At 56.0% G+C, this 114109-nt stretch carries 109 protein-coding genes (2 of these 109 only partly in view); 74 read left to right on the top strand and 35 right to left on the bottom strand.

Annotated features, from left to right (window positions below; translation table 11 throughout):
• Window positions 1-93 carry the 5' end (the start) of a hypothetical protein gene (locus tag ERD84_RS11170; protein ID WP_371743170.1) on the bottom strand. 645 nt of this gene lie to the left of the window's left edge, so 93 of the gene's 738 nt are visible here — the first part of the coding sequence; the start codon lies at window positions 91-93; its stop codon lies beyond the left edge, outside the window.
• 7 nt (window positions 94-100) lie between these two features.
• Window positions 101-562 (bottom strand): Lrp/AsnC family transcriptional regulator, encoded by a 462-nt coding sequence (locus ERD84_RS11165; protein ID WP_130039683.1) that lies wholly within the window; start codon window positions 560-562, stop codon window positions 101-103.
• Window positions 563-695: 133 nt separating this feature from the next.
• On the opposite strand from ERD84_RS11165, the gene ERD84_RS11160 reads away from it, so the two are divergent.
• From ERD84_RS11160 to ERD84_RS11140, 5 genes are all read left to right on the top strand, one after another.
• A complete protein-coding gene (locus tag ERD84_RS11160; protein WP_130039682.1) occupies window positions 696-1598 on the top strand; it encodes a DMT family transporter in 903 nt (300 codons plus the stop codon).
• Between the two features lie 53 nt (window positions 1599-1651).
• Complete coding sequence (locus tag ERD84_RS11155) at window positions 1652-2005, top strand: CidA/LrgA family protein (RefSeq protein WP_130040038.1); 354 nt, start codon at window positions 1652-1654, stop codon at window positions 2003-2005.
• On the top strand, window positions 2002-2727 hold the full coding sequence (locus ERD84_RS11150; protein ID WP_130039681.1) for an LrgB family protein: 726 nt from the start codon (window positions 2002-2004) through the stop codon (window positions 2725-2727). The genes ERD84_RS11155 and ERD84_RS11150 overlap by 4 nt, the downstream gene beginning before the upstream one ends.
• 94 nt (window positions 2728-2821) lie before the next feature.
• Entirely contained in the window at window positions 2822-4483 is a 1662-nt protein-coding gene (locus ERD84_RS11145; RefSeq protein WP_130039680.1) for an acyl-CoA synthetase, read from the top strand.
• Window positions 4484-4522: 39 nt separating this feature from the next.
• Window positions 4523-5005: a YajQ family cyclic di-GMP-binding protein gene (locus tag ERD84_RS11140; RefSeq protein ID WP_130039679.1), complete on the top strand. Its 483-nt coding sequence runs from the start codon at window positions 4523-4525 to the stop codon at window positions 5003-5005.
• A gap of 99 nt (window positions 5006-5104) precedes the next feature.
• Here ERD84_RS11140 and ERD84_RS11135 read toward each other — a convergent pair whose 3' ends face one another.
• The 3 genes from ERD84_RS11135 to ERD84_RS11125 are packed head-to-tail and all read right to left on the bottom strand — an operon-like array spanning window position 5105 to window position 7717.
• A complete protein-coding gene (locus ERD84_RS11135; RefSeq protein ID WP_130039678.1) occupies window positions 5105-6001 on the bottom strand; it encodes a dihydrodipicolinate synthase family protein in 897 nt (298 codons plus the stop codon).
• Between the two features lie 31 nt (window positions 6002-6032).
• Window positions 6033-6794: an ABC transporter permease gene (locus tag ERD84_RS11130; protein ID WP_130039677.1), complete on the bottom strand. Its 762-nt coding sequence runs from the start codon at window positions 6792-6794 to the stop codon at window positions 6033-6035.
• The gene (locus tag ERD84_RS11125; protein WP_130039676.1) at window positions 6791-7717 is read right to left on the bottom strand and encodes an ABC transporter ATP-binding protein; all 927 of its coding nucleotides are present in this window, start codon (window positions 7715-7717) and stop codon (window positions 6791-6793) included. The genes ERD84_RS11130 and ERD84_RS11125 overlap by 4 nt, the downstream gene beginning before the upstream one ends.
• Before the next feature lie 85 nt (window positions 7718-7802).
• Here ERD84_RS11125 and ERD84_RS11120 point away from each other — a divergent pair, with 85 nt between their 5' ends.
• The 6 genes from ERD84_RS11120 (at window position 7803) to ERD84_RS11095 (ending at window position 13951) form a co-directional block, all read left to right on the top strand.
• The gene (locus ERD84_RS11120; protein WP_130039675.1) at window positions 7803-9287 is read left to right on the top strand and encodes an NAD(P)H-hydrate dehydratase; all 1485 of its coding nucleotides are present in this window, start codon (window positions 7803-7805) and stop codon (window positions 9285-9287) included.
• A gap of 30 nt (window positions 9288-9317) precedes the next feature.
• Entirely contained in the window at window positions 9318-10166 is an 849-nt protein-coding gene (locus ERD84_RS11115; RefSeq protein WP_130039674.1) for an HAD family hydrolase, read from the top strand.
• 10 nt (window positions 10167-10176) lie between these two features.
• A complete protein-coding gene (tadA, locus tag ERD84_RS11110) occupies window positions 10177-10635 on the top strand; it encodes a tRNA adenosine(34) deaminase TadA (RefSeq protein WP_130040037.1) in 459 nt (152 codons plus the stop codon).
• Window positions 10636-10725: 90 nt separating this feature from the next.
• Window positions 10726-11673, top strand: coding sequence for an LD-carboxypeptidase (locus ERD84_RS11105; protein ID WP_130039673.1), 948 nt, complete (start codon window positions 10726-10728; stop codon window positions 11671-11673).
• A gap of 54 nt (window positions 11674-11727) precedes the next feature.
• Window positions 11728-13329: an ABC-F family ATPase gene (locus ERD84_RS11100; RefSeq protein WP_130039672.1), complete on the top strand. Its 1602-nt coding sequence runs from the start codon at window positions 11728-11730 to the stop codon at window positions 13327-13329.
• 19 nt (window positions 13330-13348) lie between these two features.
• A complete protein-coding gene (locus tag ERD84_RS11095; RefSeq protein WP_130039671.1) occupies window positions 13349-13951 on the top strand; it encodes an IMPACT family protein in 603 nt (200 codons plus the stop codon).
• Between the two features lie 41 nt (window positions 13952-13992).
• On the opposite strand, the gene trxA is transcribed toward ERD84_RS11095, so the two are convergent.
• Both trxA and ERD84_RS11085 read right to left on the bottom strand, forming a co-directional pair.
• Window positions 13993-14373: a thioredoxin gene (trxA, locus tag ERD84_RS11090; RefSeq protein ID WP_130039670.1), complete on the bottom strand. Its 381-nt coding sequence runs from the start codon at window positions 14371-14373 to the stop codon at window positions 13993-13995.
• A 132-nt stretch (window positions 14374-14505) separates the two neighbouring features.
• Complete coding sequence (locus tag ERD84_RS11085) at window positions 14506-15798, bottom strand: NCS2 family permease (RefSeq protein ID WP_130039669.1); 1293 nt, start codon at window positions 15796-15798, stop codon at window positions 14506-14508.
• 144 nt (window positions 15799-15942) lie between these two features.
• Here ERD84_RS11085 and tsaD point away from each other — a divergent pair, with 144 nt between their 5' ends.
• Complete coding sequence (gene tsaD, locus ERD84_RS11080) at window positions 15943-17007, top strand: tRNA (adenosine(37)-N6)-threonylcarbamoyltransferase complex transferase subunit TsaD (RefSeq protein WP_130039668.1); 1065 nt, start codon at window positions 15943-15945, stop codon at window positions 17005-17007.
• Between the two features lie 28 nt (window positions 17008-17035).
• Here the strand turns inward: tsaD and plsY are convergent, their stop codons facing one another.
• A complete protein-coding gene (gene plsY / locus ERD84_RS11075; protein ID WP_130039667.1) occupies window positions 17036-17674 on the bottom strand; it encodes a glycerol-3-phosphate 1-O-acyltransferase PlsY in 639 nt (212 codons plus the stop codon).
• Between the two features lie 110 nt (window positions 17675-17784).
• On the opposite strand from plsY, the gene surE reads away from it, so the two are divergent.
• From surE to rlmD, 6 genes are all read left to right on the top strand, one after another.
• Window positions 17785-18543, top strand: coding sequence for a 5'/3'-nucleotidase SurE (gene surE, locus ERD84_RS11070; RefSeq protein ID WP_130039666.1), 759 nt, complete (start codon window positions 17785-17787; stop codon window positions 18541-18543).
• On the top strand, window positions 18528-19346 hold the full coding sequence (locus ERD84_RS11065; protein ID WP_130039665.1) for a protein-L-isoaspartate(D-aspartate) O-methyltransferase: 819 nt from the start codon (window positions 18528-18530) through the stop codon (window positions 19344-19346). Before surE ends, ERD84_RS11065 begins: the two co-directional genes overlap by 16 nt.
• Before the next feature lie 10 nt (window positions 19347-19356).
• The gene (locus ERD84_RS11060) at window positions 19357-20151 is read left to right on the top strand and encodes a peptidoglycan DD-metalloendopeptidase family protein (RefSeq protein ID WP_130039664.1); all 795 of its coding nucleotides are present in this window, start codon (window positions 19357-19359) and stop codon (window positions 20149-20151) included.
• Window positions 20148-20930, top strand: coding sequence for a 3'-5' exonuclease (locus ERD84_RS11055; protein ID WP_130039663.1), 783 nt, complete (start codon window positions 20148-20150; stop codon window positions 20928-20930). Before ERD84_RS11060 ends, ERD84_RS11055 begins: the two co-directional genes overlap by 4 nt.
• Window positions 20931-21039: 109 nt before the next feature.
• Window positions 21040-21672 (top strand): hypothetical protein, encoded by a 633-nt coding sequence (locus ERD84_RS11050; protein ID WP_130039662.1) that lies wholly within the window; start codon window positions 21040-21042, stop codon window positions 21670-21672.
• A gap of 194 nt (window positions 21673-21866) precedes the next feature.
• Complete coding sequence (gene rlmD, locus ERD84_RS11045; RefSeq protein WP_130039661.1) at window positions 21867-23216, top strand: 23S rRNA (uracil(1939)-C(5))-methyltransferase RlmD; 1350 nt, start codon at window positions 21867-21869, stop codon at window positions 23214-23216.
• Here the strand turns inward: rlmD and ERD84_RS11040 are convergent.
• A complete protein-coding gene (locus tag ERD84_RS11040; protein ID WP_245150671.1) occupies window positions 23158-26781 on the bottom strand; it encodes an ATP-binding protein in 3624 nt (1207 codons plus the stop codon). The genes rlmD and ERD84_RS11040 overlap by 59 nt on opposite strands.
• Window positions 26782-26951: 170 nt before the next feature.
• On the opposite strand from ERD84_RS11040, the gene ERD84_RS11035 reads away from it, so the two are divergent.
• On the top strand, window positions 26952-27161 hold the full coding sequence (locus ERD84_RS11035; RefSeq protein ID WP_130039660.1) for a hypothetical protein: 210 nt from the start codon (window positions 26952-26954) through the stop codon (window positions 27159-27161).
• A gap of 36 nt (window positions 27162-27197) precedes the next feature.
• Here ERD84_RS11035 and argH read toward each other — a convergent pair whose 3' ends face one another.
• A complete protein-coding gene (gene argH / locus ERD84_RS11030) occupies window positions 27198-28616 on the bottom strand; it encodes an argininosuccinate lyase (protein WP_130039659.1) in 1419 nt (472 codons plus the stop codon).
• 123 nt (window positions 28617-28739) lie between these two features.
• On the opposite strand from argH, the gene ERD84_RS11025 reads away from it, so the two are divergent.
• The 3 genes from ERD84_RS11025 to ERD84_RS11015 are packed head-to-tail and all read left to right on the top strand — an operon-like array spanning window position 28740 to window position 30912.
• Complete coding sequence (locus tag ERD84_RS11025) at window positions 28740-29984, top strand: mechanosensitive ion channel family protein (RefSeq protein WP_245150696.1); 1245 nt, start codon at window positions 28740-28742, stop codon at window positions 29982-29984.
• Window positions 29985-30035: 51 nt separating this feature from the next.
• Window positions 30036-30374 (top strand): P-II family nitrogen regulator, encoded by a 339-nt coding sequence (locus tag ERD84_RS11020; protein ID WP_130039657.1) that lies wholly within the window; start codon window positions 30036-30038, stop codon window positions 30372-30374.
• A 1-nt stretch (window position 30375) separates the two neighbouring features.
• The gene (locus tag ERD84_RS11015; RefSeq protein WP_130039656.1) at window positions 30376-30912 is read left to right on the top strand and encodes a YaeQ family protein; all 537 of its coding nucleotides are present in this window, start codon (window positions 30376-30378) and stop codon (window positions 30910-30912) included.
• A 1-nt stretch (window position 30913) separates the two neighbouring features.
• Here ERD84_RS11015 and ERD84_RS11010 read toward each other — a convergent pair whose 3' ends face one another.
• On the bottom strand, window positions 30914-31510 hold the full coding sequence (locus ERD84_RS11010) for a chorismate--pyruvate lyase family protein (protein ID WP_130039655.1): 597 nt from the start codon (window positions 31508-31510) through the stop codon (window positions 30914-30916).
• A 36-nt stretch (window positions 31511-31546) separates the two neighbouring features.
• Between ERD84_RS11010 and ERD84_RS11005 the strand changes: the two genes are divergently transcribed.
• Window positions 31547-32281 (top strand): pseudouridine synthase, encoded by a 735-nt coding sequence (locus ERD84_RS11005; protein ID WP_130039654.1) that lies wholly within the window; start codon window positions 31547-31549, stop codon window positions 32279-32281.
• Window positions 32282-32394: 113 nt separating this feature from the next.
• Here the strand turns inward: ERD84_RS11005 and ERD84_RS11000 are convergent, their stop codons facing one another.
• Window positions 32395-33249 carry a 23S rRNA (adenine(2030)-N(6))-methyltransferase RlmJ gene (locus ERD84_RS11000; protein ID WP_130039653.1) on the bottom strand — a complete coding sequence of 285 codons (855 nt, stop codon included), beginning with the start codon at window positions 33247-33249 and terminating at the stop codon, window positions 32395-32397.
• A gap of 28 nt (window positions 33250-33277) precedes the next feature.
• Window positions 33278-34036: a glycerophosphodiester phosphodiesterase gene (gene ugpQ / locus ERD84_RS10995; RefSeq protein ID WP_130039652.1), complete on the bottom strand. Its 759-nt coding sequence runs from the start codon at window positions 34034-34036 to the stop codon at window positions 33278-33280.
• Between the two features lie 223 nt (window positions 34037-34259).
• Here ugpQ and ERD84_RS10990 point away from each other — a divergent pair, with 223 nt between their 5' ends.
• On the top strand, window positions 34260-36227 hold the full coding sequence (locus ERD84_RS10990) for a SurA N-terminal domain-containing protein (protein ID WP_130039651.1): 1968 nt from the start codon (window positions 34260-34262) through the stop codon (window positions 36225-36227).
• 82 nt (window positions 36228-36309) lie between these two features.
• Here ERD84_RS10990 and ERD84_RS10985 read toward each other — a convergent pair whose 3' ends face one another.
• Window positions 36310-36963, bottom strand: coding sequence for an arylesterase (locus ERD84_RS10985; protein ID WP_130040035.1), 654 nt, complete (start codon window positions 36961-36963; stop codon window positions 36310-36312).
• Window positions 36964-36967: 4 nt separating this feature from the next.
• Between ERD84_RS10985 and ERD84_RS10980 the strand changes: the two genes are divergently transcribed.
• Entirely contained in the window at window positions 36968-37636 is a 669-nt protein-coding gene (locus ERD84_RS10980; RefSeq protein WP_130039650.1) for an ABC transporter ATP-binding protein, read from the top strand.
• A gap of 19 nt (window positions 37637-37655) precedes the next feature.
• On the opposite strand, the gene ERD84_RS10975 is transcribed toward ERD84_RS10980, so the two are convergent.
• From ERD84_RS10975 to ERD84_RS10965, 3 genes are read right to left on the bottom strand one after another with little or no spacing between them, the layout of a single operon-like run.
• The gene (locus ERD84_RS10975; RefSeq protein ID WP_130039649.1) at window positions 37656-38957 is read right to left on the bottom strand and encodes a TRAP transporter large permease; all 1302 of its coding nucleotides are present in this window, start codon (window positions 38955-38957) and stop codon (window positions 37656-37658) included.
• The gene (locus ERD84_RS10970) at window positions 38950-39456 is read right to left on the bottom strand and encodes a TRAP transporter small permease (protein ID WP_130039648.1); all 507 of its coding nucleotides are present in this window, start codon (window positions 39454-39456) and stop codon (window positions 38950-38952) included. Before ERD84_RS10970 ends, ERD84_RS10975 begins: the two co-directional genes overlap by 8 nt.
• 56 nt (window positions 39457-39512) lie before the next feature.
• Window positions 39513-40487, bottom strand: a complete 975-nt coding sequence (locus ERD84_RS10965; RefSeq protein ID WP_130039647.1) for a TRAP transporter substrate-binding protein — start codon at window positions 40485-40487, stop codon at window positions 39513-39515.
• Between the two features lie 187 nt (window positions 40488-40674).
• Here ERD84_RS10965 and ERD84_RS10960 point away from each other — a divergent pair, with 187 nt between their 5' ends.
• Window positions 40675-41532, top strand: a complete 858-nt coding sequence (locus ERD84_RS10960; protein ID WP_130039646.1) for a peptidoglycan DD-metalloendopeptidase family protein — start codon at window positions 40675-40677, stop codon at window positions 41530-41532.
• 21 nt (window positions 41533-41553) lie between these two features.
• Here the strand turns inward: ERD84_RS10960 and ERD84_RS10955 are convergent, their stop codons facing one another.
• The 6 genes from ERD84_RS10955 to xth all read right to left on the bottom strand — a co-directional run bounded on the left by ERD84_RS10955 (window position 41554) and on the right by xth (window position 46618).
• Window positions 41554-43824 (bottom strand): RelA/SpoT family protein, encoded by a 2271-nt coding sequence (locus tag ERD84_RS10955; protein WP_130039645.1) that lies wholly within the window; start codon window positions 43822-43824, stop codon window positions 41554-41556.
• A 15-nt stretch (window positions 43825-43839) separates the two neighbouring features.
• The gene (gene rpoZ, locus ERD84_RS10950) at window positions 43840-44043 is read right to left on the bottom strand and encodes a DNA-directed RNA polymerase subunit omega (protein ID WP_130039644.1); all 204 of its coding nucleotides are present in this window, start codon (window positions 44041-44043) and stop codon (window positions 43840-43842) included.
• A gap of 31 nt (window positions 44044-44074) precedes the next feature.
• Entirely contained in the window at window positions 44075-44710 is a 636-nt protein-coding gene (gene gmk, locus ERD84_RS10945; RefSeq protein ID WP_130039643.1) for a guanylate kinase, read from the bottom strand.
• 79 nt (window positions 44711-44789) lie between these two features.
• Window positions 44790-45125, bottom strand: coding sequence for a hypothetical protein (locus ERD84_RS10940; RefSeq protein WP_245150670.1), 336 nt, complete (start codon window positions 45123-45125; stop codon window positions 44790-44792).
• Complete coding sequence (locus ERD84_RS10935) at window positions 45094-45756, bottom strand: class I SAM-dependent methyltransferase (protein ID WP_130039642.1); 663 nt, start codon at window positions 45754-45756, stop codon at window positions 45094-45096. The genes ERD84_RS10940 and ERD84_RS10935 overlap by 32 nt, the downstream gene beginning before the upstream one ends.
• A gap of 73 nt (window positions 45757-45829) precedes the next feature.
• On the bottom strand, window positions 45830-46618 hold the full coding sequence (gene xth / locus ERD84_RS10930) for an exodeoxyribonuclease III (protein WP_130039641.1): 789 nt from the start codon (window positions 46616-46618) through the stop codon (window positions 45830-45832).
• Between the two features lie 123 nt (window positions 46619-46741).
• Between xth and ERD84_RS15965 the strand changes: the two genes are divergently transcribed.
• From ERD84_RS15965 to ERD84_RS10905, 6 genes are all read left to right on the top strand, one after another.
• Complete coding sequence (locus ERD84_RS15965) at window positions 46742-46885, top strand: hypothetical protein (RefSeq protein WP_167667396.1); 144 nt, start codon at window positions 46742-46744, stop codon at window positions 46883-46885.
• Window positions 46886-47026: 141 nt separating this feature from the next.
• The gene (locus ERD84_RS10925; protein WP_130039640.1) at window positions 47027-48208 is read left to right on the top strand and encodes an acetyl-CoA C-acyltransferase family protein; all 1182 of its coding nucleotides are present in this window, start codon (window positions 47027-47029) and stop codon (window positions 48206-48208) included.
• Window positions 48201-48971 carry a class I SAM-dependent methyltransferase gene (locus ERD84_RS10920; RefSeq protein ID WP_167667394.1) on the top strand — a complete coding sequence of 257 codons (771 nt, stop codon included), beginning with the start codon at window positions 48201-48203 and terminating at the stop codon, window positions 48969-48971. The genes ERD84_RS10925 and ERD84_RS10920 overlap by 8 nt, the downstream gene beginning before the upstream one ends.
• A 220-nt stretch (window positions 48972-49191) precedes the next feature.
• Window positions 49192-50085 (top strand): ABC transporter substrate-binding protein, encoded by an 894-nt coding sequence (locus ERD84_RS10915; protein WP_245150694.1) that lies wholly within the window; start codon window positions 49192-49194, stop codon window positions 50083-50085.
• A 103-nt stretch (window positions 50086-50188) separates the two neighbouring features.
• Window positions 50189-51082: an ABC transporter permease gene (locus tag ERD84_RS10910; RefSeq protein WP_130039638.1), complete on the top strand. Its 894-nt coding sequence runs from the start codon at window positions 50189-50191 to the stop codon at window positions 51080-51082.
• Between the two features lies 1 nt (window position 51083).
• Entirely contained in the window at window positions 51084-51878 is a 795-nt protein-coding gene (locus ERD84_RS10905; RefSeq protein WP_130039637.1) for an ABC transporter ATP-binding protein, read from the top strand.
• Between the two features lie 21 nt (window positions 51879-51899).
• Here ERD84_RS10905 and ERD84_RS10900 read toward each other — a convergent pair whose 3' ends face one another.
• Complete coding sequence (locus tag ERD84_RS10900; protein WP_130039636.1) at window positions 51900-52217, bottom strand: BON domain-containing protein; 318 nt, start codon at window positions 52215-52217, stop codon at window positions 51900-51902.
• Window positions 52218-52480: 263 nt separating this feature from the next.
• On the opposite strand from ERD84_RS10900, the gene ERD84_RS10895 reads away from it, so the two are divergent.
• The 6 genes from ERD84_RS10895 (at window position 52481) to ERD84_RS10870 (ending at window position 61544) form a co-directional block, all read left to right on the top strand.
• Window positions 52481-53776 carry an efflux RND transporter periplasmic adaptor subunit gene (locus ERD84_RS10895; protein WP_130039635.1) on the top strand — a complete coding sequence of 432 codons (1296 nt, stop codon included), beginning with the start codon at window positions 52481-52483 and terminating at the stop codon, window positions 53774-53776.
• 83 nt (window positions 53777-53859) lie between these two features.
• On the top strand, window positions 53860-57054 hold the full coding sequence (locus ERD84_RS10890; RefSeq protein WP_130039634.1) for an efflux RND transporter permease subunit: 3195 nt from the start codon (window positions 53860-53862) through the stop codon (window positions 57052-57054).
• Window positions 57051-58583 carry an efflux transporter outer membrane subunit gene (locus tag ERD84_RS10885; RefSeq protein WP_130039633.1) on the top strand — a complete coding sequence of 511 codons (1533 nt, stop codon included), beginning with the start codon at window positions 57051-57053 and terminating at the stop codon, window positions 58581-58583. Before ERD84_RS10890 ends, ERD84_RS10885 begins: the two co-directional genes overlap by 4 nt.
• A gap of 56 nt (window positions 58584-58639) precedes the next feature.
• Window positions 58640-59365, top strand: coding sequence for a pyridoxine 5'-phosphate synthase (locus tag ERD84_RS10880; protein ID WP_130039632.1), 726 nt, complete (start codon window positions 58640-58642; stop codon window positions 59363-59365).
• A gap of 79 nt (window positions 59366-59444) precedes the next feature.
• Entirely contained in the window at window positions 59445-60020 is a 576-nt protein-coding gene (locus ERD84_RS10875; RefSeq protein WP_130039631.1) for a nitroreductase family protein, read from the top strand.
• An 84-nt stretch (window positions 60021-60104) separates the two neighbouring features.
• Complete coding sequence (locus ERD84_RS10870; RefSeq protein WP_130039630.1) at window positions 60105-61544, top strand: dihydrolipoyl dehydrogenase; 1440 nt, start codon at window positions 60105-60107, stop codon at window positions 61542-61544.
• A 48-nt stretch (window positions 61545-61592) separates the two neighbouring features.
• Here the strand turns inward: ERD84_RS10870 and ERD84_RS10865 are convergent, their stop codons facing one another.
• The 5 genes from ERD84_RS10865 to ERD84_RS10845 form a co-directional block, all read right to left on the bottom strand.
• Window positions 61593-62183 carry an SCO family protein gene (locus ERD84_RS10865; RefSeq protein ID WP_130040032.1) on the bottom strand — a complete coding sequence of 197 codons (591 nt, stop codon included), beginning with the start codon at window positions 62181-62183 and terminating at the stop codon, window positions 61593-61595.
• A gap of 115 nt (window positions 62184-62298) precedes the next feature.
• Window positions 62299-64371, bottom strand: a complete 2073-nt coding sequence (locus tag ERD84_RS10860; protein WP_130039629.1) for a M3 family metallopeptidase — start codon at window positions 64369-64371, stop codon at window positions 62299-62301.
• 69 nt (window positions 64372-64440) lie between these two features.
• Window positions 64441-65292: a bifunctional methylenetetrahydrofolate dehydrogenase/methenyltetrahydrofolate cyclohydrolase FolD gene (gene folD, locus ERD84_RS10855; RefSeq protein ID WP_130039628.1), complete on the bottom strand. Its 852-nt coding sequence runs from the start codon at window positions 65290-65292 to the stop codon at window positions 64441-64443.
• Window positions 65289-65915, bottom strand: coding sequence for a response regulator transcription factor (locus tag ERD84_RS10850; RefSeq protein ID WP_130039627.1), 627 nt, complete (start codon window positions 65913-65915; stop codon window positions 65289-65291). Before ERD84_RS10850 ends, folD begins: the two co-directional genes overlap by 4 nt.
• On the bottom strand, window positions 65912-67669 hold the full coding sequence (locus tag ERD84_RS10845) for a PAS domain-containing sensor histidine kinase (protein ID WP_130039626.1): 1758 nt from the start codon (window positions 67667-67669) through the stop codon (window positions 65912-65914). The genes ERD84_RS10850 and ERD84_RS10845 overlap by 4 nt, the downstream gene beginning before the upstream one ends.
• A 276-nt stretch (window positions 67670-67945) precedes the next feature.
• Here ERD84_RS10845 and aceE point away from each other — a divergent pair, with 276 nt between their 5' ends.
• The 7 genes from aceE (at window position 67946) to purF (ending at window position 78636) form a co-directional block, all read left to right on the top strand.
• Window positions 67946-70657: a pyruvate dehydrogenase (acetyl-transferring), homodimeric type gene (aceE, locus tag ERD84_RS10840; RefSeq protein ID WP_130039625.1), complete on the top strand. Its 2712-nt coding sequence runs from the start codon at window positions 67946-67948 to the stop codon at window positions 70655-70657.
• 15 nt (window positions 70658-70672) lie between these two features.
• Complete coding sequence (gene aceF, locus ERD84_RS10835; protein WP_130039624.1) at window positions 70673-72379, top strand: dihydrolipoyllysine-residue acetyltransferase; 1707 nt, start codon at window positions 70673-70675, stop codon at window positions 72377-72379.
• 8 nt (window positions 72380-72387) lie between these two features.
• Window positions 72388-74199 (top strand): dihydrolipoyl dehydrogenase, encoded by a 1812-nt coding sequence (gene lpdA / locus ERD84_RS10830; RefSeq protein ID WP_130039623.1) that lies wholly within the window; start codon window positions 72388-72390, stop codon window positions 74197-74199.
• 112 nt (window positions 74200-74311) lie between these two features.
• Window positions 74312-75721: a bifunctional tetrahydrofolate synthase/dihydrofolate synthase gene (gene folC, locus ERD84_RS10825; RefSeq protein ID WP_130039622.1), complete on the top strand. Its 1410-nt coding sequence runs from the start codon at window positions 74312-74314 to the stop codon at window positions 75719-75721.
• Window positions 75722-75805: 84 nt separating this feature from the next.
• Entirely contained in the window at window positions 75806-76630 is an 825-nt protein-coding gene (locus tag ERD84_RS10820) for an SPOR domain-containing protein (protein WP_130039621.1), read from the top strand.
• Window positions 76627-77115 carry a CvpA family protein gene (locus ERD84_RS10815; protein WP_130039620.1) on the top strand — a complete coding sequence of 163 codons (489 nt, stop codon included), beginning with the start codon at window positions 76627-76629 and terminating at the stop codon, window positions 77113-77115. The genes ERD84_RS10820 and ERD84_RS10815 overlap by 4 nt, the downstream gene beginning before the upstream one ends.
• Before the next feature lie 21 nt (window positions 77116-77136).
• Window positions 77137-78636 (top strand): amidophosphoribosyltransferase, encoded by a 1500-nt coding sequence (gene purF / locus ERD84_RS10810; RefSeq protein ID WP_130039619.1) that lies wholly within the window; start codon window positions 77137-77139, stop codon window positions 78634-78636.
• A gap of 6 nt (window positions 78637-78642) precedes the next feature.
• On the opposite strand, the gene ERD84_RS10805 is transcribed toward purF, so the two are convergent.
• Genes ERD84_RS10805 through map form a run of 3 tightly spaced genes read right to left on the bottom strand, consistent with a single transcriptional unit; the run spans window position 78643 to window position 82583 of the window.
• The gene (locus ERD84_RS10805; protein WP_130039618.1) at window positions 78643-79137 is read right to left on the bottom strand and encodes a disulfide bond formation protein B; all 495 of its coding nucleotides are present in this window, start codon (window positions 79135-79137) and stop codon (window positions 78643-78645) included.
• Window positions 79138-79173: 36 nt separating this feature from the next.
• The gene (locus ERD84_RS10800; protein ID WP_245150693.1) at window positions 79174-81732 is read right to left on the bottom strand and encodes a [protein-PII] uridylyltransferase; all 2559 of its coding nucleotides are present in this window, start codon (window positions 81730-81732) and stop codon (window positions 79174-79176) included.
• A gap of 44 nt (window positions 81733-81776) precedes the next feature.
• Complete coding sequence (gene map / locus ERD84_RS10795) at window positions 81777-82583, bottom strand: type I methionyl aminopeptidase (protein WP_130039617.1); 807 nt, start codon at window positions 82581-82583, stop codon at window positions 81777-81779.
• Between the two features lie 185 nt (window positions 82584-82768).
• Between map and rpsB the strand changes: the two genes are divergently transcribed.
• The 16 genes from rpsB (at window position 82769) to ERD84_RS10715 (ending at window position 98322) form a co-directional block, all read left to right on the top strand.
• The gene (gene rpsB / locus ERD84_RS10790; RefSeq protein WP_130039616.1) at window positions 82769-83518 is read left to right on the top strand and encodes a 30S ribosomal protein S2; all 750 of its coding nucleotides are present in this window, start codon (window positions 82769-82771) and stop codon (window positions 83516-83518) included.
• 118 nt (window positions 83519-83636) lie between these two features.
• Window positions 83637-84515, top strand: a complete 879-nt coding sequence (gene tsf / locus ERD84_RS10785; RefSeq protein ID WP_130039615.1) for a translation elongation factor Ts — start codon at window positions 83637-83639, stop codon at window positions 84513-84515.
• 93 nt (window positions 84516-84608) lie between these two features.
• Window positions 84609-85325 (top strand): UMP kinase, encoded by a 717-nt coding sequence (gene pyrH / locus ERD84_RS10780; protein WP_130039614.1) that lies wholly within the window; start codon window positions 84609-84611, stop codon window positions 85323-85325.
• 13 nt (window positions 85326-85338) lie between these two features.
• The gene (frr, locus tag ERD84_RS10775) at window positions 85339-85899 is read left to right on the top strand and encodes a ribosome recycling factor (protein WP_130039613.1); all 561 of its coding nucleotides are present in this window, start codon (window positions 85339-85341) and stop codon (window positions 85897-85899) included.
• A gap of 32 nt (window positions 85900-85931) precedes the next feature.
• Window positions 85932-86684 (top strand): polyprenyl diphosphate synthase, encoded by a 753-nt coding sequence (uppS, locus tag ERD84_RS10770; protein ID WP_130039612.1) that lies wholly within the window; start codon window positions 85932-85934, stop codon window positions 86682-86684.
• Window positions 86685-86708: 24 nt separating this feature from the next.
• A complete protein-coding gene (locus ERD84_RS10765) occupies window positions 86709-87572 on the top strand; it encodes a phosphatidate cytidylyltransferase (RefSeq protein ID WP_130039611.1) in 864 nt (287 codons plus the stop codon).
• Window positions 87569-88771 carry a 1-deoxy-D-xylulose-5-phosphate reductoisomerase gene (gene ispC, locus ERD84_RS10760; protein ID WP_130039610.1) on the top strand — a complete coding sequence of 401 codons (1203 nt, stop codon included), beginning with the start codon at window positions 87569-87571 and terminating at the stop codon, window positions 88769-88771. Before ERD84_RS10765 ends, ispC begins: the two co-directional genes overlap by 4 nt.
• A 45-nt stretch (window positions 88772-88816) precedes the next feature.
• A complete protein-coding gene (gene rseP / locus ERD84_RS10755; protein WP_130039609.1) occupies window positions 88817-90151 on the top strand; it encodes an RIP metalloprotease RseP in 1335 nt (444 codons plus the stop codon).
• Between the two features lie 53 nt (window positions 90152-90204).
• Entirely contained in the window at window positions 90205-92541 is a 2337-nt protein-coding gene (gene bamA, locus ERD84_RS10750) for an outer membrane protein assembly factor BamA (RefSeq protein WP_130039608.1), read from the top strand.
• A gap of 62 nt (window positions 92542-92603) precedes the next feature.
• Window positions 92604-93167 carry an OmpH/Skp family outer membrane protein gene (locus ERD84_RS10745; RefSeq protein WP_130039607.1) on the top strand — a complete coding sequence of 188 codons (564 nt, stop codon included), beginning with the start codon at window positions 92604-92606 and terminating at the stop codon, window positions 93165-93167.
• Window positions 93168-93173: 6 nt separating this feature from the next.
• Window positions 93174-94268 (top strand): UDP-3-O-(3-hydroxymyristoyl)glucosamine N-acyltransferase, encoded by a 1095-nt coding sequence (gene lpxD / locus ERD84_RS10740; RefSeq protein ID WP_130039606.1) that lies wholly within the window; start codon window positions 93174-93176, stop codon window positions 94266-94268.
• A gap of 43 nt (window positions 94269-94311) precedes the next feature.
• Window positions 94312-94764 (top strand): 3-hydroxyacyl-ACP dehydratase FabZ, encoded by a 453-nt coding sequence (fabZ, locus tag ERD84_RS10735; RefSeq protein ID WP_130039605.1) that lies wholly within the window; start codon window positions 94312-94314, stop codon window positions 94762-94764.
• A 2-nt stretch (window positions 94765-94766) separates the two neighbouring features.
• Window positions 94767-95561: an acyl-ACP--UDP-N-acetylglucosamine O-acyltransferase gene (gene lpxA / locus ERD84_RS10730; protein WP_130039604.1), complete on the top strand. Its 795-nt coding sequence runs from the start codon at window positions 94767-94769 to the stop codon at window positions 95559-95561.
• On the top strand, window positions 95558-96814 hold the full coding sequence (gene lpxB, locus ERD84_RS10725; RefSeq protein ID WP_130039603.1) for a lipid-A-disaccharide synthase: 1257 nt from the start codon (window positions 95558-95560) through the stop codon (window positions 96812-96814). The genes lpxA and lpxB overlap by 4 nt, the downstream gene beginning before the upstream one ends.
• Window positions 96815-96841: 27 nt before the next feature.
• Window positions 96842-97504: a ribonuclease HII gene (rnhB, locus tag ERD84_RS10720; RefSeq protein ID WP_130039602.1), complete on the top strand. Its 663-nt coding sequence runs from the start codon at window positions 96842-96844 to the stop codon at window positions 97502-97504.
• A gap of 17 nt (window positions 97505-97521) precedes the next feature.
• The gene (locus tag ERD84_RS10715; RefSeq protein ID WP_130039601.1) at window positions 97522-98322 is read left to right on the top strand and encodes a TrmH family RNA methyltransferase; all 801 of its coding nucleotides are present in this window, start codon (window positions 97522-97524) and stop codon (window positions 98320-98322) included.
• Window positions 98323-98354: 32 nt separating this feature from the next.
• Here ERD84_RS10715 and ppsR read toward each other — a convergent pair whose 3' ends face one another.
• Window positions 98355-99188: a posphoenolpyruvate synthetase regulatory kinase/phosphorylase PpsR gene (gene ppsR / locus ERD84_RS10710; RefSeq protein WP_130039600.1), complete on the bottom strand. Its 834-nt coding sequence runs from the start codon at window positions 99186-99188 to the stop codon at window positions 98355-98357.
• 175 nt (window positions 99189-99363) lie between these two features.
• On the opposite strand from ppsR, the gene ppsA reads away from it, so the two are divergent.
• From ppsA to ERD84_RS16045, 3 genes are all read left to right on the top strand, one after another.
• The gene (gene ppsA, locus ERD84_RS10705; protein WP_130039599.1) at window positions 99364-101733 is read left to right on the top strand and encodes a phosphoenolpyruvate synthase; all 2370 of its coding nucleotides are present in this window, start codon (window positions 99364-99366) and stop codon (window positions 101731-101733) included.
• A 144-nt stretch (window positions 101734-101877) separates the two neighbouring features.
• Window positions 101878-103185, top strand: coding sequence for an NAD(P)/FAD-dependent oxidoreductase (locus ERD84_RS10700; RefSeq protein WP_130039598.1), 1308 nt, complete (start codon window positions 101878-101880; stop codon window positions 103183-103185).
• 57 nt (window positions 103186-103242) lie between these two features.
• A complete protein-coding gene (locus ERD84_RS16045) occupies window positions 103243-103974 on the top strand; it encodes a methylated-DNA--[protein]-cysteine S-methyltransferase (RefSeq protein WP_245150669.1) in 732 nt (243 codons plus the stop codon).
• 64 nt (window positions 103975-104038) lie between these two features.
• Here the strand turns inward: ERD84_RS16045 and smpB are convergent, their stop codons facing one another.
• Complete coding sequence (gene smpB / locus ERD84_RS10690) at window positions 104039-104503, bottom strand: SsrA-binding protein SmpB (protein ID WP_130039597.1); 465 nt, start codon at window positions 104501-104503, stop codon at window positions 104039-104041.
• Window positions 104504-104560: 57 nt separating this feature from the next.
• Between smpB and ERD84_RS10685 the strand changes: the two genes are divergently transcribed.
• From ERD84_RS10685 to mmsB, 5 genes are all read left to right on the top strand, one after another.
• Window positions 104561-104995 carry a type II toxin-antitoxin system RatA family toxin gene (locus ERD84_RS10685; RefSeq protein WP_130039596.1) on the top strand — a complete coding sequence of 145 codons (435 nt, stop codon included), beginning with the start codon at window positions 104561-104563 and terminating at the stop codon, window positions 104993-104995.
• Window positions 104985-105299 carry an RnfH family protein gene (locus tag ERD84_RS10680; protein WP_130039595.1) on the top strand — a complete coding sequence of 105 codons (315 nt, stop codon included), beginning with the start codon at window positions 104985-104987 and terminating at the stop codon, window positions 105297-105299. Before ERD84_RS10685 ends, ERD84_RS10680 begins: the two co-directional genes overlap by 11 nt.
• Before the next feature lie 94 nt (window positions 105300-105393).
• Window positions 105394-106548, top strand: a complete 1155-nt coding sequence (locus ERD84_RS10675; RefSeq protein WP_130039594.1) for an acyl-CoA dehydrogenase family protein — start codon at window positions 105394-105396, stop codon at window positions 106546-106548.
• Window positions 106545-107690: an enoyl-CoA hydratase/isomerase family protein gene (locus ERD84_RS10670; RefSeq protein ID WP_130039593.1), complete on the top strand. Its 1146-nt coding sequence runs from the start codon at window positions 106545-106547 to the stop codon at window positions 107688-107690. Before ERD84_RS10675 ends, ERD84_RS10670 begins: the two co-directional genes overlap by 4 nt.
• A gap of 37 nt (window positions 107691-107727) precedes the next feature.
• The gene (mmsB, locus tag ERD84_RS10665; RefSeq protein ID WP_130039592.1) at window positions 107728-108615 is read left to right on the top strand and encodes a 3-hydroxyisobutyrate dehydrogenase; all 888 of its coding nucleotides are present in this window, start codon (window positions 107728-107730) and stop codon (window positions 108613-108615) included.
• A gap of 50 nt (window positions 108616-108665) precedes the next feature.
• On the opposite strand, the gene ygfZ is transcribed toward mmsB, so the two are convergent.
• A complete protein-coding gene (gene ygfZ, locus ERD84_RS10660) occupies window positions 108666-109682 on the bottom strand; it encodes a CAF17-like 4Fe-4S cluster assembly/insertion protein YgfZ (protein WP_130039591.1) in 1017 nt (338 codons plus the stop codon).
• Window positions 109683-109824: 142 nt separating this feature from the next.
• On the opposite strand from ygfZ, the gene mltG reads away from it, so the two are divergent.
• The 5 genes from mltG to ERD84_RS10635 form a co-directional block, all read left to right on the top strand.
• Complete coding sequence (gene mltG, locus ERD84_RS10655) at window positions 109825-110835, top strand: endolytic transglycosylase MltG (protein ID WP_130039590.1); 1011 nt, start codon at window positions 109825-109827, stop codon at window positions 110833-110835.
• A gap of 66 nt (window positions 110836-110901) precedes the next feature.
• Window positions 110902-111552 (top strand): dTMP kinase, encoded by a 651-nt coding sequence (gene tmk / locus ERD84_RS10650; RefSeq protein ID WP_130039589.1) that lies wholly within the window; start codon window positions 110902-110904, stop codon window positions 111550-111552.
• Entirely contained in the window at window positions 111545-112597 is a 1053-nt protein-coding gene (gene holB, locus ERD84_RS10645; protein ID WP_130039588.1) for a DNA polymerase III subunit delta', read from the top strand. Before tmk ends, holB begins: the two co-directional genes overlap by 8 nt.
• 25 nt (window positions 112598-112622) lie before the next feature.
• Window positions 112623-113408, top strand: a complete 786-nt coding sequence (locus ERD84_RS10640) for a TatD family hydrolase (RefSeq protein WP_130039587.1) — start codon at window positions 112623-112625, stop codon at window positions 113406-113408.
• A 136-nt stretch (window positions 113409-113544) separates the two neighbouring features.
• Window positions 113545-114109 carry the 5' portion of an ankyrin repeat domain-containing protein gene (locus ERD84_RS10635; RefSeq protein ID WP_245150668.1) on the top strand. 317 nt of this gene lie beyond the right edge of the window, so 565 of the gene's 882 nt are visible here — the first part of the coding sequence; the start codon lies at window positions 113545-113547; its stop codon lies beyond the right edge, outside the window.

The following is a 114109-nucleotide window of genomic DNA, read 5'->3' as shown; positions in this document are numbered from 1 at the left end:
TGTATCAGAAGTCGGTATCGCACAGCCGGACAGCAATGCGCAGCCGGCCGTCAGAACGATAAGCGCGAGCGACTTGGTAATCCTGCGCATCATGCATGTTTCATTTTTCTGGCGTCGTCGCATAGTGCTTGAGGGGTGGCAGTCGCCTTTTGACTGGTGTGGTCTTGACAATGGAAGTGTTGGTTTCGGCCTGATCCGATAATTTGTCCAGAATGGCGTCCAGTTGCTCCATGGAGCGCACATTGAGGCGTGCGACGAAACAGTCCTCTCCCGTGACCTTGTCGCATTCAGTGAATTCTGGAATGGCCTGTATCAGGCGTTCGATGGCGTGCATACGGCCGGGCATGGGGCGAATCCGCACGATTGCCTGAAGCTGGTAGCCGAAGGATTTAGGATCTACCGTGACGGTGTACGCAGTCAGTACCCCGCGCTCTTCTAGTCGGCGCAGGCGTTCGGCCACGCTCGGTGACGACAGGCCGCTGATTTGGGCTAATGCCTTCAATGAACGGCGCGAGTCCTCCATGAGTGCAGCGATCAGAATTTGGTCTGTTTCGTCTGGCATGACATTTTTTAAGGTAAAAGATAAATATACCTTGCCATAAATAAGGAAAGAATACTATTTCTCTTTATATTTTCCATGGAACAACAGGCCTGAAAACGTCACACTTACACTATGCAAACATGGAGTGTAGGTAATGAAGAACGAGCAAATAAAACGTGGTTCCTTCGAGATGGCAAGCGCCATGCTCATTTCAGGAACGATAGGGTGGTTTGTGTTGATGTCCGGCCAGGCGGTGCTGGATGTCGTGTTCTGGCGCTGCGCCATCGGGGCCCTTACTTTATTATTGATTTGCGGGCTGATGGGATTTCTGAAGCCCCAGTTGCTCAGCTGGAACAAGTTCTTTTGGGCTGTGATCAGTGGCGTTGCCATCGTGGGCAACTGGCTGCTGCTGTTCGCTGCCTATTCACGCGCCTCCATAGGCATAGCAACCGCGGTATACAACACCCAGCCTTTCATGCTGGTCGGCCTGGGTGCGTTATTCCTGGGTGAGCGCATTACGCTCGACAAAGTGGCGTGGCTGAGCCTGGCTTTCCTGGGCATGCTGGCCATTACGCAGCAGCATGGAGCGGCGCCAGCTTATGGTGCCGGCGCCTATCTGGTGGGTGTCGCACTGGCGCTGGGCGCAGCATTTTTATATGCTGTGGCTGCCATTGTGGTCAAGAAGCTGACGGGTATGCCACCCCATTTGATTGCGCTGATTCAGGTCTGTGCCGGAATTTTATTGCTCGCCCCCTTTGCTCAGGTTTCAGCCTTGCCGAGCCAGCCACCGGTGGCCTGGCTTACACTGCTGGCACTGGGTGTCGTCCACACCGGTCTGATGTATGTCTTGCTCTATGGTGCGATCCAGAAATTGCCTACCTCGATAACCGGTGCCTTGTCGTTCATTTACCCGGTTGTGGCTATTTTGGTCGACTGGATTGCCTTCGGGCACCGACTGCAATGGATGCAATGGCTGGGTGTGGTGGTCATATTGTTCGCGGCTGCCGCCATGCGGCAGGGCTGGGGCTTGAGACGCCGCCCGGCGCTAGTGCCTTAAATAGAATAAAAAACACCTTATTGGAAAGCTCCTCATACTGGATCACTATGCCTATTTTGCTTGCCGTAACCGTTCTCTTCATGATGCAGGCAGCAGGCGAGGTCCTTGCGCGGCTTACGGGCTTGCCATTGCCTGGCCCACTTATCGGTATGTTGCTGATGCTGGTTGCGCTCATGGCATATGGCCGTGTCCCCACGGGTTTGCGTGATACCTGCCACCATATGCTGAAGCACTTGATGTTGTTGTTCGTGCCGTTGGTGGCTGGCATCATGCTTTATTTTGGGCCGCTGGAGAGTGAGTGGATTCCGTTTCTGCTGGCTTGCATAGTCGGTGTGGCCCTGACCATTATCGTTACGGCAGTTACCTTGCGCTGGATGATCCGGATCACGGGGCGTAGTGATTCATGATGGAAAACCTGCTTGCCGCCTGGGTCTATCTGGCCGATACGCCCCTGTTCTGGCTGGGCTTCACTCTGGCTGCCTATCTGCTTGCCGCGGTGCTTTATCAGCGCAGCGGCGGCAATCCGTTACTGCTGCCCGTTCTGGTTGCTGTCATTATCGTCATTGCCTTTTTGTACGCAACCGATACGCCGTATCCTGTATACGCCCGGCACACGTGGCTGCTGCAGTTTCTGATCGGTCCGGCAACGGTGGCGCTGGCCATCCCCCTATACAGTCAGCTGGATCGCCTGAAGCGCCTGTTTTTACCAGTTATGGTGGCGCTGCTGGCCGGTTCTTCCTGTGCCATCTTGTCGGCCTGGGGGATTGCCCGGTTCATGGGCGCCAGCCTGCCTACCCAGCTTTCCCTAGGCCCCAAATCGGCAACCATGCCCATTGCCATGGAAGTGGCTGCGATTAGCGGTGGCCTGCCATCATTGACCACGGTCGCCGTCGCCATTACAGGTATTTCGGGCGCCATGATGTCAGGCCAACTGCTCCGAATGCTTAAGGTACGCGATCCGGTTAGCCAAGGTTTTTCCCTGGGGCTCAGTGCACATGCCATAGGCGTGGCCCGGGCTTTTCAGGTCAACGAAACGGCCGGCGCCTTTGCTGCACTAGGCATGGGGTTAAACGGCATCGCCACCGCAGTGTTAGTACCTGTTCTGCTGTCTTTGCTGGCGCTTTTTTGATGCGGGCGCTATGATTTTGTCATCATCAGCGCCCATGCACGTACACTACCTTAAGTCGTCATGGCCGCAGGCATAACATCAGGAAGGAGACCTCATGACCAGTATTTTCGACCAGGACTTACCGCAAACGCCCGCCAACTACGCGGCGATGTCGCCACTGTCTTTTATCGAACGTTCCGCGGCCACCTATCCGCAGCAATTGGCGGTGGTTCACGGAACAGGTCCACAGGCCTTGCGCCGTAACTGGTCCGAGCTGTATCGCCGTTGCAGGCAGCTTGCCAGCGCCTTGAGCAAATCAGGCATAGGCAAGGGCGACACGGTTGCCGTCATGCTGCCCAATACTCCGCCCATGGTCGAGGCTCACTTCGGCGTGCCCATGGCCGGTGCGGTTCTCAACACCATCAATACGCGGCTCGACCCAAAAATGGTGGCATTCATGCTTGATCATGGCGAAGCCAAAGTGGTGATTGTCGATCCCGAGTTTGCGCCAACCATGAGCAAGGCCTTGGCCCTGCGTACATCGTCAGCGCCCATCAAGGTTATTGATGCGACTGACAGCTTGTATACCGGATCCAATCAGCCCATAGGCGATTCAGAGTACGAAAATTTCATCGCAGGCGGCGATCCTGATTTCGCCTGGTCGCTGCCTGGCAACGAATGGGATGCCATCGCCCTGAACTACACCAGCGGCACCACTGGCAATCCCAAAGGCGTGGTCTATCATCACCGTGGTGCGGCTACGGCGGCCATTTCCAATATTCTTGAATGGGATATGCCCAAGCACGCCGTGTATTTGTGGACCTTACCCATGTTCCACTGCAACGGCTGGTGCTTTCCCTGGGCGGTGGCAGCGCGCGCCGGGGTCAATGTATGTTTGCGTCGCATCGAGGCACAGGCTATTTTTGATGCCATACGCGAGCATGGTGTTGATCATTATTGCGGTGCGCCTATCGTGCACAGCATGTTGGTCAATGCGCCCGACAGCATCAAGCAGGGTGTTCCGCAAGGCGTCAAGGCCATGGTGGCGGGTGCAGCGCCACCTGCTTCCATGATAGAAGGCATGGAACGCATGGGCTTTAATTTGCTGCACGTCTACGGATTGACCGAAACCTATGGTCCAGCCACTGTGTGCGCCCAGCATCAAAACTGGGGCGATCTCGACATAGGTGAGCGTGCCCGCCTGAATGCGCGCCAGGGGGTTACCTATCATCTTGAGCGCGGCATTGCCGTCATGGATCCTGATACCATGCAGCCGGTGCCGGCCGATGGCGAAACCATGGGTGAAATCATGTTCCGTGGCAATATCACCATGAAAGGCTACCTGAAGAATCCCAAGGCTACACAAGAGGCGCTTGCGGGCGGCTGGTTCCACAGTGGTGATCTGGCTGTCATGGACCCGGATGGCTATGTCAAGATCAAGGATCGCAGTAAAGACATCATTATTTCAGGCGGCGAAAATATTTCGTCCATCGAAGTTGAAGACATCCTTTACCGGCATCCCGATGTATTGGCAGCGGCGGTGGTTGCGCGTTCTGATAAGCGCTGGGGCGAAACCCCTTGCGCTTTTATCGAGCTGAAAGATGGTGCTCAGGCGACACCTGAATCCATCATCGAACATTGCAAAAAACATATGGCAAGCTTCAAGGTGCCGCGCCAAGTGGTGTTTTGCGAGCTACCCAAAACGTCTACCGGAAAGATACAGAAGTTCGAGTTGCGCAAGCAGGCCGAAGCCCTGGAGGCGGCTGCCGTCCAATAGGACGAGTTCTTATTGTTTTTTTGTTTACAGGATTTATGTATGCCTTCATTTGATGTGGTTTCCGAGGTCGACAAGCACGAACTGAGCAATGCGATCGATCAGGCAAACCGTGAATTGTCCACGCGCTTCGATTTCAAGGGTGTGGATGCCAAGTTTGAACTTGATGGTTTTGTCGTGACGCAAACCGCACCCAGTGTGTTTCAGTTGAACCAGATGCTTGATATTTTGCGTGGCCGCCTGACTGCACGCAGCATTGATATACGGTGCATGGAAGTGGGTGACCCGCTTGAAAACCTGGGTGGGGCACGCCGCAAGGTGACTATCAGGCAAGGCATCGAGCAAGCTATTTCAAAAAAGCTGATTGCCGAACTCAAGGCCGCAAAGCTGAAGGTCGAGGCGCAGATCAATGGCGAAAAACTGCGTGTATCGGGCAAAAAGCGTGATGACCTGCAGAACGCCATGGCGTTGATGCGCAAGTCAGACGTCGATCTGCCTCTCCAATTCAATAATTTCCGCGATTAATTCCATTTTTACAGCAAGCGCGCACTTTGCCTGCGTCGCTTGCCTATTAGTGCGTACGCTTCGCCTTCGCGTTCACGCTTGGCCTGGAAACGGAAAGATTCAAAGTGCGCCTATGCTGCGCAAGACCGCTGCGACTTCCGCCAGACCTGCTTCGGTCAGCGGTGCTTGTGGTGCTATGGGCGCGCCGACGTCGTAGCCTTGCAGGAGCAAGCCTCCCTTGATGCAGGCCGCCAGATTGTATTTGGCGAATATCTGGTTCAAACGCCATAAGCTTCGTTGCAGCTCCAAGGCTTCATTCCACTTTTGGGCCCGGCAAAGCTCGTAGAGTCTGACGCTTTGCCGAGGCGCCACACAGGCGGGACCAGCCATCCAGCCTTTACCACCTATGAGCATGACGGCAGCGGGTATGTGGGCGCTCGCGGCAAATACCTCTATGCGGCCTTCGACCTGGTTCATGATGGACATCAGGCGCCCGGTATTCGAGGATGCGTCTTTGATATAGCGAATATTGGGTATGTGGCTGAGCCTTTCGAGCGTGGGTACGCTCAGGTCGCTGCGCTGGAAGTTCGGGTTGGTATAGATGACCACGGGCAGCGAGGTAGCCTCGGCAATAGCCTTGAAATACCGATAGACGCCATCATCGTCCACAGGAAAATATGCTTCCATAATGGCCAGAATGCCATCAGCGCCCATGGCTTCGTAGCGGCGGGTCTGTTCTTGCGCATCGCGCAAGGTTGTGGAGGCTACCCCCGGCACCACGGGTACTTTGCCCGCCGCTGCAGCGATGACAGTCTGGACGACCTCTGAGCGTTGATCGGCATTCAAATAAGCAAACTCGCCGGTCGACCCCAGAGGCGCGAGTCCATGCACGCCCGCGGCGATCAGATCGTGACACAGGCGGGTCAGAACGGCCTGCTTGACCAGGCCTTGGTCATTGACGGGAGAAACCAGATAAGGAAAAACACCGTGAAATTCTTTTGCTTGGGCTTTGGGCATTGATCTATGACTCGATGAGTGGCTGTGGGGCTCAGGGTTTAAGGCGGTAGCCTGTGCGGAAGATCCAGGCAATCAGCACCAGGCACAATGCCAGAAAGAACAGGGTCATGCCCAGGCTGACGTATATGTTTACATCAGCGATGCTGTAGAAACTCCAGCGGAAGCCGCTGATCAAATACACCACTGGGTTGAACAACGTTACAGTTTGCCAGAAGGGCGGCAACATATCTATGGAGTAAAAACTGCCACCGAGAAAGGTCAGGGGAGTGACGATCAGCAAAGGAACGATTTGCAGCTTTTCAAAGCCATCGGCCCAAATGCCGATAATGAAGCCGAACAAGCTGAAAGTAAGGGAGGTCATTACCAGGAAAAAGAGCATCCAGACCGGATGATCAATGCGCAAGGGCACAAAAAACGTGGCGGTGAGCAAGATGATGGCTGCCAGAATAATTGACTTTGTGGCAGCAGCGCCGACATAGCTGATTGTGATTTCCATATACGATATTGGAGCAGAAAGCAGTTCGTATATGGTGCCGCTGAATTTTGGAAAATAAATACCAAATGACGCGTTGGAGATGCTTTGCGTCAACAACGACAGCATGATCAGGCCCGGTACGATGAAAGCTCCGTAGCTGACACCGCTGACTTCGGTGATGCGATGGCCGATGGCTGCGCCAAACACCACAAAATACAACGATGTAGAGATAACCGGCGCAATAATGCTTTGCATCATAGTGCGCCACGTTCTAGCCATTTCGAAAAAATAAATGGCGCGCATGGCGTGAATATTCAAGTTGAGCTCCGTACCAGTTTCACAAAGATTTCTTCAAGTGAGCTCTGTTTGGTTTGCAGGTCCTTGAAGGCTATGCCTGCCAGACTCAGGTCTTTAAAGAGCGCGGCCATGTCGTTATGCTCGTGCTGAGTGTCGTAGGTGTAGACGATTTCGCATGCATCCTCGGACAGATCCAGTTGATAGCCAGACAGGCTCTGTGGAATCGATCGTAGGGGCTCGTGCAGTTGCAGCGTCAGTTGCTTCTTGCCCAGTTTGCGCATGAGTTCCTGCTTTTTTTCGACCAGCAGGATTTCACCGTTGTTGATCACACCGACACGGTCGGCCATTTCTTCGGCTTCTTCAATGTAGTGGGTGGTAAGAATGACGGTGACGCCCGTATCGCGCAGCGACCGCACGACCTCCCACATTTCTTTGCGCAGCGAAACATCCACTCCTGCCGTAGGTTCGTCCAGAAACAGGATTTGCGGCTCGTGCGACAGCGCCTTGGCAATCAGCACGCGACGTTTCATGCCGCCCGAGAGTGTTCTTAGCTGGTTGTCTTTTTTGCTCCACAAAGACAGCTGGCGCAGAATTTTTTCTATATGCGCCGGATTCGCGGGCTTGCCAAACAAGCCGCGGCTGAAACTGACGGTGGCCCAAACGGTTTCGAAGGCATCAGTCGTGAGTTCCTGGGGTACCAGTCCGATTTTTGAACGGGCGGCCCGATAGTTCTTGACGATGTCGTGCCCATCGGCGGTGACCGTGCCGCCACTGGGGGTGGCCAGGCCGCAAATAATGCTGATTAATGTGGTCTTGCCTGCGCCATTGGGGCCCAGCAGGGCAAAAATCTCGCCCCGATGGATGTCCAGATTGACGTTTTTAAGCGCCTGAAAACCTGAAGCATAGGTTTTATCAAGATTCGATACGGTAATAATGGACGGCATGGATGGATTCCGGCTGTTCTGCGTCAGGAGCTATAGTACACAGCTGCTTGTTGCGCTATCGTATATCAAACGGATATTTTTCATCATGAATGCTCCCGACCATCATCTGGCGCTGCTCACGACGGCGCAAATGGCGCAAGCCGATCAAGCAGCCGTTCAAGCCGGGATAAGCGGCATTGCCCTGATGGAAGCGGCAGGCGCGGCAGTGGCAAGCGCTGTAAGCGCTCGTTGGCGGCGCCAGACTGTCAGCATACTGTGCGGGCCTGGTAATAATGGCGGCGACGGCTTTGTAGCAGCCCGTCACCTTCGGGATGCCGGCTGGCCGGTACGCCTGGGCTTGTTGGGTGACAAGGCTTTGCTCACCGGCGATGCGGCTCACCATGCCCAGTTATGGAACGATGATATCCACCCCCTGACGCCTGCCTTGCTTGATGGGGCGGGTTTGGTCATTGATGCCCTGTTCGGCGCCGGCTTGTCGCGTCCCTTAAGTGGCGCTGCGGCGTCCGTCATTGCCGCGTTGGCTGACCGTGGGCTTCCGGTGTGCGCGGTCGACGTGCCTAGCGGTCTTGACGGCAACACAGGACAGGTGTTGGGCCTGGTTGCACCGGCTAGTATTACAGTCACTTTTTTTCGCAAGAAACCCGGTCACATGCTTCTACCGGGTAGACAACTGTGCGGTGAGATTCAGGTGGTCGACATTGGTGTTCCGGATACGGTGCTGGCTGCGCTACCCATCTCTGTCTTCCAGAACGGCCCTGAGCTATGGCTGCAACGCTATCCGTGGCCGACGCCCGACGGGCATAAATACCAACGCGGGCATGCACTGGTGATCGGCGGGCGTCTTATGACCGGAGCGGCCAGGCTAGCTGCCACAGCTTGTGCAAGAGTCGGAGCAGGACTGGTCAGCATCGCCGCCCCCGCTACAGCATGGTCTGTTTATGCTGGCAGCGTGACTAGTGTCATGGTGTATCCGTTGCGCGAATCCGGGTCTCTGGACGAGGTTCTCTCCGATGGGCGCATCAATGTGCTTGTGGTGGGACCCGGAGCAGGTGTGTCGGATCTGACGCGCATGCATGCATTGCAGGCTTTGGCCAGCCGTCGTGCCGTCGTGCTGGATGCCGATGCCATCAGTGTATTCAGCTCCGACCCACAAGCCTTGTTCTCCGCGATAGCGGGCCCTTGTGTGCTGACCCCGCATGAAGGCGAGTTCAATCGGCTGTTTTCGGTTGATGGTCCTAAACTCGACAGAGCACGCCAGGCGGCACGCAGCAGCGGGGCCATTGTGGTCTTGAAGGGTGCCGATACGGTCATTGCGGCGCCCGACGGAAGGACCGTCATCAATGGCAACGCACCTGCCTATCTGGCCACTGGTGGTACCGGCGATGTGCTGGCGGGTCTGATCGCCGGTCTCATGGCTCAGGGCATGGAGGCTTTCGATGCCGCAACAGCGGGTGTCTGGCTGCATGGTGAGGCCGCCAGACTGTTCGGCCCCGGGCTACTCTCCGAAGACCTGCCTGGCATGGTGCCCCGTGTGTTGCGGCGCCTGTTGCGGCATGGCCTATCGCGTTAAACTGCCGGAATCACATTACAAGAGCTTTCCATGTCTGATGTCATTGCCTTGATTTTCGATTTCGACGACACGCTTGCGCCCGACAGCACGTCAGGGTTTCTGGCTGATATGGGAGTCGATGTCGAGCAGTTCTGGACGGATCGCGTGGGGCCTTTACTATTCGAGCAAGACTGGGATCCGGTTCCGGCCTATTTGTATCAAATGATCGCGCTGTCGGATGCCGGCAGTCATGGTCCCATCACCCGCGAACGGCTGGAAGAGTGGGGCCGGCGTCTGCCATTGCATGCAGGCGTCGAGACCTTGTTCCGCCGCTTGCGTGAAATGGTCAAGGTCCAGCATCCGCAGGTACAGCTTGAGTTCTATCTGATTTCCAGCGGTATAGGCGATGTCGTACGCCAGACGCCTATTGCCCACGAGTTCACCGATATCTGGGCCTCGGAATTCATTTACGATCAGGCTGGCGCAATTCGTTTCCCCAAACGGGTAGTCAGCTTTACCGACAAGACGCGCTATCTGTTCCATATACAGAAAGGCATTGTGGGCCTCGCCTCGCGCAACAAGCCCTTTGAAGTCAACCGCAAAATTGCAGCCGACAAGCTGCGCATTCCTTTCGAACAGATGATTTTCGTGGGCGACGGCTATACCGATATTCCCTGTTTTTCGCTTATCAGGCGCTCAGGTGGCGTGGCGTTTGGTGTGTGGGATCCCCGTCACCGCGATAAACGCAGCAGGGCCTGGGGGTTTATTCAAGAGGGCCGCGTCTCCAACCTGAACCAGGCACGCTATGACGACGAAGCCGAGCTGTACCAATGGCTGGAAGAGGCGGTGGAAAGCCTTGCTGGCCGTATTTCCCTGAACAACCGGATCTATCGTGGTTGATGACGCTGCCATGCGGCTGGCGCTCGATCAGGCGAAACTGGCCTATGCTGCGGGTGAGGTCCCTGTGGGTGCGGTGGTGCTGGATGAACAAGGGCAGGTGATAGGCACGGGTTTCAATCGCACTATCCAAGACCACGATCCCACCGGACATGCCGAAATTGTTGCTTTGCGTGCCGCTGCCAAGCATGCGCGCAATTATCGTCTGCCCGGCGCCAGTCTTTACGTTACGCTTGAACCTTGCACCATGTGCATGGGTGCGATGTTGCATGCAAGACTTGACCGCGTCGTGTTTGGCGCTACCGATCCGAAAACCGGTGCTTGCGGCAGTGTGCTTAGCGTACATGGCATCGTCCAGCTCAATCACCAGACCAAGGTCGAAGGTGGGGTGCTGGCCGAAGAGTGCGCAGAGCTGCTTCGGCGTTTTTTCCGCGAACGGCGGACTCTGGCGAAGGCCGCAGCGACAGATTGAACGCCACGCCAGATACCCCGCATGGCAGGGCAGCCAGTCCGCATGCATTACTATTTGCGGCAAGTCTTTAATTCCAATACAGGTTCAACCATGACTCAGCACCATGAGCACGATCATCATCATGAACACCACGCACACCAGCATAGAAAGCCTGGCGGAATTTACCTGATTTCGCCATCGGGTGCGGTGGCTGATGCCGCCACGCTCGATCTGGCACGTCAGCGGCTTGCTGACCTGGGCTTCAAGACAGCTGTTGATCGCACGGCTCTGGCCGTGCACGAGCGTTTTGCCGGCACCGACAAGCAGCGTCTGGCTGCCATTGCCCGCTCACTCAAGCAAAAGCATCCCATCGTCATGGCCACGCGCGGTGGATATGGGCTTAACCGGCTGCTGCCATTCATAGACTGGGAGCAGGTGGCTGCCAGCGAAAAAATCTTTGTGGGCCTGAGCGACTTTACCGCTTTCAATTTGGCGCTGTTGGCCAAGACCGGAGCCGTCAGCTATAGCGGCCCAACCGCAATCTTCGATTTTGGTGCTAAAAAACTCGATGAGCTGACCGCTTCGCTATTTGTGGAAAGCATGCATCAAGAGCTTGAAATCCTCAGTTTTGAAACCCAGGATGCCGACCCGGTAGATGCGCGTGGCGTGTTGTGGGGCGGTAATCTGGCCATGGTGGCCTCCCTGGTCGGTACGCCTTACATGCCCAAGATTCGCGGCGGTATTCTGTTCCTCGAAGACATAGGCGAACATCCCTATCGCATTGAACGTATGCTGACCCAACTATTGCATGCGGGCATACTAGGACGACAAAAAGCCATTGTATTGGGCAGGTTCACAGAATATCGACTAGGCGCCGCCGATGGTGGCTATGACTTTCCGTCCACTGTCGCGTGGCTGCGCTCGGCCATCAAGGTGCCGGTCATTACTGGCTTGCCCTATGGCCATGTCAAGGTCAAAGCCACTTTGCCCATAGGAAAGAAGGTAGGTATCGCCACGGAGCCGGGCATGGCGCATTTGGTACTCGAAGAGCATTTTTAACGGCGGCTTGTTAAACTAGCAGGTTGTTTTCCTTTCTTATGTGAACGGCACCCTGTGATCTCCACCGCAAATCTTACTATTCAGTTTGGTCCCAAACCTTTGTTCGAAAATGTCAGCGTCAAGTTTGGCGAAGGCAATCGCTACGGCCTGATTGGGGCCAATGGTTCGGGCAAGTCCACCTTCATGAAAATCATCGGGGGTGACCTGGAGCCGTCTGGGGGTAATGTGTCACTGGAACCTGGGGTCAGGCTGGGCAAGCTGCGCCAGGATCAGTTTGCCTATGAAGACTCCCGGGTATTGGACGTAGTCATGATGGGTCACGAGGAAATGTGGCAGGTAATGGCCGAGCGTGACGCCATCTATGCCAACCCCGATTCGACTGAAGACGACTACATGCACGCGGCCAATCTCGAAGCCAAGTTCGCCGAGTACGACGGCTACACTGCCGAGGCGCGTGCCGGAGAATTGCTGCTGGGCCTGGAAATTCCTGTAGAGCAGCATGAGCAACCCATGCGCGAAATCGCTCCTGGCTGGAAGCTGCGCGTGTTGCTTGCCCAGGCTCTGTTCTCGAATCCCGATGTGTTGCTGCTCGACGAGCCCACCAACAACCTGGACATCAATACGATCCGCTGGCTGGAAGATGTGATCAACAGCTATCAAAGCACGATGATCATCATCAGTCACGATCGTCACTTCCTGAATCAGGTATGTACGCACATGGCCGACCTGGACTACCGCGAGTTGCGCGTCTATCCAGGCAATTACGACGACTACATGCTGGCCTCCACCCAGGCGCGCGAGCGTCAAAGCGCAGCTAATGCCAAGGCCAAGGAACGCGTTGCCGAGTTGCAGGATTTTGTGCGGCGCTTTGCGGCCAATAAATCCAAGGCCAGGCAGGCTACGTCCCGACTCAAGCAGATTGACCGCATCAAGGCCAGCGCTGTCGAAGTCAAGCCTTCGTCCCGGCAGAATCCCTATATTCGCTTTGAACAGAACAAAGTCCTGCACCGGCTCGCTGTCACTGTAGATGGCATCAGCAAGTCCTACGACCATCAGGTCATCAAGCCTTTTTCCGCCATGGTCGAAGCCGGCCAAAAGGTAGCGATCGTCGGTGCCAACGGGGTCGGTAAAACCACCTTGCTGCGCATGCTGGCGGGTAACCTCGCCCCTGATACCGGCAGCGTGAAGTGGTCCGATAGTGCCGACCTGGGTTATATGGCACAGGATGTGTCCGATCAGTTCGAGTCGGATAAAAACCTGTTTGACTGGTTGGGCGACTATCGTCAGGCCGGTGATGACGACCAGTCCATGCGCTCTGTGTTGGGCCGCCTGTTGTTCTCTGGCGACGAAATCAGCAAGGAAGTCAACGTGCTGTCTGGTGGTGAAAAGAATCGCATGAGTTTTGGTCGCCTGATGCTAGGCCGTCATAATGTCATGTTGCTTGATGAGCCCACCAACCACCTCGATATGGAGTCGATCGAGTCGTTGCAATTTGCCCTTGAGCTTTATGCAGGCACGCTGTTCTTTGTATCGCACGACCGGGAATTTGTCTCCGGTCTGGCAACCCGCATACTCGAAATCATGCCTGGCGGCGAAGTCGTCGACTACCACGGCACTTACGACGAATACCTGTCTTCGCGCGGTATCGAAGCCTGATTAAGCCTGTTCTGATGCCATGCCAAGCACTCTGAGCGGCCTGGCCACCTACCAGGAAGACATCAAGAAAAGCCGGTTCATCGCTTTGGCCGACAAAGTGGATAATCCCGCCCAGGCTTTGGCGTTTTTTGCTGAGCACGGTGTTACAGACGCTACGCACAATTGCTGGGCCTACCGAATAGGTTCGGAGTATCGTTTCAACGATGATGGCGAACCGGGCGGTACGGCAGGCCGTCCCATACTTCAGGCCATAGACGGCCAGCAGTGTGATCGCGTTGCTGTGCTGGTCGTGCGATGGTTCGGTGGTATCAAGCTCGGTCCGGGTGGCCTGATACGTGCCTACGGTGGCGTGGCCGCTCAATGCCTGCGCCTGGCACAGAAAATCGAGTTGGTGGATGAGCTGCGGGTAGAGTGCCATTGTCGCTTTGGCGATATGGCCATCGTGCAGTCTCGCCTGGCTACGCACGGGGCGCGTGTGGCCCAGGAATCGTTTGACACCGAGGGCGTGCGTTGGCTGTTGGTCTTGCCGCGACAGAATGAAGCCGCCATGGCAGAACAGTTCGTTAACCTGACGCGAGGCCAGGGTTTGTGGCGGCCGGCCGACGAAGAATCAGGTGACTGATTGCAGCCAGGCCGCGTCAATTCAAAGCGTCGCTGAAAGCGCTAGTTGCTTTGTCCGGCGCCGTTTTGCTGGGCGGCAATTTCAGCATGCACTTTTTCCATATCTACTGCTTTGACCTGTTCGATCAGGTCCTGAAGCTGGGCCGGTGACAAGGCGCCCGCTTGTGAAAACAGCAGGACTTGTTCGCGGAACACCATCAGGGTGGGGATCGAGCGTATCTTCAGGCCGGTAGCCAACTCTTGCTCTTCTTCGGTATTGACCTTGGCGAATACAAGGTCTTCGTGCTGCTCGGAAGCTTCTTCGAAGACAGGAGCGAAATTGCGGCAAGGCCCGCACCACGGCGCCCAGAAATCCACAATCAGAGGCTTGCTGTCTTGGATAGCCGCCTGAAAGGTGTCTTTGTTCAATTCGATGGTGCTCATAGGAATCCCTAAATAAAAAGCGGCCTGGCAGCCGCTTGTTTTTCAATGATAGGTGAAGGTCAAGTGTAACGCCTTTGTCGATATGGCGCGACACCGACCCCTTGTTTCCAGGCGTGTAGCCGGAACTGAGCTTTATTCTGAGAAAAAACCGTATTTGATAATGAACAGTACCGCAACCAGCAGGGTGGCTGCATGGATGTCGCGAAATCTACCTGTAACAGCTTTGAGCACGACGTAGCTGATGAAGCCGAAAGCCAGGCCATTGGCTATGGAATAGGTAAATGGCATGACGATGGCGGTCAGGGCCGCAGGTGTGGCTTCAGTGATGTCGTCCCAGTCGATCTGCGTGATTTCACGCAGCATCAGACCAGCCACATAAAGCAGGGCCGGGGCCGTGGCGTAAGCGGGCACAGAACCGGCCAGTGGCGCCAGGAATAGTGACAACAGAAACAGAATGGCGACGGTCAGGGCTGTAAGCCCGGTGCGTCCGCCCGCTTGCACCCCAGATGCGCTTTCGACATAAGCGGTGGTACTGCTGGTGCCAAGAAATGAGCCTGCCACGATGGCAGAGCTGTCGGCCAGCAGGGCACGGCCCAGGCGATTGGGCTTGCCTGGTTCGATCAGGCCGGCACGGCTTGCAACGCCTATCATGGTGCCTGTGGCGTCAAAGACTTCGACCAGCACCAGCACCAGAATCACATGTACAAAACCCGTATGCAGGGCGCCCATGATGTCCAGTTGAAAAAAGGTGGGTGCCAGGCTGGGTGGGGCAGAGAAAATACCGTTGAAACCCGTTTGCCCAATAAGCATGGATAATACGGTTACCGCTAGGATACCGATCAGAATGGCCCCGCGAACCTTCAGTGCATCGAGCGCGGCAATAATGAAGAAACCAAGCAGGGCAAGCAGGGCGGGCGGCGTGGTCAGGTCGCCCAGCGCTACCTTGGTGGCGGGGTGTGCTACGACTATGCCAGCGTTGCCCAGTGCGATGATGGCGAGGAACAGGCCAATACCGGCCGCAATAGCCGAGCGCAATGATGGAGGAATGCCTCTGATCAGCCATGAGCGTACGCCGGTCACGGTAATCAGCACAAATATGACGCCTGAAATGAATACCGCACCCAGCGCCTGCTGCCAGCTATAGCCAAGACTACCAACGACGGTGAAGGCAAAAAAAGCATTCAGACCCATGCCAGGCGCCATACCTATGGGCCAATTGGCAACCAGCGACATGATCAGTGTGCCGAGAGCGGCGGCCAGGCAGGTCGCGACAAAGACGGCATTTTTATCCATGCCCGTACTGGACAATATTTCCGGATTAACGAAAATAATGTATGACATCGTCAGAAAGGTGGTGATGCCCGCCAGAATCTCGGTGCGTACCGTTGTGCCATGTTCGCGCAGCTGAAAAAATCGTTCGAGCATGAAGCGTTCCAAAGTGTGGGTATTAAGTTGTGGTCAGATCATGGCCGGCAGATGCGGTTGCGACATCAACCCCCATGCTTCCACCGGATTCTAATTCCATTTGCTGTTCAAGCGTAAGTGCGCCAGAGTTGTAAACTATCGTCCATGATAATAATTGGCTTCGAAAGTTCTTGCGACGAAACCGGTGTCGCGCTGGCCTGTACTGAAAAAGGCTTGCTGGCGCATGCCTTGCACAGCCAGATCGCCATGCATAGAGAGTACGGGGGGGTAGTGCCCGAATTGGCTTCGCGCGACCATATCAGGCGCATCCTGCCCCTGACCCGGCAGGTGCTGGAGCAGGCCGGCCTGGGCATGGCAGATATCAATGCGGTGGCCTACACGGCAGGCCCGGGCCTGGCGGGGGCCTTGCTGGTGGGTGCCAGCGTGGCACAGTCATTTGCCTGGGCGCGAGGCTTGCCAGCCATTCCCATCCATCACCTCGAAGGACATTTGCTGTCTCCCTTGCTGGCCGATCCGGCACCCGAGTTTCCCTTTGTTGCGCTATTGGTGTCGGGTGGTCATACACAATTGATGCGCGTCGACGGTGTAGGCACATACGAGTTGCTGGGCGAAACTCTGGACGATGCCGCGGGCGAGGCCTTCGACAAAACGGCCAAGCTCATGGGATTGGGCTATCCGGGTGGCCCAGCACTGTCCAGGCTAGCCGAGCAGGGCGACGCAACGGCCTTTGATTTGCCCAGGCCCATGATGCATAGCGGCGACCTGGATTTCAGCTTTAGTGGACTGAAGACGGCGGTACTGACGCGCCTGAAGGCGCTTGAGAAAGAAACCGGCACTTTGTCGGATCGGCAAAGGGCTGATCTGGCGGCCGCCACCGAGGCGGCGATTGTTGATGTGTTGTCCAGCAAGGCCATCAAGGCCATGAAACAAACCGGCTTGAAACGGCTGGTGGTGGCTGGCGGAGTGGGTGCCAACAGGCATCTACGGGCCCATTTGCTAAAGGCCATGGCTCGTTTGAACGGCCAGGTATTTTTTCCACCGCTGGATTTATGCACCGATAATGGTGCGATGATTGCCTATGCAGGCGCCTTGCGCATCAAGGCGGGCTTGGCCGTGCTGGATGGCGGCAATCATGCGTTTACGGTCAAACCCCGCTGGGACCTGCAGGATGTGTGCGTATCGGCTGCCAGCACACCTGCGGCTGGTTAGGCCAGCCCACCGACTTTGGTCATGCTGATTACTTCTTGCCGCCTATGCGGCTTTCCTTGCCAGTCATCAGGCGACTGATGTTGGCGCTGTGCCTGAACAGCAGCACGACACTGATTGTGACGATGGCCAGAGCGATGACTGTGTCCAGACGCCAGGCTACATTGCCACCCAGCAGATAGTAAAGTGGTGCAAAAATGGCCGACAGTATCGATGACAGCGAGGAATAGCGCGTGACATAAGCAAGAATCAGCCAGGTGCCTGCGGTAGCCAGCGCTAGCCATGGGTTGATGGCCAGCAGCACACCCAGCGCGGTCGCGACGCCTTTACCGCCCTTGAACTTCAAGAAAATCGGAAACACATGGCCCAAAAAGGCGGCCACGGCGCAGCCCGCGACCAGCACTGAACTGATACCAAAATGCCGGGCCACGTACGCGGCGATGAATACCGCAAGCCAGCCCTTGGCCGCATCGCCCAGCAGAGTCAGTGCTGCTGCCATTTTGTTTCCGGTGCGCAACACGTTGGTTGCGCCAGGGTTCCTGGATCCGAAGCTGCGCGGATCGGCCAGCCCCATGGCACGGCTGACGACTACGGCAAACGAAACCGACCCCAGAAAATATGAGCCTATCATCATGCCGATTGTGATAAGAAGGGAAGTGGCTGCTGTCATATAAGGTCGTGGACTCCGAAAGGTTCTGCCGCGATTCTACCCAGTGTCGCCCAAAATACCAAAACGAGCAGGTACAATTCGCTACGTTCAGTTGATATTTATGGAAGGCAATGCACATACTGGTATCCAACGACGATGGCTATACCGCTCCCGGACTCGAAGCGTTGGTGCAGTCCCTGAAAGGGCTGGGCGATCTTACTGTGGTTGCACCCGAAACAAACTGCAGCGGGGCGTCCAACTCATTGACGCTGAACCGGCCTTTGTCGGTGCGTCAGGCCGTCAATGGTTTTTATTATGTAAACGGCACACCCTCTGATTGTGTGCATATCGCCCTGACCGGCCTGCTTGATTTTCGCCCCGACCTCGTTGTGTCGGGCATAAATAATGGCGCCAATATGGGAGAAGACACCTTGTATTCGGGTACCGTTGCGGCAGCCACTGAAGGCTATCTGTTTGGTATACCTGCCATTGCTTTTTCATTGGTCCAGAAGGGCTGGGAACACCTGGACGGCGCAGCCAGGGTGGCGCGCAAGATTGCCGAGCAGCATATGCGCAACCCTCTGCCCAACCATACATTGCTGAATGTCAACATACCCGCCGTACCGTTTGAAGCCATACAGGAAATGCGTGTTACCCGTCTGGGCAAGCGGCATCCGTCCGAGCCAGTGGTTAAAAGCCACACGCCTTACGGTGATCCCGTCTACTGGATAGGCCCCGTAGGTGGGGTATCCGATTCTGCCGACGATACCGACTTTGGCGCCATCGAGCAGCAGGCGGTGTCGATGACACCACTGCGTTTTGATCTGACGCACTATGAGCAGTTGACGCAAGTTCGCGACTGGGCGGGGCCATTATGCGCAAACCCGTAGTGCCTTCGCCCTTTGCTACGGGCAGTACCAACCGATTCGGGCGCTCGAGTTTCGGCGGTGGTGTTTCGGCCACTAATAGCAACACCCGCGTCATTCTGCATGGCAAAGTTCCGGCCAACGTACCGGCAGTACGATCCAATACGTCAACAACTGTCAACTTGGGTTTGAACTCCGAGCGGTCGCGTGGCATGATGATAGCCCGCCTACGTAAGCAGGGCATCCAGGACGAGCGCGTACTGGATGCCATGATGGCTGTACCAAGACACTTGTTTGTAGACGAGGGACTCGCCAGTCGGGCCTACGAAGACGCAGCCCTACCTATAGGCTACAGCCAAACCATCTCTCAACCCTGGGTCGTGGCACGCATGGTTTCAGCCATGTGCGAAAATCGCGTTCCGGTTAAAGTACTGGAAGTGGGTGCTGGTTGCGGCTATCAGTCTGCAGTGTTGGCACAGTTCATTAAAGAAGTACATGCGGTCGAACGGATTCGCGGGCTTTACGATATGGCCCGTGATCGGCTCCGCAGTCTGAAACTTATTGCCCGTGTCCGCCTGACGTTTGGCGATGGCATGGCAGGTTTACCCGGCGTAGCGCCTTTCGATGGAATCATCGTTGCTGCTGCCGGTATTAAAATACCCCAGGCGTTGCTGGAACAGCTAGCGATTGGGGGCCGTTTAATTGCCCCGGAAGGGTCGACTGCGCAACGCCTGATACTCATCGAGCGCACGGGCGCCACTACTTGGCGCCGCGAAGAGCTCGAATCGGTGCGCTTCGTTCCACTAAAGCCGGGAACACAGCTTTAAGGAGAGCTTTATGCATGCAGGGACGTTCCAGTCTATCGCTACGCCGACACAAGAAAAGCCTACACGCACGTCTCGTTATCTGATGCTGGTGGCCATTGTGGCAACGGTTGCGTTAGCCGGATGTGCATCACGCACCACCCAGGCTCCTGTTACCGATATGTCGGGCGGCGCCGCCGCACCTGCGACCGGGGCTACGTATGTGGTCAAGGCGGGCGACACGCTATACAAAATTGCTCAGTCTCAAAATCTGAGTGTCGCCGAGATCTCCCGGCTTAATAATATTACCGACCCCAGCCAGTTGCGCATAGGGCAGGTCTTGCGCTTGAACAGCAGCGTACCAGCACCGGCCGGATCCACCGGTGCGGCAACGGCTACACCATTGCCGGTCACACCAGTAGAGCCTGTACAGCCTACGGCAACAGCGCGGGCCAGCGATGCGGCAATGGTCAGCTGGGGCTGGCCAGCTCCCGGAAAAATCATCCAGACTTTCAATAGCAACACCAAAGGCATAGACATCGAAGGTGCGGTGGGCGATCCGGTAAATGCCGCCGCTGATGGCAAGGTCATGTATGCCGGCAATGGTGTGCGAGGTCTGGGTAACCTGATACTGCTGGGCCATGGCAATGGATTTATTACCGCCTACGCGCATAACCAGACGCTGCTGGTCAAGACCGGCCAGGAAATCAAAAAAGGTACAAAAATAGCCACCATAGGGCAAACTGATACCACCTCGCCACGTTTGCACTTTGAAATTCGTCGCAAGGGCACACCGGTCAATCCCATGTCCTATCTGCCGGCCCGATGACACCCACCCTGGTCTTCGATCTCGAAACGATACCCGATGCACGAGGTTTGCGACGGCTGAATCCGCAGTGGGATGCGAGCATGTCCGATACGCAAGTCATCGAGACCGCGCTCGAGGCCAGGCGGGAATCACATGGCAACGACTTTCTGCCTCTGCATCTGCATCAGGTTGCCGTCATCGGTTGTGTCTTTCGCGACGACAACGGTTTTCGCGTTAAAACACTAGGTTCTGCCGATGACCCCGAGGCTTCTCTGCTGACAGGCTTCTTCAAAACCATAGAGCACTACACGCCCAGACTGATCAGCTGGAATGGATCTGGCTTCGATTTGCCGGTGCTGCATTACCGCAGCCTGATTCATGGCGTGCAGGCCCCGCGCTATTGGGATATGGGTGAAGATGACCGTGACTTCAAATACAACAACTACATCAGCCGTTATCACAACCGACATATCGACCTGATGGACTTGCTGGCAAAATATAATGGCCGTGCCAACGCTCCGCTGGACGACCTGGCCAAGCTTTGCGGATTTCCGGGCAAACTGGGCATGGATGGCAGCCAGGTCTGGAAAGCCTGGTCGAATGGTCAGGCCGACGAGGTCCGTGCATATTGCGAAACCGATGTCGTCAACACTTGGCTGGTTTATTGCCGCTTCCGATTCATGAAGGGCGAACTGGACCGAGTGGCCTACGACGCCGAAGTACAGCTCGTACGCGATACGCTGCAAGCCAGCGACGCGCCGCACTGGAAGGAATACATGGCTACCTGGGATGCCGATTAACTGCCTTCAGGGACATGAAATCATCTGAAAGACTCACGTTTTTTCTGAAACAGGGTCGAAACTGGTTCAACTGCACAATGAAGCTTCCTACTGACCAAAAGGAATCTTCATGAAAAAAATATTCGCTTACTCTACCCAGATTGCTGCCTTGACTGCCGCCATGGCTTTGGGCAGCACGGCCTTTGCAGCGACCGGCACGCCAACGACAGCATCGCCGGATTCCACCAAGATATCTGCTTCGACCAGCGGCAGTGGTGAGCAAGCCGGAAAACAGGTGTACAAACGGGGCTCACATCATCACGGGCACGGTCAGCGCCACATGCGTGATGCAGCCATCTGGGTTCCTGGTTACGGTCCTTTGAATAAAGAATTCGTTGATACGCTGGCGCTCACTGAAGACCAGCTCAAGCTGGTCAATGAGGCCAAGGCTGAGCAGAAAGCAGGGCGTGGCGAGCGGCGCGAGGCTATGAAAACCGCACATCAGGCCCGGTTTGAGCAGCTGAAAAGTGGGAAAATCGATCCTGAAGCCGCACTCAAGCAGAAAGACGAGCGTCGAGAGAAAGCCATGGATGAACGCCGCAAAGTCGATGACAAGTGGTTGGCCGTTTGGGATAAGCTGGACGATAGCCAGCAGCAGAAGGTGGTGGCTCACTTCAATGAGCGTGCCGAGAAATTCGCCAAGCGTGTCGAAGAGCGCAAACAGCACAAGGCCCAGTCCCAAGCTGAAAAAGCCTCTTCTTGAATCCCTCCTGTGTCCGGGTAAGACCGAACACTTGCAGACTCTTTTTCGAGCCGGCTGATGCCGGCTCGATTCATATGGGCTTCGCTTGAACGCCAGAGCAGGTAAAATTCGGGCCGGAGATCGCCAGGGGAGGCAGCAGACGGGTAGATCGTCGCCACTGTGCCCGTCTCCTTAACGTTTTAGGTATCCGGATAATGACGCTAGAAGTACTAGAAATTGAATCGCTCGACCTTGAAGCACGCGGCGTTGCCCGTCGTGAAGGCAAGGTGGTTTTTGTTGAAGGAGCCTTGCCCGGCGAGCGTGTGCTCGCCCGTATCGCGCGGCGTAAGCCTTCTTTCGATACCGCAAGAACTGAACAGATATTGAAGTCTTCCGCGCAGCGTGTAACGCCGCCCTGTGAGTATTTTGGCGTCTGTGGTGGATGTGCCATGCAACACCTGGAGCCGGCGACGCAGGTGGCTGTCAAACAGCGGGTATTGGAAGACGCCCTGGAGCACCTTGGCAAGGTAAAGCCAGCCAGAGTACTGCCACCCCTGCATGGTCCTGCTTTTGGCTATCGTTACCGTGCGCGCCTCTCGGTACGCCTGGTCAGGAAAAAGGGTGGCGTACTGGTCGGCTTTCGTGAGCGTCGCGGCAGTTATGTCGCCGACATGACAAGCTGTCTTGTATTGCCCCCACAGGTATCCGAACTTTTGCCTAAGCTGCGAGTGCTGGTTGAATCCTTGGCGCAGCCTGACAGAATTCCCCAGATAGAAGTGGCTGTGGGTGACAAAGTGACCGCGTTGCTGCTGCGTCATATGGAAGCGCTGACAGCAGCCGATATCACCTTGCTGCGTGATTTTGCCGAACGGCATAATGTCAGTTGGTGGTTGCAACCCAAAGGGCCAGAGACCGTGCATTTACTGGATGCCGCAGATGAAGGCAAGCTGGCCTATACCTTGCCCGAATTCGGCTTGCGCATGCCTTATCAGCCTACTGACTTTACCCAGGTGAACCATGCCATCAATCGCACGCTGATATCGAAAGCCCTGAAGCTACTGGATGTTCAAGAGGGTGAGCGCGTGGCGGATCTGTTTTGCGGGCTGGGCAACTTTACCTTGCCACTGGCTACGCAGGCCTCGTCAGTGGTTGGCATAGAGGGCAGCACAGCCCTGACCGAACGCGCTTTGGCCGCGGCACGTCAGCACGGGCTGGAGGCCAAGACTGCGTTCTCTACGCTGAATCTATTCGAGGTAGATGTGCAATGGTTGCGCGATTTGGGATATTTTGATCGCATGTTGATCGATCCGCCCCGAGAAGGCGCAGAGGCCGTTGCCAGGGCGCTGTCGGCCTTGTTGCCTGATGAGCGTCCTAAACGCATAGTCTACGTTTCCTGCAGTCCGGCCACGCTGGCTCGCGATGCCGGCATACTGGTGCATGAAGGCGGTTACCGCTTGCAAAGCGCGGGGGTCATCAATATGTTTCCCCATACAGGGCATGTGGAATCTATTGCTGTATTTGATACGCCGGACATTGATGGCGTAATTGCTCGAGCAGGTGATTGAAAAAACCCTCATGCACTTGCTGCGCCGTTTGAAGACCCTCATCGATGATACGCAGCTGTTCTTTGTGACGGCCCAGAAAACCATAGGCTTCTGCCTGAGCGTGGATGAACATGACGGCGACACCAGGCATGATTTGCTTTACGCCCTGGACGCACGCCTTCAGCGTGATCAAGCCTTCTTCCTGGCCGTCATGAGCCTGCTTCCAGCCCAGCAGCATGTCGCCGATGCCGCGCCATAGCACCAATTGATGAGAGTCGGCCGCCTGTCGGATTTGCTGCGCCAGCCTGGCCATCGAGTCGGTTTGCCCCAAAAAACGGTGCAGCATAGCGGCAAACGCCAGGGCAAAGCAAAGGGTGTCGGGAGCGTTTCGTGATTGCGCCAGTTTTACAGATTGGCGGCTGACAGCCAAGGCATCACTGACCTGCTCCAAACGCCAATAGGCCCAGGACAGATGGGCGAGACTGGTGACGCGTGGGTCCAGTCCTTCGATGGTGCTGCCGGTCGTGGCGGTCGGATGACCGATGGCGGCCCGGGCATAGCGGCACGCATCATCGAGCTGATTGCGCCATAGCGTGATGTTGGCGGCGGCTGAATAGGCCTGCACCAGGAGTTCATCGTCGCCGCTATCGCGGGCCAGTTGCAACAATTGCTGGGTGATATCCCATGAATGCCTGAAGCCGGACCCAGGGCGGGAACTGGAAACCATCCATTGCCCCCACAGGATTTCGAATCGCTGACGCGGCGACACGCTAGCCTCGTCCAGCGTCAGAGCGCGGTCATAGACGGCTACTGCATCTTCGGAGCCGTAGCCGCGCAACAAAAGCAAGGCTTGGCCCAGAGGAAGCAGGAATTCGCGTTCCATGGCCTTGCGCTCCGGGGTATGGGGAAGTTTTGCGACAAGATCCAGCCCCGTTTGCAGATAATCTCTGGCTTCGGCGTTGGCAGATACACGCAAGGCTTTGCGGCCCGCTGCCAGCCACCAGGGCAGGGCGGCTTCGGCATCGTCCGCCGCCGTGTAATGCCGTGCTATTTCACCAGGCTGCTGAGCGGTCCGCTGGGCATAGTGCGTGCTGAGCATGGTGGCCACTTGCAGATGGGCCTGCTGCATGTCGGCTTGAACCTGGGAGGTATAGGCCGCTTCCTGCAAGAGGGCATGGCGAAACTGGAAAACGGCGTCTTGCGGCTCAATCAGCTCTATAAGCCGGGCCTCGGTCAATTCGTGCAGGATGGCGTCGAGTTTTTCGTTGTCGAGGGCACTGACACGCTGCAGCAAATCGTGTCCGAATTTGCGGCCGATAGTAGCGGCCAGCTGCAAGAGTCGGCGCGCATGCGGGACGGCTTCAAGCCGGACGCGAAGCAAATACTGTAGTGAGGCGGGTATGGCGTCGTGGACTGAGTGGGAAGAAAGCTGTGCCATTTCTTCGGCATATAAAGGTATGCCGTCTGCCCGCTGAATAATGTGCCCAATTAACTGGCTGGACAGGGATGATCTGCTCGCCGCTTGCGCCAAGCGAGCGATGTGTTTGTCTTTTAAGGGTTGAAGCTCGAGCACCGAGTTCGCTTGCAGCCAGGCCGGCGTGAACTCGCAGCGGGCTGTGATCAGGGTAAACAGCGCGACGGGGTTTTGCCGATGAACAAGCCGTTCGAGTAACTGAAGGCTGGTCACGTCCAGCCACTGCGCATCCTCGATGATCAAGAGCAGCGTGCCACGCATTGCTATGCTGTCCAGCAGTGTGAGCAGCATGTCCAGGGTTTGCTGTTTGCGCTGACGCGGCGGCAGTACCGGGGCCTGGGGCGGTGCTATGGAAAGCATGGCCATCAGGATAGGAAAGGCGCGGGATGCAATGGCTGGGTGGTGATGAACAAGATGCTGATTCAGTTTCTCGCGTCGATATATGACGGTGTCGTCGTCCGTAAACCCCAGTGTTGCTTCAAACATCGAGATGATGGGATAAAACGGTGTGTGCTGGTGTTCCGAGTAGCAGTGCAGGTGGCGCACGATCGAGTTTGTGGGATCAGTCTGCTCGATCAGTGCGCGCGCGATGCGGGTTTTGCCCAGCCCTGCTTCGCCCCGCAGGGCCAGGAACTGTGCCTGGCCGGACAAAGCAAGTCGCCAGAGCCGCTTGAGGCGCTGAAGTTCTTGTTGTCTTCCGATCAGGCCGGCATGTGGCACTGTAACGCGGCCACTGGTCTGCGATGGGCCGATCAGCTTATAAACCGGTATGTGCATATCATTTGCATCTGCCGAGTCTTCTTTGACATGCATCGGCTTCAAGGTCTGTAGCCGAAACCGGCCATGCACCAGGCGGCGGGTGCTTTCGCTGATGACTATGCCTGTTCGTTGCATACGTCGGCACAGTTGCCAAGCTATGGCGGATACATTTCCGATGATGTCTGGAAGGGCGGGGTCGAACCCCGTCACAATGATGCCGGTGTGAATGCCAATCCGAAGCCGATAATGCGGCATCAGGCATGCCTGCAGCTCAAGAGCCGCTTGTACAGCCTGCAGCCCCGCATGTTCCGATGCTTGCGGATATCCCGTATAAGCATAAATGTAGCCGCCTTGCCCCAAGGCGATATGGCCCGCATAGCGACGTAGCACCGATGCGCATACCGAACGGGGCGCCGCCAATTGTTCCGGCCCCTTTGTCCCGAAATTCGGAGGCAAGCCAACATGACAACATAAAATAGTAGCCTGCCTGCGCCCTGTTTCGACCCGGGGAATGGTTGGCGTCAGCGTACTTGAGAGTGGTGCTCCTACCTGCAGCCCACCCTTATGAATGGATTCGAAAAGAGCTTGTGTACTTTGGTCGGGTTCGACGTTCAAGTCGCGCTCAAGCTTGTTGCTGTAAGCGTCGTAAAAGGCTTGGGCCGCGCCATGTTGACCCTTGCTTGCCAGCAGACGCATGTGCTGGCGATGGCCCGACTCGTTCCAGGGTTCGAGCTCGATGCAGCGCAAGGCGTAGCTCAGCGCCGTGTCGAGCCGTCCTTGCGTCTCGTGGGCGTGGCTCAGCTGTTCAGCCAGAGCAAAAGCCTGTCCTCGCAGGCTCAAGCGCTGTGCCTCCAGCCAAATATCAAAGTCGGGCGCATCGGTCAGCGACAGGCCGGCCAGAAACTCACCCTGGTAGGCGTCAACGCGCATTGCAAGATGGTTCAGGCAGGTTTCGCACGGTGTCGACACAGATGTTGTTGCACATTGGAGACAAATCGGTGCCGGCTGGGTAAATCGTTTCAGGTCGATCCGACAACGCGATTCGTCATGCAGGAATTGCACGGTGTTCCGGTTGGAGGACAGCAAGGACGCCGCATCCGTGTGAAATATTTGGCGCAAGTAATACAGGGTCTGTCGCAGGTTGCCCCGGGCGATGTCAGAGGAGAATGCAGGCCATAACAACATTGCCAGGCGTTCGCGCGTATGACTTTGGCCGGATTCGACGATCAGGTAAGCGAGCAGGGCGATAACTTTGTCGTAAAGCTTTCCGCTTAACGGCTGCTGATTCCGCATCAGCTTAGCTTCCCCCAATAGCTGGATGGACAAGGAGGGTTCTGGGAAAGTCGAATTCATGAGCGTGGTCTGGCTTACGATCAGCTTACGGTAATTTGCTCAAATTAATACAAAATAATTTCTTTTGTTGAAACTATTGGCAAAGCATAACGTGCGAGGCTGAACGGCGCCAGGGTTAGTCCGGGTCTCGCCTTGTTGTTGTTTACCTTGTAATAATGTGCGAGACACGTATGAGTATTTCCGCCCACACCTTTGAAACATTGCAGCGCTTGCCCAGCAAGGACTCTTTGCTACTCGATAGACTGTATGCTGCTCAATCGCTTGAGCAGGCAATAGACATCGTATTTGATTCCGCGCAGCGCCTGCAGATTGCCGTCGACCGGAGCGAACTGGCGTTGTATTTGCAAAGTGCACTGACCCTGTCCGATGCGACGGAATAGGCCAGGCCTATGACTGTAAGAAAGCCGCCTGGACGATCAGCGGCCTGAGTCCAGCACGCGCTGGGCTTCGATCTTGACACGCTCGGGTGCAGTGCCGCCTATGTGCTTGCGCGCGGCGACCGAACCTTCGAGCGTCAGCACGCTGAACACGTCTTGCTCGATCGATGGGTGAAAAGCCTGCAGCTGCTCAAGAGACAGATCGGCCAGATCGCAGCCTTGATCTTCGCAGGCACGCACCGCGTGGGCCACGGTTTCGTGCGCATCGCGAAACGGTATGCCTTTCTTGACGAGATAGTCGGCCAGGTCGGTGGCCGTGGCAAAACCTTGCAGGGCGGCTGCGCGCATGGCTTCGGGTTTGACCTTGATGCCGCCCACCATGTCGACGAAAATGGTCAGCGTATCGCGGATGGTGTCGGCCGCGTCGAACAAACCTTCTTTGTCTTCCTGGTTGTCTTTGTTGTAGGCCAAGGGCTGACCTTTCATGAGCGTAAGCAGGGCGATAAGGTGGCCATTGACGCGCCCGGTTTTGCCGCGTGCCAGTTCAGGAACATCGGGGTTTTTCTTTTGCGGCATGATCGAGCTGCCAGTGCAAAAGCGGTCGGCCAAATCTATAAAGCCCACGCGTGGGCTCATCCACAAAACAAGCTCTTCGGACAAGCGTGAAATATGCGTCATGATCAGTGCGGCTGAGGCGCAAAATTCTATGGCAAAATCGCGGTCGGATACGGCGTCTAGCGAGTTGCGGCAGACTTCGTCAAAGCCCAGGGTGGCGGCAACGCGCTCGCGGTCGATGGGATAGGACGTGCCTGCCAGTGCGGCGGCACCCAGCGGCAGGCGGTTGACCCGCTTACGGCAGTCGGCCAGGCGCTCTGCATCGCGACCGAACATCTCTGCATAGGCCAGCAGATGGTGGCCGAAGGTTACGGGCTGGGCCACTTGCAGATGGGTAAAGCCAGGCAGGATGGTTTCGGCGTGCTCGAGTGCCAGGGTGGCCAACTTGTGGCGCAACTGTTGCAGCAAATCGATGGCCAGGTCAATTTCGTGACGCAACCACAGCCGGATGTCGGTGGCTACCTGGTCGTTGCGGGAGCGGCCGGTGTGCAACCGTTTTCCCGCATCACCAATGAGTTCGACCAGACGCTTTTCTATATTCAGGTGTACGTCTTCGAGATCAATGGACCAGGCAAGCGTGTTCGATTCGATTTCTTTCAGAATTTGGGCCATGCCTTGCTGGATGGCAGCATTGTCGTCGGCGCTGATGATGCCTATGGCAGCGAGCATGTCGGCATGTGCCAGTGAGCCCTGAATGTCGAACGGAGCCAGGCGCTGTTCGAAATTGATGGACGCTGTATAGCGTTTGACCAGCTCGGAGACGGGTTCGGAGAATCGGGCGGACCAGGCTTGCGCTTTGTTGGCAAACTGGTTTTGCAGATCGGAAGAAGTATTTTTTGGCATAGTGACTGGATTATAAGGGAGGAAGCCTTACGTTATGATTGGGGGTTGCCAAATTCATGGTGCTCACGCGACACAATGCGAGAACTTCCACAACATATAGAACAGAGCTTGCTGGTCCGCTGGATGGGCGATAACTGGCTGAGCCAGAACATGCCAGACGCCATTTGGGCCCAGGTGTTGCTGGGTCTCGCGGTGCTGACCATACTCGTGGTGGTGGCAGGCTGGATTACCTCACGCGTGCTGGCGAAGATCACCCGGAGGGCACTTACCGCAGTTGGCCGGGATGATTGGTCGGTTGCGCTGTCGCGCCGCCGCGTATTTCGCAATATCAGCTATGCGGTGCCTATGCTGGTCATCATGTCCAACATCGGCCTGTTGCCCATAGACGAGCGATATGCTGCTTTGTTGGCTCGTATTTTCCTGTCGGCCGGTTTTGTTTTCCTGTTCATGGCTGCCAACGGAATATTGTCGGCCTGGCAAGATACCTACGATGCCAGCACGCGTGCGCAAACCCGATCCATCAAAGGTTACCTGGAGCTTGGCAAGATCGTGGTCTGGATTGTCTGCGTCATCTTGATTATTTCGATCCTGGTCAATCGCTCCCCCTTGCTGATGTTATCGGGCCTGGGTGCCTTGTCAGCCGTGCTGTTGCTGGTGTTCAAAGACACCTTGCTTTCGCTGGTGGCCAGCGCGCAAATGACATCCAATGACATGCTGCGCATCGGCGACTGGATAGACATGCCGCAAGCCGGGGCTGACGGTTTCGTCATCGATATGGCCTTGCACACGGTCAAGGTGCAAAATTGGGACAAGACCGTCACCACGATACCCACCTACAAGCTGTTTTCGGAAAGCTATCGCAACTGGCGTTATATGTTCGAGTCGGGCGGCCGTCGCATCAAGCGCACCCTGCGTCTGGATGCCAGCACGGTGCGCTTTCTGACCGAAGATGAAATCAGGGCATTAAGCCGGTTTGCACTGCTGAAGGATTACCTGGCTGGCAAACAGCAGGAGCTTGAAAGCAGCAACCAGGCATTGGGGCTCATGGGCGAACTGCAGGGCAATCGGCGGCGCCTGACCAATATTGGCACTTTCAGGGCTTATGCACTGGCGTATTTGCGTACCCAGCGCGAGCTGCACCAGGACATGCTGATGATAGTCCGGATGATGGAACCCGAATCTCAAGGCATACCCGTCGAGATATATTGCTTTGCCAACAATACTGCGTGGGTCGAGTATGAGCGTATACAAGGCAATATTTTTGACCACCTTCTGGCCATACTGCCCGAGCTTTCCTTGCGCTTGTACCAGGCTCCATCGGGTGCGGATTTCAGCAGGCGCTGGGACTCCGCCACAGCTCACGATTGAGCGCAGTCTTGGCTGACATGCGATAATTTTTCTTTATCTTGGAGCCTATTAATGAAACAAGTCTCGGCAATTATCAAGCCGTTCAAGCTGGACGAGGTGCGTGAAGCGCTGGCCGACATCGGCGTCAGCGGTCTCACTGTTACTGAAGTCAAGGGTTTCGGGCGCCAGAAAGGCCATACGGAGCTGTATCGAGGTGCCGAGTATGTCGTTGATTTCCTGCCCAAGCTGCGCATCGACGTCGTGTTGCCGGCTGCTATGGTGGACACGGCCATCGATGCCATTATCAAGGCTGCCTTCACGGGCAAGATCGGCGACGGCAAGATTTTTGTTTCGGCGGTGGAACAGGCTATCAGGATACGTACCGGCGAATCGGGCATAGACGCGCTTTAACATGGCTTTACGCGCGACGATATTCAAACTCGAACTGCATGTGGCCGATATGGACCGCAACTATTATGGCAGTCATGTGCTGACTCTTGCGCGGCACCCATCCGAAACCGACGAGCGCATGATGCTCAGGGTACTGGCCTTTGCCATGTACGCCAGCGAAGACTTATCGTTTACGCGCGGCCTGAGCACCACCGATGAGCCTTCTCTCTGGCAGAAGGACTTGACTGGCTTTGTCTTGAACTGGATAGAGCTTGGGCATCCCGATGAACGCCGCCTGCTGCAGGCGGGCGGCAAGTCAGATCAGGTAGTGGTGTTCTGTTATGGCGGACATGCCAGCCAGGTCTGGTGGCAGGGCGTGCAGGCGTCAGTGGCCAGAATGCGCAAGCTCGATGTGCTGTCGGTTGAACCGACAGCCGTTCAGGCGCTGGCGAGCTTATCTCAACGCAATATGACTTTGCATGTGACCATACAGGAAGGCGTCGCGCTGGTCGCTTCAGACAACGACAGCGTGTCAGTGGAAGTCGAACGCTGGCGCTGATTTATAGCTTGGCCGGATCCAGTCCCTGTGCGTAGGCTGATTTGGCCGCGAGCGCCCAGAACTCTGGCATAAAGCACTCGGCTACCAATAAAGGTTCACCACCGCGCCAGAACACTGAGCAGCGTGCCAGCAACTTGTGTGCGGGAGGGCGCTGCGAGCCCATGATGCGCTGTGCCGTACCGTATAAAGGGTTCTGGCTATGCAGACGGCAGGCTAAAAACGGTGATCGTATGATTTGAGGGTTGTGGTAGAGCATGTCGGCCAAAGGGCGCGAGCGCAGGCGCCGCATGCCCTGCCATAGTCCGTGCGATGCGCTTAGTGGAGTAAAGCTGCGCGCGAATACGCTGTCGATGCCGTCTATGGACATCATGATTTCGCGCACCCAGATGGGGCTGCGTATGTCACGCTGCAGCATCCAGGCCTCGGCGGGATGCAGGCCGATTGCTTGTTCGTTGATGACCCGTAGCTGCACCTGGCCCAGCTGACGCAAACCTGCGGTGAGGGCTCCGGGCCGGAAAAGCCAGTGTCTTTGCGGCCGACTCAGACAAGGTAAGGGGTTGGACTTCCAGGTGCTGCGATATGTTGGCTGTAATTCCATAAACGCTATTATCGCCAAAGTCATAAAATAGCGCTTATGGAAAAAATACGAATTTCAAAATTAATGGCCGAACGCGGCTTGTGTTCGCGCCGCGAGGCCGATGCCTACATCGAGCGGGGCTGGGTGCGGGTAGACGGCGTGGTGGTGTCGGAACTGGGCAGCAAAGCCTGGCCTGACCAGAAAATCACGCTCGACAAGCAGGCGCAGCGGCGCCAGACGTCACGTGTGACGATATTATTGAACAAGCCGGTGGGCTATGTATCGGGGCAGGCAGAGCAGGGCTATCGACCTGCGGTCTCCCTGATCAGCGCCAGTACACGTTACCGTGTTGATAAATCTCCCCTGAAATTCGAGCCAGGCCATTTGCGGGGTCTGGCCCCAGCAGGTAGGCTGGATATCGATTCGCAAGGCCTGTTGGTGCTGACGCAAGATGGCCGGATTGCACGTCAGTTGATCAATGAAGATTCTGATATCGATAAAGAATACTTGGTGCGCGTTCAGGGCAAGATTGCGGGCAATGGCCTGGCTTTGCTTAATTTTGGTCTGTCACTTGACGGTAAGCCGTTGCGCCGTGCCCAGGTAGAGTGGCAAAACGAGGACCAACTGCGTTTTGTCTTGCAGGAAGGCAAGAAGCGACAGATCCGACGCATGTGTGAGCAGGTGGGTCTGAAGGTCATAGGCCTTAAACGGGTACGCATGGGACGTATTGTGCTGGGCGATCTGCCACCAGGGCAGTGGCGGTATCTGAAAGAGGGCGAGCGGTTTTTGTAGTTGCTGGCTGTAAGTGAATGGCTGCTAACCGTTGGTTTTAAGTGTGGCGAATATGACCGGGTTCGCTTGGGCTGGCAGCTCAATAATCCAGTACTTAAACCTGACAAATCAGGCTACGACCCGTGCCGTTTCAAGGTATGCCCGGCGCGATCATCCATCTTTAGTTGCTCGCTTAACCAAGGTAAGGCAACAGCCAGCTCATCGTACAGAGTCCACGGAGGATTAAGCACAAACATCCCGCTGCCGTGCAACCCGTAGCCATCGCCCGAAGGCTTGCGCACCGTCAGACTTGCATGCACCCAGGGCGTTTGCAGACGCTCCAGAGAACGAACCAGCTCTTGCACCTCAAGGCGTTGCACCAAGGGGTACCACACGGCAAACGTGCCGGTGGCAAAGCGCTTCAAGCCATCGTTCACCGCCTGCAACGTCTTGCGGTAATCCTGCTTGTCTTCGTAAGAAGGATCAATAATGACCACACCACGGCGTGGTGCGGGAGGCAGCTGGCTTTTAAGTCCCGCAAAGCCGTCAGCCTTGTAGATCGTTGTCTGACGTAGCGCACTCCGGCCCTGACCCTTCAGATTCTGTTCGAGCACATCGATTTCGGATGGATGCATCTCGAACAGCCTCAGGCGGTCTTGTCCGCGCAATGCACGCAAGGCCAGCCAGGGTGAGCCGGGATAGAAGTTGGCCACGCCATCCGGATTGAAATGATGGACTTCTTCCAGGTAACGTTCTATCAGGGCTGGCATGTTGTCAGCGCCCAGCAGGCGGTCCAGGCCGTCGGTAAATTCGCCATTCTGGCTGGCCCATTCGCTGCGTAAATCGTACAGCCCGGCGCCAGCGTGTGTGTCGATCACCCAGTATGCGCTGTCCTTGCGGTTCAGATGGTCCAGAATATGTACGAAGATTGCGTGTTTCAGGACATCGGCGTGGTTGCCCGCGTGAAAGGCGTGTCGGTAGCTGAACAAGAGGTTTCCTTATAGACGCTGCCAGGCTTCAGACGAAGTCGGCAGGCAAAATGGTTTGTACTTCGTCGGTAAAGATCGCATTGCAGCCCCAATCGAGGAGCTCTTGAGCCCGTGCCCGATTATTGACAGTCCAGACAGCCACGGTATAGCCGGCATTGCGTATTTCTTCAACGAGCGCACGCGTGGTGTATTGATCATTCAGGTTGAGGCCCTGGCATTCCAGCCGTTGCAGGCGCTTGGCCCAGTCCGTGGGTACTTCTTTTGAAATCAGCAAGGCACGTGGCAGTTCTGGGGCTTCATCCAGGGCAGCCTGCAATGCGGTTTCTGAAAACGACGACAGCAGTGGCGGCAGCGTCGCGCCGGCCCAAAGGTTGCGGGCTAGCCTGGCGATCTGTTTGCCGGTTTCTGCGTCTAGTCCGGTATGCGGTTTGATTTCTATATTGCTATGTATGTGGTTGGCTCGGGTGAACGCTGCGATGGCGTGCAGGGACGGTATGGGTTCACCGGCATATTGAGCCGAATGCCAGCTACCAGCGTCTACTGCTGCCAGCTCGGCCCAGGTTTTATCGGCTGCATTGCCGCTGACGTTTGTGGTGCGATCCAGCGCATCGTCGTGCAGCAACAGGGCGACGCCATCGCGGCTGAGCTTGGCGTCGTATTCCATCATCATGAATCCTTGCGCTGCGCCCATACGCATGGCTGCGAGTGTGTTTTCAGGTGCGTGATGACCTGCGCCACGGTGGGCGATCAAGGTCGGATAAGGCCAGTCAGGGCGGCAAGGCGTCATTTTAAGGGGTCCGATTAAAGCCAGAATAGAAAGACCGTGCATAATAGTAAGTGCATCAGACTCATTTTATCGCTCTTGCTTCCTGCCTTGCGGCGAGGGTGGTGGTAAACTGCATAAAATTTTTACGTTCGGCTCTGATTTTTATAATATTGGCGATTCTTATCGCCTTTTTTGATGTTACCGTCTTGCGGGCGCGTGTTGGTCGCAGGTCAGTGAGTGATTAATGTTCGATTTTATTCGTACCCATCAACGCCTGATGCAACTTGTTCTGCTGGTGTTGATTCTTCCGTCCTTCGTGCTGATTGGTGTAAGCGGCTATACCAACTATGTGTCGGGTGACCACGATATCGTCACGCTGGGCGATACATCGATTACCCAACAAGACTTTGATCAGGCGCGTCGCAATCAGTTGCAACAGCTGCAACAGAGCAGTCAGGGCGCCTTCGATCCAGCTATTCTCGATAGCCCGGCAGCGCGTAGCGCCTTGCTCGAGTCGCTGATAGATCGCACGGTGCTGGTTGAAACAGCCGCCAAAGAACGCTTCAGCGTGTCCGACACGGTGTTGAGGCAGACTATTGCTTCCATGCCTCAATTGCAGGTAGACGGTCAGTTCTCAGCAGAGCGATATAACGATGTGCTGGCCTCGGCGGGTCTGACTACGCGCGACTTCGAGCAGGGGCAACGAGGTGAGCTGGCCTTGAGCCGCGTCCTGGGGCCCGTTACCCTCACAGCTTCGGTTCCTTCTGTCGTTACCGACAAGCTCAAGCAAGCCCTGTCCGAGCAGCGCACGGTGCGGCTGTTGCCTTTCCCTTCGTCCGACCAGGAAGCAGGCGTAGAGATCAGCGATGGCGATATCCAGGCCTGGTACGACAAGAACAAACAAAGCCTTGAATTGCCCGAACAAGTAAGTGCGCAGTACTTGTTGCTGAACGAAGAAGCCGCCATGGCGAATTTGCCGCAGGTCAGCAATGAAGATCTGCAAAAATACTACGAGCAGAATAAAGCGCGTTATGTACAGCCAGCCCGGGTAAACGTCAGCCATATCCAGGTCAATGTTCCTGCCGATGCCTCTGAAGCACAAAAAGCTGAAGCATTAAGCAAAGCGCAAGATATTGCCAAGAAGGCACAGGCGGAGCCCGCCTCGTTTGTCGAGCTGGCACAGAAAGAGTCGCAAGATGCGGGTACCGCCAAAGACGGCGGCAAACTCGGCTGGATTACCCAGGGATCCTGGCCTGCACCTCTTGAGCAAGTGGTTTTTGGTCTCAAGGCTGGCCAAGTGTCCGACGCCGTGGAAGGTCCAGGGGGCTACCATGTCTTCCTGGCCAACGAAGTGCAAGCCGAAAAGGGCGAGTCTTTCGAAGAAGCCAAGGCCAAAGTCCAAACGGAAGTCAGCCGCCAGCTGGGGGCTGACCGCTACGCCGAAATGGCCACCAAGCTTACCAGTCTGGTGTACGACAACCCCGACAGCCTGCAAGCTGCTGCTGATGAGCTTGGCCTGAAGGTCAAGACCGCGGCAGGAATTGCCCGCGATCACTTGCTGGCCTCCGATCAGGTGCCGGCCAATGCCGCTTCGGCTAGCGAAGACGCCACGTTGCTCGACGATGTCCGTGTTCGCAGGGCTTTGTTTTCGCCTCAGGTTCTGAATGAAAAGCAGAATTCAGGAGTCATTGAAATTTCTCCCGATACCATGATGGTGGTGCGTGTCGAGAACGTCACGCCCGCTCACGTTCCAGAGCTGGCACAGGTGTCCGGCCATATCCGTGAACAGCTCAAGGCCGAGCAGGCTCTGCTTGCCGCCGAGCAGGCTGGCCAGGCAGCGCTCGGAACCTTCAAGAAGCAAGACATCAGCCAAGTGCCTGAAGGCTTTGGCACTCCGCTGGAGATCAGCCGCATCGATCCGCAAGGCCTGGACCAATCCGTAACGGATGCTGCTTTCAATGTTCCAACCGAGACCTTGCCTGTGTACACCGGCGTGAAAGGCTCGCAAGGTTATGTGCTTGTGCGCGTCGAAAGCGTCAAACCCGGCGAGGTCGATAATCCCTTGCTGGCGGGGTTGCCCATGCAATTGAATCAGGCCTGGGGTCAGGCCGAAGAACAAGCCGTGCTGCAAGCCATGCGTAAGCAAGCCAACGTAACGCTATTGCCCGAAGCTCAAGCAGCCCTGACAGGCGAGGATGAATCACAAAACTGATAATTCAGTACAAGTCAGCGGGTTGTATTTGCAGCCAGCTGACTTGTTGTTCAGCCCAAAAGCTTCATAGTCAGTGCCATCGTCACTTGCCATGCTCCTGCAGCATAGGCGCCAATTGTCCCCATACATTATCGGCAAGCACCACCTGCGAAGCTTCGTTGGGATGAATGCCGTCCGCCTGAAATCGGCTGCGGTCAGCAGCGATGCCGTCCAGTAAGAACGGGGTTAGTTGTATGCCGTGCCGTTCGGCCAGCTGCTGATACAGGCTCTGAAACTGCTCGGTATACTTGCGGCCATAGTTGGGCGGTATTTGCATGCCCAGTAAAAGTACTCTTGCATGGGCTTGCTTTGATAGCTCGATCATTTTTGACAGGTTTTTTTCCGTCATGCTTAGCGGCAGGCCTCGCAAGGCATCATTGGCGCCCAGTTCAATGATCACAATCGACGGCTTGTACTGTTCCAGCGCCGCAGGCAGACGGCTCAGGCCGCCACTGCTGGTATCACCGCTTATGCTGCTATTGTGTATTTGGTAGGGAATATTCTGTTCGTCCAGACGCTGATCGATCACAGATACCCAGCCCGAGCCACGCGGCAAGCCGTATTCGGCAGAAAGACTGTCTCCCAGCACCAATACGGCGGGCTGAGGGCTGGTATGCTGTGAGTTGGCCCAGGCCAAGCTGGCAGCAAACTGAAAACAACACAGTGCAACGATTGCAAAACTACGGCGTATCCACATCAGCATGATTCATTCCATTGAAGTTAAACAGCTTTGTCAGCGTGTCGTTGATTCGTCCGGTGTGCTCGACATTTTAGACAATGTCAGTTTTACGGTTGACCCGGGCGAGGCTCTGGCGATAACCGGCAGTTCAGGGTCGGGAAAATCAACCCTGCTTGGACTACTGGCTGGCCTGGATGTTCCGAGTTCAGGCCAGGTCTTGTTGCTTGGCAACGATTTATTTGCACTCGATGAAGAGGCCAGGGCCGCCCTGCGGGCGGCGCATGTGGGCTTTGTTTTTCAATCGTTTCAGTTATTGCCCAATCTCACAGCACTTGAAAATGTAATGCTGCCGCTGGAGCTTGCCGGCAAACCGGCGCGGGATGCTGCCCAGGGCATGCTGGAGAGGGTGGGTTTGAAAGATCGCCTGCATCATTATCCGAAGACGCTATCGGGAGGTGAGCAGCAGCGTGTATCGCTGGCGCGGGCATTTGTAGTCCAGCCCAAACTGCTGTTCGCCGACGAGCCCACCGGTAGTCTTGATACCCGCAATGGCGCGCGGGTGATCGAACTGATGTTCGAACTGCATCGTGAGCTCGATACAACCTTGATCATGGTCACGCACGATCAACAACTGGCTGCTTTGTGCCAGCGTGAATTGCATTTATCAGGTGGACGTGTGCAAGCTGCCTGACCAGGTTTTTTTGCGCCGGCTACATTTTCATGTTGCGGGGCAGCCATGTGGCGATTTCGGGCGCTACATAGAGCAGAAGGATCCCAACAATCATGAGCAGGAACATGGGGCAAGACACTCGGGCCAGATAGGGCAGTTCCTTCTTGGTCATGCCTGACAGCACGAACAGGTTGAAACCCACGGGTGGCGTGATCTGAGCCATTTCAATGACAAAGACCAGAAAAACGCCGAACCAGATCAGGTCTATGCCAGCCGAGGTAACGGTGGGCAGCAATATACCCATGGTCAGCACTACGATGGAAATTCCATCAAGAAAGCAACCCAGAACAACAAAAAAGACCATGAGCGCCATGATCAGGCCGAATTGCGATAGCCCCAGCGAAGCTATCCATTCGGCCAGGGCGCGTGGCAGGCCTATATAGCCCATTGATAAGGTCAGGAACTGTGCACCAGCCAGAATGAGGGCGATCATGCAGTACAGCCGTGTGGCGCCCATCACAGCCTCTTTGAACACCTTCCAGTTCATGGAGCCTTGAAGAAAGGACAGGATCAGGGAGCCTATAACACCGACCGCGGCGGCTTCAGTGGCTGTGGCGAAGCCGGTGTAGATAGTGCCCAGCACAATACCGATGAGAATTACCACCGGGATCAGGTGTCGGGACTGGTATAGCTTTTGGAAAAAGGTCAGTTTTTGATCAGCTGCAGGTATCTGGCTGGGGTTCAGCAGAGCCCAGACAGCGATATAACCCATGAACAGGCCAGCCAGTAACATGCCTGGGAAAATACCGGCAATAAACAGCTTGGAAATCGAAACATCGGCCGCCACGCCATAGACGATCATGATGATGGAAGGCGGTATGAGCAGACCCAGCGTTCCGGCGCCGGCCAGCGTGCCGATGATTTGACCCTGCGGGTAGCCACGCCGGGTCAGCTCGGGGATGGTCATCTTGCCTATGGTGGCGCAGGTGGCAGCCGAGGAGCCGGACACTGCGGCAAATATGGCGCAACCAACGATATTGGTATGGAGCAGGCGGCCTGGAATCCCGTCCAGCCACGGAGCAAGCCCCTTGAACAGATCTTGCGACAGGCGGGAGCGGAACAGGATTTCACCCATCCAGAGAAACAGGGGCAGGGCGGTCAGCGTCCAGCTGGATGACGCACCCCAGATTGTGATGGCCATGGCATCGCCCGCAGGTCGGCTGGAAAATAGTTCCATACCCAGCCATGCGGTGCCCGCCAGGGTCAATCCTACCCACACGCCGCCAGCCAGGAATCCAAAAATGGATATGACCAGCATGGTGATAACCAGTGCTTCATTCATAGTGTGCTTCTTCGCTCTGGATTGTTTCTGGAATGCCTTTGTACCGCCGGATGGTTTCGTCCAGAATGGCAATGAAGAAGATCAATGTACCGACTGCCATCGAGATTTGAGGTATCCATAAAGGTGTGGCGTCGTCGCTGGTGGAAATATCGTTATAGGCGTAGGAATCAAGCACCAGTTTGAAGCTGAACCAGCACAGGTTGCCGGCAATGATGCAGGCTATGACCAGTGCGCACAGATCCAGCCGCATGCGTCCTTTGGCGGGTAACGATGACAAGATCAGCGTGACACGTATGTGCTCGCCGCTTTTGAATGTGTGGGCCAGTGCAAGAAAGCCGGCTGCGGCCATGGAGTATCCGGCATAGGCGTTGAGGCCGCCTATGTGTACGCCAAGTTGGCGTGTGACGATGGACATGGTGACAGCCACCAGCACGCCTACGGTGAAAATGGCGGCCAGGGCCCCGCTCACAAGATAAAGTTTGTCGAGAAAGCGGCGCATGATTCCTGGCCTGTTAATGCAATGAATAAGACTTGCGGTCAAGCTTGATGAGCAAGTTATTTGGCAGCCTGGAATTTGTCGATGACCTGCTGGCCGTCAGGACCAGCACGCTTGATCCATTCTGTTAGCATGGTGTCGCCGACTTTATCCAGACCGCTCATGAGCTCGGCGCTGGGCTTGATGATCTCCATGCCGTTCTCAGCCAGCTTGTCCAGGTACCACTGAGTTTTTTCCTTGGACAATGCCCAGCCGCGTTTTTCAGCGGCGGCACCGGCTTCGAGCAGCGCTTTCTTGCTGGCGTCGTCGAGGCTGTCGAAGGCCTTTTTATTGACGATGACTGCGTTCTTGGGCAACCAGGCCTGGGTGTCGTAGAATTTTTTAATGTACTCGTAGGTCTTGGTGTCCCAGCCGGTAGAACCCGAGGTCATGAAGGCATCGACAACGCCGGTGGCCATAGCCTGGGCCAGCTCGGACTGCTGAATAGTGACGGGCTGGGCACCCACCAGTTCGGCAATGCGGGCGGTAACGGGGCTATAGGCGCGCCATTTGACGCCTTCGAGGTCTTTCACCGTTTTGATGTCTTTGTTGGCGAAAATGCCTTGGGGCGGCCAGGCCACGGTGTACAGCAAGGTCATGCCTTGTGATTCAAGTTTTTTGTTGAGCAGGTCTTTTTGAGCCTGGTAGAGCTTCCAGGCGGCGTCGTAGCCGGTTGCCAGAAAGGGCAGGCCGTCAAGTGCGTATATGGGATCTTCGTTGGCGTAGTTGGTGAGCAGGATTTCACCGATCTGTGCCTGGTTGCCCTGAACTGCGCGCTTGATTTCAGGCGCTTTATACAAAGAGGCATTGTTGTGCAGCGTGATCTGAAGCTCACCCTTGGACAGTTCATTGACGTCTTTGACGAACTGTTCAAGATTCTGAGTGTGCAGATTGGATGCCGGGTATGCGCTGGGTAGATCCCACTTGGTGGCGGCCTGTGCATTCAGAGCCAGAGCGGCACCTGCCGCGGTCAACAAGGCTAACGTCTTCTTCATGAGAAATCCTTTGGTTAACGTGTTTTTGGAAGCAGCTGCAATGAGCGCTGCTTCCTGAAATTATTGTTCAGCAGGATTGTAGTGTGCGTTTGATCAGGTGCGCCCTGTATACAGGCAATTTAGGGGTTATTCCTAGTCATTCACCTTGATTGTCTTCGCCGCAGGATATACGCTAAGCCCTTTACTTATGCAATCCATCCTCATGCGTTGTCGTTACTTATTGATTGTGGCACTTGGTTTGCTGCTGCCGGCGCTGGTTAGCGCACAAGGCTATATCAGTCGCCTATTGAATCACCCTGTTCCCGGTGGCGTTGCCGTGGTCGATCTTGGGCCGGACACTGAAGCGCCCCGTGTTTTCTACAAAGACGATCGGGTCATGGTCTTGCGCGATAGCAATGATGCCTGGATCGCCGTGGTGGGCATAGATTTGAAAACCAAAGCTGGTCCGCAGCCTATACAAGTGGAAAGCAGCCAGGGCAAGCGCAAGCTGGTATTTCAGGTAGGCACCAAAAAGTATAAATCGCAGCACATCAAGCTTAAGAACAAGAGCCATGTCAACCCTGATCCGGCGCAGGTCAAACGTTTCGAACGCGAATACAAAGAGCAAATCCAGGCCTACGGAAATTTTCGCTCCACGGGGCCCAGCAATGTGTCATTGGATAAGCCCGTCAATGGGCGTCTTTCCAGTCCTTTCGGCTTAAGACGTTTTTTTAACGGAGAAGAGCGCAACCCACATTCAGGATTGGACTTTGCCGTGCCGGCTGGCACACCGATCAAGGCGCCAGCCGACGGGGTCGTGACCATTGTTGCTGACTACTTTTTTAATGGTAAAACCATTTTTATTGATCACGGGCAGGGTTTCATTACCATGTACTGCCACTTGTCCCGCTTTCAGGTAGAGCCAGGACAAGAGGTCAGTCGGGGTCAGGTGATCGGGCAGGTCGGCGCAACAGGCCGCGCAACAGGGCCACATTTGCACTGGAATGTAAGCCTGAACAGCACCCGTGTCGATCCGGCCATTTTCATCAATGCCTTTGCCCCTTGAGCGGGCCGGCTGTGCAATGCGTTAACCCTTGACCCGGACGATCTTCTGGACCTGCGGCACATGCCGTATGGCCCGGATGACCTGGGCCAGATGCTTGCGATTGTCGACTTGAACCGTAAGATGCAACAGGCCGGTGGTCGCGGCATCGTCGGGCATGCTCAAATGCATGATGTTGGATTCGGCAGCCGTGATTTCAGCGGCCAGGCGTCCGAGCACGCCGCGCTCGTTGATCACGGTAACGTCAAGACGGGTCGAGAGGTGTCTTGCGGTATTGGCATCCCACACGACGGGAATCCAGCGCTCCGGCTCACGGGCGCGCTGTCGCTGGGCAACCGCGCATTCTTCCATGTGCACGACCAGGCCATGCCCCAGGCGTATGCCGCCGATAATGGCATCGCCAGGCAAGGGGCCGCAGCAGGGTGCCAGCTGAACGGCCTGACCCTCGTTGCCGTGTATGACGATGGGTGCGCTGCTGGATGACGTGATTTCGTCTACAGCGGCCGCTGTCGTGGCAAGAATCGGATTCTCAGGGGCAAAGCGTCGGGCCACAACAGCGGCCAGACGTTTACCCAGTCCGATGTCAGCCAGAATTTCGTCGCGAGAGCTGGCGCCAGATCCTTTGGCGAGTTTTTCCCATTCGGGATCATCTTCGGCGGGCCGCTCCAGGTTCAATTGCTTGAAGGCCTGGTTGAGCAGGCGTTGGCCGAAAGCCACTGATTCTTCGTATTTGACGGTACGTAAATAATGCCGGATTTCAGAGCGGGCCCGCCCGGTACGGACATAATTAAGCCACTGGGTACTGGGCCTGGAGGCGGGCGAGGTAATGATTTCGACCGCGTCGCCGCTTTTGAGCTCTGTGCGCAATGGCGCGAACTCACCATTGATTTTTGATGCGACGGCCTGATTGCCGATGTCCGTGTGGATGGTATAGGCGAAGTCCACTGGTGTGGCACCACGCGGCAGAGAAATAATCTTGCCTTGTGGCGTGAACACGTAGACGGCATCGGGAAACAGATCGACCTTGACGTGCTCCAGAAACTCACCTGAATCGCCAGTCTGGCTTTGTATGTCGAGCAATGACTGCAGCCATTGGTGCGTGCGCTTTTGTAAATCGTTCAAGGAGACATCGTCGTCTTTGTATAGCCAATGCGAGGCGACGCCTTCTTCAGCGATGTGGTCCATGTCGCGCGTGCGGAACTGGAACTCGACTGGGGTACCATAAGGCCCCACCAGCGTTGTGTGCAGTGACTGGTAGCCATTCAGTTTGGGAATGGCAATATAGTCCTTGAATTTTCCGGGTACCGGACGGTACAGCTGATGCAGTGTGCCCAGAGCCAGGTAGCATTCAGGCAGCGTATGCACGATGACGCGAAAACCGTAGATGTCGAGCACGTCGGAAAAGCTCTTCTTTTGCTCGACCATCTTGGTGTAGATGCTATAGAGCGATTTTTCTCGACCGCTTACTTCGGCTTCGATGCCGGCAGCGGGCAGGGCAACACGCACTGCATCGGTGATTTTGCCCAGGACTTCGCGCCGATTACCGCGGGCGGCCATCATGGCCTTGTGCAGCACCTGATAGCGGTTGGGATGAATTGCCTGAAAGCAGAGGTCCTGCAGTTCGCGAAACAGGGCATTCAAGCCCAGACGGTGCGCGATGGGCGTGTAGATTTCCAGGGTTTCATGTGCAATGCGCCGACGTTTTTCGGGCGCTACTGCGCCCAAGGTGCGCATATTGTGCAGGCGATCTGCCAGCTTGATAAGAATGACGCGTACATCGCGCGCCATGGCCAGCAGCATCTTGCGGAAGCTTTCAGCTTGCTGCTCAGCCTTGGTGGCAAATTCGAGCCTGTCGAGCTTGGACAGGCCATCGACGATTTCCGACACGTCGGCACCGAATTTTTCGGCCAGCTCCTGTTTGCTGACATCCTGGTCTTCTATGACGTCGTGCAATAGCGCCGCCATCAGGGAGTCGGCATCAAGCTTCCAGCCTGCGCAGATTTCAGTGACCGTGATGGGGTGGGATATATAGGGTTCGCCGCTGGCGCGAAACTGACCCAGATGAGCCTGATCGGCAAAGCGATAGGCCTCTTTGATGCGTTCGACTTCTTTGGGTTTCAGGTATTGGCTGACGATTTTTGTCAGCGGGTCGAGCGAGGCTATGGTGTTGGGTGCTTCATGTGGCGCGGGAAGCTGTCCTTGTTTCTTGGCCGACTTGCGTCGGCGCAGCCGTGGACCCTTCTTGAGTGCGGCCAGCAGGCCGGAGGAAGCACCACGGAGGACAGAAAACGCCATAGCCGCCCCGGATGATCAGGTTGGAACTTTGCGCAGCATTTCCAGGCCGGTTACACCAGCGGCTATTTCACGTAGGGCGGTGACGGTGGGCTTGTCTTTGCTGTCGAGGCGAGGTTCGTGGCCCTGTGCCAGTTCGCGTGCGCGATAAGTAGCGGCCAGAGTCAGGTTAAAGCGGTTGGGTATCTGCGCCAGGCAGTCTTCAACAGTAATGCGAGCCATTTTTTACCTATGGATTAAGTAGTTAGAGGGATCAGGCAACAGTTTTGCTGATACCCAATTGTGAAAAGAGTTCTGCGTGGCGCTGCGCTTGTGTGGCATAGCGCAAGCGTGTGGCGGCAACAATTTGAGCCAATTGCTGTAAGGCAAGGCTAAATTCTTGATTAATAATAACATATTGGCACTCTGAGGCGTGTGACATCTCGCTGCCGGCGGCCAGTAATCGGCGAGAAATGACCTGTGGTGCATCTTGCCCGCGTTTGGTCAGGCGAGATTCCAGGGCCTGGATTGATGGAGGCAATATAAAAATGCCGACTGCCTGGGGAAAATGCTCACGTACCTGGCGCGCGCCTTGCCAATCAATTTCGAGCAAAACGTCCTGGCCTTGAGCTAGCGCCAGATCGATGCGGTCGCGGGGCGTGCCGTAGTAGTTGCCGTGTACCTCGGCCCATTCCAGCAAGGCTTTCTGTTGCTGTAGTGCCTTGAATTGATCATGGCTGACAAAGCGGTAGTGTTTATCGGCTTCTTCGCCTGGGCGAGGGTCGCGGGTTGTGCACGATATGGAGAGCACTAGAGTGGGATCTTCGGCCAGCAGGGCATTGACCAGGCTGGATTTGCCCGCGCCGCTGGGGGCTACCACCATAAAAATATTGCCAGAATAAGACGACATGATAAGAGTTACAAAATATGCGCAAGCGGCAAGAATAGCAAAAGAACGGTATCAGTGGCTAGCGCCGGTAAACGACACCTTAGTTGAGCTGGCTGGCAGCTTGCTGTCCAAGCTCTTCGAGCGTGTGCCGGTATATCTGCTCGTTGCCACACAAAAACACGGCTGCATCGCCCAGATTCATATTGAAGGCGATATCCTGAATTTGAGTGCGTGCTTCATCGGGATGGCTGATGGCGGTGACGTGTACGTCGCCATCCTGTTCGAATTGCTCCGCCGGCACGAAGTCGGCGACCAGGTTGATGTCGGGCTCACTGATGACCACGTAAGCCCTGAACTGCAGGTCTTCAATGACAACATCAAGAACCAGGCCGTGTTCAAGGGTATCAACCGGGGTGCTCTGCGGGTGGGTGCTCATGGTGCGGTGAAGAAAGCTTGTGAGTGTGAAACGAGAAAGTGGATACCCGGGCGGGAGGCAGATTGCCCCAAACTATGCTGGAGCCGGTTTGCACGCCCTGCACATGCTTGTGCCAAGCAGGTCTGTGCAGATTGTACGTGAACTGTACAGCTACGCCCGAGTCATGTAGTAGTTCCCGCCATTGTTGCACGATTGACTGCATGAGCGGTTCAGGCAAGGAGCATAAAGGCAGACTGGAGACAATGGCGGACACTTTGGTGCCGGCGGGAACAATCCTGCACAAATCGGCCGCATTGCCGTGCACGATGTTGACCAGGGGAAATTGTCGGCGCAGACGCTGCACGAATCGATTTGAATACTCAAGTACCAGCAGACGCTCCGGAGCAACCCCTTGTTTAAGCAGGGCCTTGGTTACGACGCCCGTCCCCGGCCCCAACTCGATAATCAACCCGTCTTTGATATGGCTTACTTCCCGGGCCATGCGGTGGGCGAGGAAGGGGGAGCTGGGACAGATAGCACCTACGATGCCTGGCTGGGCGAAGAACTCCTGAAGAAAAGCACCCGGAACCATTTTTTTCAAATAACCCGATACGCGCCTCGCACGCCCCAAACCCAACACCCGCTGCGCCATACGATTCATCCTGTGAAGTTTGCGTTACATTACCAAGAGAAACGGGTAGGCGGGTATCAAAATGTAAATAACATCAGGCGCATTGGAAATCCAGCGTTGCGACCACAGGTGTGTGGTCTGATGGTTGCTCATTGCCTCTGGGGCTCTTGTCGATGGTGCATGCCGAGCAGTAGCGTTTTAACGCGTCTGATAACAAAACATGATCTATGCGCAGGCCCGCATTACGGCGGAAAGCAAAGCGGCGGTAGTCCCACCAGGTAAACGATTTATCCTCTTGCTCGAACTCGCGGAACGAGTCGGTGAATCCCAGTGATAGCAAGGCATTGAACGCGGCTCGCTCGGGCTCGGATACCAATATGTCGCCTTCCCATTTTTTGGGGTCGTGTACGTCTTCGTCATGTGGAGCAACGTTATAGTCACCCAAAACAGCCAGGCGGGGATAGCGCTCCAGTTCTTGGCGCAACCACTCTTGCAAAGCCATAAACCACTTGAGTTTGTATTCGTACTTGTCACTGCCAACTGCTTGCCCGTTGGGACAGTAGGCGCTGACCACCCGGATATCACCTGCCGGGCTGGGTAGCGTTGTAGCAATAATGCGTTGTTGGTGGTCTTCGAAGTTTGGCAGATTGCGCTGTATGTCGGTCCCCGCCGTTTTCGTGATGATGGCTACCCCGTTATAGGTTTTCTGACCGGCCCAGCAAGCCTGGTATCCGACCTCGGTAAATGCATCGATAGGGAACTTGTCATCAGCCAGTTTCAGTTCCTGCAAGCACAGTGCCTCTACAGGTGAGTTTTCCAGCCAGTCCAGCACTTGCGGCAGGCGTACTTTCAGCGAGTTGACGTTCCATGTTGCTAGCTTCACGTGATTCCCGTTATGTTTATGTGTAAGTTATTGAGTAAATTGGATTTATTTCTGCCAATAGGGTACCCTAAAAGAGTACGAAGGCGCGCGGTGCGCCTTTTGTAATGCAATAAGGAGTTCAACATGGCAACTAAACCGACTGCAAAAAAGCAGCCTTTCGTAATTGAACCACTTAACTGGGTAGCACCTGGCACAACAGACGATAAAGTTGAAAAACGCGCCGATGATGCAAAGCAGCCCGCCCAGTCTAAAGAATCCCAGGATTGATCCAGCCTGATTGAATTCTGAAAAAAAAACGGCAAAGCCACGCGCTTTGCCGTTTTTTTTTTGTGCAGCACAAGCATGTAAATGCTGCGCTGCGGTAATATGAATGGGTAAATTCTCAATTCAGATTCACGGAGACCACATATGGAAGACGTCGTTGTAGTAGGAGCCTGCCGCACGGCTATCGGAGACTTTGGTGGAGGCTTGAAAGATGTACCTCCTTGCGATTTGGGTGCGACGGTTGTCAGGGCCGTTCTGGATCGCAGCAATGTTCCCGCAGCGGATGTCGGCCATGTGGTGTTTGGTCATGTCATCAATACTGAACCGCGCGATATGTATCTATCACGGGTTGCATCGGTGCAGGCCGGCGTTACTCATGAAACACCCGCTTTCAATGTCAACCGCCTATGTGGGTCTGGCTTGCAGGCCATTGTGTCAGCCGCCCAATCCCTCATGCTCGGAGACGTCGAGGTGGCGATCGCTGGTGGCGCTGAAAGCATGAGCCGCGCACCGTATAGTGTTCCCGCGCATCGCTGGGGCGCGCGCATGGGCAATAGCGCCATGGTCGACATGATGACGGGGGCTCTGGCTGATCCCTTCGAAAACACGCACATGGGTGTGACCGCCGAAAACGTGGCCAAGAAATACTCCATCAGTCGCGAAGAGCAGGATGCTCTGGCCCTCTTGTCCCACCAGCGCGCCGAAGCGGCGATCACGCAAGGCTATTTCAAGGAACAGATAGTTCCCATCGTGCAGAAAACGCGTCGTGGTGAGGTGGTGTTCGATACCGACGAGCATGTGCGCATGGGCGCAACAGCCGAGAACTTCAACAAGCTCAAGCCGGTTTTTCTCAAAGAAAACGGCACGGTCACGGCGGGCAATGCCTCGGGCCTGAACGATGGCGCCGGAGCCGTACTGCTCATGACAGCCCGCCAGGCCCAGGCCAGAGGATTGGCGCCTATGGCCAAGCTGATTTCTTACGGCCATGCTGGCGTTGACCCTAAATACATGGGCATAGGCCCGGTGCCTGCTACGCGTATTGCACTGGAAAAGGCTGGGCTGAGCATAGACCAGATGGACGTGATTGAGGCCAATGAAGCTTTTGCGGCGCAAGCATGCGCTGTGATCAAAGGTCTTGAAATGGACCCTGCCAAGGTCAACCCCAACGGCAGTGGCATCAGCCTTGGTCACCCCATAGGAGCCACCGGAGCCATTATCACCGTCAAGGCTTTGCACGAGTTGAACCGAATCCAGGGCAGGTATGCGCTGGTCACTATGTGCATAGGTGGTGGGCAGGGCATTGCGGCGATCTTCGAACGTGTTTGAGCTCAGCGGACCGTCGGAAGACGACGAGCCCAGCCTGTCTGAGCTGGACGGCATACGCTATTTGCACTTTGGTACTGAATGGGTACAGGGAGCAATGCAGATAGCCAAGCCAGCCGAGCTGGTGCTGGCCTATACGCAACAAATGATGGCCTGGTTGCTGTTTCTGGAGCCTACCAAGGCTGATACGGTAGGTATTCTCGGTCTGGGTGCGGGTTCTTTGCTCCGGTACACGCTCAAGTACACCTCGGCATCGGTGGTGACTGTCGAGTGGAATCCTGCTGTCACGGCCGTGTGCCGTGCTTATTTCCGCTTGCCGGAATCGCAGCGATCCAGCATAGATCATTGCGATGCCGGCCGCTGGGTCGAAGAAAGTCGCAATATCGGGCGATGCACAACGCTCATGGTTGATTTGTATGATGCGCACGCGCAGGGGCCTGTGCGCGACTCGCCGGAGTTTTACCAAGGCTGTTTCCGCAGCCTGGCCGACACCGGCATCATGGTGGTAAATTTATTTGGTGATCATGCCAGCTTTGCACCCAACATCCGGAATATCCGCGAGGCTTTTGATGGCCGGGTGCTGGAGCTGCCCGAGATCGATGCCGGCAATCGCATAGTGCTTGCCTTCAAGGGGCCTTTGCTGGATGTGACGGCTCGCGAGTTTCTGCTGCGCGCCGAAGATGTGGAATCCAAATACGGTTTGCCGGGACGTCGCTGGGCGAGGGAGTTGTTATCCCAGAGACCAGGTCGATCAATGACGGTATAGCTGCAGACACCGACTGAGCATGCCCCCATGTGCTTGTATCGAATAAAGGGATATCCCTTTAGGCATTTGGGTCTTTAACGAGTTAGACTAACGCCCATCTCTGGCACGAACTTCGTGCCTTCCGTCATTCGTTAAGGAGCATTCCATGAGGTTTAGCAACTCTGCCAAGTTGGCTCTAGGCACTGCGGCGATTCTGGGCGCCTTGGCTCATACGCCGGTCATGGCGCAATCGGTGGCAGTCACGTCCATCGTCGAGCATCCGGCCCTGGACTCCATCCGCGATGGTGTCCTGCAGGCACTCACCGAAGCTGGTTACACCGAAGCCAAAGGGCTTGATTGGGAATTCCAGACGGCGCAGGGCAACACCGCCATAGCGGGGCAAATAGCACGCAAGTTTGTCGGTGACAATCCCGACGTCATTGTCGCCATCGCCACACCATCGGCCCAGGCCGTGGTTGCCGCCACCAAAACCATACCTGTAGTTTATTCGGCGGTCACTGATCCCGTAGCGGCGCAGTTGGTGCCGTCCATGGAGGCCTCGGGCACCAATGTCACTGGTGTTTCCGACAGCCTGGCCCTTGAAAAACAAGTCGATCTCATCAAGAAGGTCGTACCTGAAGGTAAACGCGTGGGTATGGTGTACAACCCTGGCGAAGCCAATTCGGTTGTTGTCGTCGAGCAGATGCGCAAGCTCCTGCCCGAGGCTGGCATGACGCTGGTCGAAGCAACTGCTGCACGCACAGTAGATGTGGGCGCGGCCGCACGCAGCCTGGTTGGCAAAGTCGACGTCATCTACACAAACACCGACAACAACGTGGTGTCGGCCTACGAGGCCCTGGTTAAAGTCGGCAACGATGCTGATATTCCCTTGATTGCCTCCGACACTGATAGCGTCAAGCGCGGAGCCATTGCCGCCCTGGGTGTCAACTACAAAGACCTGGGCCTGCAGACCGGCAAAATGGTTATCAAGATTCTCAAAGGCGCAAAGCCGGGCGACCTGCCTTCCGAAACCAGCGACAAGCTTGAGCTCTACGTGAATCCGGGCGCTGCTGAAAAACAGGGCATTTCGCTGTCTGAAGACTTCGTCAAGTCGGCCACGCAGGTTGTCGAGTAAAATCTTAGTGCTTGCCGATTAAAATCGCCGCACAGATTAAAGCAGGCGGGTTGTTGCCTACACAGCCCGCCTGCTTCTATTTTAGCTACACTGAATCAGAACAATGTCTATTTATTCTTTATGGGGTGCGCTTGAAATTGGCCTGGTCTTCGGCTTGGTTGCGCTCGGGGTATTTATTTCTTTCCGGGTGCTGCGCTTTCCCGACCTGACGGTTGACGGCAGCTTTCCTCTGGGTGGGGCGGTGGCCGCCACGCTGATCAGTATGGGCATGGACCCGTTTACGTCCACCTTGGTTGCAGCCCTTGCCGGCGCAATTGCCGGCATGATCACAGGATGGCTGAATGTCAGGCTAAAGATCATGGATTTGCTGGCCAGCATTCTGATGATGATTGCGTTGTATTCCATCAATCTGCGCATCATGGGGCGCCCCAATGTACCGCTTATAACCGAACCTACGGTATTTACCATCTTGCAGCCGGAGGGCATCAGCGACTACATCGTTCGTCCTCTGCTTCTGCTGGTGTTGGTCATCATTATCAAGTTTGCACTCGACTGGTATTTTTCCACCAAAGCCGGTCTGGCGATGCGGGCTACTGGTTCGAATCCGCGTATGGCTCGCTCGCAGGGCGTTGCCACCGGAAACAGGGTGCTGGCAGGCATGGCTATTTCCAATGCATTGTGTGCACTGGCTGGAGCCTTGTTCGCTCAATCACAGGGCGGCGCCGATATCTCAATGGGCATAGGCACCATAGTGATTGGTCTGGCGGCGGTCATTGTGGGCGAGAGCATCATGCCTTCGCGCCGCATGGTTGTGCTCACGCTTGCGGTCATCGTAGGGGCTGTACTGTATCGCTTCTTTATCGCACTGGCTCTGAATGCCGATTTCATTGGTCTGAAGGCTCAGGACTTGAATCTGGTCACTGCTGTGCTGGTCACTATCGCGCTGGTCATCCCATTGCTCAAGCAACGGCTGCGTGGAAAAAAGGGAGGCCGTTAACATGTTGAGCGCCAAGAATCTTCATATCACCTTCAATCCTGGCACGCCCATAGAAACCCGAGCGCTGCGCGGACTGTCGCTTGAAATTCCGGCTGGCCAGTTTGTGACCGTCATCGGTTCGAATGGGGCGGGTAAATCAACCTTCCTGAATGCGGTTTCCGGTGATCTGCCTATCGATAGCGGCAGCATCGTCATCGATGGTCAGGATGTAACACGGCAGGCTGTGTGGACGCGTGCCGAACGAGTCGCACGCGTGTTCCAGGACCCCATGGCAGGCACTTGCGAAGATCTCACGATTGAAGAGAACCTGGCCTTGGCTTATAGCCGCGGCGAGCGTCGCGGCCTCGGAAAAGCAGTGCAAAAATCAATGCGCGAGGAATTTCGTGAACGACTTTCTGTACTGGGGCTGGGCCTGGAAAATCGGCTTACCGACCGCATAGGCCTGCTGTCGGGCGGGCAGCGCCAGGCTGTCAGTTTGTTGATGGCCACCTTGCGTCCCTCGCGGATCCTGTTGCTCGACGAGCACACGGCCGCCCTTGACCCTCGCACAGCCCAATTCGTGCTGGAACTGACTACGCGCATTGTGAACGATAGCAAGCTCACGACCATGATGGTCACTCACAGCATGCGGCAGGCACTGGACGTTGGTGAGCGCACCGTCATGCTGCACCAGGGCAATGTGGTGCTGGATGTATCAGGTTCCGAGCGCCAGGGCCTTGATGTGCCCGATCTGTTGCATATGTTCGAACGCGTCAGGGGTGAAGCTTTGGCAGACGATGGGCTGCTCTTGGGCTGACAGATCTGCAGACAGTACTGTTTACTGCCTGCCGACCTTTATATCGTAGTCTACCTTCTTGACTCCGGTCACTTGGCGCGCCGCCTGTATGGCGTTTTGTGCGGCCAACTGAGTGTCGACCGTCCCGCGTAGGTTGACGACACCTTCGTAGGTACTGACGTGCATGGTGTTGGCCTGCACACCCGGAACGCCTATGACCGCTGCCTGCACATTGGTGTTGATGACCGCGTCGTCAGTGTATTGTGCCGTGTCGCGTTGCGAGTAATCAGCCGCACAGGCACTGAGGGTGAGCGCCGCCACGATGCTGATCAGTGTACGAGAGAGCCTGAAATGCGTCATGAGAACTCCAGTTGATGAGGAATTTTACGTTTGAAGGCATGTTGTGCGTGCAGCAATTTTCATGCCGCAGTCATGCCACACAAGCGCTGATGGGTGGAAATGTCGTGCGCCGCCGAACACATAAGTATCGACTTTAATGCAGGTTAAACGCCAGTTTTGTGGCTATCTGCAACATTTTCCCTTTATACTCACGCTTTACAAACTAGCCACAAGGCGCAGGCGGACTCACGAAGTACCGCACAGCGCAGTACAGGAGCCACTGAATGCCAAACCTTTTACTGCCATCCCGGCGGCAAGGATACATTGTTGCATTATCCAGCATGCTGTTGCTGGCTGCTTGCGGCGAAAAGCCGCAGCAAGGCGCGGGAGACATGAAGGTACCAGTCAGTGTGGTTACGGTCCAGCCTTCGCGTACCGAAATATTTGTCGAACTTCCTGGCCGGGTGCAGGCCATCAAGGATGCGCAGATTCGTGCACGTGTTACCGGCATTGTCACGGCAATCAATTTCGAACAGGGCAGCGACGTCAAAGACGGGCAACTGCTTTTCACGATAGATCCCGCTCCGTACGCAGCGGAGCGTGCACAAGCGTATGCCCAGCTCAAGAATGCCGAGGCCGAAGTCCGCAGCGCGCGCTTGCTGGCTGAACGCTATTCAAAACTCATCAAGGCAAATGCGGTCAGCCGCCAGGAATATGATAACGCTGTAGCGCAGTCCGGCCAGGCCGAGGCGGCCGTTGCAGCGGCTAAGGCCGCATTGCAAGTCGCTGATATCAATCTGGGCTATACCAAGGTGGTCTCGCCCATAGACGGCCGTATTGGTCGATCCCTGGTGACTGAAGGCGCTCTGGTCAGCGCAGCCGAGGCCACGCAGATGGCGCTGGTTCAGCAGCTCGACCGCGTTTACGTCGACGTCAATCGTTCGACCTCAGAGCTTGCAACCCTGCGTCGTGCGCTGGCCGATGGTATCTTGACGCAGTCGGGCGATGGCAATGCCGTCGTTCAGGCTTTGCTCGAAGACGGCACGCCTTATGCCAATCAGGGCAAATTGCTGTTTTCGGGTGTGACCGTTGATCCGGGTACTGGCCAGGTCAATATGCGTGCAGAGTTTCCCAACCCTAATCAGATTCTGCTTCCAGGCATGTACGTGCGGGTTCGTGTGCCGCAAGGCGTTGACGAAAAAGCCCTGAAGGTGCCACAACAAGCCGTCCAACGTACTGCAGATGGTCGAAGCAGCCTGATAGTGGTTCGTGAAGGCAAGGCGCAAACTGTACCGGTATCCACGGGCATGATTGCTGACGGCCAAACCCTCATTACCAAAGGTCTGAAAGCGGGAGATCAAGTAGTGGTTGAGGGCTTCCAGAAAATCCGTCCGGGAGCCCCTGTGCAGCCAACTCCCTGGAAACAAAATGCGCAAGCTGCAGGCGGGCAGGGCGCTGCAGCGGCGCCGAAGGGCGAGCAGAAGGCAGCACCCGCGAAAGATGGCGCAGAGACTAAACCTGCAGAAGCCGAATCGGCCGCCAAGCCTGCCGATGAGTCCTCAGCCAAATCTGCCGACTAAGGCTGAATTTCCGCGTCAAATCTGTTGCAGAGCCTGGAAGAACCGGGCTGCGCAACAAGCCAATGCTAGTAAAGTGAGCTCTTATGCCGCAGTTTTTTATTGAACGTCCCGTATTTGCATGGGTGATCGCCCTGGCAATTACATTGGCCGGTATCCTGGCGCTGGTTAACATGCCGGTCTCGCAGTATCCCGAGGTGGCGCCGCCAACTATCTCCATACAGGCCACGTACCCGGGTGCATCGGCTGATGACGTATCCAAGTCTGTTGCCAGCGTGATCGAAAACGAGCTGAACGGCGCCACTGGCCTGTTGTACTACGAGTCGGTCAGTGATTCTTACGGTTCGGCCGAAATCACAGCCACTTTTGCGCCGGGCACTGACCCTGACATGGCGCAGGTCGATGTGCAGAACCGTATTTCGAACATTACGTCAAAACTGCCTGCCGCAGTCATGCAGCAAGGCCTCAAGGTCAGCAAGAGTAACTCCAACTTTTTGATGGTAGTGGCGCTCTCTTCGACAGATGGGTCCATGGACCAGTTTGCTCTGGCCGATTACATTACACGTAATATCCAGAACAGCATATCCCGCGTTCCCGGGGTGGGTACCTTCCAGCTTTTCGCCGCACCGCGCGCCATGCGTATCTGGGTCGATCCCGACAAGCTCACCGGCTACAACATCAGCATGGCCGAGGTCAACGAGGCGGTTGGTTCACAGACAGCTCTGGTTTCCGCCGGTATCCTGGGTTCGCCTCCCAACCCAGACAGCCAACGGGTTTCCGCACCCATCGTGGTCAATGGCGAACTGTCTACCGTTAAAGAGTACGAGAACATCATCCTGAGATCCAATCAGGATGGTTCCAGCGTGCGCATACGCGATGTGGCTCGAGTCGAAGTGGGTGCCGACAGCTACCAGTTTGGTGCGCGGCTCAACGGAAAATCCACGGCAGCTTTTGCTATTTCTCTGGCAACCAACGCCAATGCGCTGGCCACAGCCGAGGGCATCAAAACTCAGATGGACGAGCTGGCCAAGTTTTTCCCCGGCAATATCGAGTACTCCATACCCTACGATACGACGCCTTACGTGGAAATTTCCATCGAGCAGGTGATACATACCTTGTTCGAGGCCATGGTGCTGGTGTTCGTCGTGATGTTTATTTTTCTTCAGAACGTCCGATACACCCTCATACCAGCACTTGTGGTGCCCATTGCGATCCTGGGTGCTTTCGGTGTGATGCAACTCATGGGTTTTTCGGTCAATGTACTCTCCATGTTCGCCATGGTTCTGGCTATCGGGATTCTGGTTGATGACGCGATTGTCGTGGTCGAGAACGTCGAGCGCATCATGGTGGAAGAAGGGTTATCGCCCAAAGAAGCCACCAAGAAGGCCATGCCACAAATCAGTGGCGCTGTAGTCGGTATGTCCCTGGTGCTGTCTACCGTGTTTCTGCCGCTGGCCTTCATGAGTGGCTCGGTAGGGGTGATTTACCAGCAGTTCTCGGTGGCCATGGCGGTCTCGATTGCATTCTCGGGCTTTCTGGCCCTGAGTTTCACTCCCGCCCTGTGCGCAACGATACTTAAGCCTATTCCCAAAGGCTTCCACGAACAGAAGAAAGGTTTTTTTGGTTGGTTCAATAAATCCTTCGACAAGGTGACGACGGGCTACGAGGGCTGGGTCGGACGCATCCTCAAGCGCAGCGGTCGCATGTTGCTGGTGTATCTGGTGCTGGTGGTTGCGATGGTCTGGATGTATATACGGCTGCCTTCCTCCTTCTTGCCTGACGAAGACCAGGGTTATGTGATTGCCAACATCGAGCTGCCTTCCGGTGCCACAGCCAATCGAACCATAGACATCATTGAAAAGGTTGAAGCCTATTTCATGGACCAGCCACAGATGCAAAACATCGTGACGGTTCAAGGTTTCAGCTTTAACGGTAACGGTTTGAATTCAGCCATCGCGTTTGTCCCGCTTAAGGATTTTTCAGAACGTAAGGGCGAAGAGAACTCAGCGCAAGCTATTTCCGCCAAAGCCACGCAATCTTTGCTGTTTGGCCTGCCTGACTCCATGGTGTTTTCCGTGATGCCCCCCGCTATTTCCTCTTTGGGTAACGCATCCGGATTCGACCTGCGCTTGCAAGATCGCGGTTCGCAAGGGCACGATGCGTTAATGGCAGCGACTCAACAATTGCTGCAAGAGGCCAGCAAAAGTTCGGTGCTCGAGAACACCCGCGTCACCGGACTTGGCGGTGGCCCTCAGCTGCGGCTCACCATCGATCGTGAAAAGGCAGGGGCACTGGGCGTTAAATTCAGTGAAGCGGCCAACCTGATCTCCACGGCTCTGGGTTCGTCTTTCGTCGCCAAGTATCCCAATATGGGATGGATACAGAACGTATGGGTTCAGGCTGACCAGGATCACCGAATGAGCGTTGACGACATCATGAAACTCAGTGCCATCAACAATCAAGGCAATCCCGTGCCACTGGCTTCCTTTGTGACCGCAGAGTGGGAGCAAGGTCCGGTGCAGGTGGTACGTTACAACAGCTATGAGTCCATCCGTATTGGTGGATCGGCCGCGTCAGGCTATTCCACTGGGGAGGCCATGGACGAAATGGAAAGACTGGTGGCTGAACTCCCGGCGGGTTTCGGTTACGAATGGACCGGACTGTCCTACCAAGAGAAGCAGGCCGGCGGTCAATCCATTTACCTGATGGGCCTGGCCATGCTGGTGGTTTTCATGGTGCTGGCAGCCCTGTACGAAAGCTGGGCCATTCCGGTTTCCGTCATGCTGATGGTGCCGCTGGGCATGTTGGGTGCGGTGGGTATTGTTACCGTATTGGGTATGTCCAACGATGTGTACTTCACGGTGGGTATGGTGACGGTGATTGGCTTGGCAGCCAAGAATGCCATTCTGATCGTAGAGTTCGCCAAAGATACCTACGCTGAGGGTGGTGACCTGATCACATCCACGGTCGAGGCTGCACGCTTGCGTTTCCGCCCTATCCTGATGACTTCATTCGCCTTTATTCTGGGTGTGGTTCCGCTGGCCATTGCCACAGGCGCCAGCTCGGCCAGTCAGAACGCGGTAGGTCGGGGTGTTGTGGGTGGCATGCTGGCCGCCACACCGCTGGCCATGCTGTTCGTGCCAACGTTCTTTGTGGTGGTGATGAGCCTGTTCAAAGTCAAGCCCAAGCTACACGGCAACCACTCACCCCTGACCAGCGTTCATCACGACGAATCAACACAATCGGAGCCCCATACTTCGGATGATGGGGGTAAAGCATGAGTTCAGGAGTATTTCGTTTAGCAGCCTTGCCAGTGCTGGTTTCGCTGGCGCTGGTGGGTTGCTCACTTGCACCCAAATATGAAAGGCCGGCCTTGCCTGTCCCGGAACAGTATCCAGACAGCAATGCCGTCAATAATAGCGGCCCCCGTAGTGCCAATGCCGTGTCACCACAAGTAGGCAGCAGTTCCGATCTGGGCTGGAGTGAGTTTTTCACTGACCCGCACCTGCAGGCTTTGATCAGCCAGGCGCTGGCTAATAACCGTGATATGCGTATTGCAGTGGGCCGCGTAGAAGAGGCGCGGGCGCAGTATGGTATTGCCGCCAGCGACCGCTTGCCCACCCTGGGCATTGGCGGTAACGCGCAAATTACGCGCAACCCCGAGAACTTGCGCACCAGCGCTGACGCAGACAGCATTACCCGCTATTACCAGGCAGGCGTTGGCATGATGGCGTTCGAGCTCGACTTCTTCGGACGGGTGCGTAATCTGTCGGAAGCAGCTTTTCAACAGTATCTGGCTACGGCGCAGGCTCGTCGCACTGTGCACATTAATTTGGTGGCCCAGGTTGCCGAGGCTTATTTCCGGCTGCGCACTACGCTACAGCTCAAAGCGCTGATGCAAAGCACTCAGAAATCCCGCGGCAATACCCTGAGCCTGGTGCAGGCCCGCTACGATGGGGGTATTGCGTCCGCACTTGACTTGAATCAGGCGCGCGCCCAGCTCGATACCGTAAAAGCTGATCTGGTGGCTATCGAGCGAGCCGAGGCGCAAGCCCGGAACGCGCTGCAATTATTGTTGGGTTCACCTGTTGCCAATGATCTGCCCGAGCCAGCTGTGTTCGGACGAGATCAGGTGCTGGCGGCCATTCCGGTAGGTTTGCCGTCCGAGCTGCTTGAGCGTCGCCCCGATATCATGGCTGCCGAAAACTCCCTGCTGGCGGCCAATGCCAATATTGGTGCAGCTCGCGCCGCATTCTTCCCCAGTATTTCGATTACAGGGCTGTTAGGTTTTGCCAGCGCCGATCTGGGCGGCCTATTCGGCTCCGGTCAGCATTTCTGGCAGTTTGCTCCGCAGCTGCAAATGCCGATATTTGGCGGTGGTGTTGGCGGCAACCTTGACCTTGCCAAGGCTCGCAACAATATCGCGGTGGCTGAATACGAGAAGACCATACAGGTTGCCTTTCGTGAAGTGGCTGATGCCCTGGCAGGTGAGGCCACCTACAGTGAGCAACTGGACGCCTTGCGCGCGCTTGAGCACTCAGCTCAAGAAACGCTGCGTCTGGCCACGCTGCGTTACGAAACAGGCATAGATAGTTTTTTGCAGGTACAAAATGCCGAGGTTGATCTATACAGTACGCAGCAAAGCTTTCTGCAAACCGGCATGGATTCTTTGCTCAACCGCGTAGAGCTATACAAGGCGCTGGGCGGTGGTTGGCTGAAAGATTCCGCCCAGGGTTCAGATAGTACTGACGCGAGTGCCGAGACGGGTAGCGTCGAGGGTGTTGGCACCGCCAGGACAAAGATTCAATAACAGGCCATAATGCTTGTGTAATATAGATTGCAACCGAGTAAGGAGCGTGCGGCAAAATGATTGAGTTGGGTGTAAATATTGATCATGTCGCCACGCTGCGCCAACAGCGCTACACAAGCTATCCGGATCCGGTGCAGGCGGCCCTTCGAGCCGAAGAGGCAGGCGCAGACCTTATCACACTTCATCTGCGTGAAGATCGCCGCCACATCCAGGATGCTGACGTGGCCGCCATACGGCCATTGCTGCGCACACGCATGAACCTCGAATGCGCTGTCACATCTGAAATGCTCGACATAGCCTGTCAGATCCGACCGCAAGATGTCTGCCTGGTACCGGAAAAGCGGGCCGAGCTTACTACCGAAGGCGGCCTCGATGTGCTGGGCCAGTTTCAGCATGTCCGGCAGGCAATCAATCAGCTGCACGACGCGGGCATACGGGTTTCCCTGTTTATTGATCCTGAAGCCGATCAGATAGACGCTGCTCAGCGGGCAGGGGCCACTGTCATCGAGCTTCATACGGGCGCCTATGCCGATGCTGCCGACCAGGCCGCCTGCGACTTCGAGTTGGCACGCCTACGGACCGGCATTGCACTCGGTGTCAGGCACGGTCTGCGCGTAAATGCCGGCCACGGATTGCATTACGACAATGTTCAGACCATAGCCGCCATGCCAGGTATTGCCGAACTGAATATCGGGCATGCCATTGTGGCGCGTGCGGTTTTCGATGGCTGGGAACAGGCTGTGCGCGACATGAAAGCACTGCTTGTGCGTCGCGACGCATAGGCTTTACAGCCCTTATTGCGCTGCAGCAGGCCGCTCTGGTATAAGGGTAGGTTATGCTATTCACACAGGAAGGTCAGTAATGTCTGAAGACGCCCTTAATTATCTCTTGTCTCGACGTTCAGCAAAGTTTGTCCAGGCTCCCGGACCCAACGATAATGAACTGGCACGCATGCTGCAAACTGCAATGTCCGCGCCAGACCATGGCAAACTCAGGCCCTGGCGTTTCACATTGATACGTGGTGATGCCATACCACGTCTAGCCGATATGGCCATTTCCGGCATCAAGGCAGCAGGCTTACCTCTGGCGCCCGAAAAGGAAGCCAATACGCGCAGCTGGCTGGCAAAGGTTCCGCTACTGATTGCAGTGGCTTGCAAGCTGGATCACTCCAATACCAAGATTCCCGAGCATGAGCGTATGCTTGCAACAGGTGCCGCCGTAAGCAATATATTGAATGCGGCACATATGATGGGCTATGCTGCCTTCTGGAGCACTGGCCTGGGTACGTACGTCGATGAAGTTGCCGGCGGCCTGGGTTTCGACAGCCTTGACTATCGTTTCATGGGCTATATAGCAGTGGGTACCCCCATCAGTGCCGTACAGGATCAGCCCAGGCCAGACTACCGCGAATTCGTCAGCGAGTGGCAGGGCGCCTGAGCCTTTATCATTCACGCCGGGCGTAACGGCGCTCCAACAATTTGCAGCCAGCACGCCCGAAGGTTTCCGACTGGAGCATGACTCATGAAAGTATTGAATACGGATGTCGCCATTATTGGTGCGGGCACGGCAGGCCTGTCGGCCTATCGTGCGGTCAAAGCTGCGGGCAAGCGAGCCATATTGATTGAGGGCGGGCCTTATGGGACGACCTGCGCCCGTGTTGGCTGCATGCCGTCCAAGCTGCTGATTGCAGCAGCCGAGGCTGCCCATACCGCTGCTAGTGCAGCACCGTTCGGAGTCCATATCGATGGCAGCTTGCGCATCGATGGCAAACAGGTCATGGACAGAGTCAAGCGAGAGCGTGACCGTTTTGTGGGGTTTGTACTCGAGAGCGTAGAGGGCATACCCGCTTCTGACAAGATCAGGGGCTATGCACGCTTTTTGTCAGATACGGTGCTGCAGGTCGATGATCATACCGAGATCACTGCCGGCAGCATTGTTATTGCAACGGGGTCCTCTCCTTTTATTCCAGAATCCTACCGGGCATTGGGCGATCGGGTCGTCGTTAATGACGATGTCTTCTACTGGGACGACTTGCCCGACAGTGTGATGGTGCTTGGGTCGGGTGTGATCGGACTCGAGCTAGGACAGGCTCTAGCGCGCCTGGGGGTCAACACTACTATTGTGAACCGTAGCGGGGGAGCAGGTGGTTTGACCGACCCTGAGGTGCGCGCTAGCGCGGTGAAGGCTTTTCAGGCTGAGCTGGCATTACATTTGAATGCCAGCATCAAAAGTACGCGACGTGACGGTGATCAGGTTGTCGTGAGCTATCAGTCGGAGGATGGGGCCGAGCACACAGTCAGTGTGGACTATCTGCTGGTGGCAACGGGGCGCACACCCAATGTCAAGGAGCTGGACTTGCACAACACCTCAGCTGTGCTCAACGACAAAGGCATGCCGGTATACGATTCTGCTACTTTGCAGGTAGGTCGTAGTCCAATTTTCATTGCTGGTGATGTAAATGGGGTATTGCCGCTTTTGCATGAGGCAGCCGACGATGGCCAGTTCGCCGGTGAAAATGCCGCCGCCTATCCTGAAATAGAGCCTGCGCAGCGCCGCGCACCCATGGCTGTAGTATTTTCTGATCCACAGCTGGCGCAGGCGGGCATGCGGTTCAAGGATTTGCCCAGCCAGGGCGTGGTGATAGGAGAAGTGGATTTTTCGAATCAGGGTCGTTCGCGCGTAATGCTGAAGAACCGCGGCAAGCTGAGGGTGTATGGCTGCGTGCGGGATGGCCGTTTTTTAGGCGCCGAAATGGCAGGGCCGGCTATGGAGCATATTGCACATTTGCTGGCCTGGGCGGTGCAAAAAGAGCTGTCTGTCGCTGAAATGCTGAAAATGCCGTTTTATCACCCGGTGGTGGAAGAGGGCTTGCGGACAGCACTGAGGGACTGTGCCAAGAAGCTGGCCGCGGCTGAGCTGGAGCATGTGTGCGAAGGGGATCAGGCGGTGAATAGCGCCTGATGCGCTTTAGCAATTCAGCGTATAAAAGTACCCTATTAATGCGGCAGGCTACCCCTGCTGCTCCAGCAGCGTCCTGACCCCAGCCGTCAACACCTCCACCGACTCAGTGTCAGCAGCCAGATAGCGTGCCTTGCCCGAGGCATCGAAAATATACACGCCGCGGCTATGGGCGACTTCATAGTTGTCGGGATTGTCACCTGAAGGTTTCTCGATCTGGAACGCCACGCGATAGCGGCGTGCTACGTCGGCCACCTGTTTTTCGGTACCCGTCAGGCCAATGGCATTGCTGTCGAAAGCCTCGACGTAAGCCTGCAGGATATCCGGCGTATCCCGATGAGGGTCGACGCTGACGAATACGATTTGTACCTTGTCAGCCTCGTCGCCCAGCTCGAGCATTACTTGGGACAGCTGTGCCATTGTCGTAGGGCAGACGTCAGGACAACTGGCGTAGCCAAAAAACAGCATGACCGTACTGCCCTTGAAATCGTCTTCGGTCATGGTTTGGCCACCGGCTGCCTGCAGCGTGAAGCGTAGGTCAGGCAAAAAACCCTTCACGTTGTGCAGGGCGGTTTCCGCCTGGGCAATGCCAGCCCAAGCAAGTACGGCGCTTGCCAGAAAACCCAGGAAGAAACGATACATCGTACGCATGGCAACCAAAACAGAAAGTAGGGCAACAGCACCCTTAAAGATTATAGGACAGCATGCTGCTTACTGTGGTTCACAGGAGCTATTGTCTGAGCTGGGCGCCAAGGGCCTACTGAACCTCTGCTGCCATGCCACTATGGCGCAACAGGGCGTCGATGGATGGCTCGCGGCCCCGGAAGGCCTTGAATGACTCGGCGGCCGGACGTGATCCGCCCACCGCAAGAATTTCATCCAGGAAGCGTTTGCCGGTGACGGGATTCAATGTATCGGTGGATTGTCCATCGGTCGACACGCAGTTTTCTTCGAACGCCGCATAGGCATCGGCTGATAGGACTTCGGCCCATTTATAACTATAGTAGCCAGCGCCATAGCCACCGGCGAACAAGTGCGAGAAGTTATGGGGAAAGCGGTTCCAGGCTGGAGGGAATAATACCGCGACTTCCTGGCGCACCTGTTCGAGCAGCGCAAGTACGGCGTTAATGGACAAGCCGTGCGACTGATGATGAATACCCATGTCGAACAAAGAGAATTCAATTTGCCGCAGCATTTGCATCCCGCTTTGGAAGTTGCGGGCGGCCAGCAGCTTATCGTAGAGCATGCGGGGCAGAGCCTCGCCAGTATCTACGTGGGCAGACAGGGCGTGAACCACTTTATACTCCCAGCAGAAGTTCTCCATGAACTGTGACGGCAGTTCTATGGCATCCCACTCGACACTGGCAAATGCCGCCGCGCCAGGATCATCGACCTGCGACAGCAAAGCGTGCAAGGCGTGCCCACTTTCGTGAAACAGCGTAATGACGTCATCGTGCGTCAGGAGGGCGGGCTTGCCGTTCTGGGCGCGCGAAAAGTTGCAGGTCAGGTAGACCACAGGGGTTTGCACAAACCCGTCGTGACGGCGGCGATTACGTTCACTGTCGACCCAGGCGCCACTTTGCTTACCTTGACGTGCGTACAAATCAATATAAAGCGTGCCTAGTACTTCGCCCTGGGCCGATACCACTTCGTAGGCCTGGGCATCGTCATGCCAAGTACTGGCATTGCTGGCGCGCAGGCTGACGCTGAACAAGGTTTGAATTACCTGGAACAGGCCGGCAAGGACCTGAGGTTCAGTGAAATACTGTTTGACCTCTTCCTCGGAGTAGGCGTAGCGCGTTTCGCGCAGGCGTTCCGAAGCAAAGGCAATATCCCAGGGCTGCAGATCGGTCAGGTTTAGTTGGTCGGCAGCGAATTGACGTAACTGTGCGAGATCCTGGATGGCATAAGGCTTGGCCTTGGCGGCAAGTTCGCGCAGAAAATCCAGGACCTGTTCGGCATTGTCAGCCATGCGTGTTTCCAGGCGCAGGTCGGCATAGCTGTCGTAGCCCAGCAATGTCGCTTCTTCGGCGCGCAGTGCCAGCAACTGCTCTATGAGCGCGGAGTTATCCAGCTCGGGAGCACCCTGCTCGGATGCGATCGTGGTGTAGGCCCGATACATCTCATAGCGCAACTCCCGGTCTTGTGCGTATTGCATGACGGGTATATAGCAGGGCATCTTCAAGACCAGTTTCCAGCCTTGTTTGCCATCGGTCTGCGCAGCCGCCTGGGCAGCCTGTACGACATCGTCAGGCAAACCGGCAAGGCGTGTTGCATCGTTGACGAATAGCGACCACTGATCAATGGCATCAAGGACGTTTTCCGAGAATTTCTGCGATGCCTGGGCCTGTTTCTCGGAAATATCGGCGTAACGCTTGCGTTGCTCGCCTTGCAGCTCGACGCCACCAAGGCGGAAATCACGCAAGGCCAGATCTATGATGCGTTGACGCACCGCTGGCAGCCGGGCAAATTCTGGTACGTGCTTCAAGCGCTTGTATTGTTCGTACAGCCCCGTATGCAATCCCACCCAGGTGGAAAACTCCGTGACTTGTTGCAGGCACTGGTTGTAGGCGGCCCGTAATTCAGGCGTATTGACCACGGCGTTCAAATGGCCCGCCACAGACCACGCGCGCCAGAGTTTTTCTGTAGCGTCTTCGAGCGGCTCGACAATCGCTTCCCAGCTTGCGGCCAGTGCGGGTTGCGCACTGGCCTCGACGGCCTGCCGGCTCTCATTGATGAGCGTAGTGATGGCAGGTTCGATGTGTTCGGGTTTGATTGCGGCGTAATCAACAAGAACGGAGACGGGCGCAAGAAGAGGATTTGAAATCATTGCTACTTTTCGTGAGTGCGAAGCCGGGTGGCACAAGCTTTGCCCGATGAGACTTCGCAGGTGTTCATGTTACGTGGCGCGGCGTTCAGCGGCTTCCAGTGTATTGACCAGCAGCATTGCGATGGTCATGGGGCCGACACCACCTGGAACGGGAGTAATAAGACCGGCCACTTCGCGTGCCGAGTCGAAATCGACATCACCAACGAGCTTGCCCTGATCGTTGCGGTTGATGCCCACATCGATGACCGTGGCGCCGGGCTTGATCATGTCGCCGGTCACCATGCCCGGCTTGCCGGTGGCTACTACCAGCACATCGGCCCGGCGTGTTTGTGCCGCCAGGTCACGAGTTTTGGAATTGCACAGGGTGACCGTAGCGCCTGCAGCCAGCATCAGCATGGCCATGGGCTTGCCCACGATGTTGCTGGCACCCACTACAACAGCCTCGGCGCCCCACAGCGAAATCTGTTCGGATTCAAGCATTTTCATGATGCCGTATGGCGTGCATGGCCGGAACAAAGGCTGGCCCGTCATGAGCAGGCCTGCATTGCTGATATGGAAGCCGTCCACGTCTTTGTCGGCGGCGATGGTTTCGATGACCTTGGCCGCATTCATGTGACGCGGCAGCGGCAGTTGCACCAGTATGCCATGCACGGCATCGTCGCCATTCAGCTCGCGTACGACATCGAGCAAGGCTTCTTCTGTGATGTCACCGTCCAGGCGTATGACGCGCGAATGTAGCCCGGCTTTTTCGCAAGCCGCCGCCTTGTTGCGGACATAGACTTGCGAGGCGGGGTCCGAGCCAACCAGGACAACGGCCAGGCCAGGGGTGATTCCGCGCGTTTTCAGCGCTTCAACACGAGTGGCTACTTCAGCCTTGACAGAGTCAGAAAGCAGTTTTCCGTCGAGAATACGCGCGGTCATGCGACGCCCTCAGCTTTGGTCAGGGCGATTTTCATGAGGTCGGCCACGGTGGTGACTTCGAGTTTTTCCATGATGTTGGCACGGTGTGCTTCGACAGTTTTGATACTGATGTTCAAGTCGCCGGCAATCTGCTTGTTCAGGCGACCAGCCACGATGCGTTCGAGTACCTGCTGTTCACGCGCGGTCAGGCGGCTGAGCACAGCTTGATGGTTCTTTTGCGCCTGTGCCTGGCTGACCCGCTCGGAGGCCTGTTCGAGCATGCGTGCAACAATGTTGCGCAGGTCGGTTTCGTTGAAAGGCTTTTCAAGAAAATCGACAGCGCCTTTTTTCATGGTCGAGACGGCCATTGGCACGTCTCCGTGTCCGGTGATGAACACAATAGGCAAGGGCGCTTCACGCCGGAGAAGTTCCTCTTGCAGCTCCAGGCCGCTCATGCCGGGCATGCGTACGTCGGCAATCAGGACACCCACCTGGTCGGGTTCATAGGCATGAAGGAATTCTTCGGCACCGCTGAAGCTACGGACGCGATAGCCATTGGCTTCCAGCAGCCAGCGCAATGAGTCGCGTACCGCTTCGTCGTCATCGACGATATATATTGTGCTCGGTGCTTGGGGTGTAGTCATGCATTCAACTCCTGGGGTTTTTCTGTTGTGCTGGTGGCTTGTGGCTGGGCACAGGGCAGGGTGAAACGGAAAATAGTACCGCCTTCCGGGTTGGCACTGGCCCATAGGCGGCCATGGTGCGATTCAATAATAGTACGGCAGATATTAAGCCCCATGCCCAGGCCCTCGGATTTGGTGCTGTAAAAAGGCTCAAACAGACGCTCGGGGTCACGTAGTCCGTGGCCGCGATCAATAACGGCGATTTCGATCAGCGGGAGCTGATGGGTGATGACCAGATGCAAGGTACGATAGTCACTACTTTCCATGGCTTCGACGCCATTTTTGAGCAGGTTCAATAATACCTGCTCGATCAGTATGGGGTCGGCCAGGACGTCTGGAATGTATTCGGGCAGGTCCAGCTGTATTTCCACCTGACGCTTGCGGGCGTCGATGTCGGCAAAGCCCACCGCGTTTTCGACTATGCGCATGACCGATACTTGTTGTCGGCGCGGTTCGCTGCGTTTGACGAATTCACGTATGCGGCTGATGATCTTGCCTGCCCGTTCGGCCTGGCTGGCGGCCTTTTCAAGTGCTTCGACCAAGCGATCAGGATCGGCATGACCGGACTTGAGCATGGCCACAGCAGCCATATTGTAGTTGCTGATGGCCGTCAGAGGCTGGTTCAGTTCATGTGCCAGCGACGAAGCCATTTCGCCCATGGTAGTCAGGCGGCTGGTGAGTTGAATTTTTTCTTGCTGGACACGTGATGCTTCTTCATGCGTGCGCCTTTCGGTGATATCGCGTGCTACCTGCAAACGTACTCGGCGCCCGTCGGTCCAGGCCAGGATACGGTGATGCACTTCGAACCAGCGTTGTGCCGAACTTGAAAAAGTCTCTACGGTTTCGTCGGTGAAGCGGCCCAGGCGACCGCCCAGCAACTCGGCGTGACCATTGGACTGGGCGCCAAAAAAGCGTCGATAAGTACGGTTGGCAAACAGGAGCTCAAGGCCGTCGGCTGTATCGGCGACCACCGAAATAGCGTCGTCCAGGCCTTCGAGCACGGTCATGAAGCGTTCATGGGCGGCAGTCAGTGCTTCGCGTATGCGTTTGGGCTCGGTGATGTCGGTCATCGAGGTCATCCAGCCAATTTGTTCGCCGTTGGGGTCTCGCAGCGGCGATACGTACATGCGCGCAGTAAAGCGCGATCCGTCGCGTCGTTGTGCCTCGACCTCGAGGCCGCTGCTGGGGGTACGGCCCGACAGCAGGACGTCGAGTGTTTCCTGGTGCTGGGCGTGCCGGCCCGGAAGCCAATAGGGAAAAGGTGTGGTTCGGCCGATCAGGTCGGCTTCATTCCAGCCTATCATGCGGCAGAACGCCGGATTGACATAGGCGATACGGCCATGCATGTCGAATACCCGCATGCCTGTGGACATGGAGTTTTCCATGGCACGCCGAAAGCCTGTTTCGGCGATCAGGGCGGCTTCGGCCCGAGTGCGAAAACGTGTATAGCGCCAGAGGGCCAGCAAGCTTAATACGATGACCAGTGAGAGGGCGGCGACGACCATGAGCAGGCGCTGCTGACGTGTTTCCTGGTCTATGGTGACGAACATGACACTGTCGTTGTGCAATTGCTGCAGCCAGACAAACACTCCCATGACGCACAGATACAGAATCAACACGATGACCGGGGTCAGCCAATAGAACCCGCGGCGGGGATGATTGGCCTGATCATAGAACGTGGTGGGTATCAGGGATTTCTTGGAAGGAGTCGCCATGTTTTTATGTTCAAGCGCCATACGAACTGTAAGCGCGATGCAAATGCTGTGTGCATTTTAGACGGTATCCACATTTACCGCATTTCACATTATAAAAATTAATATCATAAAATGAAATTTTGCTTGAACATCTACTGGGTCTTTCCTAGAATAAGGCAGCTAGGAATACGAGCCAGCCGAAAGTCAAGATTCGCAACAGTCGGGTATTCATGTATAACGTGACACATTGGTGCAAGTTTTCGTATCCGATTCCACCATTTAAACAGGAGACAGCAGATGTCCTCTCTTGATCAAGCAAACACTAAAGCAACAGACGTCGATGACGACGCTCTTGAAACACAAGAATGGCTCGAAGCGCTCGAAGCCGTACTTGATCGGGAAGGACCAGAACGCGCTCATTTCCTGCTGGAACGGCTGATCGACCTGGCACGACGCTCAGGTGCCTATATTCCTTTTTCACCCAATACTTCTTACGTCAATACGATACCGCCGGGCCTGGAGCCTGCGCATCCGGGCAATCTGATACTGGAAGAGCGTATCCGCTCATATGTGCGCTGGAATGCCATGGCCATGGTGGTCAAGGCCAACAGTCACAACCCACCCGATGGCGGCGACCTGGGTGGCCACATTGCCTCATTCGCGTCCTTGGCCACCATGATAGGTTGCGGACAAAACCATTTCTGGCATGCTGAAACCGAAGATCACGGCGGTGATCTGGTCTATTTTCAGGGGCATTCATCGCCCGGTATTTATGGTCGCGCTTATCTTGAGGGCCGCCTGACCGAAGAGCAGCTGAACAATTTCCGCCAGGAAGTCGATGGCAAGGGCTTGCCATCCTATCCGCATCCCAAGCTGATGCCCGACTTCTGGCAATTCCCCACAGTGTCCATGGGCCTGGGCCCTCTGATGGCCATTTATCAGGCTCGTTTCCTCAAATATCTGCATGCACGTGGCATTGCCGACACCAGCAAGCGTAAAGTCTGGGTGTTTTGCGGCGATGGTGAAATGGACGAGCCCGAATCCCTGGGCGCCATCAGCCTCGCCTCGCGCGAGAAACTCGACAACCTCATTTTTGTCATTAACTGCAACCTGCAGCGCCTAGATGGCCCGGTGCGCGGCAATGGCAAAATCATTCAGGAACTCGAGGGCGACTTCCGCGGCAGCGGCTGGAATGTCATTAAGCTGATATGGGGCGGGTACTGGGATCCTCTTCTCGCACGTGACAAAGAAGGTATTTTGCGCCGGGTCATGCAGGAGTCGGTCGACGGCGAGTACCAGGCCTATAAGGCACACGACGGTAAGTTTGTGCGCGAGCACTTCTTCGGCAAACATCCCAAGCTGCTCGAAATGGTCAGCCGCATGAGCGACGAAGACGTCTGGCGCCTCAATCGCGGCGGTCACGATCCTTACAAGGTTTATGCTGCATTCAAGGCAGCCACCGAGCATTCCGGTCAGCCTACAGTCATTCTTGCCAAGACCATCAAGGGTTACGGCATGGGGCACGTGGGCCAGGCCAAGAATCCCACGCACCAGCAAAAGAAGCTCGACATGGAAGCCGTGCGCGAATTCCGTGACCGCTTCAACATTCCCGTACCCGACGACAAGCTCGAACAATTGCCGTATTTCAAGCCGGCCGACGACTCGCCCGAAATGAAATACCTGCACGAACGCCGCAATAGTCTTGGCGGCTACTTGCCCCATCGCCGTGTAAAGGCAGATGAACAACTCTCTGCACCCAAACTTGAAGCCTTCAAGGCTGTACTGGAACCCACTGCCGAAGGCCGTGAGATTTCCACTACGCAAGCTTTTGTACGCATCCTGAATCAAATTCTGCGCGACAAGGAGCTCAGCCCGCGTGTGGTACCCATACTGGCTGACGAATCCCGTACGTTCGGTATGGAAGGTTTGTTCCGCCAGATCGGCATCTATGCGCCAGAAGGTCAAAAATACACGCCTGTCGATAAAGACCAGGTCATGTATTACCGTGAAACGGAAAACGGCCAGTTACTGCAAGAAGGGATCAACGAGGCGGGCGCCTTCAGCTCCTGGATATCCGCCGCGACGTCATACTCGACCAATAACCGAATCATGATTCCGTTCTTTATCTATTACTCGATGTTCGGTTTTCAGCGCGTTGGCGATCTGGCCTGGGCAGCGGGCGATATGCAGGCGCGCGGTTTCCTGCTGGGCGGTACGGCCGGACGCACGACCCTGAACGGCGAAGGATTGCAACACGAAGACGGTCACAGCCACATTATGTCGGCCCTCATTCCTAATTGTGTTTCCTACGATCCGACCTTCGGACACGAACTGGCTGTCATTATTCAGGACGGCCTGAAACGCATGGTCGAGAACCAGGAAAATGTGTACTACTACATCACCGTGATGAATGAGAACTACGCTCAACCGGGCTTGAAGGCAGGTGACGAAGAGGGCATTATCCGCGGGATGTACAAGTTCAAATCGCATGGTGACAGCAAGAAACTGCGTGTCCAGCTCATGGGCTCGGGCACCATACTGCGTGAAGTCCTTGCCGCCCAGGAATTGCTGGACAGCGATTGGGGCGTGGCCTCCGACGTCTGGAGCGTGACCAGCTTTACCGAATTGCGTCGCGATGGCCTCGATTGCGAACGTCACAGCCTGCTTCATCCCGAAGACAGCAAGGCCCCGGTGTCGTACGTCAGCCAGAAGCTGCAGGATACTACCGGCCCCATTATTGTTTCGACCGACTATGTGAAGTCGTATGGCGACCAGATTCGCCCCTATATTCCTAAAGATCGCACGTTCAGGGTATTGGGTACCGATGGTTTCGGCCGTTCCGACTTCCGCTACAAGCTGCGCGAACACTTCGAGGTCGACCGTCACTTTGTGGTGCTGGCTGCCTTGCGCGGATTGGCCGATGAAGGCAAGTTGCCCATGGCCAAAGTCGCAGAAGCCATCAAAAAGTATGGCATCAATCCTGAAAAAGCCAACCCGCATCACGCTTAAAAGGGGGACACGAACATGAGCAACACCATCGAAGTGAAAGTCCCGGATATCGGCGATTTCAGCGAAGTTGAAATTATTGAGGTCCTGGTTTCCGAAGGCGATACAATTGCCGCAGAGCAAAGCCTGATCACGGTCGAGTCCGACAAAGCCTCCATGGAAATTCCCTCGCCTCAGGCCGGGGTGGTCAAGTCGGTTGCCGTCAAAGTCGGCGACAAGATCAAAGAAGGCTCCGTCATTCTGCAGGTAGAAACCCAAGGAGCCGGCGCCGAGAGCGCAACAGACAGCAAGCCGGCTCCGGCCAAGGAACAATCTGCTCCCACCCCAGACAGTCAGCAAGAAGCACCCGCCAAGGAAACACCTCCAGCGCGCCAGGATGGCGAGCGAGTCACGATTGTCGTGCCTGATATCGGCGACGCAACCGACGTCGAAGTAATAGAAATCATGGTTGCAGTGGGCGATACGATTGCCGCCGAGCAAAGCCTGATTACTGTCGAGTCCGACAAAGCGTCCATGGAAGTTCCTGCTTCGCATGCGGGCGTGGTAACTGCAGTCAAAGTGAAGCTGGGTGACAAAGTCAATCAGGGGTCGGAAATCATCGAGGTTCAGGCCAGCGAAGGCCAGGCCCAGACGCCCGCCCCCGATAAGGAACCTGCTGCTCAAGTGCCGCAGGAAGCACCTGCGTCCAAGCCCGTACAGGCGCCTTCCAGCACGTCCCCAGCATCCGTGACAAGCAGTGGCATGGCATCGGTTCCACCCCAACGTCACTCGCCCACCGAAGCCTATGCGGAAGCCGATGTGCCGCTGCGCAATTTGCCACACGCTTCGCCTTCGGTACGGAAATTCGCGCGCGAACTGGGTGTGAATCTGGGCGCTGTAACCGGTTCGGGCGCCAAGAACCGCATTACCAAGGAAGACGTCCAGCAATACGTCAAGAGCACCCTGGCGGTAGGTGGCGGCATACCCGTTGCTGCTGCGGGCGGCGAGGGCGGCTTGAGTGTGTTGGGGTGGCCCAAGGTCGACTTTGGCAAGTTCGGCTCCATCGAAACCAAACCGCTGTCACGCATCAAAAAGATTTCCGGTGCCAATCTGCATCGGAACTGGGTGATGATTCCTCACGTTACCAATAACGATGTGGCTGACATTACCGAACTCGAAGACTTGCGCCAGACACTGAACAAAGAAAACCAGAAGTCGGGCGTCAAGGTCACCATGCTGGCCTTCCTTATCAAGGCGGTGGTTGCAGGGCTCAAGAAATTTCCTGAGTTCAATGCATCCATCGACGGTGATAATCTGGTCCTGAAGCAGTACTATCACATCGGTTTTGCTGCTGATACGCCTAACGGGCTGGTCGTACCAGTCATTCGCGATGCCGACAAAAAAGGCATTGTTGAATTGGCCTCCGAGACCGCAGAACTTGCCGGCTTGGCACGCGACGGCAAGCTTTCACCCAGTCAGATGCAAGGTGGATGCTTCTCGATTTCCTCGCTGGGCGGTATAGGAGGAACGTCGTTCACGCCCATCATCAATGCGCCAGAAGTCGCCATTCTTGGTGTGTCGCGTTCCGCGCATGCTCCGGTCTGGAATGGGAAGGAGTTTGAGCCTCGACTCATGCTGCCGCTGTCGCTGTCGTACGATCATCGGGTTATCGACGGCGCTGCTGCAGCCCGCTTCAACGCCTATCTGGGCAGCCTGCTGGCCGACTTCCGCCGCATCGTGCTATAGGAGACCACATGAGCACAACTGAACTGAATGTGCCCGATATCGGTGACTTCGCCGAGGTCGAGGTTATCGAGGTCCTGGTTGCCGTCGGCGACACCGTCCAGGCAGAACAAGGCCTGATAACCGTCGAGTCTGACAAAGCCTCCATGGAAATTCCTGCCGCCAAGGCGGGGGTCGTCAAGACGATCATGGTCAAAGTGGGTGACAAGGTGGCAGAAGGTTCAGCCATTATCCAGATTGAGGAAAATAAGGCGCCAGCAGAAAAGCCTCAGTCTGCTGTCGATTCCCAATCTTCCGCCCCGGCTGCCGCATCTGTTTCCTCTGCTGACGAGGCTGCGGCAAGCAAGAGTGCAGCCAAGGCATCTGGCTCCGCAGCCGCATCAGCGCCGGCAAGTTTTTCCGGCTCGGCCGATTCCAGCTACGACGTACTCGTACTGGGCGCCGGCCCAGGCGGTTACTCAGCTGCTTTCCGGGCAGCCGATCTGGGTCTTTCCGTAGTCTTGGTCGAACGCTATGCTACCTTGGGCGGGGTCTGCCTGAACGTGGGCTGCATACCATCCAAGGCTTTGCTGCACATGGCATCTGTGCTGGAAGAGGCTCAGTCCCTGTCCGCCCATGGCATCTCTTTTGGGCAGCCCAAGGTCGACCTTGATGCCCTGCGCGCCTATAAAGACGGAGTCGTATCCAAACTGACGGGCGGCCTAGCCGGCATGGCAAAGGCCCGCAAGGTTGCTGTGTTGACGGGCAAGGGTGAGTTTGCCGACCCTCATCATCTGACCGTGACTACGCCCGATGGCAAGACCCAGACTGTCAAGTTCGGTTCGGCCATTATCGCCGCCGGCAGCGAGTCGGTAAAACTGCCATTCCTTCCTGACGATAGCCGTATCGTCGATTCGACCGGGGCCTTGCAGCTGTCTGGCATTCCTAAAAAGATGCTGCTCGTGGGCGGCGGCATTATCGGACTAGAAATGGGCACAGTCTATTCGGCGTTGGGTGCTCGCCTGGATGTCGTGGAAATGCAAAGCGGCCTGATGCAGGGCGCTGACCGCGACATGGTCAAGGTCTGGGAAAAGAAAAATGCTGGCCGTTTCGATCACATCATGCTCGACACCAAGACAATCGGTGCCGAGGCACGCGAGGATGGAATCTGGGTGTCGTTCGAAGGCAAGAATGCGCCCAAGGAAGCCCAGCGCTACGACCTGGTGCTGCAGGCAGTGGGCCGTACGCCCAATGGCAAGAAGATTGCCGCCGACAAGGCGGGTGTGGCCGTTACCGACCGTGGCTTTATCGAAGTCGACAAGCAAATGCGCAGCAATGTGCCACATATCTTTGCAATTGGCGATATCGTCGGCCAACCCATGCTGGCTCATAAGGCCGTGCACGAGGGCCACGTTGCAGCCGAAGTCATTGCCGGTGAAAAGAGTTTCTTCGATGCGCGGGTGATTCCTTCGGTCGCCTACACCGACCCCGAGGTAGCCTGGGTTGGCCTGACCGAAGATGAGGCAAAAAAAGACGGCATCGTAGTCAAGAAAGGGGTGTTTCCGTGGGCGGCATCCGGACGAGCCATTGCCAATGGGCGCGATGAGGGCTTTACCAAACTCCTGTTCGACGCCGAAACGCATCGAATACTGGGTGGCGGTATCGTGGGCACCCACGCGGGCGACCTGATCGGCGAAGTTGCGCTGGCTGTCGAAATGGGTGCCGATGCGGTCGATATTGGCAAAACCATCCATCCACATCCAACCCTGGGCGAATCCATAGGTATGGCTGCCGAAGTCGCCGAAGGCAGTTGCACCGATCTGCCACCGGTACGGCGTAAGTAAACCACTGGTTTGCAAGCGAAAAGGCAGGCCTTTCAGTATGGGCTTGCCTCATGATTTGAATGGCAGGTGCTAATATTAGCGCCTGCCGTTTGTTTTTCTTTAAGCCTCGAACATGTCAATTCCAACCCCCGACAACACTGCTACTTTACAAACGTGGCTGAGTTATCTTGAGTCCCTGCATCGCACATCGATAGATCTTGGCCTTGAACGCATACGTGTAGTGGCCGCCAAGCTGAATCTGGCATTGCCCTATGTAAAGATCACGGTAGGGGGGACGAACGGAAAAGGCTCGACCTGCGCCATGCTTGAAGCCATCTTGCTGGCTTCGGGCTATAAAACCGGCACCTATACTTCACCCCATCTGGTGGATTTCAATGAGCGCATACGTGTCAACGGAGAGTTTGCGAGTGATGCGCAAATCATTGAACAGTTTCACCGGATAGAGCAGGCGCGTGGCGAAACCACACTGAGCTATTTCGAGTACACCACGCTTGCCGCCCTGATGCTGTTTGAGCAAGAGAAAATGGATGTCGCCGTGCTCGAAGTCGGGCTGGGTGGGCGCCTGGATGCGGTCAACCTGGTCGATGCCGATTGCGCCATCATTACCAGTGTTGATATCGACCATACAGAGTATCTGGGCGATACCCGGGAAAAAATTGGCCTCGAGAAGGCCCATATCTTTCGGCCCGGGCAGCCAGCAATTTGTGCCGACCCGGTGCCACCGCAAAGCATTATTGATTATGCAGCCCAAATCAAGGCTGATTTATGGCTATTCGGCAAAGATTTCAATTATTCGGGCGACAGACAGCAATGGGCGTACGGTGGCCGCGGCCAGCGCCGCAGCAGCATGGCGTACCCCAGTCTGCGTGGAGCCAATCAATTGCTCAATGCCTCCGCGGCGCTGGCCGCGCTGGAGGCGCTGCGTCCCAAACTGGTGGTGCCGCAGCAAGCGGTACGTATCGGCCTGTCGCAGGTGCAATTACCTGGACGCCTGCAAATATTAGCCGGTACGCCCACTATCATCCTGGATGTGGCGCATAATCCTCATGCAGCGGCTGCACTGGGCCAGAATCTTGATGCCATGGGGTATTTTCCCCATACGCATGCGGTAGTCGGCATGCTGAACGACAAAGATATTGCCAGCGTAGTGGGCAAGCTGGCGCACCGAGTCGATCGCTGGTATTGCGCAAGCTTGCCAGGCCCACGCGGCATGTCTGGTCAGGAGCTCGCAAATGCTGTGAACAAGGTTGTGGCTGGCACAGCGCCACAGCTTTCCATGCAAGAAAAGAGCCGTGAAGTACGGCGCGCAGAACCCGGCGAGCACGAAGCGTCAAATCGGCCTGGCGTACGGGCACAGCCTGTGGCGCCGGTCGAGGCGAGCTCGGTGAGTGTTTCCAGTTTTGATGATCCGGTACAAGCCTTTACCGCGGCTCGGAAACAAGCCACCGACAATGATAGAATTCTTGTGTTCGGCTCTTTTTCCACTGTGGGTCCAGTGCTCCAGGAATTGGGAAGGGCCTGATCTTCTGCCCCGTTCGGTATGCGCAAGTTTGCGTGATCCGGGCGGGCATTGTGGCCGTCAGCTTTTACAATAGGTTTTTGCTCCATGGGATTGTTCTCTCGTAATGAGTCCACCTCTGATTCGGGACGCCGCTCAACGTCGCGCAGCTCCTTGTCCAGTGAAGCCCAGGCCAACGAGCTGCGGGGCCGTGCAAGACGCCGCCTGATCGGCGCTCTGGCATTGGTTCTGGCAGCCGTCATTGTTGTGCCCATGCTGTTCGATTCATCGGTACCCGAAGACGAAATCAGCACGCCAGTCGTGGTTCCAGCCATTGTTCCACCCTCTACCGACAGCAACGTGGCACTGGCGCCCGTCGCGCCCGATCCCGCCACAAACGGTACTCAGACGCCCGAACCAGATGCGGCAGCGCAAGATTCCTCCAGCGGTACTGCTCAGCAGCCAGTTCCGGCAGATCCTCAGCCTGAATCTGTCGAAGCAGAGCCAACCCCCGAACCCGCTGAGCCGGTTCAGCCCAAACCCGTCGAAAAACCCGAACCTGAACCTGAGCCCGAACCTAAGCCTGCGCCCAAGCCTGAACCCAAGCCAAGTACAGAGCGTACAGATGACGGATCAGTTGCCATTGCCTTGCTCGAGGGCCGCAGCCCCGCGCCGGCAAGCACTGCCACGTCCGATAAGGGCAACTTCATACTGCAGATTGCGGCCTATACCACCGAGCAAGATGCCAATATCCGGCGCGATCGCCTGGTGTCCGCCGGCGTAACCAATGCTTATGTCGAAAAGGCCAGCCCGGGCGGCAAACCTACTTATCGCCTGCGTGTAGGCCCATTCCCCACTCGTGATGCAGCGCAGGCCGCGCAAGCACGCCTGAGGGCACTCGGGTATGACAACGGTTTCATTTCCACTAAGTGACCAGCTTCGACTACCTGGTGCTGGCCATTTTGTCTGCGTCAGCAGTGCTGGGGCTCCTGCGGGGGCTGGTTAAAGAAGTATTGTCGTTGCTCGCTTGTGTCGTCGCCTTTCTGGCGGCTATCTGGTGGGGGCCTGTGGTGTCGGTCTGGTTGACCAACCTGATCGAAAACACATTGTTGCGTACGGCCGTAGCCTATGGCGTGGTGTTCATCGTCATGTTGCTACTGGTCGGGCTAATCAACCTCACCTTGGCTACGCTTATTGATAAAACAGGCCTGGGCCAGGCGGATCATGGCCTGGGTGCTTTGTTTGGTCTGCTGCGGGGGGCATTGATTGTGCTGGTGCTGGTTGCCTTGGCCGGTTATACCGAATTGCCCGCAGAGCCTTGGTGGCAAGAGGCCAAATTGTCTGGCACGATCGTCCAAGGCATACAGCAAATCAAACTCATGCTGCCCCCGTCCTTATCGTCTTGGTTACCGTATTGATCGCCTTCACAGGAATATAAAATGTGTGGAATAGTTGGGGTTGCTGCCCAAACCCCTGTAAATCAGCTGATTTACGATAGCTTGCTCTTGTTGCAACACCGCGGGCAAGATGCAGCGGGCATTGCCACGTCGCATGAGCAGTTTTTCAATATGTACAAGGCCCACGGCTTGGTGCGCGACGTGTTCCGTACTCGAAACATGCGCGCGCTGCCCGGTTGCAGTGGTCTGGGGCAAGTGCGCTATCCCACGGCGGGGTCCAGCGACAGTGTCGATGAAGCGCAACCCTTCTACGTGAATGCGCCATTCGGAATTACCTTTGTCCATAATGGCAATCTGACCAACTGGCGTGAGCTGCGTGAAGAGTTGTTCCGTATCGATCGCCGTCATATCAATACCAACTCCGACTCCGAAGTCTTGTTGAACGTTTTTGCGCATGAGCTACACCTGGCAGCCAGCGGCGGATCGCTGGACGAAGACGCCATCTTCAAGGCAGTAGCCTCCGTCCACCGGCGAGCCAAAGGTGCTTACGCCGTCATCGCCCAGATCGCCAATTACGGTATGGTTGCTTTTCGTGACCCTCACGGAATTCGACCACTGTGCATGGGTTCGAACGATTCAGGGCAGGGCGTGGAGTGGATGGTAGCTTCCGAGTCGGTTGCCCTGACAGGTTGCGGTTTTACCCTGGAGCGTGATATTGCACCGGGTGAAGCCGTATTCATAGACCTGGATGGCAAGGTCAGCAGTCGCCAATGTGCCCCCGCTCCGGTCCACACCCCTTGCGTATTTGAATATGTTTATTTTGCACGCCCTGATTCATTGATGGATGGCGTGTCTATATATGATGCCCGCTTGAACATGGGCGAATATCTGGGCGACAACGTAGCCAAGTCCTTGCGCCTGGGTGATATCGATGTGGTCATGCCGATACCCGACTCATCGCGTCCGTCGGCCATGCAATTGGCGGCCAGACTGAACCTGAGCTACCGGGAAGGCTTTATCAAGAATCGCTATATAGGACGTACTTTCATCATGCCGGGTCAGGCGGTACGCAAGAAGTCAGTACGCCAGAAACTTAGTGCCATCGATATGGAGTTTCGTGGGAAAAACGTGCTGCTGGTCGATGATTCCATCGTGCGCGGTACAACCAGCCGTGAAATTGTCGATATGGCAAGGGCGGCGGGCGCCAACAAAGTATATTTTGCATCCGCCGCACCCGCAGTGCGTTTCCCTAATGTGTACGGCATAGACATGCCCACGCAAACAGAGTTGATCGCGACGGGCCGCGATACCAATGACGTTGCCAGGGAAATTGGCGCGGACGGTCTGGTCTACCAGGCGTTGCATGATCTGGAGCAGTCCATACGTGACCTGAATCCTGCCATGTCGCAGTTTGAGTCCTCTTGCTTCAACGGACAATACATCACGGGCGATATTGATGCCGCCTATCTTGAGCGGCTTAGCGCCAGTCGCGGCGTCAAGCCGCAGGCTGGCGAGATGTCCACAAGCGAAGACGAGGAATAACTCGTATCAGGCCTGGCGGGTCCGCAGCAGCAAGGTGGCCAGGCCCAGCACCGCAATCACAAGGAAAAGCCCCAGGCTCCACAAAGCATATTCAACGCCCAGCAGGTCGACGCGAGCGTCCATGCACGACGCGAAAATACCGAATATCCACGGTACGTTCGCGTCCAGACCGCTTTGAACCATGAAACGGTCGGCGAATGTCATGTCGCAAGAGAACATCTTGGCCGCAACAGTATATTGATACCAGGCGGCCGTCACGCCCGCAATGGCCAAGCCCGCTACGATCAATCCCACGGCGCGCCGTAAACCTGCGGCAAGACGGCCAGCCAGCACGCCAGCCCAGCAAACCAGTGCGATCGTTGCGAATATCAATCTTTGGAGTACACACCAGGCGCACGGCTGCATGCCGAACACGTGCTGGGAAACCAGGGCGATGGTCAGTGCAGCCACGCAGAGCAGGGCTGTCAGGTGCAAGATTCTGGAAGACAAGTCAGTTGACATAGTGAGTCGATATCGGTTGATGCAAAAGCTGGAGATTCAGCGAAGAGTGCTGTCAAGGGCGGCAAGCAGTTTGCGTTCGAACAGTAACTGGACGCGAGGATGACTCAGGGTGTCGCCTTCAATGATGAAAATATCCTCGACCCGATCACCCAGTGTCAGGATTTTGGCCATTTTAATGGTAATGCCGTGTTGGGCGAATACTTGGGCCAGGTTGTACAGCAAGCCCGGCCTGTCGGCTGCCGTTACAGACAGGCGCCACGAGGCGCTGCGTTCATCTGGTTGAAGCTCGACGTTGGGCACAATGGGAAAAAAGCGTGCGCGACGCGATCCGGGACGCCACTTTTCCTGATTGGGCTGAGGATCTGCGCAACGCGATTCGTGTTTCAGCTCCTCGTTGAGTTCATGTTCTATGAGGCTGGCGTTGGAGCGGTAGTCTTTGTCGTGCGCAGGCAGCAATACGATAAAGCTGTCCAGTGCCCATCCATGCCGTGTTGTATGTATTCGTGCGTCCTGCACGCTCAGGGCCCGGTGGTCGAAGTAACGGCACAGTGAAACAAACAGATCTTTGCGGTCTTTCATGTAGACCATGACCTGCAGCGCTTCATTTTGCCCCAGCAGACGCACTTTGACGACCGGGTCGGGAGAATTGACACGGTAATAGAGATGGCGCGTATGCCAGGCAATTTCACTGGACTCATGCCGCAGGAAATAAGCCACATCAAGCTGGTTCCAGAATTCATCGCGGCTTTCGTCACGCAAACCCATCAGACGTATTTCAGTGGCAGCTACGGCCTTGCGTTGGGCCAGCACTGTGCCGGTATCGGGTTGCGCACCGCCCAGTGCGGTAATGGTTTGCTGGTACAGGTCTTCGAGCAGCTTGCCTTTCCAGGAGTTCCATACCTTGGGGCTGGTTCCACGTATGTCGGCTACCGTCAGCAGATACAAGGCAGTCAGTTGGCGTTCGTTGCCTACGCGGCGGGCAAACTCATGGACCACATCCGGGTCGCTGAGGTCGCGCTTCTGGGCCACCATGGACATGGTCAGGTGCTGGCTCACCAGAAAGACCACCAGGTCCCGGTCGGGCCCGTCTATGCCGTGATCATTGCAGAAGCGGCGCACATCTACGGCGCCCAGCTCGGAGTGGTCACCGCCGCGACCCTTGGCGATATCGTGGAACAAAGCGGCAACATACAGCAGCCAATGACGGTCGAAATTGGCCATGAGCTGGCTGGCCAAGGGGTATTCCTGCGCATGTTCGGGCATGGTGAAACGGCGCAAATTGCGCACTACCATCAGGATGTGCTGATCCACCGTATAGGCATGAAACAAATCGTGCTGCATCTGGCCAACAATACGCCGGAATACAGGCAGGTAGCGGGGCAGAATATTCATCATGGTCATGCGCCTTAGCGCATGAACGATTCCGCGTGGCTGTTGCAAGATCTGGATGAACTGGCGACGATTGACCGGGTTGCGCCGGAATTGCGCGTCAATGCGCCGGCGCGCATGCCACATTGCCCTTAACGTCTGCGCCGACATACCAAGCAACTCGGGCCTCTCCTGCATGACGAGGAAGGCACGGAACAGCAGTGCCGGATTACGGGCAAAACCGTCGTCGCGTCGTATGTGCAGCCGACTGCGAATAATGCAGAAATCGTCGTCTATCACTCGTACCTGTTCGTCGGGTAGAGGGAAGAGCAGCTCTTCTATGCTTTGCATCAGCATGGTGTTGAGCTGGCTGACGACTCGTGCTGCCCAGTAGTAACGCTGCATCAGTATTTCACTGGATCGCCTTGTTCTTGTTGCTTCGAAGCCATAAATGGCGGCCAACCTGGGCTGAAGATCGAACAGAACGCGATCTTCGCGTCGACCCGCAAGCAGATGCAGTTCTATGCGCAGGCGCTTGAAGGCCTGATCCGCACGGCGCAGTGCACGGAACTCCGTTGCCGTCAGAAGATCTGATTTGGCTATTTCACGCCATGTTCCACCCTGACCGGCAGCCTGGGCCAGCCACTGCACAACCTGCAGGTCACGCAAGCCTCCGGGCGCTTCCTTGCAGTTGGGCTCCAGTGCATAGGGTGTATCTTGATGGCGGGCATGGCGCTGTTGCATTTCGGAGCGTTTGGCCTGAAAGAAGGTCTGTGCATCAAGCTGTTCGTGCATGGCCGCACGTAATTGAGCAAGCAGGCTTTTGCTGCCCATCAACCAGCGCGCCTCCATCAGCGATGTTTCCACTGTAATGTCGTTGGCGGCTTCGCGTCGGCAGTCTGCTATGGTTCGCACGCTATGTCCGGGTTCTATGCCCAGGTCCCACATCGCCGCCACAAAGGCCTCGATCATGCAGGTGTTCTGGCTACTGGGCTGCTCGCTCAGCAGGATCAGCACATCGACATCGGAGTAGGGGTAGAGTTCACCACGCCCGTAGCCGCCCACGGCAACCAGCGTGGAGCCATGGGGCAGCGGATAAATTCGGGCAAGTTCGCGCAGAGCCTGATCGGTGGCCCGGCGCAGGGCGGTCAGCAAGGTATCCGGGCGGAGGTGCTTGCGAAATGCGCTGATGGCCTCGGTCTTGCTGGCAGTCAGTTTGTCGCGCACGCTGCCCACAGGCAGCGGAGAGGCGATGTTGTGGGACTTTTTAATCAAACGCTTTTGATGAATACGGGTGGCTGGGGCATGGCATCGGAAATCGTAAGGACCTCGTAACCTGTATCGGTTACAAGAATGCTGTGCTCCCATTGTGCCGACAGACTATGGTCACGGGTGACGACGGTCCAGCCATCTGCCAGCGTACGGATTTCTTTGCGGCCGGCGTTGATCATGGGCTCGATGGTGAAGATCATGCCCGCTTCTAGTTTTTCGCCCGTACCGGCTTTTCCATAATGCAGAACTTGAGGGTCTTGATGGAATTTACGACCAACGCCATGTCCGCAGTATTCGCGCACAACGGAAAAGCCTTGTTTTTCGGCATGCTTCTGGATGGCTTGCCCGATGTCGCCCAGCGTAGCGCCGGGGCGAACCTGCTCAATGCCCAGCCACATGCAATCGTAGGTGGTTTCAGCAAGGCGACGGGCCAGGATGGAAGGCTCGCCCACATAATACATGCGGCTGGTATCGCCGAACCAGCCATCCTTGATGACGGTAACATCGATATTCATGATGTCGCCGTTCTTCAGAACCTTGTCGCCAGGAATGCCATGGCAGATAACGTGGTTTACCGAGGTGCAAATAGAAGCGGGGAAAGGCGTGTAACCAGGAGGGGCGTAGCCGACTGTGGCAGACTCGACCTTAAGCTCGTTGGTGATGAAATCCATGCAGAGTTTGTCGAGTTCGCCCGTGGTGATGCCTGCCTGCACATGAGGTGCCAGGAAGTCGAGAGTAGCCGCAGCTGCCTGGCAGGCGGCACGCATTTTGTTCAGGTCGGATGGGTCGGTAACGAGACTGCTCATGGAAGGCTTGAATTTAGTAGTGGAAAAATAGTAGAATTATAGGCTTTCTTGAAATTTTGCAAGAAAGCACTACGGCGAAATCAGCCGGTTTTTGTAAATCGCGTGTCAGGCGACAAAAGGGTGTTCGGTACTAAGAAGTATATCGGATACACGCCGGGCACAAGACCAAACCCTTGGAGAATTAAATGTCTTTAATGCGTGAAATGCTTGAAGCTGGTGTGCACTTTGGCCACCAGACCCGTTACTGGAACCCCAAGATGGCTCCGTTCATCTTTGGTCATCGTAACAAGATTCACATCGTCAACCTCGAGCAGACGGTTGTCAAATACCAGGAAGCAGCCAAGTTCGTGCGCCAATTGGCTGCGCGTGGCGGCAACATCCTGTTCGTTGGCACCAAGCGCGCTGCACGCGAACTGGTTGCTGCTGAAGCTGCCCGTTGCGGCATGCCTTATGTCGACAGCCGTTGGCTGGGTGGCATGATGACCAACTTCAAGACCGTAAAAACTTCGGTCAAGCGTCTGAAAGAAATGGAAGCGCAACTGGCTGAAGGCGCCACTGAGCGCATGAGCAAGAAAGAAGCGCTGATGTTTGATCGCGAACTCGAGAAACTGAACAAGGCTATCGGCGGCATCAAGGACATGAACACGCTGCCCGACGCTTTGTTCGTCATCGATGTGGGTTATCACAAAATTGCTGTTGCAGAAGCCCGTACGCTGGGTATCCCAGTGGTTGCCGTCGTTGACACCAACCACTCTCCCGACGGCGTCGACTACATCATCCCCGGTAACGATGACTCCGCCAAAGCCATTGCACTGTATGCGCGCGGCATGGCCGACGCTGTGCTGGAAGGCCGTGAACAGAACCTGAACGGCTTGGTCGAAGAGATTGCCGAAGGCGAAGAAGAGTTCGTCGAGGTCGAAGAAGAGCGCGAATAAGCGTAGACGCCCGGCGTGCTCCGGGCCGAGGCTACCGCTCCCATGCCGGTAGCCTTGTCGCATGTTTCGCATCTGCCCCGGTTCAACCGGGGCGTGTTTTAGTTAACTGGAGAAAATAGTGGCTCAAATTACCGCATCCATGGTTAAAGAATTGCGCGAGAAAACCGACGCCCCCATGATGGAGTGCAAAAAGGCGCTGACAGAAGCCGAGGGCGACCTGGCTCGTGCCGAAGAAATTCTCCGCATAAAACTAGGTAGCAAGGCCAGCAAAGCCGCTGCGCGCGTTACCGCCGAAGGCCTCATTGGCCTGCACATCGCTGCCGATGGCAAGCGTGGTGCCGTCATTGAAGTCAACTGCGAAACCGACTTCGTGGCCAAAAATGATGACTTCATCGGTTTCATCAGCCAATTGGCCGAGCTGGTTACTGAAAAGAATCCTGCCGACGTGGCCGCTCTGGGCGAGCTGCCCATGGGTGATGGCACGGTAGAAAGCACACGTGCGGCACTGATCGGCAAGATCGGTGAAAACATGAGCGTGCGCCGTTTCGAACGCTACGAGACCGCCAATCAGCTGGCCAGCTATATCCATGGCGGCAAAATTGGCGTGTTGGTCGACTTCTCGGGCCCCGAAGAAACTGGCAAAGACGTGGCCATGCACATCGCGGCTACCAAACCCAAGGCTCTCGATGCCAACGGCGTTTCCGCTGAAGCCATCGCCGCCGAACGCTCTGTTGCAGAGCAAAAGGCAGCTGAGTCGGGCAAGCCCGCCGAGATCGTGACCAAAATGGTCGAAGGCTCTGTGCAGAAATTCCTGAAAGAAGTAACTTTGCTGTCCCAGCCTTTTGTCAAGAATGACAAGCAAACGGTTGAGCAAATGCTTAAGGAAAAGGGCGCAAGCATTTCCCGCTACGCCTTGTATGTCGTAGGCGAAGGCATCGAGAAGAAGTCTGAAGACTTCGCTGCGGAAGTTGCCGCAGCTGCAGCTGGTAACGCTTAGTATCGCATCAAGCGAAAAAATCGGGCTTTCGTTGTCACGAAGGCCCGACTCTGGCTTACACTTTCGTTGGATTGTTTACTTGGGAAACTACCTATGACCACCCGATCGTACAAGCGTGTTCTTCTCAAACTGTCCGGCGAAGCGCTGATGGGAGAAGACGCTTTTGGGATCAATCGCGCCACCATACAGCGCATGACTGAAGAAATTGCCGAAGTCGCAGCACTGGGGGTCGAGTTGGCCATAGTGATTGGTGGCGGCAATATTTTCCGCGGTGTGGCGCCTGGTGCGCAAGGCATGGATCGTGCCACCGCCGACTATATGGGCATGATGGCCACCGTCATGAACGCGCTGGCGCTACAAGACGCCCTCAAGAACCGCGGGGTCGATGCGCGAGTACAATCGGCTCTGAATCTCGATCAGGTCGTCGAACCCTATATCCGTCCCAAAGCCTTGCGTTATCTCGAAGAAGGCAAGGTGGTTATATTTGCAGCGGGTACCGGCAACCCCTTCTTTACCACTGATACGGCAGCTGCCTTGCGTGGCGCGGAAATTGGCGCAGAAATCGTCCTGAAAGCCACAAAGGTGGATGGCATTTATAGTGCCGATCCCAACAAGGACCCTGATGCCACCCGCTATGCGCGCATCAGCTTTGACGAAGCAATTGTGCGTCGCCTCGAAGTCATGGATGCAACGGCTTTTGCCTTATGCCGTGACCAAAAGCTGCCCATCAAGGTATTCTCCATCAATAAGTCCGGGGCCCTGAAGCGGGCCGTATTGGGCGAAGACGAAGGCACGCTAGTGCACGTTTGATAAAGGAATAGTAATGAGTCTTTCAGAGGTCAAACAGTCGGCAGAGTCGCGCATGGGCAAATCCATCGAAACGCTCAAAGTCGGCTTGTCGAAGATTCGCACAGGCCGTGCTCATGCCGGGATCCTGGATCACGTTCAGGTCGAATACTACGGTTCACCCGTGCCGGTCAGCCAGGTCGCCAATATCAACCTGGTCGATGCACGCACCATCAGTGTTCAGGTATGGGAAAAAAACATGGCTGGCCCTGTTGAAAAAGCCATACGCGATTCTGACCTTGGCCTGAACCCCATTGCCATGGGTGATAGCATACGCGTTCCTATGCCGGCTCTGACCGAAGAACGCCGCCGCGACCTAACCAAAGTAGTGCGTACAGAAGGCGAAGATGCAAAAATCGCGGTGCGTAACTTGCGTCGCGATGCGAACGATACGTTGAAGAAACTGGTTAAAGATAAAGAAATCTCTGAAGACGATGAGCGCCGCATGCAAGACGAGGTGCAAAAGCTCACCGACAAGCATGTTGCCGAAATTGATAAGCTTGTTACACAGAAAGAAGCCGAGATCATGACGGTTTAACCGTCAGTGTGCGCGCTTCGGATACTCTTTACATGCTAAGCAGCTCAACCCTGTCCATTCCGGACAGCACTGACATCCCGCGGCATGTGGCCATTATCATGGATGGCAACGGGCGTTGGGCTACCAAGCGCTTTCTCCCTCGTACCGCCGGTCACATGCGTGGCGTGCAGGCGGTGCGCAGGGTCGTCGAAGCCTGCGGGGATCGCGGGGTCAAGTACCTGACGCTTTTCGCCTTCAGCTCCGAAAACTGGCGTCGGCCCAAAGAAGAAGTGTCCGTCCTGATGCGGCTTTTCATGCAGACGCTCGAAAAGCAGGTGGGCAAACTTGAAAAGCAAGGAGTCAGGTTGCACATTGTCGGCGATCTGTCGGCTTTCGAACCCCGTTTGCAGGAAATGATCCACGAAGCCCAGGCACGCACCGCAGCAAACGATGCCTTGCACCTGACGATTGCTGCCAATTACGGTGGCCGTTGGGACATACTGCAAGCCTTGCGCAAATTACTGGCGGCACAGCCCGAGCTTGCCAATAGCACTCAGCCCATAGACGAAAGCCAGCTCACGCAATACTTATCCATGGCTTATGCGCCCGAGCCCGACTTATTCATACGCACGGGTGGCGAGCAGCGCATTTCCAATTTCCTGATCTGGCAGCTGGCCTATACTGAACTATATTTTTCCGATGACTATTGGCCCGACTTCGGTGCCCAAGAGATCGATGCCGCGTTTGCATGGTACCGGTCCAGGGAAAGACGTTTCGGACGCACTAGCGCCCAGCTTTCCAACTGAGCCAGAACAGGAGGGCGTCCTTATATGTTGAAGCAGCGTGTCGTGACAGCAGTGGTACTGCTCGCAGTATTGCTCGGCGCTTTGCTGGTGCCTAGCCCCTGGCCTTTAATCCTGCTTCTTACATTGGCAGCCGTCTGTGGTCTGTGGGAATGGTTGCGTCTGACCTGGCCACATCAAAACAGCGCCTGGCCACTCATTCTTGCAGTACTGAGCGGCGCCGGCATGCTGGTGCTGGCTTCGCAATGGCTGGCCTCGTCGCCCGCTGACTGGGCCATGCAAATGCAGGCTGTCCTGAATCAGCAGTTATTGCCGATTGTGGCGCTGATGTGGGTGGTGTTTGCCACGGTGCTGGTGTTTCAGGGGCAGGCGCAACGGCGCACAGGCGCATGGTGGCTCAGTCTGTTCGGCATTGCCGCCATATTGGCGGTATGGCTGTCCCTGACTCAGATGTTTGTTCAGCGCGGCGCCTGGTTTCTGGTGTCTTTGATGGCTCTTATCTGGTTCGCCGATATTGCTGCCTACTTTACCGGCAAGGCATTTGGCCGGCACAAGCTGGCACCTCGCGTCAGTCCCGGCAAAACCTGGGAAGGCGCGATGGGCGGAGTGTTGGCCGCTACGGCCTGGGTCCTGCTTAGTGCATACTGGCCAGGCAGTTTTGGCGATGTCCTGGTGCAGCGGTGGCCCTGGTGGATCGTCGCGCTCATTGCCATTTTTCTTGCGGCGCTATCAATTATTGGTGACTTGTTCGAATCCTTGCTCAAGCGCCGGGCGGGCGTCAAGGATTCCAGCCAGCTTCTACCTGGCCATGGTGGGGTATATGATCGCATTGACGCCTTGCTGCCTGTCGCACCAATAGCCTTGCTCATCACCGGAGTCTGGAACCCATGAAATTTCAACAGCTATGCGTGCTGGGGTCTACGGGCTCAATCGGCGAAAGCACGCTGGACGTGGTGCTGCGCCATCCGGAGACCATGGCAGTGTACGCATTGAGTGCGTACAGCCGCATAGAAGAGCTTGCCGAGCAAGCCCTGGTAACCAAAGCCAAAGTTGTTGTGGTGCCTACCGAACAGGCACGCACACGCTTTCGGCAGGCCTGGGCCGGTGGTGGCGCAGGTCCCGAAATCCGGATCGGTGCCCAGGCGCTGGTCGATACAGTACTCGACGCCGAAGTCACCACTGTGATGGCAGCCATCGTAGGTGCAGCCGGCCTGCCTTCAGCTTTGGCTGCCGCCCAGGCCGGCAAGCGGGTGTTGCTGGCCAATAAAGAGGCGTTGGTGGCGGCGGGTGGCCTGTTCATGCGTACGGTGCGGGAAAATGGGGCCGAACTGCTTCCTATCGACAGCGAGCACAATGCTATTTTTCAATGCATGCCGCAAACGGGCAGGGCAACAGCCCCCACCCAGCCGGCGGCGGGAGTCAGGCGCTTGCTGTTGACGGCATCCGGTGGGCCTTTCCGTACGACCGCCCTGGATAAGCTGGCGGGTGTTACGCCCGATCAGGCCTGTGCGCACCCCAACTGGAGCATGGGCCGCAAGATTTCTGTTGATTCCGCCACCATGCTCAATAAAGGCCTGGAGGTCATCGAGGCCCACTGGCTGTTTGCGATGCCGGTTCAGCGCATACAAGTCGTGATTCATCCTCAAAGCATGGTGCATTCCATGGTCGAGTACGAAGACGGTTCAATATTGGCTCAGCTCGGACAACCCGACATGCGCACTCCCATTGCCTACGGATTGGGCTTTCCCGAGCGCATATCCAGTGGAGTGGGTTTGTTGGAATTGACCACCCTGGGCCGGCTGGACTTCGAGGAGCCCAATTTCGAACGTTTTCCTTGTCTGCGGCTCTCGTTCGATGCCCTCAAGACGGGGCAGGCGGCTTGTGTTGCATTGAATGCTGCAAACGAGATCGCCGTAGATCGTTTTCTGAAACAGCAAATTCGCTATACTGAAATCGCCCCAGTCATCGAAACCTGTCTAGAGCGGATTACCGGTCTTCCCTATACGGCCCTGGACTCTCTCGACGATGTTTTGGCGCTGGATGCACGCACGCGGGACATTGCCAACGAGCTTTGCCTGCTCAAGACCTGACGCTACTACTTACAGGGCTGCCACGCCAGTTTCACCAGGAATTCCATGCTTTTCACTTTGCTTGCCTTTGCCGTTGCGCTGGGCGTACTGATTACGTTTCACGAGTTGGGGCATTACTGGGTTGCGCGGCTTTGCGGCGTACGCATTCTGCGGTTCTCAGTTGGTTTTGGCAAGGTGCTGGTGCGCCGTACGGATCGTCATGGCACCGAATGGGCCTTGTCAGCCATACCTCTGGGCGGTTACGTGAAGATGCTCGATGATCCGGAGCCAGGCGATGACCCGGCGATCGCCGGGCAAGCCTTCAATCACAAAAGCTTGAAGCAGCGCAGTGCCATCGTGCTGGCGGGTCCGGTAGCCAATCTGGTGTTGGCGGCACTGCTGTACACCGCACTGAATCTTGCCGGGACCAGCGAGCCGGCTGCCATCCTGGCCGCTCCGCCAACCAGCAGCCTGGCCGCACAAGCCGGAATTCAAGAAGGGGATCGTATTACCGCGGTCAATCAGCAGCCCGTACAGTCCTGGAACGAAGCCCGCTGGCAACTGCTTGATGTGATGACCAGCGGAGGACAGGCTCAGTTGCAGGTTGATACGGCCAATGGCTCGCAGCGCGAGCGCTTGCTTCAGTTCGTACCGGGCGAGGTAGGGGCCGACGGCGTTGACTTGATGGCCGAGGCGGGCTTGACATTGGCGATTCCCCAGCCGAAGGTAACTGCAGTCAACTCAGGCGAACCCGGTGAGCAGGCCGGATTGGCGCCCGGAGACATCGTTACGAGGGTAGGTGAGCTTGACCAGCCTACGGCCAGTGCGATGGTGGAAGAGGTCAAGAAGCATCCTGACCAACCTTTGCCCATTACGGTGTTGCGTAACGGCGCGACGACGACACTGACTGTGGTGCCTCGAGGCCAGGCCGGACCTGATGGCCAGACCATAGGCCGCATAGGCGTCATGCTGGGCGCCGACTTTCCCATGGTCCTGGTGCGCTACGGCTTGTTTGACAGCCTGAGCCGTGGTGTGTCACGTACCATTGATACCGTCTGGTTCTCTCTGAAAATGATGGGCCGCATGGTAGTGGGCGACGTTTCCCTGCGCAATATCAGCGGTCCTGTCACAATTGCAGATTACGCCGGACAAACGGCGCGTATCGGCTTTGCCGCCTACATAGGGTTTCTTGCACTTATAAGTGTTAGTATCGGCGTGTTAAATTTGCTGCCTATACCCATGCTTGATGGCGGGCATTTAATGTATTACGTGCTTGAGGCTGTCCGCGGTCGTCCAATACCCGAAAAATGGCATGAAAATGGCCAACGTATAGGTTTGGGTTTATTGGCCGCCTTAATGAGTCTGGCTTTTTTCAATGATTTTGCTCGCCTTTTCAGTTAGCGGCTTTCTGCCTTACAATCTTCCACCACTTATTCGTCCAAGGATGTACCAGGATGTCGTTTAGCCGGAAATCTTTCTTTTCCAAACGCGCATTGCCTGCCTTGCTGGCTGCTTTGCTTGTTCCGAGTATTGCCAGTGCATTTACGCCCTTTGTGGTGCGTGATATTCAGGTCAATGGCATACAAAGGGTCGATGCTGGTACGGTATTCAGCTACCTGCCGGTCAAAGTGGGTGAAGAATTCACCGAAGAACAGGCATCGGAAGCCATACAGCGGCTTTATTCCACGGGCTTTTTCAGCGACGTAAAAATCGATACCACCAACGACGTGTTGGTGGTCACAGTCGACGAGCGGCCAACTATTGCATCGGTTTCCTTTAATGGCATGCGCGAATTCGATGCTCCGTCTATTACCAAGTCTTTGGCGCAGGTAGGCTTTGGGCAAGGGCGTGTATTCGACCGTTCCATGCTCGAGCGTGCCGAGTTCGAACTGAAGCAGCAGTATCTGTCCAAAGGCAAATATGGGGTAGAGATCAACCCCATCATTACGCCGCTGCCGCGCAACCGCGTAGGTATCAGCTTCGATGTCTTCGAAGGCGACCTGGCCAAGATCAGTGAAATCCATATTGTCGGCAACGAGGCTTTTTCAGAAGGTACGCTGCTCGACGAAATGGAACTCACCACATCGGGCATGATGACCTGGTATACCGGCACTGACAAATATTCGCGTGAAAAGCTCGAAGGCGATGTCGAGCGGATACGCTCCTACTACCTCGACCGCGGCTATCTCGAATATTCAGCCGAACCGCCGCAAGTCTCCATTTCGCCTGACCGTGAAAGCATTTTCATCAACCTTACCGTACACGAAGGGCAGCCTTATACCGTGCGCAGCGTAAAGCTGGCCGGCGACCTGATCGGGCTCGACGAGCAAATACAACCTTTGGTTCAAATCGAAGAAGGCGAAACGTTCTCGGCAGCCAAAACCAACGCAACGGCCAAGGCAATCACTGACTACCTAGGCAGCCTGGGTTATGCATTTGCCAACGTCAACCCCAATCCTGTGCTTGACCGCGAAGCGCAAGAAACCGACCTGACCTTTTATGTCGATCCAGGTCGCCGTGTTTATGTACGCCGCATCCAGATTGGCGGTAACACCCGCACCCGTGACGAAGTCATTCGGCGCGAAATGCGGCAGCAGGAAGCGGCCTGGTACGACTCCAACAGCATCAAATCCTCACGCGACCGCATCGACCGCCTGGGCTACTTCAACGAGGTCGATGTACACACCACGCCAGTGGCTGGTTCGCCCGATCAAATCGACGTCAATGTCGACGTCAAGGAAAAACCCACCGGCCTGATCAACCTGGGTGTGGGCTACGGCTCGACCGACAAAGTGATCCTGTCGGCAGGCATCAGTCAGGACAACATCTTCGGTAGCGGCAATACCTTGTCCTTGCAGGTAAATACCAGCAAGACGAACCGGGCAGCAGTCATTTCGCATACAAATCCGTACTGGACGCAAGACGGCATCAGTAAGACCACATCCTTGTACTATCGCCGGACGACACCTTACGAAAACAGCAATGCTACCGGCGACTACCGTGTCACGGCGTTGGGCGCAGGCCTTAATTTTGGTGTGCCCATCTCCGAGTACGACCGCGTTTTCGCGGGCGTCAGCTTCGAACATAACGAGATCAGCGATTTTCGGGAAAGTGCACCGCAAGCTTATCGTGATTTTGTCGACGAATACGGCGAAAAAACCAATTCCGTCATTTTCAACATAGGCTGGTCCAAAGACACCCGCGACAGCGCTATCGCACCAACCAAAGGCAGCTATACACGCCTGTCGGGTGATGTGTCCACCATGGATTTGCGCTATTACATGCTTAGCGCCCAACAGCAGTATTACCTGCCTTTAGGCCGCGCCTACACGCTGGCATTCAATGGTCTGGTCGATTGGGGCAAGAGTTACAGTGACAAGGCCTTCCCGGTCATCAAGAATGTCTACGGTGGTGGCATAGGCTCGGTGCGTGGCTACGAAGGCGCATCGCTGGGCCCGCGCGATTCGCTCACCAACGACTACCTGGGCGGCTCGCGACGCCTTGCAGCCAATGTTCAGCTCTATCTCCCGTTCCCGGGTGCTACCCGCGACCGCACTCTGCGCTGGTTCCTGTTTGCCGATGCAGGGCAAGTGGCCAATACCGATGGCGGTTGTGCTCAAGGTATCGACAACGAAGTCGAAGATCCTTGCGGCTGGAAATACTCGGCTGGTATCGGCTTGTCATGGCAATCGCCGCTGGGCCCATTGCAGCTGTCTTACGGCCGGGCCCTGAACGCCAAACCAGGCGACGACAAGCAATCATTCCAGTTCCAGATCGGTACCGGTTTTTGATACACGCCATTTAATGGCACAATAACTCTTTTATCTCTGCTCTTTCGCAAGGTAGATTCTTCATGAAGTCTCAATTCGCATTAAAACTTTCCGCTCTAAGCCGTGGCATCGGCCAGGCTAATCGCGCTTTAGCATTTGCTGCTGTACTGGGCATGGGTGGGGCCATGATGGCCGTTCCCGTAGCGGCCCAGGCTCAGGCAACCAAAATAGGCTTCGTGAGCACCGAACGCATTCTGCGTGACTCCAAGCCTGCCAAGGCAGCGCAGGCCAAGATCGAGGCCGAATTCAAGAAACGCGACACCGAGCTGCAAAGCCTGGCCAACCGTTTGCGCAGTGAAGCTCAAAAATTCGACAAAGACGCTCCCGTATTGTCCGAATCCGAGCGTATCAAGCGCCAGCGCAGTCTGGCCGACCTCGATTCCGACTTGCAGCGCAAGCGCCGCGAGTTCCAGGAAGACTTCAATCGTCGCCGTAACGAAGAGTTCTCGGGTATTGTCGAAAAGGCCGATGCGGCCATCAAACAAATTGCCGAGCAACAAAACTACGATCTGATCATTCAAGATGCCGTTACCGTCAGTCCACGAATCGACATCACCGACCAGGTCATGAAAGCACTCGGCGGCTAATACAAAATGCCGGTATTGCTAGCGCCCGAACAGGCGCCTACCTTGCAAACACTGCTGGCTGAAGCGAATGTCGCAGGCCTGGATTGCATACCGGTCGAAACCAAGGATAAGGTCCAGCCCCGTATTCGGGGCCTGGGTTCCTTGCTTTCCGCTGGCCCTGACGAAATCAGCTTTCTTTCCAATCCGCGGATGCAAGCGCAGTTACCGCAGTCAGGTGCAGCCGTTGTCATTCTGACCCCGACCGCCTTTGAAACACTGAAGGCAGAAAGCTACACTTTTTTGCCGGTGCTTTGCAGCGAGCCCTACCTGATGTACGCCTTGCTGGCGCAGTGGTTCGACCGGCACCGCATCAATAGCCTGCCCGCAGGCATACATGAAAGCGCCGTCATTGCGCCAACAGCCCAGATCGAACCAGGTGTAGCCATAGGCCCGCATTGCGTCATTGAAGACGGTGTGCGAATAGGGCGGGGTACCCGCCTCGGGCCTGGCTGTATTATTGGCGCCAATTCAATACTAGGCGCCGACTGCCTGCTGCATGGGCGTGTCACCTTGTACCATCATGTCGTGGTCGGTGATCGTGCCATTTTGCATTCAGGCTGTGTACTGGGTGCAGACGGCTTTGGCTTCGCTCCAGACCCACGCCAGGAAAGCGGTGCCTGGGCGAAAATCGCCCAGATCGGCGGCGTGGTTCTGGGTAATGACGTTGAAATCGGAGCCAACACCACCGTGGATCGCGGTGCCATCGACAATACAATCATAGGGAATGGCGTCAAGCTCGACAACCAGATCATGATTGGCCACAACTGTCAGATCGGTGACCATACCGCTATGGCGGCCTGCGTAGGCGTGGCCGGCTCGACGATTATCGGAAAGCGCTGCAGCATAGGCGGAGCGGCAATGCTGTCGGGGCACCTGAATCTGGCCGACGACGTCAATGTTTCTGGCGGTACGGCCATCACGTCCAGCATTTCACATCCGGGGCGCTACACCGGCGTCTATCCTTATGCCGAACACATTCAGTGGCAACGCAATGCGGCCGTCCTGCCGCAGCTAGCTACTTTGCGCCGCCGCATCAGGGCGCTCGAAAAGCAAGAATCGTAACCCAAAATCGTATCGTACGAATTTATTTGCAGGATTTAAGAAGATGGAACTCGACATCAAACAGATCATGGATAGGCTGCCGCATCGCCACCCGATGCTCCTGGTCGATCGCGTACTGGAAATGGTTCCTGGTAAAAGCATCGTGGCCATTAAAAACGTGTCGATGAACGAACCTTTTTTTACCGGCCATTTTCCACATCACCCAGTCATGCCAGGCGTGCTCATCATCGAAGCTCTGGCCCAGGCTGCAGCGCTTTTTTCTTTCGAGGACGACAGCGGCGTCAATCCATCCGACAAGAAGATTGCTTACTACCTGGTAGGTGTCGATGGCGCGCGTTTTCGCCGGCCTGTTGTTCCTGGTGATCAACTGCGGCTCGAAGTAACGGCTGATCGCATCAGCCGTTCAATCTGCAAATATACGGCTTGCGCTACCGTCGACGGACAAGTCGCTGCCGAAGCCAAAATCATGTGCGCGATACGGGTACTGGAAGAATAGTCATGTCCACCCTGATACACCCCACTGCGATTGTCTCTCCTGGTGCACGCATCGCGGACGACGTACAGATTGGTCCTTACAGCATCATTGGCGAGAATGTGGTTATTGGCGCGGGCACGATAGTCGGCCCTCATTGCGTCATTGACGGCCACACTACTGTGGGCGCCAACAACAATTTTTACCGGTTTTGTTCCATAGGGGGCATGCCGCAAGACAAGAAATACGCCGGCGAAGCTACTCGCCTGGAGATCGGCGACGGCAATATGGTGCGTGAATACGTCACCATCAATACCGGTACGGCTCAGGACGTAGGCATAACCCGGCTGGGTGACGATAACTGGATCATGGCCTACGCGCATATAGCGCACGATTGCCAGATTGGCCATCACACAGTCATTGCCAATGGCGTGCAACTCGCGGGCCATATTCATATTGGCGACTGGGCCATATTGGGCGGCCTGACAGCCATACACCAGTTTGTGCGTGTTGGTGCACATACCATGATAGGTGGCACCAGCTCCATCCGTCAGGACATTCCTCCTTACCTGATCGGGGCGGGCGATCCCTTTCGGCCAGTAGGAATCAACTCCGAAGGTTTGAGCCGGCGCGGATACACGCCGGAATCCATTGCGGCGCTCAAAGAGGCATACAAACTGCTGTACAGGCGCAATCTGAATATTGAACAGGCGTGCGAGCAAATGCGCGCACTGCAACAGGAACGCCCACTGGCCAATGACGCCATCCAGCTCATGGTCGACTTCCTGAGCAGCTCCACGCGGGGCATAGCCCGCTCATGAGCTTGCGTGTCGGCATGGTGGCCGGCGAGCCCTCTGGCGACCTGCTGGCGGCACGCATCATACGAGGGATCAGCCGTCACGATACGCAAAGCCTCTGCCAGGGCATCGGTGGTCCAGCCATGGCAAAGCAGGGCTTCGAGGCCTGGAAGCCCATGGACGCCTTGACCGTATTTGGCTATGTCGATGCCCTTAAGCGCATGCCCAACCTGCTAAGCACTTACTTCAATGTAAAAAAGCGCTGGCTATCCGATAAACCTGATGTGTTTGTGGGCATCGACGCACCCGACTTCAATCTGCGCCTTGAACTTCAGCTCAAGCAGGCAGGTGTGCCCACCGTGCATTTTGTCGGGCCGTCGATTTGGGCGTGGCGCTATGAACGTATCAACAAAATACGCCAGGCCGTATCGCACATGCTGGTGCTGTTTCCGTTTGAGGTAGAAATCTACCAAAAAGAAGGGGTGCCGGTCACGTATGTTGGCCATCCGCTGGCCGAAATCATACCCATGCAACCAGACAAGACCGCAGCAAGACGTTATTTGGGTGTCGACCCGAATGCACGGGTGCTGGCGCTTATGCCTGGTAGCCGTGCTTCCGAGATCAAGTTGTTGGGGCCGCGGTTTTTGCAAGCGGCTCAAATCCTGCTGAAGCAAGATCCCGACTTGCAGGTGCTGGTTCCCATGGTCAACCCGGCGCGTCGGAAGGAGTTCCAGGTTTTGCTGGATCAGTATCCAATACCGAGTTGCCGCATTATCGAACAAACGGGCGAGCAATCGCCTCTGGTCACTCCGGCGCCGCTCCAGACTGGAAGTTTCCAGGGGCAAGCTCAGGAGAATGCCGCAGCCTCCATCGACTTCAAAGAACGGCCCGCTGCCTGGAATGTGATGGAGGCCGCCGACGCGGTGCTGGTTGCCAGTGGTACCGCTACTCTGGAGGCTGCCCTGTTCAAACGGCCCATGGTGATTTCTTATGTGCTTTCGCCCATGATGAAACGTATGATGGAATGGAAGTCGGGACAGGCGCGGCCTTACGTACCGTGGGTAGGACTGCCTAATGTGCTGGCACGCGATTTCGTGGTACCTGAGCTCTTGCAGGATGACGCCACGCCGCAAGCCTTGGCCGAAGCCAGCTGGAAGGCGCTGACCGATGCATCGTATGCCCGGCAAGTGTCCGAACGCTTCACGCAAATACACGAGTCGCTCTGGCGCAATACGCCGGAATTGGCTGCTCAAGCTATTGTTCAGCAGGCGCGCTAAGCCTCTCAACACCCAAAGAGACCTTGCATGAATCCTCAGGTGGATGGTCAGTTTGATTTGTTTGACGCCGGCCCGGTGGTCCTGAATGTCGCGGGCATAGATGAGGCTGGGCGTGGCCCTTTGGCGGGACCTGTATTTGCAGCAGCAGTTATCCTTGATCCCGCTCGTCCGATCAAAGGACTGGACGACTCCAAGAAGCTAAGCGCCGCACGGCGGGAGGCGCTGGCGCTGGCGGTGCGCGAGCATGCCCTGGCCTGGTGTATTGCCAGCGCTTCCGTGGAAGAAATCGATACGCTGAATATCTTGCAAGCTACTATGCTGGCCATGCGCCGTGCCTGCGAGGGTTTGACCTTGCAGCCAAGCCAGGCCCTCATCGACGGCAATCGGGTGCCGCAAGGCTTGTCATGCACAGCACAGGCTATTGTGGGTGGTGACGCCAGCGTGGCCGCTATCTCGGCGGCTTCCATCCTGGCCAAGACAGCTCGCGATGCCGATTGCTTGCTGTTGCACCAAGCCTATCCAGACTATTGTTTTGACCAACACAAGGGATATGGGACAGCGCTGCATCTGGCTCGTTTACATACTCATGGCCCGTGCCCGGCACATCGGCGCAGCTTTGCGCCAGTCAGGAAACTGTTGCAATTGAATGCCACAAGCGCAGCTGCGGGCACAAGTACACCAGCTCAGTAGGCAAGGGGATCGTTTCCATGAAGCATATCTCATCGCGTGACAACCCCTTGTACAAGCGACTCATGCGCCTGGCGCGTGGCAAGCGAGAGAAGGGTGCTGATGCACATGCTGTTCAGCATGTGCTGCTGGAAGGCGTACATCTATGCCAGGCCTGGCTGCAGCATGCCGGCGCGCCGGAACTGGCCTTGTTTGATTTGCGGAAACTTGAAACGCAGGCGGAGCTTCAGTCTTTGGCTAACCGTTTACCTGCAGGCTTGTGCCATAGCTGTGAACCTGGCTTGGCGGCCGGCTTGTCTCAGGTCGAGCATGGGCAGGGTGTGTATTTTCTGGCGACAGCGCCCACGCCTGTCCTACCTGAACGCATTGCCCATAACTGTTTATGGTTGGATCGGCTGCAAGATCCAGGCAATGTGGGTACTTTGCTACGCACGGCCGCAGCAGCGGGCATAGAGCATGCTTATCTGTCTACGGCTTGCGCTTCGGTATGGTCGGCCAAGGTGCTGCGTAGTGCCCAGGGTGCGCATTTTGTGATGACAATACACGAGCATGTCGATTTGATGGCTTTACGCAGGCGTTTGGCCATACCGCTCGTCGCGACCGCTTTGGATGATGCTCAACCTTTGTACGATGCCCCCTTGCCCGCAAAATGTGCCTGGGTATTTGGCAACGAGGGGCAGGGGGTGGACCCGTCATTACTCGAACAGGCGGACATGCGGGTGTTCATTCCGCAAGTGGCAGAAGTGGAGTCGCTGAACGTGGCTGTGGCTGCCGGTGTGTGTCTGTTTGAGCAGCGGCGGGAGCATAGTCAGGAGCTGTGATGGCCTCTGAGCTGCCAATAGCCTCTGGCTTGTCAGTATATTCGGCGATCCAACCCTACCTCATCGAGCACTTTGGTCGAAATTTCTTCGATCGAGCGGGTCGTGGTCGACAGCCAGGGAATGTTTTCCATACGCATCAGGCGCTCGGCCTCGGCGACTTCATGACGGCACTGCTTGATGGAGGCATACTGGCTATTGGGACGCCGCTCGTTGCGTACTTCGGCCAGACGATCTGGCTGTATCGACAAGCCAAACAGTTTCTTGCGATAGGGCGCCAGCGTAGCGGGCAGCGAACCGCGATCGAAGTCTTCGGGGATGAGTGGAAAATTGGCCGCCTTGACCGCATACTGCATGGCCAGATACAAACTGGTGGGAGTCTTTCCGCAGCGGGACACACCGACCAGAATCACATCGGCCTGTTCCAGCCCATGTATGAACTGACCGTCATCGTGAGCCAGGCTGAAATTGATGGCCTCGATGCGATTGTTGTACTGCTTGGACATGCCGCCCATATGCGAGCGGCCCACCGAATGGCTGGACTTGACGCCCAATGCGGTTTCTATGTGTTGCACAAAAGTGCTGAACAGATCCAGGAAAGTACAGTTGGCCTCGCGTATGCTTTGGGATATGGCCGGATTGACCAAGGTGCTGAATACCAGTGGCGGGGAGTCTTGCTCTTGGGCACAGCGGTTGATTCTTACGGCTGCGGCCTCGGCCTTTTCAACGCTATCTATAAACGGAATGCGTATGGCTTCGAAGGAAAATTGCTCGAATTGCGAAAGCACTGAGTTGCTGAATGTTTCAGCGGTAATGCCCGTGCTGTCGGAGACAACAAAAACGGTACGTTCGATCAGAGAGTCTGGCATGGAATAAAGTCAGTGCAGAAGATGCAGGAAACGGTACAATCGCAAAGATTACCAGTCACCGTACCAGCAGGCAAGGCTGGTTTGCTTAGTACACCGGGTTTATGGGGTCATCGACCCGTAAATATCCAGGCGCACTAAGCAAACAAGCTTTCTTTTATATAGTTAAGGTGACTTTATGTCTTATGTAGTGTCTTTCGAGCAGCTCCGCATGACGGATGTCGACTCGGTCGGAGGAAAAAACGCTTCACTAGGTGAAATGATCAGTCAATTGGCCGGCGCCGGGGTAAGGGTCCCAGGTGGCTTTGCGACCACGGCTGATGCATTCCGTGATTTCCTCAAGTCCACCAAGCTCGACCAACGCATTGCCGATCGTCTCCAAACGCTCGATTCCGACGACGTGCGCGAACTCGCCTCGGCTGGCGCCGAGATCCGTCAATGGATCATCGATACGCCGTTCCAGCCTGAGTTCGAACAAGCCATTCGCACGGCCTTTGCCGAACTGGATGCTGACGGTAAGGGCTCATTTGCCGTGCGCTCGTCCGCAACAGCTGAAGACCTTCCCGATGCTTCCTTTGCCGGACAGCAGGAAACCTTCCTGAATGTGGTGGGCATCGATGACGTGCTCGAAAAGATCCGTCATGTATTCGCATCGCTTTATAACGATCGCGCCATTTCGTATCGCGTGCATAAAGGCTACGCCCATGCCGAAGTCGCCTTGTCGGCAGGCATACAGCGTATGGTGCGCTCCGATCGCGGCAGTGCCGGTGTGATGTTCACGCTCGATACAGAGTCCGGATTTACCGATGTCGTATTCATCACTTCGTCTTATGGCTTGGGCGAAACCGTGGTGCAGGGCGCCGTCAATCCAGACGAATTCTATGTATTCAAGCCCACTCTGGCTTCGGGACACTATCCCATCATCAGCCGCCGCATTGGTTCCAAGCTCCTCAAGATGGAATTCGATGCCGAGCGCACATCGGGTCATGCCGTGCGTACGGTCGATGTGCCCGTATCCGAGCGCAACCGTTATTCGCTGACCGACGAAGAGGTCATCGAACTGGCCCGCTATGCGGTCATCATCGAAAATCATTACCAGCGCCCTATGGATATCGAATGGGGCCGCGACGGCATCGACGGAAAAATCTACATCCTCCAGGCCCGTCCTGAAACGGTCAAGTCGCAGCAAGGTCACAATGACGTTCAAGAGCGCTATCGCCTCAAAGCCACGGGCGAAGTGCTGGTAACCGGCCGTGCCATCGGTCAGAAGATCGGTTCGGGCAGGGTGCGTATCGTGGCCGATGTATCCGAAATGGATCAGGTTCAGGCCGGCGACATCCTGGTCACCGACATGACCGACCCCAACTGGGAACCCGTCATGAAGCTGGCTTCGGCTATCGTGACCAATCGCGGCGGCCGCACTTGCCATGCAGCAATTATTGCCCGCGAGCTGGGTATACCGGCTGTGGTGGGCTGCGCCGAGGCGACGGATGTTCTGGATAATGGCCGGGAAGTCACGGTGTCGTGCGCCGAGGGCGACGAAGGCCGAATTTACGACGGTCTTATCGAAACCGAGATCGAAGAAGTCCGTTGGGGTGAAATGCCCAATATCGGCCTGAAGATCATGATGAACGTGGGCAACCCGCAACTGGCCTTCGATTTCTCGCAAATCCCCAACGAGGGGGTAGGCCTGGCCCGGCTTGAGTTCATCATCAACAACAACATCAACGTGCACCCCAAGGCGGTGCTCGATTATCCCAATGTAGATGCCGAGCTCAAGCAGGCGGTCGAATCGGCTGCACGTGGCTATGCCAGCCCGCGTGCCTTCTTTGTTGAAAAGCTGGCGGAAGGCATCAGCACCTTGGCGGCTGCTTTTTATCCCAAGCCTGTCATCGTTCGCCTGTCCGACTTCAAGTCGAATGAATATCGCAAGCTGGTGGGTGGATCGCGTTACGAACCCGAAGAAGAGAACCCGATGCTGGGTTTCCGTGGTGCATCGCGCTACATTTCCAAAGAGTTCGAAGAGTGCTTCAAGATGGAGTGCGAAGCGCTCAAGAAAGTGCGTGACGATATGGGCCTGACCAACGTCGAGATCATGGTGCCTTTTGTACGCACCTTGCCGCAGGCAGCCAAGGTCGTCGACCTGCTGGCCAGCCATGGCCTGACACGAGGCGACAACGGCCTGCGCCTGATCATGATGTGCGAAGTACCATCCAACGCCATTCTTGCTGAACAATTCCTGCAGTATTTCGATGGTTTCTCCATCGGCTCCAACGACATGACCCAGCTTACACTGGGCCTGGATCGTGATTCCGGTATGGAATTGCTGGCGGCTGATTTCGATGAACGCGACGAAGCCGTACAGTTCATGCTGCGCCGTGCCATTCAGGCTTGCCTGTCGGCGGGCAAGTATGTAGGCATTTGCGGCCAAGGCCCCAGCGATCATCCGGACCTGGCCAACTGGCTACGCGACGAAGGCATTCTTTCCATGTCGCTGAATCCGGATACGGTTGTCGATACCTGGCAGCGTCTGGCAAAGAAAGCCTGATAAATCCCTGGTAAAAAAAGCTGGCTTGTTACTGAGCCAGCTTTTTTTGTATCCTTGATTTGAGGTTTGAGAACCTTGCAGTTTTGTGTCAGAAGCGAGTAAGAGGTGTTGTACAGTCAGTGAAACACCAGAGCAGGAGCACACATGAACGAGCAAGCACACAAGGTGGTCATAGTCGGTGGCGGCGCCGGAGGCCTGGAACTTGCTGCCAAATTGGGACGCAAGCACGGGCCTGCCCATGTATTGCTGGTCGATAAAGATGGTGGGCATATCTGGAAGCCTTCCTTGCATGAAGTTGCGGCCGGCACGCTGGATATTCACCGCGAAAGCCTGTCGTATTTCATGCTGGCCAAGGATTGTGGTTTTACTTTCATTTATGGCGAGGTTCAAGCCATTGATCGCGAAGCCAGGCTACTGTCGCTCAAACCCGTGTTCTCCGACACTCAGGATGAAGTATTCCCCGCCAGGAGCATCGCCTACGACACGTTGGTGATGGCGGTGGGCAGCAAGTCCAATTTTTTCGGAACCCCGGGCGCAGCCGAGTTCGCCATCGCGCTCGACTCCACCAACGAGGCCGAACGCTTCCGCTTGCGCCTGCTGCACCAACTGGTGCTTGCAAGCCGAAGAAAAGCGGCACAGCCTGGCTACAAGCTGAATATCGGTATTGTGGGTGGTGGCGCCACAGGGGTTGAGTTGGCTGCCGAGCTGCTGGAAGCGTGCGCCGATGCCTCGTTTTATGGGCTGAACGATCTGGATCCCGCCAGCGACATACGTATTACTTTGCTGGAAGGCAGCCCACGTATTTTGTCCGCCTTACCTGAAAAAATGTCGGCAGCGGCCCAGAAGCTGCTGGAAAGCAGGGGCGTCGTCGTCAAGACGTCGGTGCGTGTTTCAAGCGTGGAAACGGATGCGCTGATTGACGGTGAAGGCAATCGCTATCCGGCCGATCTTTGCGTATGGGCTGCGGGCATTGAAGCGCCCGCATGGTTATCCCGGCTTGGGCTAGAGGTCAATCGCATCAATCAGTTGGTCGTGGACAGCAATCTGCGCAGCTCTGACCCAGCCATCTATGCGCTGGGCGATTGCGCCCAGGCGTCCTGGCTGAGCGAGGATCGTCCCTTGCCCGCCCGTGCGCAGGTGGCGCATCAGCAAGCCAACTTCCTGATGGACACTCTGAGTGACCGAATCAATGGCCGGCAGCCTCAAGATCGAGCATTTCATTTCCGGGATTATGGTTCACTGGTATCGGTAGGGCATAGCAAGGGGGTAGGCAACCTGATGGGTGTTCTGTCGGGTAAAAGCTGGTTCGTCGAAGGGTTGCTGGCACGGCTCATGTACATGAGCCTGCATTTGATGCATCACTGGGCCGTGCTGGGCCCAGTGCGTACCGGTACGCTGGCAATAGGGCGTTTGTTCATGAAGCGCGCCGCACCTCGGGTGAAACTGCATTAAGTCTCCAGCGGCATCGCACTACAATGAGTAGATGCAGTGTGGCAAGGAAATGCAAGCATGAAGTTTTACGCACAAATAAATTCGCCTTTGGGCGCCATGTTGCTCAGCTCCAATGGCACCCACCTCGAGGGCCTGTATTTTGCGGGCCAAAACGATTGTCCGATTGTGGACGGTTTGCCTGCTGTAAAGCCCGGCAAGGCTGATCCAACCGCTGGCATGATGGCGGGTGCGGCGATCAAAAACTTCAAAGCCTACAAAACAAGAATTGAGCCCGATCTATTCAATGACCAGGACCTGCGTCCTACCGGCCTGAATGCGCCCAGTGATGCAGGCAAGCGCCTGACTCCCGACCGCCTGCAATCCGGCGCAGCGACTGCTACGGCGGGCGAAACACCGCAGCACCTGGTTTTGATGCAGACCGACACGCCCGATGGCACCGTTCACTTGTTTGAGCAAACACAGAGCGAACTGAAAGAATACTTCGACGGTAGCCGTCAGGTATTCACGATGCCCATTCACCTGGACGGCACCGAGTTTCAAAAGAAAGTCTGGCAGGCTCTTCTGACCATTCCTTATGGCGAATACGTGTCGTACGGAGACGTAGCGCTGGCGGCTGGTCTTACGGCACAGCATGGGCGTCCGGTAGGAACCGCAGTAGGGCGCAACCCTCTGACCATCATCGTGCCTTGCCATCGTGTTCTGGCAAGCTCTGGACGCTTGAACGGCTACACCGGTGGGCTTGAACGCAAGTTTGCCCTATTGGAACTTGAAGGTTTCACCCTGAGCTGACTCAAAATACCGGCAAGCAGCTGATGTCTGGAGGCAAAAGCTGCCAGGCTTATGGCCGACGGACTCAGTCACCTTTTTTATTACGGGTGTCATGCTTCATGATGCGTTCTTTTTCGCGCTGCCAGTCTTTTTCGCGCGAGGTATCGCGCTTATCGTGCAGCTTCTTGCCGCGCCCAAGCCCGAAATCAAGCTTGATGCGTCCGTTTTTATAGTGCAAGTTCAGCGGTACCAGGGTATAGCCACGCTGCTCCACTTTGCCAATCAGCTTGCTGATTTCTTCTGCCTTGAGCAGCAGCTTGCGTGTACGGGTCGAGTTGGGATGAATATGCGTGGACGCGGTGGGTAGCGGGCTGATGTGCATATTGATGATCCAGATCTCGCCATCGCGTACGATAACGTAGCTTTCCTTCAGCTGCACATGCCCGGCACGTATTGCTTTTACTTCCCATCCTTCCAGCACAAGACCCGCCTCGTAGCGGTCTTCGATGAAGTAATCGTGCGTTGCTTTGCGGTTATCGACAATGCTCATGAATCAATATGGTTGTAGACTGTAAAATCAATACATTCTATCCATTAACGACTCTCGATGCATAAAGTACAGCGATCTGTCTTAGTTCCACATAGTTGCGCCCAGATGTTCGACCTCGTTGCCGACGTCGCCAAATATCCCGAGTTCATGCCCTGGTGCGGCGGCACAACCGTGCACAAGCACGACGAAAACGGAATGGAAGCGTCGGTGACCATTCAAATTGCCGGCATACGGCAAACCTTCACCACCCGCAACGAACATCATTACCCAGAGCTGATCACCATTCATTTGGTCGATGGCCCATTTTCCATGTTGACTGGCACCTGGCAATTCCAGGCGCTTGCCGAAGACGCCTGCAAAGTGGTCTACACCATGGAATACGCATTTTCAAGCAAGGCGCTCGAAGCCGTTGTGGGCCCCATATTCAATCGTATTGCCACCAGCTTCATCGACTCGTTCACTCAACGTGCTTTGGCGATCTATGGTCAATGACATCAGTATCGAAGTCGTTTATGCCCAGGCCGAATCTGCCTGGCGGAAGCACGTGACGATGACGGCCGGAAGTACTGTTGAAGAGGCGCTGGCAGCCTCCCGGTTTGCACTGCATTTCCCCGATTATCCACAAGAATCCCTGGCGGTAGGCATATATGGTCAGTCATGCACACTAACGCGTGTCCTGACTGATGGCGATCGCATTGAAATATACCGGCCTCTGACTTTCGACCCAATGGAGTCCCGACGGCGGCGTGCCACGCACCGAAAAGCATTCATGACGAAGCGATTGTCACGTACATGACAAAAATAAAGGCGGCAAAGCGCTATGGTTATTAGCGGATGCCGGCCAAGCCGGTAAAGAAAATTACCGGTACCCTATAGCAGGAGGAGATAATATGGAATTCCGTCTAAGCGACGAACAAGAAGCCTTTGCACAGGCTGCACGCGACTTCGCCATAGGCGAGCTGGAGCCCCACGCTGCACGCTGGGACGCTGAAAGCATTTTCCCTCGCGAAGCTTTCGCCCGAGCAGGCGAACTAGGCTTTTGCGCCATCTACGCACCTGAAAACATCGGCGGTTTGGGTTTGCCGCGTCTCGATGCCACGCTGGTCTTCGAAGAGATGGCTGCTTACGACCCTTCAACGGCTGCTTTTCTGACCATACACAATATGGCCACATGGATGATAGGCTCCTGGGCGAGCGAGTCCGTACGCGATGCCTGGGGACCTCAGCTGGCAGCCGGCGAGAAGCTGGCTTCTTACTGCTTGACGGAACCCGGAGCCGGCTCCGATGCGGCTTCACTATCCACACGCGCCGAGCAGAAAGGCGCCGCCTATGTGCTGAATGGCGCCAAGGCCTTTATTTCCGGCGCCGGCGACACCGATCTTCTGGTGGTCATGGCGCGTACTGGCGAGCCCGGCGCAAAGGGGATCTCCGCTTTCGCAGTACCGGCCAATACGCCCGGAATTACCTACGGCCGTAAAGAAGACAAAATGGGCTGGAACAGCCAGTCGACCCGCCCCATTACGTTCGACAACGTAGAGGTGCCTGCGGAAAACCTCTTGGGCCGGGAAGGCGAGGGTTTCAAATTTGCCATGAAGGGCCTGGATGGCGGGCGCATCAATATCGCCACCTGCTCGGTCGGTGCGGCCCAAGGTGCCTACGATGCCGCCCGTCGCTACATGGGTGAACGCAAGCAGTTCGGACACGCCCTGGCCGACTTCCAGGCCCTGCAATTCAAGCTGGTCGATATGCTCACGCATATTGTCGCTTCGCGGCAAATGGTGCGCCTGGCCGCTTCCAAGCTTGATCAGCAAGATCCGCACGCCTCCTCGTATTGTGCGATGGCCAAGCGCCTTGCCACCGATCTATGCTTCCAGGCCTGCCTTGATGCCCAGCAAATACACGGGGGCTACGGCTATCTGAAAGACTATCCGCTCGAACGTCTGGTACGCGACACACGTGTGCACCAGATACTCGAAGGCACGAATGAAATCATGCGCGTCATTGTCGCGCGGCAATTACTCGAAAAAGGAGCTGACATCCGATGAATTCCCCGGTCTTGTTCGAAGAACTGGATACGGCCGATGGCCGCAAAGTAGGCCTGGCTACGCTGAATAGTCCACAAACCCTGAATGGGCTGTCGCTTGATATGTGCAAGCTGCTGGCCGCCCGGCTGCGGCAGTGGGAAGACAATGCGCAAATTGCGATGGTGGTCTTGCGAGGCGCTGGCGACAGAGCGTTCTGTGCCGGTGGCGATCTACACGGCATATACAAGGGCATGCAAGACAACAGCAGCGGACAAGCCTGGGATAACGTCTATGCACGAGAGTTCTTCGATGTGGAGTACCGGCTCGACTACCACATACATACATACTCCAAGCCCTTGCTGTGCTGGGGCAACGGCATTGTGATGGGTGGTGGAGTAGGCCTGATGATGGGCGCGAGCCATCGCGTGGTCACGACAAGCACGCGGTTTGCGATGCCTGAAATTTCCATAGGCCTGTTCCCCGATGTGGGCGGCACCTGGATGCTGTCGCGCTTGCCCGGCGGCATAGGCTTGTTCCTGGCACTAACAGGGGCCCAACTGGGTGCCAACGATTGCAAGCTGTTGGGCCTGGCCGACTATACGCTGGATGCAGAAGGCTGGGATGCGCTGCTTGCAGCTATCCAGGGTTCATCCTGGCGCGGCGATCGCCAGCAAGATGACGTAGCCTTGCGTAATTTGCTGCTTGGTTTGCAGGTTGACGAGTCTGGGCAAACTGGCCCCTTGCAAAACCATTATCAGGCAATACGACAAGCCTGTGATGGCGCCGACTTTAACGGAATCTGTGCAAATATTGCCGCCTGGCAGCAAAGTGAAGACCCGTGGCTGAAGCGGGCAGCCAGCACGTTCCTGGCAGGCTCGCCCGGCTCGGCCCGCCTCAGCTTTTCGCTGCTGCGCCGTGTGCACCTGATGTCGCTGGCCGAAGTATTCCGTCAGGAATATATTGTGTCTTTGCAGTGCGGTGTACAAGGTGATTTGCAAGAAGGCATACGCGCTTTGCTTATCGATAAAGACAAACAACCAAAATGGTCTCCAGCTGTATTGGATGAGGCCACCGATGCCTGGGTACAGCGGTTTTTCGTCTCGCCCTGGCCGGCTGATCTTGCTCATCCGCTGGCTGATCTTGGCCGCCAGGCGAGCGCCTGACATTCAAATAAAGAATATTTCTACACAAGGAGACAAAATGAGTCGTATCGCATTTATTGGACTAGGCAATATGGGTGGCCCCATGGCACTGAACTTGCTTAAGGCCGGGCACGAGCTCGTCGTGTTCGATCTGGCGGCCTCGGCACTCAAACTCGCATGCGATGCCGGCGCCACCGCTGCCGCATCGGCACAAGAAGCAGTTAAAGATGCAGACGCAGTGGTCACCATGTTGCCAGCCAGCAGGCACGTTGAAGGCCTGTATTTGGGCAACCCGGCTCTGCTTGACCACATCGCTTCGGGCACCCTGGTCATGGAATGCAGCACCATAGCGCCTGAGTCGGCACGTAAAGTGGCCGAAGCTGCCCGTGCCAAGGGCGTTCGTATGATCGACGCACCGGTCTCGGGCGGGACGGGCGGTGCGGTAGCTGGCACCCTGACTTTCATTGTGGGCGGAGAGACCGATGATCTGGAGGCTGCCCGGCCATACCTGGAAAAAATGGGCAAGAGTATTTTTCATGCTGGTGCCGCCGGCGCAGGCCAGGTTGCCAAGATCTGCAACAACATGCTGCTGGGCATACTGATGGCAGGCACCTCCGAGGCGCTGGCGCTGGGTGCGGCCAACGGGCTCGATCCCAAAGTGCTGTCCGACATCATTGCCAAAAGCTCGGGGCGTAACTGGGCAACCGAACTCTACAACCCCTGGCCCAATGTCATGGAGCACGCGCCGGCCTCTAAGAACTATGCTGGCGGATTCGGCGTAGACTTGATGCTCAAGGACTTGGGTCTGGCGGCCGAGTCCGCCCTGAATGCCCGTGCCTCTGTACCACTGGGCGAGCTGGCACGTAATCTATATTCCTTGCACAGCGCACAGGGCAACGGCGGGCTCGATTTTTCCAGTATTCTGAATTTGTATAAGAAGCGGTAGGGGCCGTGATGCATCAAGCAAGGCATCCACCTTGCTTGAGCGGCTGGCGACTAGGATGCCTCGATAGAGTAGGGTAGAGGCTGTATTTTAATTACGGGGCCGCTGGCACTCCCCAGGCGAAACTGCGCTTCAGGCAGATCGGTCAGCTGCACTTCCATCAGTATGTGAATGAGCTCCATATCGACGCTGGTACCGACTTGGGCAGGCGTTTGTGCAGCATTAATAACGCGTCCCGCCGGATTCTCTGGGTGTCTGTCATCGAAGGTATCGGTACCGGGTAGGGCAATGGCATCGATATCTGTGGCATTCTGGATCAGACCATAAGCCATCCGGCGCTTGACTGTACCCCGGTAATGGCTGCGGGCAACCACTTCCTGGCCTGGATAACAACCTTTGGTAAAGCTGACGCCGTCGATCAAATCCAGATTGAGCGTTTGCGGTATGAAAACCTCTTGTGTAGCCGTCTGCACCCAGGGCAATCCCGCCGCTATATCGGCCGCCTGCCATCGGGTGTTGGCAGCATCCGGCCAACCATCAGGGTTGAGGGTATTTGCAGCCGCCAGCCACCAGCGCACGGCTGCGCCATCGGCCCGGGGCGCTGCTATCCAATCGCCGGCATCGGTATGCACAACCGTAAAAGGCAATGGATTGCCGGGCAGCTTGGCCGCTTGCTCTGCCAGCATCGTATCGGCTTGTATTGGCGCGGCTTCGGCTGGCTCGCCGGGGCTGTGATCTAGGCTCAGACCCAGCACCTGGATGGGGGTCACGCTAAGTTTGGCCTTGGCCCTCAGGACAAACATGGAAAGTCGCTTGACTATCGATTCGGCAATGTCGGCTTTAATCAGGGCACGCAATACGGGAACTTCGGCGCTGATTACAGACCAAACCACCATGCTGCCCAGCAGTCGACCCTTGGCCGTACAGTATCCCGCCAGGCGAGCTTGGCCGGGCGCCAGGCTGCTCATGTCGTGGCTTAGCTGGCCGTGCAGGAAGGAGGCGGCATCGGCGCCGCTGATTTCAATGACGGCCAGATCGGAAAGTGGGGTGAAAAAAGATGAAGTACTCATGGATAAACGACTCTTTGCTAAACCAGACAGGAACATCAGTGTTCATGATAATGGGCTTTTATGAATTGTGCCGCATTCCCGGTGCGCTGCTGAGCGCAAATACCGTTATCGATACCGCTGCATAGGCTACACTCGTGTGCTCATGAAAAAACTCAAGCTATTCATTCTATATTTGCTGTTGGCTGCGGCGCTGCTAGCCACGGTTGTGAGCGCTGTCGCCTGGTACTGGGTCGGACAGCCCGTGGCGCTGGATAACGAGCGCATAGACTACCTGATCGAACCTGGTAGCCGACCACGCAGCATTGCCCAAACCATGAATAAGGCAGGCATCCATGTGAATGAAGATGCTTTTGTCATATTGGCGCGTCTTACCGGATTGGACAAACAATTGCAGGCGGGCGCCTACGAGGCCGCTCAAGGTGACTCCCCCAGAGTCTTGCTTGAACGCATGGCCAACGGCGACATGACGCAAACCCGACTGACCCTGCTGGAAGGCTGGAGCTACAAACGCATACGCCAGGCCCTGCGCGATGATCCCAAAGTCGGACAAACACTGGCAGGGGTATCTGACCAGGAGCTGCTGAAACGTCTGGGTTCGACAACTTCCAGCACCGAAGGTCTGTTCTACCCTGATACCTATGTTTTTGCCCCCGGCACTTCCGATTTCGACATACTGCGGCGTGCTTATCATGCGCAACAGAAAATGCTGGAAGAACTCTGGTCCGAACGCGACCCCAATCTGCCGCTGGAAACGCCTTACGAGGCATTGATCCTGGCCTCTATCGTAGAAAAGGAAACGGGGCATAGTGCCGATCGTGGACGTGTAGCTGGTGTATTCATCAATCGCTTGCGTCTGGGAATGCCGCTGCAAACCGACCCTACCGTCATTTATGGAATGGGCGATGCGTATCAGGGCCGGATTAGGAAAAAGGATCTGACGACCGATACCCCCTGGAATACCTATACGCGCAGCGGCCTGCCTCCAACGCCGATTGCCAGTCCGGGACGTGCTTCGATCCTGGCTACTCTCCATCCTGAAACACATAAATTTTTGTACTTTGTGTCACGGGGAGACGGCACGAGCGAGTTTTCCGCCAATCTGACCGCCCATAACCGTGCCGTTGCCAAATACATACTAAAACGAGGCAATTGACGCAAACCTGATGCGTTATGCTGCAAGAGTAAAATGCCAATTGACGGACCCAAGGGTAAAGCGGACATGAACAAGGGCCTTATGATTGTTGTCGACGGAGGTAATGGCGCCGGAAAAGGCACGTGCTTGCGCGATATCGAGACCTACCTGAACGACCTCGAACTAGAAGTAGTCATGACCCGCGAGCCCGGCGGCACCGCCATCGGCGAGAAAATCCGTGAGATACTGCTGGATAAGTCTGCCGGAGAAATGTGCGACGTAACAGAGTTGCTATTGTTTGCCGCCGCACGGGCGCAGCATGTACGCCAGAAAATCATCCCGGCCATCAACGCCGGTAAAGTCGTTGTGTCTGATCGCTTTGACTCGGCAACAGTAAGCTTTCAGCACTACGCGCGGGGGCTGGACCTGGACTTGATCAAACAGCTTAATGATATTGCAGTGGCAGGCCTGAGGCCGGATTTCACCATTATTCTGGACCTTGATCCGGCGCTTGGCCTGCAACGGGTTGCCTCGCGAGGCAGTGATTTTGATCGTCTCGAAAAAGAAAACCTTTCATTTCTGGAGCGTGCACGCCAAGGATATATTGATCAGGCGCAAGCTGATCCGCAGCATTTCGCTACCGTAGATGCCTCGCAATCATTCGAGCAGGTTCGTCACGAGGTCCTGCAACTTGTCGAGCAGGTCATTTCCAGGCATAAACAGGTCAGCCATGAGTGATTTTGTATCTTTCCTGCCCTGGCAACAGGACCAGGCCACAAGCTGGCTCGGGCAGCGTGAACGCTTTGCCCACGCCTGGTTGATACATGGGCTGCCGGGCATAGGGAAACGGCAGTTTGCCCTGGCCGCAGCAGCCAGCCTTTTGTGTGAGGCACCGGTCAACGGACGCGCTTGTGGCGATTGCGCAGCCTGTCTCTGGCTGCGCAGCGGCAGCCATCCTGATTTACGACGTATCCGACCCGAGGCCTTGGCACAAGAAGAGGGCATAGTTACCGCCACATCGGACGACACGGCTTCTTCTTCTGCCACCGCCAAGAAGCAACCCTCTAAAGAGATCAAGGTAGAGCAGCTGCGAGTCCTGCACACGTGGTTCAATACCGCTACCCATAGGGGCGGTTGGCGTGTGGCCGTCTTATATCCTGCGCGAGCCATGAACGCGATTACTGCCAATGCCTTGCTGAAGGTGTTGGAAGAGCCGCCTGCGCATACCGTTTTCCTGTTGGTGGCCGACGCGCCTGACCGCCTGCTCCCGACGCTGGTATCACGGTGTCGCCGCCTGCCTTTGGCTGTGCCAAATAAAGAAGCAAGCCTGCAGTGGCTGAAAGAAGAGGGTATCGAAGACGCGGGTCCATGGTTGGCTGCTGCCGGTGGCGCCCCCTTGCTTGCCAGGCAACTAGCGCAGTCCGGCCACAGCCCCTATCCGGAATGGCTGATACAACTATTGAGCGGTATTATTGCCACACCAGCCCCTGATATTGGTCCATTGGCCGATCAGCTTGAGTCGCAGATGCCGGAAATATGGATAGACGCCCTGCAGCGGACGTTTCTCGACTTGTTGCTGGCATCCAGCGGTGCACCGCTGCGCTATTTCCCGTCTCTGGGGCAACAAATATCAGCTGTGGCCGGCCGTGCCTCACCCAGTCGGCTTGCCGAGACAGCAAAGTGGTTGGCTCAACAGCGCGCAGTTGCTGGCCACCCGTTGAATACCAAGCTGTTTGCACACAGTACCCTACAACGTGTCGTACTGGCCTGCATGCCGGCATAATCGTTTGTTTTTATTGAAGAATATTATGTTTGTAGACTCACACTGTCATTTGGATTTTCCGGAGTTGGCTCAAAACCTACCGGAAATCCTGAGCCGCATGACCCAAAACCAGGTCAGCCATGCTTTGGTTGTCAGCGTCAATATGCCTGACTGGCCAGGCCTGATGGATTTGGTTGCTCCTCATGACCATTTATACGCGTCGGTTGGTGTGCATCCCGATTACGAAGACACGCCTGAGCCTACGGTAGACCAGCTGTGCGAACTGGCACAATCACCCAAGGTGGTGGCCATCGGGGAAACCGGACTGGACTATTTCCGGATGCCCGAGCCCCTTGAATGGCAGCGAGAACGCTTCCGTACACACATCAGGGCCAGCAAGCAGAGCGGTTTGCCGCTTATCATTCATACGCGTGCCGCCAGTGCCGATACGTTGCGTATCATGAAAGAAGAGGGTGCCGATGAAATCGGCGGCGTCATGCATTGTTTTACCGAATCCTGGGAAGTGGCTCAGGAGGCCATGGATCTGAATTTCTATATTTCCCTCTCTGGCATAGTCACTTTCAAGAAAGCCCAGGATCTGCAGGAACTTGCCATCAAACTCCCGCTGGAGCGCTTGCTGATTGAAACCGATTCTCCTTATCTGGCACCGGTGCCTCATCGTGGTAAAACCAACGATCCATCCAAGGTTATTCATGTGGCAGAGAAGATTGCGGAACTCAAAGGCTTGCCGCTCGCCGATATAGCAAAGCGCTCAACAAGTAACTTCTTTAGATTATTCAACAAGATAGATAATAAACTTAATCCTAATTAGTTAATGTAATTTATTTAAATTAAATTAGTTAAATAAAATAGTCTAAAGTAAATTATCTATTGTAATTATTCATGCCAAGACGGTAAGGGATAACTGGCTTGACTTCTTCTCAAGGCTGATCAAGATGAATTCCATTATGCTTTTTCACCCGGCCCCAAGGGCTAAAAGCCACCTCGGGCGCAATACTTGCCGTTTTGTTCAGATGTTGTCGCAAGTGCTGCTTGGTTTGCTGCTTTGTGGCGTCGTCCAGGCGGCCAACCCCGATAGCTGGTGGGTGGATATTGCCAACGATAGGGTCAATAACGTTCAGCAGGCTTTGGCACGAGGGGCTGATCCCAATGCACTCAGCCCCGATGGCCAGCCCGCTATCATGCAAGCCATACGCGATGGAGCCTGGAAGGTTTATGACGTATTGGCTGCTCATCCCAAGACGGTACGCAATGCCATCAATAAAAACCGCGAAACTCCGCTGATGTATCTGGCCGTTGTCGGCCAGACTCAACGTGCACAGGATTTAATCAACAGGGGGGCGTTGGTCAATCGCCTGGGATGGACCCCATTGCAGTATGCGGCATCGAAGGGGCATCTGGATACGGTAAAGATGCTGGTGGCTAACAAAGCCATCGTCAATGCGCCAGGGCCTGATGGCACAACGGCCTTGATGATGGCGGCATACGGCGGCAACGAAGCTGTTGTGCAGT

Source organism: Pollutimonas harenae, assembly GCF_004153685.1.
Classification (GTDB): Bacteria; Pseudomonadota; Gammaproteobacteria; order Burkholderiales; family Burkholderiaceae_B; genus Pusillimonas_C; species Pusillimonas_C harenae.
The sequence above is the reverse complement of the archived record's forward strand: the minus strand, read 5'-3'. Positions and strand labels throughout refer to the sequence as shown.

Bases quoted from the DNA above. Each gene is read 5' to 3' on its own strand.
- rnhB (WP_130039602.1), top strand. From the start codon at position 96,842: ATGAATCCTCAGGTGGATGGTCAGTTTGATTTGTTTGACGCCGGCCCG.
- ERD84_RS11140 (WP_130039679.1), top strand. From the start codon at position 4,523: ATGCCTTCATTTGATGTGGTTTCCGAGGTCGACAAGCACGAACTGAGC.
- uppS (WP_130039612.1), top strand. From the start codon at position 85,932: ATGCTAAGCAGCTCAACCCTGTCCATTCCGGACAGCACTGACATCCCG.
- ERD84_RS10700 (WP_130039598.1), top strand. From the start codon at position 101,878: ATGAACGAGCAAGCACACAAGGTGGTCATAGTCGGTGGCGGCGCCGGA.
- ERD84_RS10910 (WP_130039638.1), top strand. From the start codon at position 50,189: ATGTCTATTTATTCTTTATGGGGTGCGCTTGAAATTGGCCTGGTCTTC.
- ispC (WP_130039610.1), top strand. From the start codon at position 87,569: ATGAAATTTCAACAGCTATGCGTGCTGGGGTCTACGGGCTCAATCGGC.
- ERD84_RS10865 (WP_130040032.1), bottom strand. From the start codon at position 62,183: ATGTATCGTTTCTTCCTGGGTTTTCTGGCAAGCGCCGTACTTGCTTGG.
- ygfZ (WP_130039591.1), bottom strand. From the start codon at position 109,682: ATGAGTACTTCATCTTTTTTCACCCCACTTTCCGATCTGGCCGTCATT.
- frr (WP_130039613.1), top strand. From the start codon at position 85,339: ATGAGTCTTTCAGAGGTCAAACAGTCGGCAGAGTCGCGCATGGGCAAA.
- lpxA (WP_130039604.1), top strand. From the start codon at position 94,767: ATGTCCACCCTGATACACCCCACTGCGATTGTCTCTCCTGGTGCACGC.
- ERD84_RS10875 (WP_130039631.1), top strand. From the start codon at position 59,445: ATGTCTGAAGACGCCCTTAATTATCTCTTGTCTCGACGTTCAGCAAAG.
- ERD84_RS10895 (WP_130039635.1), top strand. From the start codon at position 52,481: ATGCCAAACCTTTTACTGCCATCCCGGCGGCAAGGATACATTGTTGCA.
- ERD84_RS10860 (WP_130039629.1), bottom strand. From the start codon at position 64,371: ATGATTTCAAATCCTCTTCTTGCGCCCGTCTCCGTTCTTGTTGATTAC.
- ERD84_RS10715 (WP_130039601.1), top strand. From the start codon at position 97,522: ATGAAGCATATCTCATCGCGTGACAACCCCTTGTACAAGCGACTCATG.
- ERD84_RS10890 (WP_130039634.1), top strand. From the start codon at position 53,860: ATGCCGCAGTTTTTTATTGAACGTCCCGTATTTGCATGGGTGATCGCC.
- mmsB (WP_130039592.1), top strand. From the start codon at position 107,728: ATGAGTCGTATCGCATTTATTGGACTAGGCAATATGGGTGGCCCCATG.
- ERD84_RS10975 (WP_130039649.1), bottom strand. From the start codon at position 38,957: ATGAATGAAGCACTGGTTATCACCATGCTGGTCATATCCATTTTTGGA.
- ERD84_RS10680 (WP_130039595.1), top strand. From the start codon at position 104,985: ATGGTCAATGACATCAGTATCGAAGTCGTTTATGCCCAGGCCGAATCT.
- ERD84_RS11105 (WP_130039673.1), top strand. From the start codon at position 10,726: ATGACTCAGCACCATGAGCACGATCATCATCATGAACACCACGCACAC.
- ERD84_RS11025 (WP_245150696.1), top strand. From the start codon at position 28,740: ATGGGCGATAACTGGCTGAGCCAGAACATGCCAGACGCCATTTGGGCC.
- ERD84_RS11015 (WP_130039656.1), top strand. From the start codon at position 30,376: ATGGCTTTACGCGCGACGATATTCAAACTCGAACTGCATGTGGCCGAT.
- ERD84_RS16045 (WP_245150669.1), top strand. From the start codon at position 103,243: ATGAAGTTTTACGCACAAATAAATTCGCCTTTGGGCGCCATGTTGCTC.
- ERD84_RS11065 (WP_130039665.1), top strand. From the start codon at position 18,528: ATGCGCAAACCCGTAGTGCCTTCGCCCTTTGCTACGGGCAGTACCAAC.
- rseP (WP_130039609.1), top strand. From the start codon at position 88,817: ATGCTTTTCACTTTGCTTGCCTTTGCCGTTGCGCTGGGCGTACTGATT.
- argH (WP_130039659.1), bottom strand. From the start codon at position 28,616: ATGCCAAAAAATACTTCTTCCGATCTGCAAAACCAGTTTGCCAACAAA.
- ERD84_RS10900 (WP_130039636.1), bottom strand. From the start codon at position 52,217: ATGACGCATTTCAGGCTCTCTCGTACACTGATCAGCATCGTGGCGGCG.
- rpsB (WP_130039616.1), top strand. From the start codon at position 82,769: ATGTCTTTAATGCGTGAAATGCTTGAAGCTGGTGTGCACTTTGGCCAC.
- ERD84_RS11040 (WP_245150671.1), bottom strand. From the start codon at position 26,781: ATGAATTCGACTTTCCCAGAACCCTCCTTGTCCATCCAGCTATTGGGG.
- ERD84_RS10940 (WP_245150670.1), bottom strand. From the start codon at position 45,125: ATGAGCACCCACCCGCAGAGCACCCCGGTTGATACCCTTGAACACGGC.
- rlmD (WP_130039661.1), top strand. From the start codon at position 21,867: ATGACGCTAGAAGTACTAGAAATTGAATCGCTCGACCTTGAAGCACGC.
- ERD84_RS15965 (WP_167667396.1), top strand. From the start codon at position 46,742: ATGGCAACTAAACCGACTGCAAAAAAGCAGCCTTTCGTAATTGAACCA.
- ERD84_RS11145 (WP_130039680.1), top strand. From the start codon at position 2,822: ATGACCAGTATTTTCGACCAGGACTTACCGCAAACGCCCGCCAACTAC.
- ERD84_RS11085 (WP_130039669.1), bottom strand. From the start codon at position 15,798: ATGCTCGAACGATTTTTTCAGCTGCGCGAACATGGCACAACGGTACGC.
- fabZ (WP_130039605.1), top strand. From the start codon at position 94,312: ATGGAACTCGACATCAAACAGATCATGGATAGGCTGCCGCATCGCCAC.
- ERD84_RS10685 (WP_130039596.1), top strand. From the start codon at position 104,561: ATGCATAAAGTACAGCGATCTGTCTTAGTTCCACATAGTTGCGCCCAG.
- ERD84_RS10805 (WP_130039618.1), bottom strand. From the start codon at position 79,137: ATGTCAACTGACTTGTCTTCCAGAATCTTGCACCTGACAGCCCTGCTC.
- ERD84_RS10990 (WP_130039651.1), top strand. From the start codon at position 34,260: ATGTTCGATTTTATTCGTACCCATCAACGCCTGATGCAACTTGTTCTG.
- ERD84_RS11055 (WP_130039663.1), top strand. From the start codon at position 20,148: ATGACACCCACCCTGGTCTTCGATCTCGAAACGATACCCGATGCACGA.
- tadA (WP_130040037.1), top strand. From the start codon at position 10,177: ATGCGGCTGGCGCTCGATCAGGCGAAACTGGCCTATGCTGCGGGTGAG.
- ERD84_RS11095 (WP_130039671.1), top strand. From the start codon at position 13,349: ATGCCAAGCACTCTGAGCGGCCTGGCCACCTACCAGGAAGACATCAAG.
- trxA (WP_130039670.1), bottom strand. From the start codon at position 14,373: ATGAGCACCATCGAATTGAACAAAGACACCTTTCAGGCGGCTATCCAA.
- purF (WP_130039619.1), top strand. From the start codon at position 77,137: ATGTGTGGAATAGTTGGGGTTGCTGCCCAAACCCCTGTAAATCAGCTG.
- ERD84_RS10745 (WP_130039607.1), top strand. From the start codon at position 92,604: ATGAAGTCTCAATTCGCATTAAAACTTTCCGCTCTAAGCCGTGGCATC.
- plsY (WP_130039667.1), bottom strand. From the start codon at position 17,674: ATGACAGCAGCCACTTCCCTTCTTATCACAATCGGCATGATGATAGGC.
- tsaD (WP_130039668.1), top strand. From the start codon at position 15,943: ATGATAATAATTGGCTTCGAAAGTTCTTGCGACGAAACCGGTGTCGCG.
- aceF (WP_130039624.1), top strand. From the start codon at position 70,673: ATGAGCAACACCATCGAAGTGAAAGTCCCGGATATCGGCGATTTCAGC.
- surE (WP_130039666.1), top strand. From the start codon at position 17,785: ATGCACATACTGGTATCCAACGACGATGGCTATACCGCTCCCGGACTC.
- smpB (WP_130039597.1), bottom strand. From the start codon at position 104,503: ATGAGCATTGTCGATAACCGCAAAGCAACGCACGATTACTTCATCGAA.
- folC (WP_130039622.1), top strand. From the start codon at position 74,312: ATGTCAATTCCAACCCCCGACAACACTGCTACTTTACAAACGTGGCTG.
- ppsR (WP_130039600.1), bottom strand. From the start codon at position 99,188: ATGCCAGACTCTCTGATCGAACGTACCGTTTTTGTTGTCTCCGACAGC.
- ERD84_RS10850 (WP_130039627.1), bottom strand. From the start codon at position 65,915: ATGACTACACCCCAAGCACCGAGCACAATATATATCGTCGATGACGAC.
- ppsA (WP_130039599.1), top strand. From the start codon at position 99,364: ATGTCTTATGTAGTGTCTTTCGAGCAGCTCCGCATGACGGATGTCGAC.
- ERD84_RS10820 (WP_130039621.1), top strand. From the start codon at position 75,806: ATGGGATTGTTCTCTCGTAATGAGTCCACCTCTGATTCGGGACGCCGC.
- ERD84_RS11160 (WP_130039682.1), top strand. From the start codon at position 696: ATGAAGAACGAGCAAATAAAACGTGGTTCCTTCGAGATGGCAAGCGCC.
- ERD84_RS11050 (WP_130039662.1), top strand. From the start codon at position 21,040: ATGAAAAAAATATTCGCTTACTCTACCCAGATTGCTGCCTTGACTGCC.
- ERD84_RS10675 (WP_130039594.1), top strand. From the start codon at position 105,394: ATGGAATTCCGTCTAAGCGACGAACAAGAAGCCTTTGCACAGGCTGCA.
- ERD84_RS10965 (WP_130039647.1), bottom strand. From the start codon at position 40,487: ATGAAGAAGACGTTAGCCTTGTTGACCGCGGCAGGTGCCGCTCTGGCT.
- ERD84_RS10915 (WP_245150694.1), top strand. From the start codon at position 49,192: ATGGCGCAATCGGTGGCAGTCACGTCCATCGTCGAGCATCCGGCCCTG.
- ERD84_RS10870 (WP_130039630.1), top strand. From the start codon at position 60,105: ATGAAAGTATTGAATACGGATGTCGCCATTATTGGTGCGGGCACGGCA.
- ERD84_RS10670 (WP_130039593.1), top strand. From the start codon at position 106,545: ATGAATTCCCCGGTCTTGTTCGAAGAACTGGATACGGCCGATGGCCGC.
- ERD84_RS10960 (WP_130039646.1), top strand. From the start codon at position 40,675: ATGCAATCCATCCTCATGCGTTGTCGTTACTTATTGATTGTGGCACTT.
- rpoZ (WP_130039644.1), bottom strand. From the start codon at position 44,043: ATGGCTCGCATTACTGTTGAAGACTGCCTGGCGCAGATACCCAACCGC.
- ERD84_RS10845 (WP_130039626.1), bottom strand. From the start codon at position 67,669: ATGGCGACTCCTTCCAAGAAATCCCTGATACCCACCACGTTCTATGAT.
- ERD84_RS10885 (WP_130039633.1), top strand. From the start codon at position 57,051: ATGAGTTCAGGAGTATTTCGTTTAGCAGCCTTGCCAGTGCTGGTTTCG.
- ERD84_RS11135 (WP_130039678.1), bottom strand. From the start codon at position 6,001: ATGCCCAAAGCCCAAGCAAAAGAATTTCACGGTGTTTTTCCTTATCTG.
- holB (WP_130039588.1), top strand. From the start codon at position 111,545: ATGAGTGATTTTGTATCTTTCCTGCCCTGGCAACAGGACCAGGCCACA.
- ERD84_RS11005 (WP_130039654.1), top strand. From the start codon at position 31,547: ATGGAAAAAATACGAATTTCAAAATTAATGGCCGAACGCGGCTTGTGT.
- ERD84_RS11060 (WP_130039664.1), top strand. From the start codon at position 19,357: ATGCATGCAGGGACGTTCCAGTCTATCGCTACGCCGACACAAGAAAAG.
- ERD84_RS10980 (WP_130039650.1), top strand. From the start codon at position 36,968: ATGATTCATTCCATTGAAGTTAAACAGCTTTGTCAGCGTGTCGTTGAT.
- ERD84_RS11020 (WP_130039657.1), top strand. From the start codon at position 30,036: ATGAAACAAGTCTCGGCAATTATCAAGCCGTTCAAGCTGGACGAGGTG.
- ERD84_RS11165 (WP_130039683.1), bottom strand. From the start codon at position 562: ATGCCAGACGAAACAGACCAAATTCTGATCGCTGCACTCATGGAGGAC.
- ERD84_RS11125 (WP_130039676.1), bottom strand. From the start codon at position 7,717: ATGCCGTCCATTATTACCGTATCGAATCTTGATAAAACCTATGCTTCA.
- ERD84_RS10905 (WP_130039637.1), top strand. From the start codon at position 51,084: ATGTTGAGCGCCAAGAATCTTCATATCACCTTCAATCCTGGCACGCCC.
- ERD84_RS10955 (WP_130039645.1), bottom strand. From the start codon at position 43,824: ATGGCGTTTTCTGTCCTCCGTGGTGCTTCCTCCGGCCTGCTGGCCGCA.
- bamA (WP_130039608.1), top strand. From the start codon at position 90,205: ATGTCGTTTAGCCGGAAATCTTTCTTTTCCAAACGCGCATTGCCTGCC.
- ERD84_RS11150 (WP_130039681.1), top strand. From the start codon at position 2,002: ATGATGGAAAACCTGCTTGCCGCCTGGGTCTATCTGGCCGATACGCCC.
- ugpQ (WP_130039652.1), bottom strand. From the start codon at position 34,036: ATGACGCCTTGCCGCCCTGACTGGCCTTATCCGACCTTGATCGCCCAC.
- mltG (WP_130039590.1), top strand. From the start codon at position 109,825: ATGAAAAAACTCAAGCTATTCATTCTATATTTGCTGTTGGCTGCGGCG.
- map (WP_130039617.1), bottom strand. From the start codon at position 82,583: ATGAGCAGTCTCGTTACCGACCCATCCGACCTGAACAAAATGCGTGCC.
- ERD84_RS11115 (WP_130039674.1), top strand. From the start codon at position 9,318: ATGTCTGATGTCATTGCCTTGATTTTCGATTTCGACGACACGCTTGCG.
- lpxD (WP_130039606.1), top strand. From the start codon at position 93,174: ATGCCGGTATTGCTAGCGCCCGAACAGGCGCCTACCTTGCAAACACTG.
- aceE (WP_130039625.1), top strand. From the start codon at position 67,946: ATGTCCTCTCTTGATCAAGCAAACACTAAAGCAACAGACGTCGATGAC.
- gmk (WP_130039643.1), bottom strand. From the start codon at position 44,710: ATGTCGTCTTATTCTGGCAATATTTTTATGGTGGTAGCCCCCAGCGGC.
- ERD84_RS10935 (WP_130039642.1), bottom strand. From the start codon at position 45,756: ATGGCGCAGCGGGTGTTGGGTTTGGGGCGTGCGAGGCGCGTATCGGGT.
- ERD84_RS10880 (WP_130039632.1), top strand. From the start codon at position 58,640: ATGATTGAGTTGGGTGTAAATATTGATCATGTCGCCACGCTGCGCCAA.
- folD (WP_130039628.1), bottom strand. From the start codon at position 65,292: ATGACCGCGCGTATTCTCGACGGAAAACTGCTTTCTGACTCTGTCAAG.
- ERD84_RS11010 (WP_130039655.1), bottom strand. From the start codon at position 31,510: ATGGAATTACAGCCAACATATCGCAGCACCTGGAAGTCCAACCCCTTA.
- pyrH (WP_130039614.1), top strand. From the start codon at position 84,609: ATGACCACCCGATCGTACAAGCGTGTTCTTCTCAAACTGTCCGGCGAA.
- ERD84_RS10765 (WP_130039611.1), top strand. From the start codon at position 86,709: ATGTTGAAGCAGCGTGTCGTGACAGCAGTGGTACTGCTCGCAGTATTG.
- ERD84_RS10925 (WP_130039640.1), top strand. From the start codon at position 47,027: ATGGAAGACGTCGTTGTAGTAGGAGCCTGCCGCACGGCTATCGGAGAC.
- ERD84_RS10640 (WP_130039587.1), top strand. From the start codon at position 112,623: ATGTTTGTAGACTCACACTGTCATTTGGATTTTCCGGAGTTGGCTCAA.
- ERD84_RS10985 (WP_130040035.1), bottom strand. From the start codon at position 36,963: ATGTGGATACGCCGTAGTTTTGCAATCGTTGCACTGTGTTGTTTTCAG.
- tmk (WP_130039589.1), top strand. From the start codon at position 110,902: ATGAACAAGGGCCTTATGATTGTTGTCGACGGAGGTAATGGCGCCGGA.
- ERD84_RS11035 (WP_130039660.1), top strand. From the start codon at position 26,952: ATGAGTATTTCCGCCCACACCTTTGAAACATTGCAGCGCTTGCCCAGC.
- lpdA (WP_130039623.1), top strand. From the start codon at position 72,388: ATGAGCACAACTGAACTGAATGTGCCCGATATCGGTGACTTCGCCGAG.
- ERD84_RS10970 (WP_130039648.1), bottom strand. From the start codon at position 39,456: ATGCGCCGCTTTCTCGACAAACTTTATCTTGTGAGCGGGGCCCTGGCC.
- ERD84_RS11120 (WP_130039675.1), top strand. From the start codon at position 7,803: ATGAATGCTCCCGACCATCATCTGGCGCTGCTCACGACGGCGCAAATG.
- lpxB (WP_130039603.1), top strand. From the start codon at position 95,558: ATGAGCTTGCGTGTCGGCATGGTGGCCGGCGAGCCCTCTGGCGACCTG.